This is a genomic window from Sphingomonas sp., from assembly GCF_036731925.1.
Taxonomy (GTDB): domain Bacteria; phylum Pseudomonadota; class Alphaproteobacteria; order Sphingomonadales; family Sphingomonadaceae; genus Sphingomonas.
In genome coordinates this window covers 708635-818327 of record NZ_DAINDJ010000002.1, presented here as the reverse complement: position 1 = coordinate 818327, position 109693 = coordinate 708635, and the positions used below count along the sequence as shown (strand labels likewise).

Here is a 109693-nt window from a genome sequence, read left to right as displayed (position 1 = left end):
CGGCGATCCCCAGCATGAAGGCGCGCAAATGGGGCCGGATCATCGCCACCGCCAGCGCGCACAGCCTGGTCGCGAGCCCCAACAAGGCCGCCTATGTCGCCGCCAAGCACGGCCTGGCCGGCCTCACCAAGACGGCGGCGCTGGAAGTGGCGACGCACGGCATCACGGTGAACTGCATCTCGCCGGGCTATGTCTGGACGCCGCTGGTCGAAAACCAGATTCCGGACACGATGAAGACGCGGGGGATGACCCGCGACCAGGTGATCAACGACGTGCTGCTCGATGCGCAGCCGACCAAGGAATTCGTGCTCCCGGAACAGGTGGCGGCGCTCGCGCTGTTCCTGTGCCGCGACGAGGCCGCGCAGATCACCGGATCGAACTATTCGATCGACGGCGGCTGGACCGCCGAATGATGCGGCACACGCTCGTCCTTCTCGGCCTCGGCGCCGCGCTGGCGGGGTGCAGCGTTTATCGCGAGGCGACCACCCCGGGGATGGACACCAGCCTCAGCTGGCGGCGGATCGCCACCGATGTCGATCGCACCAAGCTGCGCAACTGGCGCAAGGCGTGGAGCGAGGCGTTGCCGCTCGCCCGCGCCGCCGACGCGAAGCTGATCGACGGCGATCCGGAACTGTTCGATCCTGATCGCGGCCAGGCCGAGGCGATGCCGCCGGCCGGTGCCTATCGCTGCCGCATCTTCAAGCTGGGCGGTGGCGGCACCGCCGTCAGCGCGATCGTCACCTATGACTGGCGGCCCTGTGCGATCAGCGAGGACGGGCAGGTACGGCATTTCCGCATCGACGGCGGGGTGCAGCGACCGGAGGGGAATTTCTTCCCGGACGTGGCCGCGCGCGTCATCTTCCTCGGCACGCTGGCGGTGGGGGATGACAGTGCGCCGCTTCGCTACGGCCTCGACGACCAGCGCGACATGATCGGCTATGGCGAGCGGATCAGCGACAAGCGCTGGCGGCTGGTGCTGCCCTATCCGTCGTTCGAGTCGAAGCTGGACGTGATCGAGATCGCGCCCGCAGGCTGACACCCCGCGTTTGACAGAGGCGCGCACAGGCGTGACACTTGGGCCGATGATGCGAAAGGGGCCCCGATGTTCACGTCTTTCCTGCTGGCCGGGGCGATGAGCCTCGGCACGCCCGCCGCTGCCGCCGATCCGGTGCGCGACGCCACGGTGAAAGCGATGCCGCAGCTGATGGCGCTCTACCGCGATCTCCACGCCAATCCCGAGCTGAGCCTGCACGAGGTGCGGACGGCAGCCAAGCTCGCCGCCGCTGCGCGCGAGGCAGGCTATGAGGTTACGGAGAAGGTGGGGGGTACCGGTGTCGTCGCGGTTTTGCGCAACGGTACGGGGCCCGTGCTGCTGATCCGCGCCGACATGGACGGGCTGCCGGTGGTGGAGAACACCGGGCTGCCCTTCGCCTCCAAGGTGCGCGCGACGACCGACGAGGGTATCGAGAGCGGCGTGATGCATGCCTGCGGGCACGACACGCACATGGCGAGCTGGGTCGGCACGCTGCGCAACCTCGCGGCGATGAAGGATCGCTGGCACGGCACGGTCGTGATGATCGCGCAGCCGGCCGAGGAGCGCGGCCGCGGCGCGAAGGACATGCTCGACGACGGGCTGTTCACGCGCTTTCCCAAGCCCGGCTATGCGATCGCCTTCCACGACAGTGCCAGCCTGCCGGCCGGGCAGATCGGCATCACGCCGGGCTATGCGCTGGCCAATGTCGACTCGGTTGATCTGGTGGTGAAGGGGGTCGGCGGCCATGGTGCCTATCCGCACACCACCAAGGATCCGATCGTGCTCGCCGCGCGGATCGTGACCACGCTGCAGACGCTGGTCAGTCGCGAAATGGATCCGCAGCAACCGGCGGTGGTGACGGTGGGTGCGATCCATGGCGGGTCCAAGCACAACATCATCGGCAACGACGTGACGATGCTGCTCACGGTGCGCAGCTTCACGCCGGAATCACGGCAGCAGCTGCTCGACGGCATCGCTCGTATCGCCCGGGGCGAGGCGATCGCGGCGGGCGTGCCGGAGGATCGCATGCCGGTGATGAAGGTGAAGGACGAATATACCCCGGCGACCTTCAACACCCAGCCGCTTGCCGGCCGCTTGCAGGGCCTGTTCGCCGCGCGGTTCGGCAAGGATCGCGTAGTGGAGACCAAGGCGGTGATGGGCGGCGAGGATTTCAGCCGCTACTGGCTGGCCGACAAGAGCATCCAAAGCACGATCTTCTGGGTGGGCGGCGTGCCACAGGCCAAGTGGGACGCGGCGCAGGGCGGCAAGGTGATGCTGCCGTCGCTTCACAGCGCCGAATGGGCGCCCGATGCCGAGTCGGTGGTGGGCACCGCGACCGAGGCGCTGACCGCGGCGGCGCTGGACATCCTGAAGCGATAGACGGCGGCTCCCGGCGGGCGCGCCGGGAACATGCTCAGAGCTTGCCGAACACCGCCTCATAGCCGGCGGTGTCCCCGGCGGCGAGGAACCGCGCCTGCTCGATCCAGCGGTCGCGCGTCATCCGGCCCTGGAAGCTGCCGAGCTGCGCATCGAGTGCCTTGGCGGCCGCGTCGTCCAGAGCAGCCAGCTGGGCGAAGCGGGTGACGCCCAGTTCATTGAGGCGCGCGGCAAGCTTGGGACCGACGCCCTTGAGGCGCGTGAGGTCGTCGCCATGCGCCGCCGGCGCTGCCGGTGCCGGGACGGCATTGGTGTCGGCGGCGAGGGCAGCCGAGGGCGCGGCAACCGGCGCAGCAGCCGCAATCGGTTCGTCGGCGAGCGGCGTGGGTTCGGGAGCGGGCGGCGCTACTTCGGCAACGCTGGGCGCCGGCGACAGCGTGCCCAGCGGCTCCGGCGCATCGGCGACTTCGAGTTCGCCCCGCTCCTCCAGCTCGGCCCGTGCCTGACGACGGCGGATCGCGAGCCGGCTACCCCAGACCAGGATGAAGACTGCCAGTGCAGCGCCGAGCGCGATGAGGACGAAGGAGGTGGTCAGCCAGCCGGTCTCGCTGGTCGCCGCCACTGCGCCATAGCTCTGGGAAACCTGATCATTCATGCGCGCCGCTCCAAAGGTTCGGTTGCCTTGCCCCTCCCCTTAGCGCGCGCTGCGGCGACGTCCAGCGTTGAGCGGGGGGACGGCTGCCGCACCATGGCCGGTTGCCGCCACACGCTCCCATCGAACGGGCCGGAGCCGCGGCCCGAAGCTGCGTCGAACGGAAGGGTTCGCGTGCGGCTTCAGCCTTCGAGATATGCGGCGAGCTCCTCGGGCGCGGCGTTGGGAAAGGCGCGGCGCAACAGCTCGAGAAACGCGGCAACCCGGGCGCTGAGCAGCCGCCGCGACGGGTAGAGCGCCCACAATGCGATATCCGATTGCACCACGTCGCCCCAGTGCGCCAGTCGGCCGCTGGTGATGCACGGAAGCGCAAGCGAAAGCGGCAGTCGCGCGATCCCCGCGCCGGCAAGGACCGCGTCGCGGATCATGACGAGCGAGGAAAGGCGCAGCACCGGCTCGATCGCAATCTCCAGCGGCCCGTCCGGCGCGGCGATGCGCCAGCTGCGCGCGGGATCGTCACCCCGCACGGCAGCGGGCACGAGTCCGCCTGCCGATCGCGGCAGTTCCGGGTGCGCCACCACCACCAGACGATCCCGCAGGAAGGGGCGGCCGACCAGGGCGTCGTCCGGCTTGGGGTCCACGCGGATCACGAGGTCATAGCCTTCTTCGATCATGTCCACGGCGCGGTCGTCGGTCGTCACCTCGAGACGAACCTCGGGATGGAGCCGAACGAACTCCGCCGCCAGGCGCCCCATTGCCGTCTGCGAGAACAGCAACGGGGCGCTGATCCGCAATCGGCCCCGCACTTGGCCGCCGCCAGACGCAATGGCGGCGGTCGTCTCCTCCAGCTCGGTCAGCAGCGCACCGACGCGCTCGAAAAGGGCGCGGCCTTCCTCGGTCAGCTTGAGGTCGCGCCGGCCGCGTTCGAACAGGCGCAGATCGAGCGCCGCTTCCAGTTCGCTCACGCGACGGGAGAGCGTGGCTTTCGGTCGCAGCGTGGCACGGGCCGCTTTGCCGAAACCGCCGTGGCGGGCGACGAGGGTGAAGTCAGCTAGCGCGAGCAGATCCATGATGTTCCATCAGTGAGACGGTGTGTCCAGATTGCCCGTCTATTTGCAGGGATATGGATCACGCATCTTTGGCTCCTCAGCAAGACCTGATGAAGGGACCAACCTCATGACCATCTTAGTGATCGGAGCCACCGGCCGTGTAGGCCGCCACGTTGTCGACCAACTCCTTCGTCGCGAGGCGGATGTGCGCGTGCTCACGCGAGACCCCGCCAAGGCGAACTTCCCCGGAAGTGTCGAGGTCCTGCAGGGCGACCTGCTCGACATCGATGCGCTGCGCGCCGCCTTCGCGGGTACCAGCACGCTGTTCCTCCTGAATGCGGTGACCGGCGACGAGTTCACGCAGGCGCTCATCACGCTGAACATCGCGCGGGAGGCGGGTGTCGACCGCGTCGTTTATCTGTCGGTGTTCGGGGCCGACCAGGCGGTCAACGTTCCCCACTTCGCGGTGAAGCGTGGCGCCGAACGGATGCTGGAGGCGATGGACTTCGGCGCCACGATCCTGCGCCCGACCTATTTCATCGACAATGAGGTGATGGTGAAGGACGTGATCCTGCAGCACGGAGTGTACCCGATGCCCATCGGCGACAAGGGGCTGGCCATGGTCGATGCCCGCGACATCGCCGAGCTTGCGGCGATCGAGTTGATCCGCCGCCACGACGCGCCGGGCAAGCTGCCGATCGAGACGATCAATCTGGTCGGCCCCGATACCCTGACCGGTACCGATGTGGCGGCCATCTGGTCCGATGTGCTGGGCCGCCCGGTCGTCTATGGCGGCAACGATCCGGCCGGGTTCGAGGCGAACATGGCGACGTTCCTGCCGCGTTGGACCGCCTATGAAATGCGGCTGATGGCGGAGCGTTATGTGAGCGACGGCATGATCCCCGAGGATGGCGACCGCGCGCGACTGACCGCGCTGCTTGGCCGCCCGTTGCACGGCTATCGCGAGACGGCCGAAAGGATCGCGGCCCAAGCCTGAGGGGAAGCGGGTCCCGGGGGCGCTTGTCCGGTCGCAGGGGCGATCCCGGCGGGCGCCCCTGTGTTTGGGGCCCGGCAGCCGCGCACCGGCCGCACGTTCGCTGCAGGAACCGGTGCCGATCAAAGCATTTCGCGGCTTTTCCGCGAGCGTACGGAGCCCCGCCCGCCTGCGAGTTGCGGGCCTGCCGAGCTTCCCCGGCAGACCCGTCCCCCGCGCTTGCGCGCTGCGGGAGGCACGAGAGGGGGTTAACCCGCGCCGCCCGTTTCAAACCGCTCCCTTTGCCGTCGGCCCTTTCGCGCGCGCCGGTCTTTCGATCGGGCGGGTCGGGCGATGGCAGTGATGGCAGAAGGCGAAATCGAACAAATGGCTGAGCACCCACGCCTGCTCGGCGATGCTCCATTCCGCCCGTGCTTCGCGCGTTACCCCCAGACGGCCGCAATGCTCGCAGGCGACTTCCAGCGGCGTATCGACGGGGGTGATCCGCGCGTTCATCACGCCGCGCCTTGTAGCGCAAGCCGCCCGGCACGCGCCGGTGACCTGCTCCGAAGCGGAGCAACAAGAGGTCAGGCGGCAGCGGCCTCGGCGGCAGTTCGGGCCTGCACGGCCATGGCGCGGCACATGCGGTGGAGGGCCTCGCTCATCTGGCGGGCGGTCTCGGGTTCTATGCCCGGATCGGCGGCGATCGCCCGGTCCATGGCGTGCGCCCATTGCGCGGCGGTCTGGGCGGTGACCTTCAACTGGCGGTGAAAGCCCATGATGCACATGCCCGGCCGTTCCTCGAACCAGTCGCGCGGGCCGCCGAGCCAGGCGACCAGGAAGCGAGTGAGCGAGTGGCGGAGGGCTGTCAGGTCCGGCTGGTGCATGGCGTGGAGCGCCGCATAGGCAGGGTCCTGCTCGACCAGGTCGTAGAAGCGGTCGACGATCGCGCGGACGGATTCTTCGCCGCCGACGCGGTCAAAGGGCAGGGAAGACTCGGACATGGAGGCGCCATAGCCGAAAAATGGCGCGCGCGGGTTGACGGGAATCAACGGCGTGCCGCCCTCCCGTTCCCGGAAGGGCGGCGCTCGGCGCTTAGAAGTGCGCGATCACACCCGCCATCGGGCGGAAGCTCTTCGCGTCGCTGAACGTGTTCATCTCGAGGCGCAGGCGCAGGCCGCTACGGCCGGTGATGCCGCCCAGGCCGATGTCCTTCGGGCCGACTTCGACGCCGATGCCGTAGGTCATCGCGTGATAGTCGCGATTGGCGTTGGCGACCTTGTCGAAATTGACCCACTGGTAGCCGACCTTGCCGTAGATCAGGCCGCTGTCGCCAGCGCGCAGGCCGAAGCGGCCCGCAGCGCCATATTCCCAATCGATGTCGCCGCTCACGCCCTTGGCGACGTTACCTTCGGCTCCGACGAACACCGGGCCGAGCGGCACGTTCACGCCGACGACGCCCTGCACCATCGCACCGTCAAGGCGATACTTGTTCGGCTGGATCGGAATGCCGGCGTTTTCCTGACGGTCGAAACGCTCCCACCCGCCGAGCACGCCGACATAGGGCTCGATCCCGAAGGCCTTGGAGCCGTCCGGCGCGCGCGGGGTGTCGTCCTGCGCCGAAGTCGTGGTCATGGTGCCGCTGGCGTCGGCGGTGGTCGTCTCCATCGTGCCGGCGCCGGTGGTGGCGTCCTGGGCGAAGGCGGGGACGGCGAAGGGGAGCGCGGCAGCAGCTGCCGCGACGGCGATGATCTTACGCATGGGGGGGGAAAACCTCTACGCTGGTGAAACACATATCTCCCGGCGCTTGCCCGCTGCAACAGGCGGGGCGGCCGGAGATGGGCGCACAATGCCCCAGCGATCGGCAAGGTTGCATCGCGGCGAAGCTTTGATCGACAAGTGTTGCACTGCGGCAACGGTTTCTGTCGCCGCGATGAACGACTTTCAGGCGTCAGCCCTTGGGCTGGACCTCCGCCGGAACGGGCGTGAGTTCATAGACGTCCACGCTTCCGGGCAGCGCGCCCGGCACCGCCAGCCGCCAGCGAAAGGTGCCGAACCGCTCGACCATGCCGACCACGTCGCGCGCGCCGGGATTGCCGTAGCCGATATCGTTGGCACCCGCCTTCGCCTGCCGCGCGCCGAGGAACACATAGCGCTTGCCGTCGGGGAAGACATAGCCGGCAACGATGTCCGTACCGGTCTGCTTGGCGAGGCCGAGCGGCGCCTGGTCGTCCGTCTCGTTCGCAGCGGAAATGTAGCAGAAGCCGGCGGGGCTCGGCTGGACCAGGGCACGGCCGGCCGGACCCGGTTTCAGGTGCAGTGTGCGGCAGCGATAGGAGCCGGGCGGCAGCGCCGGGTGCGGCTGGCCGGCATCGGGATCGAGCACGGCGCCCTGCAGCTTGCGTACCGGCGCCCGCACGCCTTCGTACAGCTGGCGCCAGCTGTTCGGCAGGCTCTCGAGTCGCGGCACGTCCGCTTCCGCGATTCGCGTCCGCCACAAGGGCGGTGGCGGCGGCATCTCGACGACGGCGATCGGCCGTAGGTCCGTCCCCGTGCTGCCAGGCTGACAGCCAGCGAGCAAGGGCAAGGCAAGCATCGCGCAGGCGAGCCGGTGCATGATAAAATCCCCTGTGAACCTACGGGACGCGCTTTGCCGCGACGGTCCCGCGAAGGAAAGTCGTAAACGAAGGTTAACGAAAGGTAAAAGCTGCGGTGGGCGTGCCGCAGGATGCGGCGAGCCGAAGCAATACGCCGTGCAAGGCCGGCAGATGAACCGAACCCACCGAATCAACCTCTTGGAACGACGGCCGGCAGGGCCCATTACGCTGGTTCAGGGATTTGGTCGGGAGACTGGGTATGAAGGCTTGGGGAATCGGCGCAAGCGTGGCGGTGGTCGGCGCGCTGCTGGGCGGTTGCGCGACAACGGCGCAGAACGAACGCTACATGGCCGGGCACTTCCGCGCACAGGCCGAGCTGCACGATGCGGCCGGCAAGGTTGTCGGCACTGCGGTGGCGGAGCAGGTGGAAGGATCGATCCGCGTGCTGGTCGATGTGAACGGCATCTCGCCGGGGCCGCACGGCGTGCATGTCCACACCACGGGAGCCTGCACCGCGCCCGATTTCGCCAGCGCCGGCGGCCACTGGAACCCCGGTGCCACCAAGCACGGCAAGGAAAACCCGATGGGCCCGCACGCGGGCGACCTGCCGAACATGAAGGTCGACGAGAAGGGGCACGGTCATATCAGCTTTACGCTGGCCGGCGGCACCTTCGACCAGCTGATGGATCAGGACGGCGCGGCGCTGGTCGTCCATGCCGGCGAGGACGACTACAAGAGCGATCCGGCGGGCAACAGCGGCGGCCGGATCGCCTGCGGCGTATTCCAGACCGCCTGATCTACACCGCTTCGCCGGCGGCGCGCGCGCGGGCGAGCTTGCTCGCCTCCGCCGCCGGCAGCAATCGATAGGCGCCGCCGATCGCGCCGAGCGCGATCGGCACGCTGGCGAGCAGCGCCAGTACCCCGGTCGCCAGATCGCCGGTCAGCGTCGCGATTCGCCCCGCGCAATAGGGCCCGAGCGCGAGGCCGATCAGCGTGGTGCCGATGAAGAAGGCGGCAGTGGCGGTGCCCCGCATGCGCGGCAGCACCAGGTCCTGCGTGGTTGCCGCCGCTGCGCCCAGCCCGCCGCAGATCAGGAACTGCGCGACCGGCAGCATGACATAGGCCATGGTCAGGCTCTTCGCGGTGAAGAGCAGGAAGATCGGCACGATCGGCGCCAGGCAGGCGAACAGCAGGACGTGGATGCGCCCGACCGGGCTGCGCGCACGCAAGGCATCGGCGATTCGCCCCGCCAGCGTCACCCCCAGAAACCCCGCCAGTGCGACCGGCGCGCCGATCCAGAAGCCGAGCGATCCCAGCTGCTCGGGCGGAATATCGAAACTGCGGCGGATGAAGCTGGGGGCGAATGCGGCCATCGCATAGGCGAGAAAGGTGTTGAGGCCATAGGCCAGCACCACACACAGAAAGGCGGGCGAGCCGACGATCAGCGCATAGGTGGGCGGATCCCGGCGCCGGAGCGCGGTCGCCCAGCTGTAAACGGCGTAGATGCCGATTCCCACGGCGATCCATTGGGCGGCCGGCTCGCCAAGCGCGACGAGCAGCGTGACCAGGCCGGCGACCAGCACCAGCACGGCCAGGTTGCGTGCCAGCGTCGCCCGGCCAAGCCGCGCCGCGCCGATCAGCGTGAAAGGCGGGATGATGGTCAGCAGCTCCTCGAAAAAGGCGCGGAAGGGGGCGGGGTGGCGCGGCGTCGCCATGCCTTCGGAAAGGCCGCGCGGCGGTTCGCGCAGGGTGACGACCCACGCGGCGACGAGCAGACCGGGGATGCCGACTGCAAGGAACGCCGCCTGCCAGCCGACCAGCCCGAGCGGTCCGCCGCCGGGATAGGCCTGGTTCCAGCGCTGGACGATCAGCGCGCCGAGGAACAGCGAAAGGCCGCCGCCCAGGTAAACGCCGGAGGAATAGAGCGCCAGCGCGGTTGCGCGCAGCCGCTTGGGAAACCAGTCCGAGATCAGCGAGTAGGCGGCGGGCCCCGCCGTTGCCTCGCCTACCCCCACGCCCATCCGCGCCAGCCCCAGCACCAGCCCGGTTCGCGCGAAGCCGGAAAGCGCGGTCATGCTCGACCAGAGCACGAGACCCGCGGTCATCAGCCGCACCCGGTGCCAATTATCCGCCAACCGGCCGAGCGGGATGCCGAACAGGGCGTAGAACACGCCGAAGGCGGTACCGTAGAGGAAGCCGATATCCTGATCGCGCAGCCCCAGGTCGCGCTTGATGTCGTCGGCGAGAATGGCGACGATCTGGCGATCGATGAAGTTCAGGATATAGACGAGCAGCAGCAGCGACAGCACGTACCAGGCATAGGGGGTCGCCTTCGCCCCATCGGGCGCCAAGGGCATGCTGGCCATATCCTCTCCTTCGGCGTTGTGCGAGCCGTTGCCAGCCAGGCTAGCAGAGCGTACCCGTTTTACGAAAGGATGATTTTCACGATGGCCGGACCGGCATTCCTGTTCGTCTGCCTGGGGAATATATGTCGCTCGCCGCTGGCCGAGGCGGCGTTCCGCGCAGCTGCGGAGAACGCGGGCATTGCCGTGATCGCCGACTCGGCGGGGACCGGCGGCTGGCATGCGGGGGAGGCGCCCGACCGCCGCTCGATCGCGGTCGCCGCGAAGCACGGCATCGATATCACCGGGCTGCGCGCCCGGCAGGTGACGCGCGCGGACTTCGAGCGGTTCGACCACATCCTGGCGCTCGACCCGCAGAATCTGGCCGATCTGCGCCGGATCGCGCCCGCCGGCGGTCGCGCTCGGCTACGGCTGTTGCTCGATGCGGTGCCCGGCTGGGAGGGCCGTGCGGTCGACGACCCCTATTATGGCGGGCCCGAAGGCTTCGACCGCACCTGGGACGAGGTGCGCGCGGCGGCCGACCGGCTGGTGGAAGAACTCGTACAGACCCGTTGAACCACAAGAAGGAGAGCGACCATGGCATTCACCGGACGCGAACTGCGCTCGACGCTCGGCGAAGACGGCACGCTGCGGCTGTCGCTGGATCAGGTGACCTATGACGAACCCGCGGCTGACGAAGTGATCGTCCGCATCGAGGCCGCGCCGATCAATCCCAGCGATCTCGGCCTGTTGCTGGGGCCCGCGCAGGTGGACAGCCTGCGCGAGGACGGGGATGCGCTCGTCTTCGAAGTGCCCAAGGGTCGGCTGGGCAGCATGAAGGCGCGGCTGGGCCAGTCGATGCCGGTGGGCAATGAAGGCGCGGGCACGGTTGTCGCAGCAGGGGCCGACGCCGCGCAGCTGATGGGCAAGCGCGTCTCCGCGATCGGCGGCGCGATGTTCGCCGATTACCGGCTGCTCAAGGCACGCGACGTTGTCGAACTGCCCGAGGGCACCGCGGCGGCGGACGGCGCGGCAATCTTCGTCAATCCGCTCACCGCGCTCGGTTTCGTCGAGACGATGCGACGCGACGGCCATAGCGCGATCGTGCACACCGCTGCGGCTTCCAACCTGGGGCAGATGCTGCAGAAGATCTGCCTGGCGGACGGCGTGCCGCTGGTGAACATCGTCCGCTCCGAGGAGCAGGCGACGATCCTGCGCGAGATCGGCGCGACCCACATCGTCAACAGCCGTGACGAGGATTTCCGCGCCAGGCTGACCGATGCGGTGGCCGAGACCGGCGCCACCATCGCCTTCGATGCGATCGGCGGCGGCGCGGTGGGCAGCGACATCCTGCAGGCCATGGAAGCTGCGGCGGTGCGCAAGATGACGGAATATAGCCGCTACGGATCCGACCAGTTCAAACAGCTGTACATCTATGGTGCCCTCGACTTGGCGCCGACCACGCTCAACCGGCTGGCTTTCGGCTTTCAGTGGAGCGTGTCGGGCTGGCTGCTGATGCCGTTCCTGCGGCGCGCCGGCATGGAAACCCTCGGCGCGATGCGGCAGCGGATCCTGGCGGAGCTGACCACCACCTTCGCCAGCCGCTACACCCGCACCATCGGCCTGGCCGAGGCGCTGCAGCCGGACGTGCTGCGCGCCTATGAGCGCAAGGCCACCGGCGAGAAGTTCCTGATCGACCCGGCCCGAGGTTGAGAGGGTGGCGGGCGCTGGTTGCAGCACCCGCCAATTACAACAAATTATTTCCGGTCCATGTCCGATCGGACCTTTTTAACGACTCGCTTCCTACAATGCGCTTGGGTGGGCTGAACGCGGGGCCGGCAGGCAATGCCGGGACCTGATCGTGAGGGACGAAATGCTGCATTGGTTGGAAGTTAAGGCTCCCATTCGGGAGAAGCTGAAGGTCGCCTTCGGGTCGATGATCGGGATCATGACGGTCTTGGCAGTTCTCAACCTGGTGCTGCCGCACTGGGTGATGCTGGGGCTCAACGTGGTGGTGATCGCGGCCGGCTTCGTGCTCACCCGCATGTTCAGCCGCGTCATCGCCGACCCCTATGTCGCGACCGTAGTGCGCATGGAAGGCCTTGCCGCCGGTAACCTGGCAGCGCCGATCGCCCATACCGACTATGAGGACTGCGTCGGCCGCATCTCGCGCGCGATGCTGGTATTCCGCGATGCCGCAGTTGCCCAGCGCGAAGCCGCCGAGCAGCAGGCTGCCGTGGTGCAGGTGCTGGGCCAGTCGCTCGAGCGACTCGCTAGGGGCGACCTCACTGCCGACGTCACTGCCGATTTCCCCGGTGCCAATGCCGTGCTGAAGAGCAACTTCAACGAAGCGCTGGCCGCGCTCCGCGAACTGGTTCGCTCCGTCACGCTGTCGGCGGAGACGATCAGCACGGGGTCGGCGGAAATCGCCGTTGCGTCCGAGGACCTGTCGCGCCGTACCGAAAGCGCCGCGGCCAGCCTGCAACAGACCGTCCACTCGATCAGCGAAATGGACCAGCGCTTGCGCAGCACTGCGGGCCACGCCAACGAGACGGTGGCACGCGCGGACGGGGCAATCGCCTCGGTCCAGGCGGGCCGCGACGTCGCCGACGAAGCAGTGTCGGCAATGAGCCGCGTGTCGGAAAGCGCGAAGGGCATCGACGACGTGATCGAGGGATTGGACAAGATCGCCTTCCAGACGCGCGTTCTTGCAATGAACGCTGCGGTGGAAGCCGGCCGCGCCGGCGAGGCGGGTCGCGGCTTCGCCGTGGTTGCCGATCTGGTGTCGGCGCTCGCGATGCGCGCCGAGGAAGAGGCCGGCCGGGCCCGCGACCAGCTGACGACCACCCAGGCCGACGTGACCGCGGCGGTGGGCATGGTCCAGCGCGTCGACGACGCCTTTGCGGCAATCGCCACCGACGTGCGCGAAGTGCACGACCTGCTCGGCAGCATGGCCAGCGCCAACCAGGCCCAGGCCTCGTCGATCGGGGAGATCAGCACCGCCATCACCGTGATGGATCAGGCCACGCAGCAGAATGCCGCCATGGTCGAGGAAACCTCGGCCGCCGCGCGCAACCTGAGCGGCGAAGTCGAAACGCTGAAGCGTTCGGCGCAGGCGTTCACCGTCGGCGACGGCCACAATGCCCGGATGAGCCTGCCGCTTCGCCGTCCCGCGATCGCGGGCAAGCGTCCGGCAGGGCAGGGCCGCGCTGCAGTACCCGCACCTGCCATGGCGAACGGCGACTGGGCGTCGTTCTGACGGCGCCCGCCCGCTTCAGCGCTCCACCCCGGCATGGGCGTGGAGGCGCTGGCGGGTCGACAGCAGCGTGCCCACTGGCTCCACCATCGGCGCGAACATGCCGAGGCCGAGGCGCTGACCCGGCAGGTTGACGTACACTGCCTCGATGCCGCGGGCGCTATAGGCCTCGTGCCAGAAGCCGGCGCCCTGCGGGTCCTTCAGGAAATCCCGCCACCAGACGCTGTGTGGCGCGCTGCGTGTGAAAGCCTCCAGGCTCGGCAGATCGCGCCAATATTGGCGGAAGCCGACATGGTTCCAGCCGAACAGCATGCCGTCCTCGGCGAGCAGCCCGTCGGGCGGGTTCTTCTTGATCTCGGCGAGCCCGCGGCCGATCCGCATCATCGCGGGGAGCGCACGCCAGCGGCGCAGCTTGAACCCCAGGATCACGACGATCATTTCCGGATAGGCAGCGAGATCCACCGTCTCGCGGAACGTGCCGGCTTGCATGGCGAGTCTCCTTGTTTACAGTGTACACGATACGGCAGGTTTACGGTGTAAACAAGATGGAAGTTGCAGATGGACTGCGCGCGCGGCTGATCGATGCGGCGATCGCGCTGTTGCACGCTCAGGGCGAAGCGGGTGTGACGCTGCGCGCGCTGGCCAAGGCGACCGGCGTGTCGGCGATGGCGCCCTACCGCCACTTTGCCGACAAGTCGGCGCTGCTTGGCGCGGTGGCCGAGGCGGGGTTTGCCGAACTCGCAGCGGTGCTCGCGACGGCGGATCTGGCCGAGCCGCCCAAGGCCGCGCTGATCGCCCAAGGCCTGGCCTATTTCCGCTTCGCGCAGGCGCACCCGGCGATGTTCCGGCTGATGTTCGGCGGCAATCCGGGCTGTGCGGTGGCACCCAAGGATTATGGCGAAGCCTTCGCGATCCTGTCGCGGCGCGTGGCGAGCCTGGCAGGGGGCGAGGCTGGGCCGGCGACGCTCGCCGCCTGGGGCGTGGTGCACGGCCTGTCGACGCTGGCGCTCGACGGCAAGGTGCCGGCGGAGGACGGCGTGGTCGGCGCGGCGATGGCGCTGGTGGCGGACGGCGTCGCGGGCGCTCAGCCGCGCAGCGGGTAACGCTCGATCGCGTCGTAGCTGGCACCTTCGCGGCCGAGATGGCTCTCGTAGAGCAGGAAGCTGTCGACAGCGAACGGCGCGCTGGCGAGCCCGGCATGCGTCTCGAGAAAGCGATCGTTGGCGCCTGCGCCCACGTTCATCCGGGCAAGGGTGATGTGCGGCAGATAGGCGCGGCGTTCGGGCGCCAGACCCAGCCGGACCAGCGCCTGGTCGATCTTCTGGTGCAACTGCGTGACCGTCTCGTGCGGCCGCAACCCCGCCCAGAGCGCGTTTGGCCGGCCGCGCGAGCCGAATTCGCCGACGCCGGCGATCGCCAGTTCGAACGGCGCGAAGCGGATAGCGCCGAGCGCGATCGCGACGTCTTCCGCCATCGGCCGTTCGACTTCGCCGATATAGCGCAACGTACAATGGAGCTGCGTGTCGCTCTGCCACCGCGCGCCCGGCACGCCGCCGGCAAGCGCCAGTAACTGGGCGCGAATCGCAGGCGGTGGACGGAAGCCGACGAACAGACGATGCATGCCGCCTGCTCTAGCGGACCGGCTAGCCTGTTCAAAGCGAAGGAGAACTGGCACGGCCCAGTGTATCGAAACGTTGCTGGACCCGGTTTTGCTTGAAAACCCTCGTGGCGAGGCCGATATTCCAGCCATCCGGCACTGCGCCGGGCAAAGGAGTTTTTCGAATGGCTAACTGGTCCGATCCCCGCACGAGCGAGTCGCCTTTCGCGACCGCGAGTGCACGCGCCGCGGCGCATGACGCGGGGCTCCGGTCGTACATGCTGTCGGTCTACAACTACATGCTGTCCGGCGTGCTGCTGACCGGCATCGTCGCACTGGCGTTCGGCAAGGTCGCATCGCTGCAGGCGCTGTTGTTCCAGGTGGTGGAAACCAGCCGCGGCCTGTCGCTGCAGCCCACGCTGCTCGGCTGGGTGGCGATGCTCTCGCCGCTGGCGATCGTGTTCGCGATGAGCTTCGGCCAGAGCCGCATGTCGGAGGGCACGCTGAAGGCGCTGTTCTTCGCCTATGCCGGCCTGCTGGGCGCGTCGCTCTCGACGATCTTCACCACCTATACCGACATGTCGATCGCGCAGGTGTTCTTCGGCACCGCCGCCGGCTTCGGCGCGCTGAGCCTCTATGGCTACACCACCAAGAAGGATCTGTCGGGCTTCGGCACCTTCCTGATCATCGGCCTGGTGGGGCTGCTCGTCGCGTCGATCGTCAACATCTTCCTGCAGTCGGGCATGATGAGCCTGGTGATCAGCGCCGTCGGCGTGCTGATCTTCGCCGGCCTCACCGCCTATGACACGCAGAAGATCAAGAGCATCTACAGCTATGTCGCCGGCACGCCGGAGCAGGGCAAGGTCGCGATCATGGGGGCGCTGAACCTCTATCTCGACTTCATCAACATGTTCCTGTTCCTGCTGCGCTTGTTCGGCAGCTCGCGCGACTGATCCCGCGCCAAAGCTGATGCAGCAAGGGCCCGGCGGAGCGATCCGCCGGGCCTTTTGTTTTGCCCGTTTCCGGCGTGACGGAACGCGAATCCACGCCGAGCCGTTTTCTCCCGGTAACGCTCAGGAGAGTGCAGCATGACCAACAACCCCCTCGACCCCGCGATGGACCGGATGTCGGTCGCCCCGGACCCCCGTGCCGACGACGAAGCCAAGGGCGCCGTCCATTCGGCCGATGCCGGCACCGATGCTTCGATCGAGGAGCGGCTTGCCCGCGATCCGGCCAGCAAGGACGCACGGCTCGACCGCGCGCTGGACGAGTCGATGGACGCATCGGACCCGCCCGCCTCGACCCAGCCGGTGCACAACAACCAGATCCCGGAAAGCTCGGGCTATGACGCCAAGGCCGAAGCCGAGCGCAGCGCGGGCCAGCAGAATGCTCCCAAGGAAGACCGGGGCCTGATCGACAAGGCCCTGCACAAGCTCGGCATCGACTGAGGCGGGAACGCATGGCCGCTCCCCCTGCGTCGGGCTGGCGCGCCAATATCGTTCTCTACGCGGCGCTCGCCGCCAATATCGGGATCGCCGTCGCGAAGTTCGTCGCGGCGGCGATCACCGCGTCGTCCTCGATGCTCACCGAGGGCGTCCACAGCCTGGTCGACAGCCTCAACCAGATCCTGCTGCTCTACGGCCAGCGCCGCGCCAAGCGGCCGCCTGATGCCGAGCATCCCTTCGGCTATGGCCGAGAGCTCTATTTCTGGGCCTTCGTGGTCGCCATCCTGATCTTCGGGCTGGGCGCCGGCGTATCGGTGTACGAAGGCTATCTCCACATCATCGATCCGGAGCCGCTGCGCGATCCGCTGGTCAATTACATCGTGCTCGGCATCGCCACTGTGATGGAGGGCACCAGCTGGGCGATCGCCATCCGCGAGTTCCGCGAGAGCAAGGGGGATTGCGGCTGGTGGAAGGCAATCCGCGAATCGAAGGATCCCGCCGGCTTCATCGTGCTGTTCGAGGATTCGGCGGCACTCGCCGGGCTGATCGTCGCCGCCATCGGCGTATGGGCGAGCCATGCCTGGGACGATCCACGGATCGACGGCATGGCGTCGATCGCGATCGGGCTGATCCTCGCGGCCGTCGCGACGCTGCTGGCGCGTGAGGCCAAGGGGCTGTTGATCGGCGAACGCGCCAATCCGGACCTGATCGCGCAGGTGCGGGCGATGCTGGAGGCCGAGCCGCGCGTCACCGCCGTCAACCATGTCCGCACCATTCATACCGCGCCCGAACGCGTGTTCGTGGCGATCAGCGCCGACTTCGACGACAGCCTGGCGATGGGCGAGGCGGAGACGCTGATCGAACGGATCGAGGCCAAGCTGAAGGCGGCGCTGCCCCAGCTCAGCTCGATCTATATCCGCCCGGAGAAGCGGGAGGACGCCGAGGTGGTGACCGGCTGAGGCACGGGCGGCGTGGTGCCGCCCGTGCTCCCGTCAACGCCGCTTGGCGACGGCAGCGCCGGTGATCGACGTATTCGGCGCTACGCTGTTGGCCGGCAGGTTCAGATAGAAGGGTGCGGCGACTTCGCTGGCATCCGGGCCGAAAAAGCTCGCGGAGATCGTGCCGAGGGTGGTCTGGTCGCGGATGAAGCTGGCTTCGCCCGTGGCGCCATAGGACGAGAGCTTGCCGGCGAAATCGAAGCTGCCGAAGTTCAAATTGCTCCCGCTCGTCATCGACTTGCCCGCGAGGACGAGGGTCGCGTTGAGCTTGGCAGCGCTGAAATCGACGACGAACTTCGAGGATCCCGTTACGGCATATTTTTCGCCGGTGGTGTAGGTCGAGCCGGTGCCATAGGCGATGCCGGTATATTCCGCCGTGCCGGTGCGCGCTGCGAACATCGCCGTCGGCGTGTAGAATCCATAGACGAAATACTGGTCCACGCGCGGCTTGTTGCTGCCCCCGATGACTTCGGTGGTGATCCAGTGGCCGAAGCTGGCATAGGTCAGCGCCAGTTCGGTGTTAGCGCTGCCGGGCTTGTAGAGCTCCAGCGTCACCGGCTGCAAATACTGGCTGTCGTAATAGGTCGTGAACGACTTCTTGTAGGTCGTGAAGTTCGGATCGGCGCTGGCGATCTTGTCCGCCAGGGTGAACTGGCCGCCCGAATAGCCGGACGAGTAGCTGGAGGCGGTGAACGTCTCCGAATTCTACCAGGTCAGCGAGCCGCCGACATTGGTGCCGAACCGCGTGTAGAATTGCTGTTCGTGGGTGAGGTTGGTCAGCGTGAAATTGTCGGCCTGCAGGGTGGAATCGCGCGCGCCGGTGAAGGAGCCCGCCACCGAAAGGCCGGCGGCGTTGTTCGCGAAGAACGTGGCGCCCAGCTCTTCGCCGTTCGGACCATAGAAGCGGCCTGCCAGCGATCCGCCGCCCTGTCCCAGCGATCCGCCATAGCCCAGCGTCCCCGCGAAGCTGCCGTCCGCGGCGATCTTGCCGCCTGCGTTGAACTCGATGCCGCCGCCCACGGTGCCGCCGCTATGGACGAGCTGCGTCTCCTGAAGCGAGCTGTACGCCGAGAAGAGGCCCTGCTCCAGATCGACGCTGAAGGTACCGCTGCCCCCGATCGAGCGCGGTTCTCCGCCCGGCGCCGAGACCATCCCGAACGTATCGATCTTGTACGCGGCGGTGCCGGTGCGCGGCAGCGCGCCCGCGGGCGTCGGCAAGCCATAGGTGAAGCTGACATAGTCGGTGTTCTGCCGGCCGTTCGCTGACAGGTTGCGCTGCCAATAGCCGAGCCGGACATAGCGGGTTGCCGCCAGGCCGGAATAGCCTGCCTTCGCGATGGTCAGATATTCGTTCGCGCCGTTCGCGGACTTCTTGTAGATCGTCTGAGTCGCATCGTCGGTAGTGACGTCGCCGGAGCCGAAGCTCTGCGAGCGATCGGCCATGCTCACCGTGTAGCTTTTGGCGCTCGCGTCATAGCGAATGGTGAGGCTGCTGCCGCTGGCGCTGCCTTGAATGCCGGTGCTCGTCTTCAGATCGAACATCGCCGTATTGACAGCCGCATCGTTGGTGAAGCTTTGGCTGGTCCGCAGGTCAGTCAGCGTCGTGTTGGTTGGCGCCGCCGGCAGGCCGCCGCTCCCGCCGCTGCCGATCCCGCCCCCGCCGGCACCTCCACTGCCGCCGCTGCACGCGCTCAACATCAGGCAGGCGGCTGCGCCTGCCACGAATGGCTTCTTCTGCAAGATTTCCCCCCAACAAGTCTTCGCAGTGACCTAGCGCATCTATCCAGAAAGCAAATCGGAATTTGAATGATCAGGCGTCGATTGCGTGCCCCTGGCCGCCTGTCTCCAGCAGGCTGAGCAGTTCATGGCCCCGCAGCGGCTTTTCCAGCAGTGCCGCATAGCCGCTGGCGGCCGCTTCATGTGCAAGGCCTGGGCTCGGATAGCCCGTCATCAGAACCGCGCGCCCAGTCCAGCCCTTTGCCTGCAGGTCGCGCAGCAACTGGACACCGTTGCCATCCGGAAGGCGATAATCGGCGACCAGATAGGCGGCCTCGAATGCCAGCGGGTCCGCCAGCGACGCGGCGGCTGCGCTGTGCGCACGCACCCGGTATCCGCGGCCGTGGAGCAGAAGCTGCGTCGCGCGGCGCACGCCGTCATCGTCTTCGACAAGGAGTACGCTGGGGCGCTCGGCGGGGTGCGGCATGGTCATGGATCGGGCCTGATTGCCCTGCCCGCCACGGCACACCCGCCCGGTCTCTACGCAAAACTCCTAGGTGGGGTGGCGGCCGCAGATACTGGTCCGCTGGCCCAAGGGGCGGTTGCGACCCGGCCAGGGATACGGCACCCTGCGCAGCGATGTTCTTCGACGAGAATCGCACCTGGCCGCGGCCCGAGCCGCGCCAGCCGGCCCCGGTGCCGCCGGGCAAGCGCGAGCGATTCCTCACGCGAATGTTCCTGGTCTACGCGCTCATCCTGCTCCTGCTGCCCGTCAGCGCGAGCGGCATCGCCGACCTGATCCGCTATGTGGTCGCGCTGTTCTGAGCGATCAGCCCAGTTCGTCGTCCTTGTACTTGATCTGCAGGAAGTTGCCCCGCGTCGCCAGCGCGTCGAGATCGCCCTGCGCCAGCTGCGCGGTCATCTCGGCGATCTCCTCGTCGATCACCTGCAGGCCCTGCGCCAGCTGCTGGTCCGGTGTCATGCCGTTGCGCGGCACGGTGCGCAGCGGCTCGGGCACGCGGCCATAGCCCTTTACCAGCTCGGGCAGCTGCTCACCGATCAGCTTGCGGACCTCGTTCGCCGCAGGCGAGGCCTCGTCCAGCCGGGCGAGCTGCGGCGCCAGCGTCTCCAGCTTCACCCCGATCGAGTCGACCAGCGTGCGCGCGGGCGCCGGCAGCGCCAGCCGCTGCGTCTCCAGCCAGCGTTCGGTGGTGGACGGCAGCGCCTTCAGGGGAACCTGCACCAGCTGCTCGACGCGCGGCGCGCTGGTGACGGGCAGCGAGGCGAAGACGAGCGTCGCCAGGATCAGCAATGCCATCACGGCCAGCGCGCCGAACATGCCCAGCGGTACGAACATGCCGATCACGATCGCTGCGATGATGATCACCGCATCCGCCGCCGCGATCCGGCCGAGCCGGGCGAGGATCTCCGCCTCGCGCCGCTTGCGGGTGCGGGTGGCGAGGGCGCCCTCGGTGCGGGCGCGCGAACGCTCGATCAGTTCCTCGCCGCGGGCGAGCAGGCGGTCCACGTCATTCGGCATCGCGGCTTACATCGCCTCCAGCTTGAAGCCGTCCGTGGGGCCGCCGAGCCGGTTCTGCTCGGCACCCTCGGCACGGGCGATATAGCCCTTCGACTTCTCGACTTCGTTCGACAGCGTGTTGACCGTCACCTTCATGCTGTCGAGCGCCTTCAGCTTGAACGTGTCGATCGCATCCATCGTGTCGTAGATGTTCTGGAAGGCGCGCTGCAGCGTCTCGACGGGGATGGTCGCGCTCGCCGCCTGTTCGTGGATCGCGGCGGTCTGGCTCTTGAGCAGCTGCCCGGTCGATTCGATCAGATTGGCGGTGGTGGTGTTGAGCGCCGTGATCTGGTCGAGCACCAGCTTCTGGTTGTTGAGCGCCTGCGCGACGGTCACCGCGGTGCGCAGCGCCGAGACGGTGGTGGTCGAGGCGCGATCGACGCCCTTGATCAGCTCGACATTGTTCTTCTTGACCAGATCGAGCGCCAGATAGCCCTGCACCGTCACCGCCATCTGGGTGAGCAGGTCCTGGGTGCGCTGGCGGACATAGAAGAGTGCGGTCTCGCGGATCGCCTTGGCCTTGGCGGGATCGGTGTGATCCAGCTCGTTCGCCTTGTCCTCGAGCTTCTCGTCCATCGCCTTGGAAAGATAGATCATCTGCTCCAGCCGACCCATCGCGTTCCACAGATTGGCGCGCTCGGTGGCGATCGCGGCATTGTCCTGCAGCAGCTCGTCCTTGCCGTTGGCCAGGTTCTTGAGGATGCCGTTGATGTGGGTCTGCGACGACTGGTACTTGCGGAAATAATTGGTCAGCGCGCCGCCGCCAAAGATCTTCGACAGGAAGCCGTCCTTGCCGCCAATCAGCTTGCCGTTGCGCGAGGGATCGAGGTCTTCCACCGTCTTGCGCAGTGCAAGCAGGTCGGCGCCGACGCCGCCTTCGCTGCCCATCGCGCGCACCGGGCGATCGAGGAAGCGGTTCGACTGGCCGGCGGCCTCGCGAATTTCCTTCTGACCCATCGCCGCGATCGCATCGACGCGCTTGCCGAATTCGGGCGAGTTCACGTCCTGCGCGATCAGGTCGTCGATGAAGCCGGTGACTCGCTTGTCCAGTTCCGACTTCTTGGTGTCTTCGACCGGCACCAGCCCGGCGGCCTTTTCCGGCGCCACGGCGGGGACGGGATCCGGGGGCGTGAGCACCAGACCCTGTTCTGCGGTATCCGTCACAGTCGCCATCGTCACTCTCTCTCCAACTCCGTGGGGATAACCATGCAGGCGAAGCACGTATCCCGCAAGTGTGTCATGTAGATAGCACAGTTTGGAATGCAACTTGACCCGCCGCGGCCGCCCGCATTGTATCGCCGTGAGGCAAGAGGGAGGGGTGGATGCAGCGGCGCGACGTGCTGGGCTCGATGGGACTGGCTGGGCTGGCGGCAGGCATCGCTCCCGATGCCAAGGCTGCGCCGGGAGCGAGCCTGGCGCTGGAGTTCGCCTATGATGCCGTCGTCACGCTTGGCGCGGGTACGCCCGTGGGGAAGACGCCGTACGGCGTTCGCAACCGTATCCCGATCACCGGCGGCAGCTTCGAGGGGCCGCGCATCCGCGGGACGGTGCTGGCGGGCGGCATGGACTGGCAGCTGGAGCGGCCGGACGGCATGCTAGATGTCCACGCCGATTACATGATGCAGGCGGAGGACGGCACGCTGATCCATGTGATCAACAAGGGCCTGATCAGCCGCGACCCCCAGCGGCCCTATGTGCGCACGACGCCCTGGTTCGAGGTATCGGAGGGACCGCACGCCTGGCTCAACCAGTCGGTCTTCACCGGCACGATCGGGGCGCCGCCCGCGGGCCGGGGGGCGGCGGTGCGGATCACGGTGCACCGTATCCTATAGCGGGAAATACGAGGGCCTTCCCGCGACGCACCATTTCCGCTATGGGGCCGCCCGTACGCGCGCTTCCGCGCCAATCAGGAAATCGCATGAACCTCCGTAACGTGGCGATTATCGCACACGTCGACCATGGCAAGACCACCCTCGTCGACCAGCTCTTCCGCCAGTCCGGCACCTTCCGTGACAACCAGCGCGTCGAAGAGCGTGCGATGGATTCCAACGACCTCGAGAAGGAGCGCGGGATCACCATTCTCGCCAAGCCCACCTCGGTCGACTGGACGCCGCCGGGTGCCGACGAGGCGATTCGCATCAACATCGTCGACACGCCCGGCCACGCCGATTTCGGCGGCGAAGTGGAGCGAATCCTGAGCATGGTCGACGGCGTCGTCCTGCTGGTCGATTCGTCCGAAGGCGCGATGCCGCAGACCAAGTTCGTGACCGGCAAGGCGCTGGCGCTGGGCCTGAAGCCGATCGTCGTCGTCAACAAGGTCGACCGCAGCGACGCGCGCATCCAGGAAGTGCTGGACGAAGTGTTCGATCTGTTCGTGTCGCTGGACGCGAATGACGAGCAGCTCGACTTCCCGGTGCTCTACGCCTCGGGCCGCAACGGCTATGCCTCGACCGACATGGACGCGCGCGAAGGCACGCTGATCCCGATGTTCGAGACGATCGTCAGCCACGTGCCGGCGCCGAAAGTCGAAGTCGAGGACGTGCCCTTCACCTTCCTGGTGACGCTGCTCGACCGCGACAACTTCCTGGGCCGCATCCTCACCGGCCGCGTCAACTCGGGCACGGTGAAGCTCAACCAGCCGATCCACGCGCTCGACGCGGAAGGCAACGTCATCGAGACCGGCCGCGCCTCGAAGATCCTGTCGTTCCGCGGGCTCGATCGCGTGCCGGTGGAAGAGGCCAAGGCGGGTGACATCATCAGCCTCGCCGGCCTGGCCGTCGCCACCGTGTCGAACACGATCTGCGACCCGTCGGTCACCGAGCCGCTGCAGGCGCAGCCGATCGATCCGCCGACGCTGTCGATGCGCTTCGCCGTGAACGACTCGCCGATGGCGGGCCGCGAGGGCACCAAGGTGACGAGCCGCATGATCCGCGACCGCCTGTTCCGCGAAGCCGAATCGAACGTCGCCGTGAAGGTGACCGAGGCCGCAGACCGCGACAGCTACGAAGTCGCCGGCCGCGGCGAGCTTCAGCTTGGCGTGCTGATCGAGACGATGCGCCGCGAAGGCTTCGAGCTGGGCATCAGCCGCCCGCGCGTGCTGTTCGGCCAGGACGAGAACGGCAACAAGACCGAGCCGTACGAAACCGTCATCATCGACGTGGACGAGGAATATTCGGGCACGGTCGTCGAGAAGATGAACCTGCGCAAGGCCGAGATGACCGACATGCGTCCCTCGGGCGGCGGCAAGACCCGCATCACCTTCTCCGCCCCGTCGCGGGGCATGATCGGCTATCACGGCGAGTTCCTGTCGGACACCCGCGGTACCGGCATCATGAACCGGCTGTTCGAGAAGTACGGCCCCCACAAGGGCAAGATCGAAGGCCGCAAGAACGGCGTGCTGATCTCCAACGGTGCCGGCGAAGCCCAGGGCTATGCGCTGGGCCCGCTCGAAGAGCGCGGTATCCTGTTCGTCGGCCATGGCGAGGCCCTGTATGAGGGCATGATCATCGGCGAGAACGCCAAGACGGAAGACCTCGAGGTCAACCCGATGAAGGCGAAGCAGCTGACGAACTTCCGCGCTTCGGGCGGCAAGGACGACGCGATCCGCCTGACCCCGCCGAAGAAGATGACGCTGGAGCAGGCCATCGCGTACATCGACGACGACGAGATGGTGGAAGTGACGCCGAAGACCATCCGTCTGCGCAAGCGCTACCTCGACCCGAACGAGCGCAAGCGCGCCAGCCGGGCGAAGTCGGCCGACTGAGCCACGCCGATACGGTAAAGAAAGGGCCCCTGCCGGCGACGGCGGGGGCTTTTTCGTTGGGGGATACCCCCTACATCGTCGTTCTGGCTTTCGCCGAGAGGACGATCGACCGCGGTGCGCCGCCTATGCCACCAGGCGGTTCCACGGCGCCCGCTGCAGCGCCATGCCCAGACCGCACCAGCCGCTGACCCCGGCGAACGCCAGCATGAATCCGAAGAAGCCGGCGGCGTAGAAGCCCGGTGCGAACCCCGCCAGCCCGATCAGCGTGCAGCCGAGCACGAGAAGCCCGACGATCATCTGCACCTGCCGGAAGATCGAGACGCGCGGCACGCCCGGCCCGGCGAGCGGCAGGCCTGCCGCCGACCAGGCTTCGATCCCGCCGCTGAGATTGCGCACACGGTCACCCAGCATGTCCTTCGCGATCGCACAGGCCTGGCTGCCACGGCCGCCCTTCTGGCACTGGAAGATCAGCAGCCGGTCGGGCGGCAGATCGGCATCCGCGAGCAACACCGGCAGCGCCCCCAGCGGCATCGAGGCCGCATAGGGAATGTGGCTGGTGGCGAACTCGCCGGGCTCGCGCACGTCGATCAGCAGTGCGTCGCCCCGGCCAAGCAGGCGGTGCGCCTCGGGGGCCGTGATCGTGGCGGTCATGCGTCGTCCTTTCCGCAGAAATGCGCGTGGAGCACCGCCATCAGGTCGCGGGCGGCGGGGTGGGTGATCGAATAGAAGAGCGTGCGATGCTCGCGCCGCGCGGCGACGATGCCTTCCTCCTTCAGCTTGTTCAGATGCTGCGACATCGAGGTCGGTGCGATGCCCGTCGCCGCGATCAATGCACCGACGCTCTGCTCGCCTTCGACCAAGGCGCAAAGGATCATCAGCCGGTGCGGGTTGGCGAGGCCGGAGAGCAGCGCGGCGGCACCGGCGGCCTTGGGGGCCATTGCTTCCATCAGGGGATTCACGACGTCACTTGCGTTCATTCCATATTTATATCAATTCATGGATGGACGAATCAATGGGAAATCCCATGGCCAAGGATTATCGCACGCTAATCCACGACATTTCCGACTATTCGGCGCAGCTGCGGAAGCTGGCGCCGGAGACGATGGCGGGCTTCCACGCCATGGCGAAAGCGGCCGGGGCAGAAGGCACGGTGGACGCCAGGACCAAGGAGCTGGTCGCGCTTGCGATCGGGGTGACACAGCGGTGCGACGGCTGCATCGGCTTCCACGCCAAGGCGCTGGTCGGCATGGGCGCCACCCGCGCCGAGGTTGCGGAGGTGCTGGGCGTGTGCGTGTACATGGGCGGCGGCCCGGCGCTGATGTACGCGGTGGATGCGCTGCGAGCGTACGACCAGTTCGCGGAAGCGGGCGCCTGATCCGCGTGCGCCGGCGTCAGGTGCGGATCGGGCGACGCACGATGCGCCGGAACTCTGGATCGTCGCGGAAGTCCGCCAGGTCATCGTCCGAGCCGTTGGGATTCGAAATCGCCCAGAGCCGCTCCGCAAAGCTGCGATCGATCTTCACCGCCCGCCTGCAGGCATCCAGGGCACTGGTCCGCACGGGGGAAAGTATCTCCGGGCTCTGTCCGTGCAGGGCACGATGCTTCTGGCCGAACGCGGCAGCCAGATAGAACCAATATTCCGCGGTTCGCGACAGCGGCGATGTGGAGAGCTGCGTCGCAAGGTCGATCACCCGGTCATAGCCGTCCTCTTCGTACAGCCGTGCCAGCATCACGTCCAAGCCATCGCCGACCGATACCTTTCTGGTGCTGGCGACCGCCTGCACCGTGGGATCGCCGGTCGTCGTCGCCAGCGCCTTGGCCTCCTGCACCAGCACCTGTCGCGCTGCTCCTTCCACGGGCGTTCTCGCGATTTCGCCGTTGGTGAGGTCGCGCTCGGCCCGATTGAGGGTGCCCGACAGGATGATCCGGGTGTAGAGATACAGCGCCAGAAAGCCGGCGACGATCCCGAAGATCAGGATCATCGGTGCGACGGCGGGCAAGGTACCGGCCGAGAAGCCGCCGTGCGCATCGGGAAATACCCTCGCGTTCTGCGCGATGAACAGCCGGAACCCGTTGAGCGCCGCGTTGATCGAGCCCACCTGGCTCAAGCCGACGCCGACCAGCATCGTCGTCAGCCAGTCGGAAATGCGCTCGAGATTGGTGTTCGAGCGCAGCAGGCGGGTAGATGCAGCGCTTCCCCCGGCGGGGCCCTGCGCGCCGGCTGCTGTCTGCGCCTCGCTGCCTTCGGAAAGGAGGCGCGGAACGGCGAATAGAAAGCCGAAGGCGCCGCCGACAGCGCCCGATGCCAGGAAGATGAAGCAGCTTATCCCCACCGCTGCGCGCCATCCTGTAAGCGGGGAGGCGAGCATTGCGAAGAGAAGCGCCGCAAAGAGGCCGATGCTGATCCTGCCGAGATAGGGAAAACGCCCCGGAAGCTTCGTTGTCGCGGTCTGCGTCATGCATTTCCCCCCTTGGCAACATTATGCCTGTGAAAGGGAAGCGTGCAACATCTCTTCGATTACATTGCGTGTGCCACGTCTCGCGGAGCGGTCCCGTACCGCAAAGATTGTGAGGATCGGAGCCGAAGTCGATAGATTTACTGCGGGAGATCTGTGCGGCTTTCCCTTTGGCCCCCGCCATGGTCTAAGAGGCGGAACTTGCCGGGAGTGCGTCCATGTTGCTGGCCATGTTGTTGACCGGAATGCCGCTGCAGGACCAGGCGGCGCCGCCTGCGACCGCCGCGACCGTAGCTGCGCCCGAGCAGGCGGCAAACGGCGCGCAGCGCTGGTCCGTGTTGGCGGACCCCTGCGCCTCCAGCCAGACGGGCGGTGATCAGGTCGTCGTGTGCGGCAAGGGAACGCCGCCGCCCCGGTTGCCCCTGCCGGGCGAGCGCGGTCCGCCCGATCGCCCGATGCCGAGCAATCCGGATCGCACCGGCATCGGTGCGCTGAATGCGGTGGATACCCCCTGCGCGGCGCGCGTGGGCGGGTGTCAGGTTGGCGTCGACGTTTTCGGCGGTGCGACGGCGCTGGTGCGCGGCGTGGGCAAGCTGATCGACCCGAACAGCTGCTGCGAGGAGCCGGGCGAGTCGCGCAACTTCTTCAAGCTCGTCGGCGATGCGGGCAAGGGCGTCGGGCGCGCCTTCAGGAAGAAGCCCGACAAGTCCAACCGCGTGCCGATCGACCTCAACGATCCGGTGCCGTTCCGCTCATCTCCAGCAGCACCGCCCACTCCTCCGGCCGCACCGGCGTTACCGACAGGCGCGACTGACGCACCATCTCGAGCTCCTTGAGCCGCGGCTCGGCCTTGATTTCGGGCAGGGGAACGGGATTGGCGAGCGGGCGCAGCGCCTTCACTTCCACGCTGGCCCATTTGCCGTCGTCCCCGTCGGGCTGCCAGGCCCGGACGATCTCCATGATGCCGACCGCGGCCTTCTGGATGTTCGAATGGTAGAAGATCGCCTGGTCGCCGGGGACCATGTCCTTCAGGAAGTTGCGCGCGGTGTAGTTGCGCACGCCGTTCCATTCGGTGGTGCCGTCGCGCACCAGGTCGTCCCAGCCATAGACATCGGGTTCGGAGCGAAGGATCCAGTAGGCCATGCCGCCCGTTACCCAGCTAAACCGCGGCTGAACAGCCGGTTCCGCACCGATTAAGCCGCGCTTGCCTAACGGAAGCCATCGGCGCCGAGCGACTCGCGGGCGCCCTGAGGTGAGGAGCGAACAGCATGAACCATCTGGCGAAGAAGCTGGTGCTGGGCATCGCCACGGGCGCGAGCCTGCTGGCCGCCGTGGCGCCGGCGCAGGCACAGGACTGGCGCTGGCGGCGGCATCATTACCGTGATCGCGGCGGCGACGCGGCCGGCGCGGCGCTGGTCGCCGGTATTGCCGGACTGGCGATCGGCGCGGCGATTTCGAACGACCGGCGCTATGACTATGACCGGCGCTTCTATCGCGAGCGCGGCTATTACCCCACCGACGGCTATTGGTACCGGGATAACTACCCACGCTATCGCTATTATGAATATTGCGACGTGCGACGGGTCTGGGATCCGTATCTCGGCCGCCCGGTGCTGATCCGCTATTGCGACTAAGGGTGCGCGCGCGACCATCTCAAGAGATGGGTCGCGCGCCGCGCTCTGCGCGTTAGGGTGTCCTCATGGCACCTACCGAATTGCTCGATCCGGCAGATCCTTACCTGCGATCCGCCCAGACCTTCCCGGTCCTGACCGCCGAGATGATGGCGCGCGTCGCCGCCTTTGGCGCGGAAGAATCGCTTGCGGCGGGTGCGATGCTGTTCAGGCGCGGCGACCGCAGCGTGGATTTCTTCCTGTGTGTTGCCGGCGGCATTGCGGTGATCGACACCGATGCCGAGGGGCGGGAGCATCCCGTCCATACCCATGGCCCTGGCCAGTTCAGCGGCGAGCTCGACCTGTTCAACGACCGCAAGATCCTGGTGAGCGCGCGCGCGCTGCCGGATACGCGGGTGGTGCGGATCGATCGCGCCTCGTTCCGCCGGATGATGGCAGCCGAGCCCGATATCGGCGAGATCGTGATGCGCGCCTTCATTCTGCGCCGGGTGGGGCTCATCCGGCACAGCGATGCCGGCGTGGCGCTGGCGGGGCCGGGGCACGGCGCCGACATGGGGCGGATCGAGACCTTCCTCACCCGCAACGCCCTCCCCCATCGCCGGATCGACACCGACACCGATCCGGATGCCGCGGGCTTCCTCGAATGCTTTGCGCTGACGGACGCCGACCTGCCGGTGGTGGTGCTGGAGGGGCGGGTGCTGCGCAATCCCGGCAATGCCGCACTGGCGGATGCCCTGGGCCTCGCAACGGCACTTGATCCGGACAAGGTCCACGACGTGGCCGTGGTGGGCGCCGGGCCGGCGGGTCTTGCCGCCGCGGTCTATGCTGCGTCCGAGGGGCTGGAGACGATCGTGATCGAGGCGGTGGCGCCGGGCGGACAGGCGGGCACCAGTTCCAAGATCGAGAATTACCTGGGCTTCCCCACCGGCATTTCCGGCCAGGCGCTGGCCGGCCGCGCGCAGGTGCAGGCGCAGAAATTCGGCGCGCGGCTGCTCGTGTCCCGCTCCGTGGTGCGGATCGAGTGCGAGGAACGGCCGCTGCGCCTCCACCTCGACGACGGCGCGAGCCTGCTGGCCCGCGCGGTGGTGGTGGCAACCGGCGCGCGCTACCGCAAGCTCGATCTGCCGCGCTATGCCGAGCTGGAAGGCAACGGCATCTACTATGCCGCCACCGCAATGGAGGCGGGGCTGTGCGCCGGATCCGAGGTGGTGGTGGTCGGCGGCGGCAACTCGGCGGGGCAGGCGGCGGTGTTCCTCGCCCGCCATGCCGCACACGTCCATGTGCTGGTGCGCGGGCCCGGGCTGGCGGCGACCATGTCGCGCTACCTGATCGATAGGATCGAGGCGTCGGACCGCATCACGCTCCACCCCTTCACCGAAGTGACCGCGCTGGAAGGCGAGCGGGGGCTGGAGGGCCTCGAATGGACCGACCGGACGACGGGTGCGGCGGAGCGGCGCGCGGTGGGCGCGCTGTTCGTGATGATCGGCGCGGTGCCGAATACCCATTGGCTGGAGGGCTGCGTCGATCTCGACGGCGGCGGCTTCGTGCGGACGGGCAGCGGAGAAACCTTCTTCTGCTCCTCCGCGCCGGGCGTGTTCGCGGTGGGCGACGTGCGGGCCGGATCGGTCAAGCGCGTCGCTTCGGGCGTGGGGGAGGGATCGGTGGTGGTCTCCGCCATCCACCGCTATCTTGAACCCGCGCCCGAATGACGGCATGAGCCGCCCATGAGCGATACTCCTCCCGATCGTCTGTCGGTCAATCCGAGCAGCCCCTATTTCACCCGCGAACTGCTGGAGCGCGGCGTCGGCATCAAGTTCAAGGGCGTCGAACGCCGCGATGTCGAGGAATATTGCATTTCCGAAGGCTGGGTGCGGGTCGCGCTCGGCAAGAAGACCGATCGCAAGGGCAACCCGCTGACGATCAAGCTCGTCGGTCCGGTGGAAGCGTGGTTCCAGAGCGGCGCTGATGCGGCCGCCGCCGATACGGCCGCAGACGAGGACAGCACCGAAGCCTAAGGCGGTGCGGGCAGGCGCCCGCACCCTCGCCTGTCGCCGCCCGCCGCGATGGGCGAGCGCCACCGGTCCGGTCAGGCACTGGCCTGCCCGCGGCCCCGCGCACCGGGCATGCCGAGCTTGTGATAATGGCGACCGAGCTTGTCCAGCGCGGGCGTGACCAGGATGCCGTGCATCAGGATCGATACGGCCACGATCAGCCCCAGCGTCCCCCAAAGCCCCGACACCCTGCCGAAATCGGCATGATTGAGACCGTAGCTGAGATAATAGACCGAGCCGAGGCCGCGGATGCCGAAAAAGGCGATGATCGCGCGCTCCAGCTTCGGGCGCTTGACGCCGAGCAGGCTGATCCACCCCGCCACCGGGCGGATCACGAGCAGCATGATCGCCGCGAACAGCATCTCCCGCCATCCGATCTCGGCCAGCAGCCCTGCCGCGAGCATGCCGCCGAACAGCAGGAGCAGCAGCATCATCAAAAGCCGTTCGGACTCGTCCGCGAAATCATGCAGGCGCTTGTTGAAATCATGCCCCTTGGCGGCACGACGGATCATCAGACCCGCGACGAAGACGGCCAGGAAGCCATAGCCATGGGTGAACTCCGCCAGGGTATAGACGACCAGCGTCGCCCCAAGCGCGATGAAGCCGTCACCGGTTTTTGATAGACGCGCACCATCGGGGAGACGGTAGAGCGTCCATCCGATCAGCCAGCCGAGGACGGCGCCCACCGCCAGGCCTGCACCCAGTTTCCAGAGCACGTCCTGCAGCGCCCAGGTGGCGAGGACCTTGGCGCTCAGGCCTCCGCTCAGGGCGATGGCAACCGCCAGATGGACGAAGGGAAAGGCAAACGCATCGTTCAGGCCCGCCTCGCTCGTCAGGGCAAACTTCGCCTCCGCTTCCTCTTCATTCTCGTCATGATCGATCTGCACGTCGCCGGCCAGCACCGGATCGGTCGGTGAAAGGACGCCGCCGAACAGCAGCGCGGCCGCAAAGCCGAGGCCGAGCAGCTGGTGTCCCAGCAGCATCACCAGGAGGATGGTGATCGGCATGGCGATGCCTAGCAGGCGCCAGGTCACGTTCCAGCGCCGCCACCCGAGCGCGCGTTCGATCTTGAGACCGGCGCCCATCAGCGAGACGATGACGATGAGTTCGGTCGCGCGCTCGACAAGCACCGGCGTCTTTTCGGGGTGCGGTGCCCAGCGTGCGAAGGGCTCGATCGAGAACAGGATGGTGCCCACCGCCACGCAGATCATCGGCAGCGAGAGCGGCAGGCGTTTCAGCAGCATCGGCAGCCAGGCAATTGCCAGGATCATGCCGCCAAGGCCGAAGAGGATGGCGAAGTAATGCGCCTCGATGATCGGCGCCTGTGCCGCCAGAACGGCTGCTTCCGAAAGGAATGGAATCAAGAACAGCTCCCGGGGGCGGCGAAGCGAGATGGCCCGCCCCTAGGGACGCGCCATGCGTGCGGCCGTTCCCGATTTTTCTGCTCCGGTGGCGTTGCCGGCCTCGCTTCACGCCGATTGCCGCGGATCGGCCCAGGCCACAGAATGGAAATGACGCTTCAGTTCGCGGGTACGCGCTTTCCGATCGACGTTGGCAGGGCGCCGCAGAGCCCTTCCTTTGTCAGACTGTCCTCACCGGCAGGAGCAAGCGCCCGGCCCGGGGAGATGCTCAAATCGCACTTTTCACCATCCCGTAATGGTGCCAGGCGAAGATCGCCGCGGCGCCTCGATGCGGTCGCCAGGCTTCGGACCAGTCGCGGGTCAGCTTCTCGCTCGGGCGTTCGGGGTGGCCCAGAATGCGGCCGATCTCGATCTGCACCGCCAGGTCTCCGGCGGGCCAAATGTCCGGCCGGCCCTCGGCGAACAGCAGGTAGATCTCTGCCGACCAGCGGCCGATGCCCTTGATACGGGTAAGCGCCGCGATCGCTTCCTCGTCGTCGTCGGGCAGGGCGGCCAAGTCCAGCGTGCCGCTGGTCACCTCCTCGGCGAGGCTGCGGGCATAGCCGATCTTCTGGCGCGAAAGACCGGCGCCGCGCAGCAGCTCGTCGCTGGCCGCGGCCAGCAGCGCGGGATCCTCCGCATCGCCGAGGGCCGCGTCGAGTTTGTTCCACACTGCGGTGGCCGCGGCGACGCTCACCTGCTGCCCCACGATCGTGCGCAGCAGCGTGGCATAGCCGCGCGACCGGATGCGCGGCTCGGGATAGCCGGCGCGCTCCAATGCGGTGGCGAAGGCAGGTTCGATCGCAGCCAATGCGTCGATCGACCCCTTCAGCTGGTCGGCGGTCAAGCCCATGGATTGCTTCCTTGAAACGGGTGCGGTTCACCGGCATGGACGCGGCGAACCAAGGAGATGCAGATGCCCCAGCTTACGGTCGTGACGCGTGACGGAACCGAACGCACGGTAACCGGCGAGGCCGGTCTCAGCGTGATGGAAGTGATTCGCGACAATGGCTTTGACGAGCTGCTGGCGCTGTGTGGCGGCTGCTGCAGCTGCGCCACCTGCCATGTGCATGTCGACCCGGACTTTGCGGACAAACTGCCGAAGATGAGCATGGACGAGGATGATCTGCTCGACAGCACCAGCGATCGCGACGCCACTTCGCGGCTTTCGTGCCAAATCCCGTTCACCGATGCGCTGGACGGCATGCGCGTACGGATCGCTGCCGAGGATTGAGCTGGTCGAGGGGCGGGCAGGCTACCGCCCCTTCGCCTGGTCCGCGGTTTGCCAGACGCGGACATAGTCGATCTCCATCCGCGACGGGAAGGCTGCGGGGTCGATTCCCTGCATGCCGCCCCAGCCGCCGACGGCGACGTTGAGCAGCAGATATTGCGGCTTGTCGAACGGCCAGGTGGCGGGATCGCCGCGATGGTCGTTGTCGAAGCGCATATTGGCTTGGCCGTCCACGCCGATCAGGATGCGGTCCTTGCTCCAATCGAGCTGGTAGCTGTGGAAGGCCGTGCAGGCGTCGGCCACCTGCGTGGTGGCGCCCTTCTGGGTGTGCTGTGCGTGGTTGTAGGCGCCGGTATGGATGGTGCCGTGAATCGTTTGCGGATCCCAGCCGACCATCTCCATCACGTCGATTTCGCCCAGGTGCGGCCAGCCGGCCTTGTTGTCGGTGCCGAGCAGCCAGATTGCCGGCCATAGCCCCTTGCCGCAAGCTAGCTTGGCGCGGACCTCGACAAAGCCATAGGTCCAGCTCGCCAGGCCGCGGGTGAGGAGGCGGGCGGCGCTATAGTCCTGCCCGCCATAGTCAGGCTGGCTGGAGAGGCGCTCGCGGCGTGCCTCGATCACCAGGCGGCCATTTTCGATCCGCGCATTCTCTGCGCGGTTGGCAGCGTAATATTGCAGTTCCTGGTTGTACCAGCCCTCGCGGTTGCGGGACGTGTCGTAGGACCAGCGTTTCGGATCGGGCAGACGGCCGGATTCGAATTCATCCGCCCACACGAGTCGCGCGCCTTTCGGCACGGCGATCGATTCGCTGGTGGCGGCGGGAACGGGAGGCAACGCGGCGGTCTGCGCGACCGCCGCTGCCGGCAGGAACCAGGCGGCGGCGGCCGCAATTGCAAGCCGCCGCGAACACATCACTTGGGCGAGAGCACCATCAGCATCTGACGGCCTTCCATGCGCGGATAGCTCTCCACCTTGGCCACTTCCGCCGCATCCTGCTGGACGCGCTGGAGAAGTTGCATGCCGAGCTGGCCATGCGAAAGCTCACGACCGCGGAAGCGCAGGGTGATCTTCACCTTGTCGCCTTCGCCAATGAACTTCAGCACGTTGCGCATCTTCACATCGTAATCGTGATCGTCGATGTTCGGACGCATCTTGATCTCTTTGATCTCCTGCGTCTTCTGGGTCTTGCGTGCGAGGTTCGCCTTCTTCTGCGCCTCGTACTTGAACTTGCCCACATCGAGGAACTTGGCGACGGGCGGATCGGCGTTGGGCGACACTTCGACGAGGTCGAGACCGACCTCGGCTGCCTGCGCCATCGCCTCGCGCGTGTACATCACGCCAAGGTTTTCGCCGTCCTGGTCGATCACGCGAACCTTGGGCGACTGGATGAATTCGTTAAACCGCGGCCCGTTCAGCGGCATCGCGGGCGCCATCGGGCGCCGGGGCATGGGAGAACGTATAAGACTGGCTCCTGTAGTTAGTCAGCGCCCTATATAGACAATTCCATGCCCGGAGAGAAGGTCCCCCGCGCGCCATTTCGCAGCGATGTTGCGCGGCAAGTGCAGCATTCGCGCGTAAAAACCCTGCAAGCTCCGCCATCTACCTGATCCGGCGGCTATAATGGCGGGAATGCCGGCGGACATTTCCGGGTGCCGGCGATGCGGGGAATGACATGCAGCACCTGTTTCGTGTGGCGGCGAGTTTTGCTGCCTTTGTTCTTGCCGGTCATGCGCTGGCGCAGGCGGATGCCGGCCATCAGGGTACGGTGAGCGTCGGCGTGACCGCCGGCTCGCTCGGCGTGGGGCCGGAAATCGGCTATCGGCTGGACCAGCATGTCGGCGTTCGCGCCAATGGCGGCTTTCTCGGCGTGGACCACAGCTTCAGCTCCGGCGGCCTTGACTATGACGGCCATGCCAAGCTTTCGTCGGTGGGCGCGATCGTCGATCTCTATCCATTCGGCGGCGGCTTCCGCATCTCGGCGGGCGCGCGCTATAACGGTACCGACGGCAATGTGCGTGCGACGCCGAACGGCCCCACCAGGATCGGCAGCCTGGTCTTCACGCCCGAACAGATCGGCACGATCACCGGCCGCGCCGATCTGCGCGAATTCGCACCGCAGCTGACGCTCGGCTATGGCGGCAAGCTGCGCAAGGGGCTGGTGTTCACCGCCGAGGCCGGCGCCCTGTTCCAAGGCGCAGTGCGGATCCGCGACTTCACCTCGAACGGCACGCTGGCGACCGACCCGACGATCGCGGGCACGACCTACCGCAACGAACTCGCCAAGCAGCGCCAGAAGCTGCAGGATTCGGCGAACGACTATCAGGTCTACCCGATCCTGCAGGTCGGGCTGAAGTACCGCTTCTGAAGGGAGCGGGCGGCACCCATCGGTGCCGCCCGCAGCCCTTCTTCCAGATCAACCGGCTGCGGCGAGATCCGGCGCCAACGCCTCGGCCTTAAGGCGCGCGATCGCCTCGTCCAGCGTCAGCATGGTCTGGCCCTGGCTGCCGAGGACGCGGAGCGCCACGGTGCTCTCCTCCGCCTCGCGCTTGCCGACCACCAGCAGGTTCGGCACCTTGGCCATCGAGTGTTCGCGCACCTTGTAGTTGATCTTCTCGTTGCGCAGGTCGCTTTCGACGCGGATGCCCGCCGCCTGGAGCTTCGCCACCACCTCGCGGGCATAGTCGTCCGCATCGGACACGATCGTCGCGACCACCGCCTGCACCGGCGCGAGCCAGGTCGGCAGCTTGCCGGCGAAATGCTCGATCAGGATGCCGATGAATCGCTCGTACGAGCCAAAGATCGCGCGGTGGAGCATCACCGGCCGGTGGCGCTCGCCATCCTCGCCGACATAGGACGCATCGAGCCGCTCGGGCAGCACCCGGTCCGACTGGATGGTGCCGACCTGCCAGGTGCGGCCGATCGCGTCGGTAAGGTGCCATTCCAGCTTCGGCGCGTAGAAGGCGCCTTCGCCGGGCAGCTCCTCCCAGCCATATTCGGGCGTGGCAAGGCCGGCGGCGACCACGGCGTCGCGCAGCTCGTTCTCGGCCTGGTCCCACATCTCCTCGGTGCCGAAGCGCTTTTCCGGGCGCAGCGCCAGCTTGATCGCATAGGTAAAGCCGAAATGCTTGTAGACCTGGTCGGCGAGCGCGCAGAACGCCTTCACCTCGTCGACGATCTGGTCCTCGCGGCAGAAGATATGGCCGTCGTCCTGGGTGAACTGGCGGACGCGCATCAGCCCGTGCAGCGCGCCGTGCGGCTCGTTGCGGTGGCAGCAGCCATTCTCGACCAGCCGCATCGGCAGGTCGCGATACGACTTGATGCCCTGCTTGAAGATCAGCACGTGCGCCGGGCAGTTCATCGGCTTGAGCGCCATCCACTGGACGTCGTCCGACACCATCGGGCCCTCGTCCTCGATGTTCGGGGTCTCGTCGGGGATGACGAACATGTTCTGGCGATACTTGCCCCAGTGGCCGGACTGCTCCCACTGGCGCGCATCCATCACCTGCGGGGTCTTCACTTCCTTGCTGCCTGCGCCGTTGACCGCGCGGCGCATATAGTCCTCGAGCACGCGGTAGATGACATAGCCGTTGGGGTGCCAGAACACCGAGCCATGCGCCTCCTGCTGGAGGTGGAACAGGTCCATCTCCGCGCCGAGCTTGCGGTGGTCGCGCTTGGCGGCCTCTTCCAGGCGCGTCAGATGCTCCTGCAGCTGCTTCTTGTTCAGCCAGCCGGTACCGTAGATGCGGCTGAGCATCGCGTTCTTCTGGTCGCCGCGCCAATAGGCGCCCGACACGCGGGTCAGCTTGAACGCATCCGCCGCGACCTTGCCGGTGGAGGCGAGGTGCGGGCCGCGGCACATGTCAAGCCAGGCGTCCTCGCCCTTGCCGGCGCGGTACACGGTCAGCTCCTCGCCCTCGGGCAGTTCCTTGGCCCATTCGGCCTTGAAGGTCTCGCCTTGCGCGGTCCAGCGCGCGATCAGGTCGGCGCGCGACCAGACTTCGCGGATCAGCGGCTCGTCGCGCGCGATGATGCGGCGCATCTCCTCCTCGATCGCCGGCAGGTCCTCCTCGGTGAAGGGGCGGTCCTTGGGGGCGAAGTCATAGTAGAAGCCGTCGTCGGTCGACGGGCCGAAGGTGATCTGCGTGCCGGGGAACAGGTGCTGCACCGCTTCGGCGAGGATATGCGCATAGTCGTGACGCGCGAGCTCGAGCGCGTCGGCCTCGTCCTTGGCGGTGACGAGCGCGAGTTGCGCGTCGCCCTCGAACGGACGGCCGATGTCGCGCAGCTCGCCGTCGACGCGGGCGGCGAGCGCCGCCTTGGCGAGGCCGGGGCCGATCGCCGCGGCGATGTCCGCCGGGGTAGTCCCCGGGGCTACCTCGCGGACGGAACCGTCGGGCAGCGTAATGCGGAACATCTCGGACACGGGAAGAACCCCTTTCATGGGTGTGGAACGGAGCGCGGCTTATGCCCGCGCGGGGCCGATATAGGCAAGGCTTTGGCAAATGGGCAGGGGCGGGAGGATTTCGGGGTGGTGTGGAGGGCGCCGCGGGCATAGCCTGCGGGCATGGACGCCAGCCACGACATCGTCGCCATCCTGCCCTGCCGCGACCTCGACGCGAGCACCGCCTTCTACCGCCGCCTGGGGCTGGAGGTGGCCAGTGATTACGGCCACTACCGCATCCTGGAAGACGACCGCGGCTGGCACCTGCACCTGCGGCACGAGGCGAACACGCCCCAGGCGCCGGACAACCCCTTCGGGCTGTACCTCTATGTCGAGGATGTCGACGCGGTGGCGGCCCGGGTGCGCGAAGCGATCATCCAGCCCGGCACGCCGCATGCGATGCCCTGGGGCACGTACGAGTTCGCGGTGTCGGACCCCGATGGCGCGCTGGTGCGGGTGGGGCGGGTGCTCCAGGATTGAGCGCCGCGCTTTAATGACAGCGATCCAGCTATCCGAACAGCGCGGTCACATTGGCGAGCGCCGCAGCCAAGAGCGCGAGTACGCTCGGATAGAAGGTCAGCGCGAAGCCAAAGGCGCGCCCGCTGGCGCCACGTTTGTAGCCCCTCCAAAACAGCAGCCGTCCGAGGGCGAACAGACAGGCCAGCGCGGCGATCAGCGGCGTTGATCCTTCAAAGGTCGCGGCGACGATCAGGTGCGTGACCATCGCCAGCACGGCCTGCTCGAAGCTGTTTTCGAGGACGGCGTTGGCGATCCGGACCTGCTCGGAGGCTTGGTGTCCGCCGCTGCCGCCGATGTCCTGTTCGGAGAAGAAGCGCAACCGGGCGACATTCGCGATCCCTACGGCGACCCACAAGATGACGAGCAGGTCGATCCGTAGAGCGTCCTGGAGGCGCTGCGGAAATGGCGGCGCACTCCGGTGGTGCGTTACGAACGCCACCAGCCCGAGCACGAGGATCGTGAGCAGCAATGCGCTCGCCATGCCGATCGCCACGCCGCGCTGCTCTGCCTTGAATGCTCGCTCGTCGGCCATGCCTGCGCATCCTCCTGCGGGGTCAGATCTCCGCAGTCGTCAACGCACCAAACACCTCCCGATACGCAAACAGCCCCGGCACGCCGCCGGTCATGACGTACAGCACCGCCTCGCCCGGCCGGAATGTGCCGCCGCGGATCGCCGCGAGCAGCCCGGCGAACGCCTTGCCGCTATAGACGGGGTCGAGCAGCAGGCCCTCGGTGCGGGCGAGCAGTTCCACCGCTTCGCGCATCGCCAGCGTGGGGATGCCATAGCCTTCGCCCAGCTGGCTGCCGTCGATCACCACCTCCGCCGCCGTCACGCTGCCCGGCAGGGCGTTGGCGGCGAGCGTCGCCTGGGCCAGCGCCAGCGTCTCGGCATGGCCGCGCTCGGGGGTGGCGAGGACGACGTAGGACTGGACGTGCCTCTCGATCCTCGCCGGTGCCCACTATGCCCGGCACAATGTCGCCGCACCCCGTGATAGCGGGCATTCCCGGCGAACGCCTCGCCTGCCGCCGTCGTCAAACATGCCTATACCGCGTATTACGAGGGTCTGGAGGGCGCGCGCGGGCTGATCGGTGGCAAGCTGGGCTATGGATCTCCGACTATATCGATCGCAGCATTGACGTGACCCGTTTCACGGGCGCTGCGCGCGGAGGACGTGCCGTCGGTCCGCTCGCTTTACCGCTGAAGGCGTAGCCAGTAGATCCGCGTCATGCGCCTTTCCCGACCCGCCCTCCTTCTGGCCCTGGCGCTCGCCGCCTGCGGCGGTGCCGCACCGGAGGCGCCTGCCGGCAGTGCAGCCCGCGGCGCTGTCGCCGCGCCGGTCGCCATGTCGCAAGGCACCGGCGTGGAGGATGGTTATGCCGCCTGTCGGGAGCGCGCTGCCGGCAGGGCTCCCGGGCTGATCGCCTGCGCCGATTCCGCGGTCGCTGCGGCCGGACAGAAGTTCGACAGCGCGGAAGCCGCCGCTGCCTTCCGCGCCGCGCTTGCGAAACTGGGCGACGAGGCGGCAGAGTCGGGCGGGACGGCGGCGCAGGTGACCTTCGCCCACGCCGCCGTGCAAGCGGCGCGGCAGCGTGCGTTGCTCCTCTCCGGCAGTGCCCATGGCACGGCCCCCGCCGTCCAGGCCGGGGAGCCCGGCGGCGCCTGGGCGACGAGCCGTGCGATCAGCTGCCGTGAACATCCGGTGCCGCAATGCGCCGCGCGCTACGACGCGCTGCTTTCGCTGCTGCGGACGCAAGCTGCGAGGGAACCGGCAACAACGCACCCCGCGCCCGCCAAGGACCTGCCGCTGCCCAGCTGCGACGAGATCAAGGCGGGCGGCGAAGTGGGCGAGGCGCTCGCCGATACCTTCTATGCCCGCTATCCGAAGTCGCTGGCCGGCGAGGCCAGTGTGGAGCAGGTCGCACTCGATCCAGCGGCGCTCGACAATGTTGTCCGCTATCTGGTCTGCGTGGCCGGCGCGACGCAATATGATCCCGTGGTGGCGGAAAACGGCCTCGCGCTGTTCGCCAGCAAGCTTCACGGCGTTGCGGCTCGGCGCAGGCTTTCGGCGCTTGCGCATAGCGGCGATCCCGCGGCGGGTGCGGCGCGCCGGCTCGACGCGCAGATCACCGGCCATCTGCAGGAGTCGCGCTGAAGGCTTCTGCCAGCTGTCCGCTCGATCGGGACATGCGGGCGGGTGGTGCTACCGTGCCGTGGCGCACGCGCAGCGCCAGGAATTCTGAGCTCATGCGACGCCGAACGGCACGACGTGGTTGGTCGATATGTGCCCGATCGCGCAGCGGCCGAGATAGGGGACACCCATCTCCCTGCACCAGCGGACGATCATCTCGTCCACCGTCTCGCCGAAGGGCGGGTCGTTCTCGGCGATTGCGGTCACCGCGCCGAGGCGGATACCGGCGATGCCCTTGAGCTGCTCGGCATGCGCGACATTGAACAGCATCCGGTCGATCCGGTAGAGCGGTTCGTCCACCTCCTCGATCATCAGCACATGGTCGGTAAGGTCGGGCAGATACTTGCTGCCGATCAGCGACGTCAGGATCGCCAGGTTGAACGCGGCGGCGGGGCGGCCGTCGGCCAAGGACGGGTCCAGCCCGCGGCGGTCGCGCTCGATCAGCCATCCCAGCGCCCAACCGGTATCCACCCCCGCATCATTCTTGCCGATGCTGCTCGCCATCGAGGCATGGACCGGATGGCCGATGCCGCGGGCGTAGAGCGCGCCGAGCAGGAAGCCCATGTCGGAGAAGCCCATATAGGTCTTGCGCCGCGCCGCCTCGCCCAGATGCGGCATCACCGCGTCGAGGATGCGGTTCGAGCCATAGCCGCCGCGCGCGAACCAGATCGCGTCGATCGTCGGATCGTTGGCGAACTCCAGGAATGCCGCCGCACGCTCGGCATCGGTGCCGGCGAAATGGCCCGCCGAGAGATAGCATTGCGGGTGGAACACCACCTCGTGCTCCGGGTAGGTGAGCGCCATGAACGCCGCCATGCGGGCAGACGATTCCCGGGTGACTGGCCGCGCCGGCGCGACGACTCCGATCCGCATATGCTTGTATGGTCTCCTCGCTTCGCCGATAGCGTGCCCATGCAGCATGGCAAAGCAACCTTCTTCGTAGGAATCGGCGGTTCGGGGATGATGCCGCTGGCGATGATCCTCGCCGGCCGCGGCGCCCGGGTCTCGGGTTCGGACCGCAGCCTCGACGGCGGGCGGCTGGCCTCCAAGTTCGACTGGCTACGCAGCCGCGGCGTCGACCTGTTCCCGCAGGACGGCAGCGGCGTGCAGTCGGCCGAGCAGGTGGTGGTCGCCTCCGCCGCGATCGAGCCGACCGTGCCGGATATGGTGCGCGCGGCCGAACTGGGTTGCGCGCGGATGTCCCGGGCCGAGCTGCTGGCGAGCCTGTTCAACGCTTCCCCGCTGCCGATCGGCGTGGCGGGGACGAGCGGCAAGTCCACCGTGACGGGGATGATCGGCTGGATCCTCCATGCCTGCGGGCGTGATCCCACGGTGATGAACGGCGCGGTGATGAAGAATTTCGCCACGCCGGACGCGCCCTTCGCCAGCGCGCTGGTGGGGGCGGGGGACGCGTTCGTCAGCGAGGTGGACGAGAGCGACGGCTCGATCGCCAACTATTGGCCGCGGATCGCCGTGCTCAACAATGTCAGCCTCGACCACAAGTCGCTGGAGGAATTGCGGCTGCTGTTCGGCGCCTTTGCGGGCAAGGCGGCGACCACGGTGGTGAATGTCGGCGACGCCGAAAGTGCCGCACTGGCGATGGGGCTGGATCGCGGGCGAACGATCACCTTCGCCGTCGACGGCGACGCAGACCTGATAGCGCGGAACCTGGCGCCGGAGGCCTTTGCGATCGGCTTCGACCTGGTGATGGGCGAGACCGTGCGGCGGGTGCGGCTGCAGGTGCCGGGGCGGCACAATGTCGCCAATGCGCTGGCGGCGATCGGCGCGGCAACGGCGGCGGGCGTGTCGCTGGAGGACGCATGCGCGGCGGTTGAGGGCTTTACCGGGCTGCGGCGGCGGTTCGAGCTGGTCGGCGAAGCGGGCGGCGTGTCGGTGATCGACGATTTCGGGCACAACCCGGACAAGATCGCGGCGACGCTGGATACGCTCCACGCCTTTCCGGGACGGTTGCTGCTGCTGTTCCAGCCGCATGGCTATGGCCCGCTCAAGGTGATGCGGCGCGAGCTGGTCGCGATGTTCGCGACGAAGCTTGGGGCGGAAGACCTGCTGGTGCTGCCGGACCCTGTCTATCAGGGGGGCACGGTAGCGCGCGAGGTGACCAGCGCAGACATCGTCACCGATGTCGCGGCGACCGGCGCGAGAGCCGTGCACGTCCCCAGCCGCGAGGCGGCGGCGGCGCATCTGGTGGCGCAGGCCCGGCCGGGCGACCGCATCGTGGTGATGGGCGCGCGCGACGACACGCTCAGCCAGCTTGCCGAGGACATGGTGGTACGGCTGCGGGGGTGATCGCCCCGTAAAGCAAGCTTGACATGTAAAGTGAGGTTGATGTAAAGCGTACTTGCCTTAGTAGCAAGGAAGCCTGACATGCAGCGTACTTCTCCCGCCGGCCGTCGCTATCTGAAGCGGTTCACGCCGACGATGCTTGCTTATGTGGGGGCGGTGATCGCATCGAGCGTGGCGGTAGATCGCCTGCACCCGACGGGCATCGCGCTGATTGCCTGGTCGATCCTGCCGGCGCTCCCGGTCCTCGCGATCCTGGTCGTCATCGGCTTGTACATCCACGAAGAAACGGACGAATATCTGCGCCTGCGGATCGTCTCGGCGATGCTGATCGGCATCGGCGTGGTGCTGGCCGTCTCGGTCGTGCTGGGCTTCCTGCAACTCTACCACGCGATCGGCCAGGTAGACGTGTTCTGGGCGTTCCCGATCTGGTGCGGCACCTGGGGCGCGGCACAGTGTCTGCTCGCGTGGCGAGACAAGATGTCCGGAGGCGAGGCGTGAACAACCGCCTCCGCGTGCTCCGCGCCGAACGCGCCTGGAGCCAGCAGGACCTTGCCGAACGGCTCGAGGTTTCGCGCCAGAGCGTCAATGCCATCGAGACCGGCCGCTACGATCCCTCGCTGCCGCTTGCCTTCAAGATCGCCGATTTGTTCGGCCTCGCGATCGAGGAAATCTTCGTCAATCCCGCAAAGGAGAAGGACCTATGAAGCGCCTGCTTGCCTGTGCCTGCCGTGATTCGCAGTTGCCCTGGGCCGCGATCCTGATCGCGCTGTTCGCGGCGAACGGCTCCTTCAACCACGCGCATGCGGCCCGAGCCGCTGCCGCCGCTCCCGTTGCCGACCCCGTTGTGCAGATGGAGCATATCTCGGTGCAGGTCGTCGGGCGCGGCAGCCCGGTATTCCTGATCCCCGGCCTGTCCAGCCCGCGCGCCACCTGGGGCGGCGTGGTGCCCGAGCTGGCCAAGAACCACCGCGTCTATCTGGTACAGGTCAACGGCTTTGGCGGCGACGAACCGGGCGGAAACCTGCAGCCGGGCATCCTCGACGGGATCGTCGGCGACCTCCACACGCTGATCACCAGCCGCAAGCTGGGGGCGGTGCCGGTGGTCGGTCATTCGATGGGTGGGCTGGTCTCGCTGATGCTGGCGCAGGCGCATCCGGGCGATGTGCAGAAGGCGCTGATCGTCGATGCACTGCCGTTCATCGGCACTCTCTTCGCGCCCGCCGCCACGACGGAATCGATCAAGCCCCAGGCCGAGATGATGCGCGCGCAGATGGTGAGCCTGTACGGCAAGCCTTTCCCCGACCAGGTTGGCCAAATGATCGCGCGGCAGAATGCGCTGAGGCCGGCGTCGCAGGCGCAGGTGGCCGGCTGGTCCGCCAAGGCCGACATGCGGGTCACCGGGCAGGCGCTCTACGAGGACATGACCACCGATCTGCGCCCGGCGCTGCCGAAGATCGCCGCGCCGATTACCGTGCTGGTCCCCTGGACCGACGCCCGCGGCGGCGAGCAGCAGGTGCTGGGCCTCTACCGCGCGCAATATGCCGGTGCGCCGAACGTGACGATCCGCGGCGTGGGCGACAGCGGGCACTTCATCATGCTCGATCAGCCGGCAGTGTTCGAGCGAGCGCTGATGACGTTCCTGGGATGAGCGATGCGAGGGGGCGGCATGCCCCCTCGTTCACCGCGGGTCGTTCTGGCAGCGCTCGGGATGCTTGCGGCATTCCTTTTCACGCCTGCGCATCTCGCGGCCGCGGTTGCGGTCCGCTTCGTCCTGGCTGGTGGTGGTCCAGTCGACCGCCTTGGCGCCGGCCTTGACCGGCAGCGTCACCACGTTGGCGGCGGTCCTTACCACGCATCCTTCCGCCAGCAGCGGCAGTACCAGCAGGGCGGGCAGGATACGCATGGGGCTTTCCTTACTTCGCGTCGGTTTCCAGGAAGCTATCCCGAGCCGGCACGCCGATGGAAGGAAAATCGGTGAAGAAACCGTCGATGCCGGCCTTCAGGAATGCGGTGATCTCCGCCTCCAGGCGACCGTGCACCGCCGGATCGGTGCCGGTGCGATAGCCCGGCATCAGGAAGAAGTTTTCGGCGCGGAAGGTCCAGGGGTGGAGCTTCAATCCTGCCGCATGCGCATCGGCGACCAGCGTGGAGGGCGTGCCGTCGGTGGCGAGGATCTGGGTCAGTTCCGGGCCGATGCCGGCGGCATAGGCGGCGATTGCCTTCAGCCCTTCGGGCGTCGCCATGTCCTTGTAGCTGGCAACCGCATGATCCGCAGGGCCCTGGCTGCCGGCCATCAGCTGGATTAGCGGCACCTTGGTCATGCTGTGGAGCTGCTTGAGGTTGTTCACCTCGAACGACTGGATGAACACCGGCGCATCGGCACGGTCCCAGCCCGCGGCTTTCAGCTTGGCGACGAGCCGCGCCTCGAGCGGCAGGCCGATCGAGGCGAAGTAGCTCGGGTGCTTGGTCTCGGGATAGATGCCGATCGTGCGGTGCAGCCGCGCCGATTCCTTCTTGGCCAGCGCGATGATCTCGTCGAGCGTCGGGATCGTCGCCTGGCCGTCATAGGCGGTGTTGCCCGGGCGGAGCTTGGGGAGGCGCTCCTTGGCGCGGAGCGTCTTGAGCTCCGCCAGGGTGAAATCCTCGGTGAACCAGCCGGTGAGTGCCTGGCCGTCGATCGTCTTGGTGGTCTTGCGGGCGGCGAACTCGGGATGCGCCGCGACATCCGTCGTATCCGTGATGTTGTTTTCGTGCCGCGCGACCAGCTCGCCGTCCTTGGTGGGGACGAGATCCGGCTCGATGAAATCGGCGCCGAGGTCGATCGCGCGCTGGTAGGAGAGCAGCGTGTGCTCCGGCCGTTCGCCGCTGGCGCCGCGATGGGCGATCACGACGATGCGGGGCATGGGCTTCTGCATGGGATGACCTTGTCCGAAAGCGAGGGCGGGCGCCAGCAGGGCCATCGCCAAAAGCATCCATCTCGTCACGAAACTCTCCTTCGGCTAGGCGGTTAGGCAGCGGATGTGACGGGAGCGAGACAAGTGGCCGATAACGACAGCGTACTGGCCGCCGCCGAGGCATGGCGCGGTGCGCGCATGGCGCTGGCGACGGTGGTGACCACCTGGGGATCGGCCCCGCGCCCGCGCGGCAGCCACCTGCTGGTGCACGAGGACGGGCGGTTCGAGGGCTCGGTCTCCGGCGGCTGCGTGGAGACCGACATCCTGCAGACCGCCGCGGAGGTGATCGCCGGCGCGCCGGCGGTGGTGAAGGACTATGGCGTCGCCGATGCGGCGGCCTGGGAAGTGGGGCTGCCCTGCGGCGGGCAGATCGCGGTGCTGGTCCAGCCGGTCGCCGCGCATGGCTTCCCGCCCGAACTGTTCGATGCGATCCGGGAAGCGCGGGCCGAGGGACGGCCGCTGGAGGTGGGAACCGACCTTGCCACGGGGCAGAGCGCCATCGGCACGGGCGGCTTCGTCCATCGCTACGATCCGCCGCGGCGCCTGCTGATCGTCGGGGCGGTGCAGATCGCGCAGGCGCTGGCCGGCCTCGCCCGCGAGCTGGGCATCGCGACCACGGTGATCGATCCGCGCGGGCGCTTCCTCACCCAGGAGCGGTTTCCGGGCGTTACGCTGGACGACCGCTGGCCGGACGAGGCGGTGACCGCGCATCGGCCCGATCCTGCGACCGCCGTGGTCACGCTGAGCCATGACCCGAAGATCGACGACGCGGCGCTGATCGCCGCACTGGCCCATCCTGCCGGCTATGTCGCCGCGCTGGGTTCGCGGCGCAGCCACTCGGCGCGGCTGGAACGTCTGGCGGCGGCGGGCGTCTCTTCGGAGGATCTCGCGCGGATCGAGGGGCCGGCCGGCCTGGCGATCGGCGCGATCGGTCCGTCGGAAATTGCCCTGTCCATCGCAGCCGCCATGGTGAAGACTTTCCATGCTGACACCTGAGAAGACCGCCCTCGTCCTGCTCGCTGCCGGCCGTTCCGAACGGTTCGGCGAAGGCGACAAGCTCGCCGAGGAATATCTTGGCCACCCGCTTGCCCTGCACGTGGTGACGGCACTGGAGAACATGCCGTTCCTGGCCCGCATCGCAGTGGTGTCGGACACGGTGATCGATTTCGCGGCGCGCGGATTTGCGGTCGTCGAGAACCGGGACGAGGACCAGGGCCAGGCGCGATCGGTGCGCCACGGCGTTGCGGCGGCGGAGGCGGCGGGCGCCGAAGCGGTGCTGATCGCGCTGGCCGACATGCCGCGAGTGACGGTGACGCACTGCTACCGGCTGTTCGATGCCTCGGACAACGGGGCGACGCTTGTCGCCTCCAGCGACGGCGTGCGGCCGATGCCGCCGGCGCTGATCGGCCGGGATCATTTCGCCGAGCTGTGCGCGCTGGAAGGCGATGCCGGGGCGCGGCAGCTGAGCCTGCGCGGCCACCACGTCATCACCCGTCCCGAGGAACTGGTCGACATCGACACGCGGCAGGACCTGGAAGACCTGCGCGAGCGCGAGGCGGCCGCGGCTATTCGTGCCGCAAGGCGTCGATCGGATTGAGCGCCGCCGCCCGGCGTGCCGGGAAGAAGCCGAACACGATCCCGATCAGCGCCGAAATCGCGAAGCTGAGCAAGTTGATCGACAGATCGAACTGGAAGGGCAGGTCGGCCAGCGTGGCCAAGCCCCAGGAGGCGAAGAAGGCGAGGCCGACGCCGATCAGGCCGCCCAGGCAGGAAAGTGCGACCGCCTCGACCAGGAACTGCAGCAGCACTTCCTTGCCCAGCGCGCCGATCGCGAGGCGGATACCGATCTCGCGGGTGCGCTCGGTTACCGATACCAGCATGATGTTCATGATGCCGATGCCGCCGACCAGCAGGCTCACCGCGGCGATCGCGGCGACGAACAGCGTCATCTGCTGCATCTGGTTCTGCACCGTCGAGGCGAATTCGGCGCTGTCGAAAATGTCGAAATTGTCCGGCTGGCCGGGGGTGAGGTGGCGGCGCTCGCGCAGCAGGCCGACCAGCGACTGCTTCACCGTTGCCGTGTCATAGCCCTGCGCCACGGCGATCTGGATCGCCAGCACGTTCTGGTTGCCGACGAAGCGGCGTTGCACGGTCTTGAGCGGCAGCACCACGGTGGAGTTGGGGTCGCTGAAGCCGGCATTGTCGCGCTTCTTCAGCACGCCGATCACTTCGCAGCTCACCGTGCCCAGGCGGAAGCGCTCGCCCACCGGATCCTCGTTGGCGAACAGGTTGGTGCGGATCGTGTCGCCGATCACGCAGACCGACTTGCCGGCGCTCTGCTCGGCTTCGGTGAAGCGGCGGCCGCCGGCGAATTCGAGATTCTGCGCGTCGAAATAGTCGTTGCTGGTGCCGGTGACCGAGGCGGTCCAGTTCTGCGCGTTGCGCACCGCCAGCGCCGAGGAGGACGCCTGCGGCGCCACTGCGCGAACACCGCTTACCTGCTGGCGGATGGCCAGGACATCGGCATTCTCGAAGCTCGGCGGGGCATTGCCGCCGCCGCGCCGGCCGCCGCTGGGGAAGACGGTGAGCGTGTTGCTGCCCAGCGAGCTGATCGAGGCCTGCACCGAAGCGGAGACGCCGTTGCCCAGCGTCACCATGGTGATGACCGCGGCGACGCCGATGATGATGCCCAGCGTCGTCAGGAACGAGCGCAGGATGTGGCGGCGGATCTCGCGCAGCGACAGGAGAAGGGTGGTGAACAGCATCGCTCAGGCCCCGCTGACGGCGCCGGCGGGGACCTCGGTCCGCTCCACCAGCCCGTCCTTGAAATGCACGATCGTCTTGGCGAAACTCGCCATTTCCGGTTCGTGGGTGACCATCAGCACGGTGATGCCCATGTCGGCATTCAGCCGCTGCAGCAGCTTCATGATCTCCACCGATCGTTCGCTGTCCAGGTTGCCGGTCGGCTCGTCGGCGAGCAGCACGTCGGGTTGCGTCACGATTGCGCGCGCGATGGCGACGCGCTGCTGCTGGCCGCCCGACAGTTCGGCGGGCGTATGGTCCGCCCAGCGATCGAGCCCGACCTGTTCCAGCGCGGCCATCGCCGCCTCGCGTCGCGCCTTGCGATGCTCGCCGCGATAGAGCAGCGGCAGCTCGACATTCTCCAGCGCCGTGGTGCGGGCGAGCAGGTTGAAGCCCTGGAACACGAAGCCGAGATAGCGGCGACGCAGATAGGCACGCTGGTCGCGGTCTAGCTGTTCGACATGCACGCCGCGGAACAGATAGCTGCCGCCGCTGGGCACATCGAGGCAGCCGAGGATGTTCATCGTCGTCGACTTGCCCGAACCCGAGGCTCCCATCACCGCCAGGAACGCGCCGGGTTCGATCGCGAGATCGACGCCCTTCAGCGCCTCGAACGCGGTCGGCCCCTCGCCGAACGTCTTGGTGATGCCCCGGAGCTGGATCAGCGGCTCGGCCATATCAGTTCTGGTCGTCCTTGGCGGGCTTGGCCGGCCCACTGGCTTGGACGCCGACGATCACCTTCATGCCCGGCGTCAGCTTGGCGCTGGTGACGGCGGTGCGGCTACCGTCGCTGGGGCCGGTGACGACCTCCACCTTTTCCGGCTTGCCGTCCTTGCCGACGACATAGACGGTCTGTTTGCTGCCGCGCCCGATCGCCTTCTCCTGATCCTTGCGGGGCGGGCCGAACTGGATGCCGCCGCCGGCCTTGGCGCCCCCCTGGTCGGGTGTGAAGCGCAGCGCGCCATTGGGGATCAGCAACGTGTTTTCGAGCTTCTCGACGCCGATCGTCGCGGTGGCGGTCATGCCCGGGCGCAGCGTCAGGTCTGGGTTGCTGACCGAGAGGACCGCCGCGTAGGAGACGACCTGGTTGGCGGTGGTGGTGCTGGTCGCGGCGCTGGTCGATGCGGTGGAGGCCGTCAGGTTCGAGCCGAGATCGACTCGCGTGATCTGCGCCGGGAAGGTGCGGCCAGGGAAGGCATCCACGGTGAAGCTGGCCGGCAGACCCACCTTGACCGCGCCGACATCGGCCTCGTCGATCGCGACCTCGAGCTTCATCTGGGTCAGGTCGCGCGCGATCACGAACATGGTTGGCGTGCTGAACGACGCGGCGACGGTCTGGCCCGCATCCACCTGACGGGCGAGCACCACGCCGTTCACGGGCGAGCGTATGATCGAGCGGGTTCGCTGGGTCTGGTTGGAGGAGAGCGACGCCTGGGCGGAGATGATGTTGGCCTGCGCCGAGCGTACGTTGGCGCGGGCGCGGGCCACGGCGGCACGGGCGGTGTCGAGTTCGGTCCTGGCCGGCACCTTGCCGCCCGAAAGCCGGCTGACCTCTTCCATGCGGCGCAGCTGCGCGGTGGATTCGTCCAGCGTCGCCTGCGCCTGCGCGACCGCCGCCTGGTTGGCAGCGAGCGTCGCGCGGCTCTGGGTGATCGCGTCGTCGAGGCGCGAGGGATCGATGATCGCGATCGGCTGGCCCTCGGTCACCCGGTCGTTGACGTCGACCAGCACCTTGAGGACGAGGCCGGAGATTTCCGAGCCCACCGTGACCTGCCGCGTCGGCGCAAGGCGGCCCGTGGCGGAGACGGTGACGGACAGTGCGCCCCTCTCGGCCGGCACGGTGATGTAGCTGGGCGGCGGCTTGGGGGCGAAGCAGCGCGAGACCAGCAGCCCCAGCGCCACCACGACCAGCGCGATGATGATCCAGCGCAGGTTCCGCCGCCACCAGGGGCGCCGCTTCGTGCCCAGAAAGGCGTTGAGGTCCTGAGGTTCACTGGCCATCGGTGGCGCTGCCTGTTCTTGGAGGGAGGGGCGGGATCGGCGCGGCTTCATCCCAGCCGCCGCCCAATGCGACATAGAGCTGGACCAGCGCCGTCGCCTGTTCGGATTCGGCCTGGGCAAGGCCGTTCTTCGCCGAAAGCAGCGTGCTTTCGGACTGGTTGAGCGTCGTGAAATCGGTCAGGCCCGAGCGATAGCGGAAGCGGGCGAGCAGCGCCTGGTTGCCGGCCGCTTCCAGTGCGGTGCGGAACTCCGCCTCACGGGTGCGCGCCGCCTGGAGTGCGACGATCGCGTTCTCGATCTCCTCCATCGCCTGCAGCACGCTGGCCTTGTAGGCATAGAAGGCGCCGTCCGCGCCGGCGCGGGCCGAACGGAGCTGGCTGCGCAGGCGGCCGGAATCGAAGATCGTCTGCGCGACATTGGCGAAGGCGCGGCCGGTGATCAGGTCGAGCAGCGAACCGAGCGAGCCACTGCCCGAACTGATGCTGCCGCCGAGGCTGAGGCGGGGATAGAGTTGCGCGCGCGAGACGCCGATCTGCGCGGTGGCGACGGCGAGGTTGCGTTCGGCGGCGCGCACGTCCGGCCGCTGACGCAGCGCGTCGGCAGGGATGCCGGCGGCGACGCTGGCGGGCCCGCGCGGAATCGGCTTCTGCGCCTCCAGCGCGCCGCGCAGGGCACCCGGGGCCTGGCCGGTGAGCACACCCAGCCGCGCGACATTGCCGGCATAGCTGCTTTCCAGCTGCGGGATGGTGGCGGCGGTTTGCGCACGCTGGGCGCGGGCCTGCTCGGCATCGAGCGAGGAGACGAGCCCCGCCTGCACGCGCCACTGCGCGATCTGGAGGTTCTCGTCCTGAATGGCGAGGCTCTCGCGCGCATTGGCCAGCTGCGCCTGGGCGAGCCGGGCCAGCACATAGTTGCGCGCAGTTTCCGATTCCACCGAGAGCAGCACCGCGGCCCGGTTGAACCCGGCCGCCGCGAAGTTCGCGCGGGCGCCGCGTACGCTGCTGCGCACGCCGCCGAACAGATCGGCCTGGTAGCTCGCGTCGAGCCCCAGCGAGAAGTTGCTGCTGCCGCCCTGCGAGAAGGAGCCGATCGTGCCGTCCGGCAGCTGGGTGGTGATGCTGCCGCCGCGGAGCGGCTCGTTGCGCGAATAGCCGGCGGATCCGCTGACGGAGGGAAGCAGCGCCGCGCGCGACTGGATCAGCGATTCCCGCGCCTGGCGGAGCCGGATTACCGCCTGGGCAATGTCGAGGTTCGCGGTCTGTGCCTGGCCGATCAGCTGGCCGAGTATCGGATCGTCGAACTTGTCCCACCAGCGCGACAGATCCTCGCGCGCCTGTTGCTGCGGATCGACCGAGAAACGATCCGGCAGGTCGATCGGCGCGGCGCTCTGTTGCGGGTGGGCGGAACCGGTGGAGCAGGCTGCCAGCGGCAGCGCCGCACAGAGCAACAAAGCAATCGCAGGTCGTGCCATGCCGTCTTATATGGCTGATACGCCTACGACGATCCACTAAAAAAACATCACGCTCCGAAACGATCTTGCGTGTGGGGGTGCCTTGCCTAGGCACCCCTTGCGCTCCTAGATGCTCGCCGACCAGGAGGGGTCTTGATGAGCGAGAATCTGTATCCGGTGCCGGAAAGCTGGGCGAGCACCGCCCGCGTCGATGCCGCAGCGTATGAACGTCTCCACGCCCAGTCTCTGTCCGATCCAGACGGGTTCTGGCTTGAGCAGGCCAAGCGGCTCGACTGGATCGTGCCGCCGCAGACCGCCGGCGACTGGTCGTTCGACGAGGCCGATTTCCGCATCCGCTGGTTCGCCGACGGCAAGCTCAACGTCGCCGCCAACTGCCTCGACCGCCATCTGGCGAGCCGCGGGGCCGAGACCGCGATCCTGTGGGAACCGGACGATCCCAAGGAAGACGCGCGCCGGATTACCTATCTGGAGCTCTATGAAGAGGTCTGCCGCTTCGCCAATGTGCTGAAGGCGGAAGGGGTGAAGAAGGGAGACCGCGTCACCGTCTACATGCCGATGATCCCCGAGGCCGCGGTGGCGTTGCTCGCCTGCGCGCGGATCGGCGCGGTGCATTCGGTGGTGTTCGGCGGCTTTTCCCCGGAAGCACTGGCCGGCCGCATCGTCGATTGCGACAGCCGCATCGTCATCACCGCCGACGAAGGCCGCCGCGGCGGCAAGCGCGTGCCGCTCAAGGCCAATGTCGACGCCGCGCAACGCCACGCGCCCGTTCTGGAAAAGGTGATCGTCGTCAAGGCGACCGGCGGCGACGTGCCGATGCAGCCCGGGCGCGACCTCTGGTATCACGAGGCGGCGGCGAAGGTTTCGGCCGACTGTCCGGCCGAGCCGATGGAGGCCGAGGATCCGCTGTTCATCCTCTACACCTCGGGATCGACCGGCAAGCCCAAGGGCGTGCTCCATTCCAGCGGCGGCTATCTGCTCTGGGCCGCCTACAGTCATGAAGTGGTGTTCGATTACCGGCCGGGCCAGATCTATTGGTGCGCGGCGGATATCGGCTGGGTCACGGGCCACAGCTATATCGTCTATGGGCCGCTGGCGAACGGCGGCACCACGCTGATGTTCGAAGGCGTGCCGACCTGGCCGGACGCCGGCCGGATGTGGCAGATCGTGGACCGGCACCAGGTGGAGATCCTCTACACCGCCCCCACGGCGTTGCGCGCGCTGATGAAGGAGGGCGATGGCTATGTCACGTCCACCAGCCGGAAGTCGCTGAAGCTGCTCGGGTCGGTCGGCGAGCCGATCAATCCGGAGGCATGGCGCTGGTATCATGACGTGGTGGGCGAGGGGCGCTGCCCGATCGTCGACACCTGGTGGCAGACCGAGACCGGCGGGCACATGATCACCCCGCTGCCAGGCGCTACCGCGCTCAAGCCGGGGTCGGCCTCGATGCCGTTCTTCGGGATCGAGCCGCAGCTGGTCGACGGCGACGGCAAGTTGCTGGAGGGGGCGACCGAGGGCAATCTCGTCATCGCGCGCAGCTGGCCGGGGCAGATGCGCACCGTGTGGGGCGATCACGAACGCTTCTTCCAGACCTATTTCACCACCTATCGCGGCAAGTATTTCACCGGCGACGGCTGCCGCCGTGATGCCGACGGCTATTACTGGATCACCGGCCGGGTGGACGACGTGATCAATGTCTCGGGCCACCGGATGGGCACCGCCGAGGTGGAGAGCGCACTGGTGCTGCACGACAAGGTGGCCGAGGCCGCGGTCGTCGGCATGCCGCACGACATCAAGGGGCAGGGCATCTATGCCTATGTGACGCTCAACGCCGGCGAGGAAGCAACCGACGGCTTGCGCAAGGAACTGCGTGATTGGGTGCGCACCGAGATCGGGCCGATCGCGACGCCCGACGCGATCCAGTTTGCCCCCGGCCTGCCCAAGACGCGCTCGGGCAAGATCATGCGCCGCATCCTGCGCAAGATCGCCGAGGGCGACGTGAGCAGCCTCGGCGATACCTCGACGCTGGCGGATCCTGCCGTGGTCGACGATCTGGTCGCCAATCGGGTGGGGTGATCCTTTCCCCTCCTCCCTCGCGTGCGGGAGGAGGGGTGCCCTTTCGATCCGTATCGCGTGTAACAAAATTCCATTGCAGCCCCCGAAGTGCGGCGTTACAGTTCGGTAACACACATCGAGGTGGGGGTTTCTAACATCATGAAATTGCGTCGTTCCTTGTTGTTGACCAGCGTCGCCGCGCTGCTCGTTTCCGCGCCCGCGCTGGCCCAGACCGGCAAGCCCAAATATGGCAGCTTCGGCGTTGATCTCACCGCCCAGCAGGCTGGCGTGAAGCCCGGCGACGACTTCTGGACCTTCGCGAACGGTGGCTGGGCGTCGCGCACCGAGATCGCGGCCGACCGCACCTCGGCAGGCCCGTTTGTCGACCTCGCGCTCGCGGCCGAGAACAATGTCCGCACGCTGCTCGACGACATGGCGAAGAACCCCGCTGCCTATGGCGCGAGCGGCAAGCAGATCGGCGATTTCTACGCCAGCTGGATGGACGAGGCCGGCATCGAAGCGCGGGGTACGGCGCCGCTGAAGCCGTATCTGGCGCGTATTGCCGGTGTGCAGGACAAGACGGCGCTGCAGGTGCTGTTCGCCAGCGTCGGCTATGCCACCCCGGTCGAGGTGGAAATCTCGCCCAGCCTGGCGGACCCGACCAAGTACACCGCAGCCGTCGGCCAGGGTGGCCTCGGCATGCCGCGCGACTATTTCCTGAACCAGGGCGCGAAGTTCGATGCGGCGCGGACTGCCTATCGGGCCTATATCCAGCAGATCCAGGAACTGGCCGGCATCCCCGACGCCGGCGCCAAGGCCGATGCGATCGTTGCGCTCGAGACCGCGATGGCCAAGGTCCAGTGGTCGCCCGAGCAGAGCCGCGATATCGCCAAGCTCAACGATCCGCAGACGATCGCGGGACTGAAGGCCAAGGCGCCTGAGTTCGACTGGGCGCTGATGCTGAAGACAGCGGGCCTGGAAAGCTCGCCGCAGATCCTGATGACGCAGAACACGGCGCTGATCGCGCTGGGCAAGCTGTTCGCCGAGACGCCGCTTGCCACCTGGAAGGACTATCTCGCCTATCGCTTCGTCAGCGATCACGCGACCTATCTGCCCAAGGCGTTCGACCAGGCGCGATTCGACTTCTACTCCAAGACCCTTTCCGGCGTGCAGGTGCAGCGCGAGCGCTGGAAGCGCGGCGTGCAGCTGGTGGGCGGTGCGCTCGGCGAGGCGGTCGGCAAGGCCTATGTTGCCAAATACTACCCGCCCGAATCCGAAAAGCAGATGGCGGAGCTGATCGAGAATCTGCGCGATTCCTATCGCGAGCGGATCGCGGCTTCGACCTGGATGGACGAGGCGACCCGCCAGGCCGCGCTTGCCAAGCTCGCCGCCTTCGAACCGCGCATCGGCCATCCCGAGAAGTATATCGACTATGCGTCGCTCAGCGTGGAGCGGGGCGACCTGCTCGGCAACGTGATGCGCTCGGGCGAATTCCAGCATCAGCTGGCGCTGTCGCGCTTCCCCAAGCCGGTCGATCGCAGCCTGTGGGCGATGACTCCGCAGACGGTGAACGCCTATTACAATCCGTTGTCGAACCAGATCACCTTCCCGGCGGCGATCCTGCAGCCGCCCTTCTTCGACCCCTATGCCGATCCGGCAGTCAATTACGGCGCGATCGGCGCGGTGATCGGCCACGAAATGGGCCATGGTTTCGACGACCAGGGCAGCATGTTCGGCCCGACCGGCAAGTTCGAGAATTGGTGGACGCCCAAGGCCAAGGCCGATTTCGCGGCGCGGACCACGGCGCTGGCCGGTCAGTACGACACGTACGAGCCGGTGCCCGGCACCAAGATCAACGGCAAGCTGACGCTGGGAGAGAATATCGGCGACCTCGGCGGCGTCGAGGCAGCCTATGGTGCCTATCAGAAGTATCAGGCCAAGCACGGCAAGGCGAAGACGGTCAGCGGGCTGACCGGCGACCAGCGCTTCTTCCTCGCCTATGCGCAGGCCTGGCGGGTGAAGGTGCGCGAGGATGCCCAGCGCCAGGCGCTGCTCACCGATCCGCATTCGCCGGCAACTGCGCGCGTGAACGGCATCGTCCGCAATGTCGATGCCTGGTACAAGGCGTTCGACATCAAGCCGGGCGACAAGCTGTACCTTGCGCCCGAGCAGCGCGTGCATATCTGGTAAGCACCACTCGTATTTATACGGAAAAGGCCCGGCGGCGACGCCGGGTCTTTTTGCTTTCTGGGAGGGAAAACGTTCGCACTTGCAGCGAGTGCAACTGTGGGGGAGGGGCTTTGCAGTTGCGGACTCAGGGCGCGACAACCAGATGCGGCGCCCGCGCTGCACTGCAGCAGCGCTGTACCCCGAGGTTTATCATGTTCTCGCTGATCGCGCTTTATTTCGCCCATCGTCGTCTGGCAGCCGAGGCCGCCCAGCCGGTCGCGGCGAATGGCGGCGACCGCGTGGCCGCCAACGAGCAGGATGCGCTGATCCTGCCGCTCGCGGCCTGACCGAGACTCGTTCGCCCACTCCCCCTCGGGCGAACGACAGGGGCGCCGCTGTCCCCCCATTTCCGCGGCGCCCCGTCCCTCTTTTCGACGGCGTTTACTTGACGCCGTGCATCCAGCGCTTGAGCGGCCAGCTGAGCAGCAGCAACAGCAGCCCGAGCCCGATCGCCCATTCCGAAATCAGCGTGAACACGCTGAGATAGGTGTCGAGGCTGACCTTCAGATTGGTTACCTGACCGCCCACCGTCTCGACGCTGGCGAACTGCGCGATCACACCCGCCACATATTGCGCGACCGAGATCGACAGGAACCACACGCCCATCATCATGCCGACGATCCGTGCGATCGACAGCTTGGTGATCATGCTGAGGCCCACCGGCGAGATGCACAGCTCGGCGAAGCTGTGGATGAAGTAGAGCCCGGCGATCCACCATACCGATACCTTAAAGCTGGTATCGGCCCATTGCGCGCCCCACACCAGGAACAGGAAGCCGCCGCCGACGGCGATCAGCGCGATGCCGAACTTCACCGGGATGCTCGGCTCCAGCCCGCGCTTGGCAAGCCCGGCCCACAGCATCGACATCAGTGGCGCGAGCAGCACGATGAACAGCGCGTTGAAGCTCTGCGTCTGGCCAGCGCTCATCGTGAACCAGCCGAAGATCGAGAGATCGGTGTTGCGATCGGCGAACAGGGTGAGCGACGAGCCCGCCTGCTCGAACAGCGTCCAGAAGACGACGTTGAAGACGATCAGCACCATCGCCGCCATCATCATCTGGAACTCGCGGCGATCGCCGGCGACGAACGACCAGATCAGGATCGCCGGTACGCCGATCAGGAAGGTGCCGAACAGCAGCTTGCCCATCAGCGACAGCGAAGCGACATAGCCGAGCAGGCCGGAGCCTGCGGGCGCGGGCTCCGCCGCCATCAGGTTGATGTAGAGCAGGTAGAAGAGCGGGATGACGCAGAGCGCACCGACATAGATCATCAGCTGCTGGCTGCGGCTGGCGGCCTTGGCCGGCGGTTCGCCGATACCGTTCAGCTTGCCGCCGTCGAGCTGGATCAACGCCCAGGAGCAGAGCATGCCGATCGCGGCCAGACCGAAGCCTGCCCACCAGCCGACCGCCACCGCCAGCCACGGGCATAGCGCCTGCGAGAGCATCGAGCCGAGATTGATGCCCATGTAGAAGATGGTGAAGCCGGCATCGCGGCGGCTGTCGCCCGGACGGTAGAGTTCGCCCACCATCGTCGAGATGTTCGGCTTGAAGAAGCCGTTGCCGACCGACACCATCGACAGCGCGATCAGCATCACCATCACGTAGAAGGGGCTGCGGTCGGCTTCCGATTGGAACCCGCCCTTGGCGATGGTGCGCACCGTCTGGCCGTTCTCGCTCAGCGTGATCGAGCCGTCGTCATTGCCCTTGATCAGTTGCTTGTGGCCCTGATCGAGCACATAGCGCTGCTCGCCCGCGGCAGTCTTCTCGATCGAGACTTCGTAGCGCTGGCCGTCGATCTTCGCATAGGGCGTGGCGGTCTGGCCGCCGAAGCACAGGACGAAATAGCCGATCGACATCAGGATGGCGCCGAACTTCACCGCCCGCTTCGAGCCGAGAAACTGGTCCGCCAGATAGCCGCCGATCAGCGGCGTTAGGTACACCAGCGCGGTGTAGCCGCCGTACAGGCCGGTCGCCTCGCGATCGCCGAACAGGAAGTGCTGGGTGAGATACAGCGTCAGCAGCGCCCGCATGCCGTAAAAGCCGAAGCGCTCCCACATTTCGGTGGAGAACAGGCGCGCCAGCTGGCGGGGGTGGCCGAACCAGGTCTTTTCGTCGGCGGGGTTTACGTGGGAGATATCCGGTTCTGCCGGGGAATCGGCAGTGGGTGTTTCGACCATGCAGGTGTCCTTGGAGTTGGGTGCCGGGCGCATGGGCCCGATGCATGGGGGCGCAGACTAGAGCCTGCATCGCCGGTGTAAAGCCGCGCGGCTTGGCGGCGGCGGGGTGGCGCCTTAGATGGCGGGCATGACCTTCAACGACCGCACCACCCCGCTCAGCCTTCTCCAGACCCGCCGTTCGGGCAAGCCGCGCGATCTGGCCGCGCCGGGGCCGCGCCCCGAGCAACTCGACCAGATGGTGGCGATCGCCGCGCGAACGCCGGACCACGGCAAGCTTGCGCCCTGGCGGTTCGTGATCGTGCCGGACGCGGCGCGCCCCGCGCTGGCGCTGAAGCTGGTCGAGATCCTGCGCGCCGAGAAGCCGGATGCGACCGCGCGCGACGAGGAGGCCGCGGCGCAGTTCGCCACCCAGGCGCCGGCGCTGGTGGTGGTGCTCTCCGCCCCCATCCAGCCGCACAAGGTGCCGTTGTGGGAGCAGGAGCTTTCGGCGGGGGCGGCCTGCATGAACCTGCTCCACGCTGCCCACGCGATGGGCTTTGCCGGCGGCTGGCTCACCGGCTGGCCCGCCTATTCAAGCGCCGTGCGCGATCTGTTCGGAAGCGAGGGACAGCGCATCGCCGGCTTCGTCTTCCTCGGCACCCCAGCGCGCCCGCTGGAAGAGCGGCCGCGCGGTGAACTGAGCCAGCTAGTCCATCGGTGGAATCCCTGAGTATGGACTCAAGGCCCCCATGCTGTATTATGCCAGCATGACAGCCCTGGAGCACGAAGACAGCCCGGTCTACCTCAAGCTGCGCGCGATCATCGCCGCAGCCATCCTGCGCGGCCAGTACCGCGCGGGGGACCAGCTTCCCTCGGTCCGCGCGCTCGCCGCCGAACATGGCGCGAACCCGCTGACGGTGGCCAAGGCCTATCAGAGCTTCCAGGACGACGGCTATGTCGAGGTCCGTCGCGGGGTCGGCATGTTTGTCGTGTCGGGCGCGGTCGAGCGGTTGCGGACCGCGGAGCGCGAACGCTTCCTCACCGGCTTCTGGCCGCGGGTACGCGATCATATCGCGCTCCTGGGGCTCGATGCGCGCGAGCTGCTCGACGGCAGCCACGAGATCGCCTGACGCCATGGCGGAGCAGAAGCCGGGCTGGTGGCGCACGCTGGGCGGCTGGGCCGCCACGATCGGCATCTTCTTCCTGTTCCAGAGCGCGGTGGCGCGGCCCTATTACATCCCGTCGGGATCGATGATGCCGGCCCTGCGCACCGGCGACCGGCTGGTCGCGTCCAAATTCCCCTATGGCTTCTCCCAGGCGTCGCTGATGATCCACGGCAAGGACATCGCGAAGACCCGCTTGTTCGGCCGCACGCCCGAGCGCGGCGATATCGTGATTGTCGTGCGCCGCGGCGACGGCGAAGACCTGATCAAGCGGGTGATCGGCCTGCCGGGCGACACCGTGGAAGTGCGCCACGGCCAGGTGGTGCTGAACGGCAAGGCCGTGCCGCGCGTGCCGGATGGCCACGCAATGATCCCGGTCGATGCAGCGGTGCCGTGCAACGAGGGCCCGCTGGCGGCGTTCCGCAGGCCGGGGCCGGACGGCAAGCCCTATTGTCAGCTGCCGCTCTTCCGCGAGACGCTGCCCAACGGCGCCAGCTACGATGTGGTCGATCTTGGCGATACGGTGCTGCCGAACGGCTATCTGAGCCCGGGCGACGAGTATGGACCCATCACGGTGCCGGCGGGCCAGCTGTTCCTGATGGGCGACAATCGCGACCAGTCGGCCGACAGCCGCTTCGGCTCGGACGAGCTGGGGCTCGGCGGTCCCGTGCCGATCGAGACGATCGCCGGGCGCGCGGAGTTCGTGACCCACAGCTTCAATGGCGAGGGGTCGTGGTTCAACCCGCTGAGCTATGTCACGGCGATCCGGGGCGAGCGCAGCTTCACTAGCCTGCGGCCGCAGCACCACTGATGCGGCTGGAAGGCGATTACGGTGACGATGGCTATGCGCTCGTGCGCGGCATCGTGCCGCCGGCGGTGTGTAATGCACTGCTCCGGCAGATCGACGGGGATGTCGTGTCGAAAGTGCCCGCCGGCGAGCTGATGCGGCAGCCCAACCTGCTCAAGCGCGAAGCGGTTGAGCTGTACGGTTTCCACTATCCGCCGCTTCTAGGCTTGCTGTGGGGCCTGACGCCCACGGTTTCTGGCCTGCTCGAGCTCGATCTGCTGCCCAGCTACAGCTATTTCCGCATCTACCGCGAAGGCGATGTGTGCCGCGTGCATTGCGACCGCTATGCCTGCGAGGTGAGTCTGTCGCTAACGCTCGACTATAGCGACGGTGTGCCCTGGCCGCTGGAGATGGCAACGGTGGCGGCGCCGCCGAGCGCGCTGGTCGAGGACGATTTCGGCACGCTTCCCTTTTCCGCCGTGGAGATGCAGCCGGGCGATGGCGTGCTCTACCAGGGCGTCGAGCGGCGGCACGGACGGATCACGCCCAATCCCAACGGCTGGTCGGCACATCTGTTCTGCCACTGGGTGCGTCGCGACGGCCCACACGCGGCACATGCCTTTGACGGGCGCACGGACGCGGCGCAGCCGGTCAATTTCAGGCTCGGCTGAGGCGATGCGCCAGCTTGTCACGACCGGCGTGGTGCTGCTGGTGCTCGGCTCCATCCCGTTTCTCGTCCGGTTCGGGCGCTGCCACGCCAGGGGCCGCATGGGCGCCGCGACGCTGCTGCTTGGGCTCGCCTTCGGCCATCTGTTCGATCCCGCGCGGGCGGAGGCGACCGAGTCGATTCAGAAACGGCGCGAGCAGGGCGAGGCTGCTGGCGAAGAAGCCGGGGCCGCGCCATCGGGAAACTCCCCTAAGCACCTCTCCGAATAGGGCTTTCGTACCGCCCGGCGCATCCCTCCTGCCGACAGGGTATCGGATGGAGGAAGCGATGTTCGAGCAAGCGATCCAGACCGTGCGGACGCAAGGGCACCAGCCCGCCCGCTATGGCAATTTCATCGGCGGCCGCTGGGTCGATCCCATCGAAGGCCGCTGGTTCACCGATCGCAGCCCGATCAACACCCGCCCGCTGGCCGAAATCGCCCAGTCCACGCCCGCCGATGTCGAGGCGGCGCTGGATGCCGCCCATGCCGCGCGCCGGCGCTGGGCCGCGGTCTCGCCGCAGGAGCGTGCGCTGATCCTCAACCGCGTCGCCGACCGGCTGGAGGCGAACCTGGAGCTGCTCGCGCTTGCCGAGACGATGGACAATGGCAAGCCGATCCGTGAGACGCGCGGCGCCGATGTGCCGCTGGCGATCGACCATTTCCGCTATTTCGCCGGCTGCGTCCGCGCCTCCGAAGGCACGATCTCGACGATCGACGAGAAGACCATCGCCTATCACTTCAAGGAGCCGATCGGCGTGGTCGGCCAGATCATCCCGTGGAACTTCCCGCTGCTGATGGCGGCGTGGAAGATCGCGCCTGCGCTGGCGGCGGGCAATTGCACGGTAATCAAGCCCGCCTCACAGACCCCGCTCAGCCTGTTGCTCTTCGCCGAGCTGACCGCCGACATCCTGCCGCCGGGCGTGGTCAACATCGTCACCGGGCCGGGTGCCACGGTGGGCCGGGCGATCGCGGCCAACCCGCGCATCGGCAAGGTGAGCTTCACCGGGGAGACGACCACCGGCCGCCAGATCATGCAGTACGCTGCCGAGCATCTGATCCCGCAGACGATGGAGCTGGGCGGCAAGTCGCCGAACATCTTCCTGGCAGACGTGATGCAGGAGGACGATGCGTTTCTCGACAAGGCGCTGGAGGGCTTCGCGCTGTTCGCCTTCAACAAGGGCGAGGTGTGCACCTGCCCCAGCCGCGCACTGGTGCAGGAATCCATCTTCGACAAGTTCATGGAGCGCGCGGCGCAGCGCGTCGCCGCGATCAAGGTCGGCGATCCGCTTGATCCCGCCACGCAGATGGGGCCGCAGGCCTCCGAGGACCAGCTCCACAAGATCCTCGGCTATATCGACATCGGCCGCAGCGAGCTGGCCGAGTGCGTGACCGGCGGCAGGCGCGCACTGCCCGGCGGCGAGCTCGACCAGGGCTATTTCGTCGAACCCACCGTGTTTGTCGGCCACAACAAGATGCGCATCTTCCAGGAGGAGATCTTCGGGCCGGTGCTTTCCGTCACCACCTTCAAGACGGTGGAGGAAGCGATCGAGATCGCCAACGACACGGCCTATGGCCTGGGGGGCGGCGTATGGAGCCGCAACGGCACCCATGCCTATCAGATCGGCCGCGCGCTCGAGGCGGGCCGCGTCTGGACCAATTGCTACCATGTCTATCCCGCGCACGCGGCGTTCGGCGGGTACAAGGAATCGGGCTTCGGGCGCGAGACGCACAAGATGATGCTCGACCATTATCAGCAGACCAAGAACCTGCTGGTCAGCTACGATACCGCCGCGCGCGGCCTGTTCTGAAGTCCAGGGAAGGATTCTCCATGCTCAAGACCATGAAAGCCGCCGTCGTCCGCGAATTCGGCAAGCCGCTGGTGATCGAGGAAGTGCCGGTCCCGCAGGTGGGGCCGGGGCAGATCCTGGTGAAGATCGCTGCCAGCGGCGTGTGCCACACCGACCTTCACGCCGCCGAGGGCGACTGGCCGGTCAAGCCCAAGCCGCCCTTCATTCCCGGGCATGAGGGCGTCGGCCATGTCGCAGCAGTGGGAGCGGGTGTCGCCCATGTGAAGGAGGGCGACCGCGTGGGCGTGCCCTGGCTCTACACCGCCTGTGGCCACTGCGTGCACTGCCTGGGCGGCTGGGAGACCCTGTGCGAAAGCCAGCAGAACACCGGCTATTCGGTGAACGGCGGCTTTGCCGATTATGTGCTGGCGGACCCCAATTATGTCGGCATGCTGCCCGACAATGTTGGCTTCGTGGACATCGCGCCGGTGCTGTGCGCGGGCGTGACGGTCTACAAGGGGCTGAAGGTCACCGATACCAAGCCGGGCGACTGGGTGGCGATTTCCGGCATCGGCGGTCTGGGGCACATGGCGGTGCAATATGCCAAGGCCATGGGGCTGAACGTCATCGCGGTCGATATCGACGACGCCAAGCTGGACCTGGCGCGGAAGCTGGGTGCGGAGCTGACGGTGAACGCGCTGCACGAAGATCCGGCCAGCTTCGTGAAGAAGAGCGTCGGCGGTGCGCGCGGCGTGCTCGTCACGGCGGTTTCCACCAAGGCGTTCCAGCAGGCGCTGGGCATGGTCGGGCGCGGCGGCACCGTCTCGCTCAACGGACTGCCGCCGGGGGACTTCCCGCTGTCGATCTTCGATACGGTGCTGAACGGCATCACCGTGCGCGGTTCGATCGTCGGCACGCGGCTCGACCTGCAGGAGTCGCTCGACTTTGCCGGGCAGGGCAAGGTCCACGCGACCGTGGCGACCGAGAAGCTCGAGAATATCAACGACGTGTTCGCCCGCATGCACCGGGGCGAGATCGAGGGCCGGGTCGTGCTCGACATGGCCTGAAGCACCATCGACAGGGGCGGCGGCTGTTCCTAAGCTGCCGCCCATGCAGGACAATATCCGGGCCGATCGGCCGAGCTTCGTCACCCATCTCGAATGCTCGATGACGGGCGAGCGCTACGCGGCGGACGAGCTGCACCAGCTCTCGCGCGTCGGACGACCGCTGCTGGTCCGCTACGATCTGGAACGCGTCGGGTCTGCGCTCACCCGGGATGCACTGGAAGCACGGCCGACCGACCTGTGGCGCTGGCGCGAGCTGCTGCCGGTGCGGCGGGCGGAGAACATCGTCTCGCTCGGCGAGATCGAGACGCCGCTGATCGCGATTCCCCGTTCCGGCGGCCCGGGCGCGATCGTGAAGGACGAAGGGCGGCTGCCGACGGGCTCGTTCAAGGCGCGCGGGCTGGTGATGGCGGTGAGCATGGCGCGCGAACTGGGCGTCACCCGCATTGCGATGCCGACCAACGGCAATGCCGGCGCGGCACTCGCCGCCTATGCGGCGCGCTGCGGCATCGACACGGTGATCCTCTGCCCGGAGGAGACGCCGGAAGTGAATGTCCGCGAGATCGCCGCGCAGGGCGCCCGCGTGTACCGGGTCAACGGCCAGATTGACGAATGCGGCGCGATCGTCGGTCGGGGGGCGGCCGAAGGGCGCTGGTTCGACTTCTCGACGCTCAAGGAGCCTTACCGGATCGAGGGCAAGAAGACGATGGGGCTGGAACTCGCCGCCCAGTGTGGCTGGGAGCTGCCCGACGCGATCTTCTACCCCACCGGCGGCGGCACCGGGCTGATCGGCATGTGGAAGGCGTTCGACGAGCTGGAGCGGCTCGGCTGGATCGGGCCCAAGCGGCCGCGCATGTACGCGGTGCAGGCCTCGGGCTGCGCGCCGATCGTCCGCGCCTTCGAGGCGGGCGAGGAACATGCGGAGCGGTGGGAGAATGCCGCAACGGTGGCCGCGGGCATCCGCGTGCCGCGGGCGGTGGGCGACTTCCTGATCCTGCGCGCGGTGCGCGAATCCGGCGGCCGCGCGTTCGCGGTGGGCGACCCGGCGATCCTGCAGGCGGTGGACGACTGCGCCCGCAAGGACGGGCTGCTGCTTTGCCCCGAGGGCGGAGCGACGCTGGCGGCCTATCGTCAGGCGATCCGCGACCGACTGGTCGATCCCGAAGAGCGGACAATGCTGTTCAACTGCGCGACCGGGCTGAAATACCCGTTGCCCGAGGCGGGGACGTTGCTGGACCGGAACGAGGATATCGATTTGGGGAGCTTGTGAGCGCAGAGCGGCCCCCGGCCTTAGGAACTGAAGAGAATCCCGACTAGGAGCAGGAAGGCCGCGCCTTCTAGAAGGCCGAGGAGCACGTTCCCCGCTGCGCGAACCGGCGTGATGCCGAGCACGCGCGCGAACCACAGCGTTTCCACGATCCAGTAATAGCCGATGCTGGCGATCACGATGCCGCGCCCGACAAGGGCTGCGGCGCTATGATGATCCAGTGCTAGGCTGGTGCCGGCGCCGAGCCCCAGCGCGAACACGGCGGCGGGATAGCATTGCTCGTAAAAGGGCTGCTGCAGCGTATCCCGGTCGAGCTTGCTGCCGCCGCGCCGGACCAGGCGCGCGGCAAGGAACAGCGGAAACGCCGCGAACACGATCATCCGCAGGATCAGCGCGCTGGCATTATCGTTGACCAGGCCGGCGAGCCCGTGATGGTTGAGGATGATGGTGTCGACCTGGCCCAGCGCCGTCGCGACCGCATGCGCCAGCAGCAGCGCCAGCGCCAGAAACAGCGGCGGGCTGAGCACCGCCTTGTACCGCTGGTCGTCGGGCAGCGCGGCTTCCTGCTGGATCTCCGCCATGATGCGCATGGGGCGAAAGATCGATTGGATCAGCGTCAGCGGGAAGAACAGCAGCCAGCTCATCACCTCGTAGAGAAGTTCATCGAGCGAGTTGAGCCACTTCATGAAGTCCATGGGCGGCAGCATGGGCGATCGACATCGGTCGCGCAATGGCGGCGGCATCTGTGGACAGTCTGCCCCTCTCTGCGTAGCACCTTCAGAGCCGTTGAACTTCGGTAAACAGGGAGGTGGTCATGGCAGCTGTACGTGCAAAGCTCGTTTTTGCGAGTTTGTTCTTCACGTCTTTCGCGTCGCTTGGCGCACAGGCTCAGACGACGGGACTGGAAGATCTGGTGGGCGCGCGGGGCGGCCAGGCGGAAGGGGAAGTGCAGCGGCGCGGCTATGGGTTCATCCGCGCCGAGAAGAGCGACGACCGTTCCTACACCTTTTGGTGGAGCGAGGGCCGGCGCCAGTGCGTGACCATCGCCACGATGGACGGACGCTATGCCTCGATCCAGCCGACCCTGCCGCCGGATTGCCGCAAGCCCGGCAGCCTGCGGCCCAACCCTGGATATGCGCAGCGCCCGGCGACGCGGCCGGGCGGCGGCTATCCGGTCGATCCCGGCCAGGGCCGGCCCGGCTATGACGACGGCCCTGTCGTCGACGGCCGCAATGTGGAGCTGGGGCTGGTATGCTTCGGCGACGGCTCCAAGGACGGCCTCACCAGCGGCTCGACCTGGACGTGGAACAAGGATCGCAAACGCTACGAATACGGCACCTACACCGCCTCCAGGACCCAGGTGTTCGACGCATCGCTGATGATCCAGACCTGGCCCGGCGGCGGGCGCATCCGGTTGCCGCGGTCGTTGGTCCCGCCGCTCCATTCGGGTGGCCAGGATGGCTGGTGGGATCTCTACGACCTGTTCGTCAGCCCGGACACGATCCGCGCCACCTATCGACTGAACGGCCTCAACAAGCCCAAGGTGACGATCGATCGGCGTTCCGGCCGCATCACGGTGCAGGGGTTTTCGGACTATGGATTCCGGGGTTCGTGCGACACGATCGGGCACCAGCAGCGCAAATTCTGAGGGTCTGTTCGGAAGCGCGCCGCAGCGCGACTTGCGGCGCCAGCCCGATCCTCCACCCGTCCACCCGGCGCCGGTATCCTGGGGGTGGCCGGGTGGGGGAGCGGGCTGGTGCAGCCTGGAAATTCGCTCTTCCGCGAATTTCCAAACAGGCTCTGGTCGCCGAACCCGCTCAGGCGGCGAAGGCTTCCGCGCCCACCGCGTAGAGCGCGGCCGCCTTCGCCATCGCCGCCGCGCGCAAACCGAGCGCCTCCGGCACGATCTGCTCGACATAGAAGCGCGCTGCTGCCTGCTTCATCTTGAGGAAGGCCGGCTCGCCTTCGCTGCGCGCCGCCACCCGGCCGCTCTTCTCCATCAGCCAGCCGCAGACCGCCACCGACAGCATCGTCAGGAACGGGTAGCTCGCCGCCAGCCGGTCGTCGGCGTCGGAACCCAGCAGGTTGCGGCCGACTTCCTCGCAGGCGTCGATCAGCTGGCGCAGGCCAGCATCTTCGGCCTCGGCGCGCATGTCGGCCAGCAGACCGAGCAGCGTCGCGCCATTGTCCATGCTCAGCTTGCGGCCGACCAGATCGGCGGCCTGGATGCCGTTGGTGCCTTCGTAGATGGGGGTGATGCGCGCGTCGCGGAAATGCTGGGCGGCGCCGGTCTCCTCGATATAGCCCATGCCGCCATGCACCTGCACCCCGAGGCTGGCGACCTCGTTGCCGATATCGGTCGCATGCGCCTTGGCGAGCGGGGTGAGCAGCTCGACGCGCTTGTCCGCCTCCGCATCGCCGGCCCGGCCGCGATCAAGCTGGCCGAAGGCGCAATAGACCAGCGCGCGCGCCGCCTGGGTCTGCGCCTTCATCCGCAGCAGCATGCGGCGCACGTCCGGGTGCTCGATGATCGCGGTCGGCGCGCCGCCGCGATAGCCCTGCACCCGCTCGCGGGCATAGGCGACCGCGCGCTGGGTGGCGCGCTCGGCGACCTGCACGCCCTGCAGGCCGACATTGAGCCGGGCATTGTTCATCATCGTGAACATCGCGCGAATCCCGCCCAGCTCGGGGCCGATCAGCTCGCCGATGCAGTCGTCGTTGTCGCCAAAGCTCAGCACGCAGGTGGGCGAAGCATGCAGGCCCATCTTGTGTTCGATCGACACGACCTTGATGTCGTTGAAATCGCCCGGCGTGCCGTCGTCCTTGAGCCGGTATTTCGGCACGAGGAACAGCGACAGGCCCTTGGTGCCCGCAGGCGCGCCCGGCGTCCGGGCCAGCACCAGATGAACGATATTGTCGGCCAGGTCATGATCGCCGAACGAAATGTAGATCTTGGTGCCCTTGATCTTCCACTTGCCGTCGCCCGCGGGCTCGGCCTTGGCCTTCACTGCGCCCACGTCCGAGCCGGCCTGCGGCTCGGTCAGGTTCATCGTGCCGGTCCACTCGCCGGTCGCGAGCCTGGGCAGATACTGCGCCTGCTGCTCGGGCGAGCCGTGATGGTGCAGCGCCTCCACCGCGCCGACCGTCAGCACCGGGCAGAGGCAGAAACCCATATTCGCGGTGCCCAGCGTCTCGAGCACGGCAACGGACAGGCTGACCGGGAGGCCCTGGCCACCATGCTCAGCGGGCGAACCGATGGTGCCCCAGCCGCCTTCGACATAGGCGCGGTACGCCGCTGGGAAGCCCGCGGGCATCGTCACGCCCGCGTCGGTCCAGCGCGCGCCTTCGGTGTCGCCCAGCCGTTCGAGCGGGGCCCATTCGCCGGCAGCGAACTGGCCGGCGCCTTCCAGCACGGCGTCAAGCAGGTCGGGCGTTGCCTCCTCGCTGATCTCGGACAGGCGAACGATATGGTCGAGCACGAAACGCTGCTCGGCGGTGGCGGGGGTGAACATCAGGCCTCTCTCTTGTGATCTTCTTGCCGGCAATATAGCGCCTTCGCGGTGACCCCAGCAAATCCGCGCATCTTACCCTACGGCGAGGCCGCGCTCGGCGAAGCGGCGGCGCTGATTCGCGCCGGCCAATGCGTCGCGGTGCCCACCGAAACCGTGTACGGGCTCGCCGCCGACGCGTGTGATTCGGCCGCCGTCGCGGGGATTTACGCGGCCAAGGGGCGGCCCTCGTTCAACCCGCTGATCGTGCATGTCGCCGACATGGCGATGGCCGAGACGATCGCGCGGTTCGATGAGGAAGCCCGCGCGCTGGCGGCGCGGTTCTGGCCCGGGCCGCTGACCATGGTGCTGCCGCTGGTCGAAGATTCGCCGGTCGCCAGCCTTGTCACCGCCGGTCTGCCGACGGTGGCGCTGCGCATGCCGGATCACCGCGCGATGCAGGGACTGATCCGCGCGAGCGGGCGGCCGCTCGCGGCTCCCTCGGCCAATGCCAGTGGCGGCATCAGCCCGACGCGCGCCGCGCATGTGGCAGCCAGTCTCGCCGGGCGGATTCCGCTGGTACTCGACGACGGCGCGACGACGGCGGGCATCGAATCCACCATCGTCGAGCCGGCGGCCCGTCGCATCTTGCGGCCCGGGCCGGTGACCGCCGAGCAACTGCCCGGCTATGGCAGCGGTGCCACGCCGGGGGCTGTCACGGCGCCGGGGCAGCTTGCCAGCCATTATGCGCCGTCCAAGCCGGTGCGGCTGCACGCTACTGCGTCGGCGGCCGACGAATGGCTGATCGGTTTTGGCGCGATCGGGGGCGACGACACGCTCTCCGCGACCGGCGATCTGAACGAGGCTGCGGCACGGCTGTTCGATGCCCTGCACCGGGCGGACGCCACCGATCGCCCCCGCATCGCCGTGGCTCCGCTGCCTGCGCACGGGCTGGGGGTGGCGATTCAGGACCGCCTGGCGCGCGCAGCATTTCCGCGCGGATAGTATAGCGCGAAACGAGCGCACAGCAGCGCAACAACGGCATTTGATACTGCAAATTCGTCGCAAGTGGTCACGTTCCCTTACGACAAAGGAGATGCGCGAAAGCACACGGAACGAGCTGGCCTGACAAATCGCGCAAAGGTTTGTCTTGCGCAGAGTTGGTCCGAAGCGGATGATTCTGTTGCATCCTCCCAATTCGGGTATCGCGTATACAATCTTGCCTTTACAGCTTCTGATCAGCTCGTAGGTTCCAAAAAGCCGTAAAGCTTGCGAAACAAAGATGAGCGCTGCGGCAACTGCTGGACGACTGTCATAGGCACTAGCTCGATTTCCGGAGCCCGCGCCATTCGGTCGTGCCATCAGGCGAGTGCGGAACCCGAACGGCGTCGGTGCTGCCCCCGCACCACTGCGCGCCTTCGTACCCGCGGCCAGCCTCGCAAGCCGGCCGCGGTCTCGAACACCCCCGTGGGGAGGGCGCGGCCTTAAGCGGCTGCGCCCTCTTTGGTCCGGTTGGCGAAGCTCTTGCGCAGCTTGCGGAGCTTGGGCGGGATCACCGCCAGGCAATAGGGGTTTCGCTGGCCGTCGCCCTGCCAATATTCCTGGTGATAGTCTTCGGCCGGCCACCACTGGCCCAATGGTTCGATCGTGGTGACGATCGGTTGCGGCCAATCGGGGCGGGCGCGCTCGATGGCGTCCAGCGCCTCGCGCTCCTGCTCCGCCGAATGCGGGAAAATCGCCGAGCGGTACTGGGTGCCGATGTCGTTGCCCTGGCGGTTGAGCTGGGTCGGGTCATGGGTGGCAAGGAAGATGTCGAGGATCTCGCCATAGCTCACCACATCGGTGTCGAAGCTGACTCGGATCGCCTCGGCATGGCCGGTGTCGCCGGTGCAGACTTCCTTGTAGGTGGGATTTTCCTTGGTGCCGCCGATATAGCCGCTTTCGACGCCTTGCACGCCAATCACGTCGTTGAACACGGCTTCCGTGCACCAGAAGCAACCGCCGGCGAGCGTCGCCGTTTCAATGGTCATGTCTCAGGAACTCCTTGCTTGTGACCCCAAGATAGGGTGGAGCCGGGGCGGAACAAAGAGGATGGCGTGATGCGTGACGGTGCGGTGTTGGTGACGGGTGGAGCAGGCTATATCGGCAGCCATGCGGTGCTGGCGCTGCTCGACGCTGGATGGCGCGTGGTAGTGGTCGACAATCTGGTGACCGGCTTCGACTGGGCTGTGGACCCGCGTGCCACGCTCGTCGTGGCCAATATCGACGATGCCGATGCGGTGCGCGGCGCGATCCGCGAACACGGCGTCGTCGCGGTGATGCACTTCGCCGGATCGGTGGTGGTGCCGGAATCCGTGACCGACCCGCTCAAATATTATCGCAACAACACGGTCGCCAGCCGCGCGCTGATCGAAAGCGTGGTGGCGGAAGGCGTGCGCCACTTCATCTTCTCCTCGACTGCGGCGACCTATGGCATTCCCGAGCAGGTGCCGATCCGTGAGGATGCGCCCAAGCAGCCGATCAACCCCTACGGCATGTCCAAGCTGATGACCGAGATCATGCTGAAGGACGTCGCGGCGGCACATCCGCTCAATTATTGCGCGCTGCGCTACTTCAACGTGGCCGGCGCCGATCCGCAGGGCCGCAGCGGCCAGTCCACCGCGGGCGCGACGCACCTGATCAAGGTGGCGGTGGAAGCGGCCACCGGCAGGCGCTCCCATGTCTCCGTATTCGGCACCGACTTTGCGACGGCGGACGGCACCGGCGTGCGCGATTACATCCACGTCAGCGACCTTGCGGCCGCGCATGTCGACGCGCTCGACCTGTTGATCGCGCGGCCGGAGGAGAGCCATACGATGAACTGCGGCTATGGCCGCGGCTTCTCGGTGCTGGAGGTGCTCGACGCGGTCGACCGGGTGACCAACATGACGATCGAGCGCAAGCTGGAAGGCCGCCGCGCCGGCGATCCCGACGCGCTGGTGGCAGACAACAGCGCGATCCTCGCCGCACTGCCGTGGCGGCCCAAACATGCCGACCTGAACGGCATCGTCCGCGATGCACTCGCTTGGGAGCGCAAGCTCGCCGAACGCGGCCGATAGGCATCTGCCTTCGCGGCTGCTATGCTAGCGCATCAGCCGCCCGTGGTAGGCGGAAAGCGTCGGGAGGTTGCCATGTGGATGGTCCTGTTGCTGCTGTCGGTCAGCGGGGAGGATGCACCCGCGTCTCCCGCCGCGAAAGGCGCCGTCGCGCCGCAGACTGGGCGCTGCGAGAATGCCCGAGTCCAGTCTGTCGATGCATCGTCGGCGCCCACGCCCGCGGTGCGTAGCTTGCGGGACGAGCCTCTAGCGAACCGCTATCGGACCGTGGTCCGCCACGCACATTGCGATCGACCGGTGATCGTCTCGACTCGCATCGGGGATGCGCAGCGATAAAATCAGTCGAGATTGCGCGCTGTCTATTTTGGCGACAACTTCGTAATATAGTTGCGGTGCAAGTCGTTGCGCTGCACCATTAGCATCACTGTAAATATTAGTGTCATTTCTCCTGTGGAATAGTGTCACGCATGCTCCATTTGGGTGACCCAAATCGAGAGTAGAGGCGCAGTCAGCCGGCGGAGACCGGTCGCGACACGGTCGCGAACACACCGCATCCCAGGAGGACCACTCATGAAGCGTTTCATCGTGATGGCCGCAATGCTTGGCACGATTGCCACCGTTCCGGCTGAAGCCCAGATCCGTCAGGACAAGACCATCCGCATCGCCTACCAGCCTTCCGACCTGCTTACCGCCGAAGGGCGCACACGCCTGCAGCGCCGCATCTCGGCGGCGAGCGCGCGCGTGTGCCGTTCCGACGTGGTCACCGGCACGCGGCTGCCTACGGTCGGAGAGCTGGAATGCCGCCGCATTGCGCTCGCGGGCGCACGCCAGGCCGCCGAGCGCGCGATCCTGGCGGCGAACCAGAACACGCTGGTTGCAAGCCGCACGCGCTGAGCAGCTGCCGTGCTTGCGCGCTTTCCCGCCCTGGCGAGAGCACGCGCAATGCTGAGCGGGCGGGTGCTCCCGCCTACGCAATCGGCCCGGGGGATCGCTCCCCCGGGCCGATGCTGTTTCCCGAAGCGTGGAAGGCTCAGACGTCCGCAGGCGCTTCCTTCTTGCCCTTCTTGGGCTTCTTCGGTGCGGCCGGCACGATCTCGAAGGCCAGCGCATTGTCCTTCAGCTTCACGCTCACCTCGCCGCCATGGACGAGCTTGCCGAACAGCAGTTCCTCGGCGAGCGGCTGCTTGATCTTCTCCTGCATCAGGCGGCCCATCGGACGCGCACCGTACAGCTTGTCATAGCCGCGCTTGGTGAGCCACGCCTTGGCTTCCTCGTCCAGATGGATGTGGACGCCGCGATCGGTGAGCTGCAACTCCAGCTGGAGAACGAACTTGTCGACCACGCGGGCCACCACTTCCGGCGGCAGATAGCCGAACGGCACGATCGCATCGAGGCGGTTGCGGAATTCCGGCGTGAAGAGGTTCTTCACCGCCTCTTCCTGCACGTCCTCGCGGCTAAGATCGCCGAAGCCCACGCTCTCCTTCGCCATGTCCGAAGCACCGGCATTGGTGGTCATGATGAGGATGGTGTTGCGGAAATCGACGGTCTTGCCGTGGTGGTCGGTAAGCTTGCCGTTGTCCATCACCTGCAACAGGATGTTGAACAGGTCCGGATGCGCCTTCTCGATTTCGTCGAGCAGCAGCACCGAATGCGGGTTCTGGTCGACCGCGTCGGTCAGCAGGCCGCCCTGATCATAGCCGACATAGCCCGGAGGCGCACCGATCAGCCGGCTGACCGAATGGCGTTCCATATATTCGGACATGTCGAAGCGCTGGAGCGGAATGCCGAGCAGCGTCGCAAGCTGCTTCGCCACTTCGGTCTTGCCGACGCCGGTGGGCCCCGAGAACAGATAGTTGCCGATCGGCTTGTCCGGATCGCGCAGGCCCGCACGGCTCAGCTTGATCGCCGAGCTGAGCACTTCGATGGCCTTGTCCTGCCCGAACACGACACGCTTCAGATCCTGCTCGATATTGGCAAGCACGCGGGTGTCGTCCGACGAGACGGTCTTGGCCGGGATGCGGGCCATGGTCGCGATGACCTGCTCGATCTCCTTGGGCGTGATGACCTTCTTGCGCTTGGACGGCGCCACCAGCATCTGCATCGCGCCGACTTCGTCGATCACGTCGATCGCCTTGTCCGGCAGCTTGCGGTCATTGATGTAGCGCGCCGACAGCTCCACCGCCGACTTGATCGCGTCCGGCGTGTACTTCACCGAATGGTGCTGCTCGAACGCCGAGCGCAGGCCCGCCAGGATCTTCACCGTATCCTCGACCGACGGCTCGTTGACGTCGATCTTCTGGAAGCGGCGCAGCAGCGCGCGGTCCTTCTCGAAGTGGTTGCGGAATTCCTTGTAGGTGGTCGAGCCGATGCAGCGGATCGAGCCGCCCGAGAGCGCCGGCTTGAGCAGGTTCGACGCGTCCATGGCGCCGCCGCTGGTGGCGCCCGCGCCGATCACGGTGTGGATCTCGTCGATGAACAGCACCGCGTGCGGCAGCTTCTCGAGTTCCGAGACGACCTGCTTCAGCCGCTCCTCGAAATCGCCGCGATAGCGGGTGCCGGCGAGCAGCGCGCCCATGTCGAGCGAATAGATCACCGCTTCCTTCAGCACGTCGGGCACTTCGCCTTCGACGATCTTGCGCGCCAGGCCCTCGGCGATCGCAGTCTTGCCCACGCCGGGATCGCCAACATAGAGCGGGTTGTTCTTGCTGCGCCGGCACAGGATCTGCACGGTGCGGTCGACTTCGGCGGAACGGCCGATCAGCGGATCGACCTTGCCGATCTTCGCCTTCTCGTTGAGGTCGACGGTGAATTGCTTGAGCGCGCTCTCACCCTTGCCCGTCTTCGCCTCCTGCTTGTTCGACTTGTCTTCCTCGGCAGCGCCCTTGGGGGTGCTGGTCTCGGTGGGCGTGGTGCCGCCCTTGCCGACGCCGTGGCTGATGAAGCTGACGGCATCCAGCCGGCTCATGTCCTGCTGCTGCAGGAAATAGACCGCGTAGCTCTCGCGTTCGCTGAACAGCGCGACCAGCACGTTGGCGCCGGTCACTTCGTCGCGGCCCGAGGACTGGACGTGCAGGATCGCGCGCTGGACGACGCGCTGGAACCCGCTGGTAGGGGAGGGATCGGTGGCATTGTCCACCTTCAGCGCTTCCAGCTCGGTATCGAGATAGTGCGCGACGGTGGTTTTCAATTCGCCCAGGTCCACCCCGCACGCGCCCATCACTTTCGACGCATGTTCATCGTCGATCAGCGCGAGCAGGAGATGCTCGAGCGTCGCATATTCGTGCCGGCGCGAGGACGCAGCCTCGAGCGCCTTGTGGAGAGTGGCTTCGAGAGCGGAGGCGAAACTAGGCATTCGGATACAACTCCAGTCGGGCCGAAAGGGTGCTGAGCCCGTCTTCCCCTATGTCGGGAGTGGCAGGCCCCGCATCAAGCGCTGCGGCCCCGCACCGGCAGATCGTGGCGTATCGCCCGAGTTCCGGTGCCTTGACGCTCATTTCTTAAATAGAGCGTCAGCGCTTGCACGATGGTGAACGGCGCGTTGAATCTTTTCTCGACATCGGAGGATCTCGGTTTCGAGCAGCTGGATTCGCGCTTCCAGTTCGGCCACCGAAAAGGGGTCGAGGTCCTGCTTTGCCAGCTGCGCCGCGAGATCGTCGGATCGACGCGGAAGATTTTCGTCGGCGTCCATGCGAGGAAACGTTGACCCTGAGGGGGGCGATGTCAATAAGGCCCCGAAGTTCCCCTTAGGCCAAAAAGCGACGAACCGAATGATCGCAGCCGAAATGATGCTGGCCATCGACCCCGATGCGCCGGGCGGCCCCGAAGTCCTTGTTCCCGTCGAGCGACCGGTTCCCCGGCCGGGTATGGGCGAGGTGCTGGTGCGAGTCGCGGCGGCCGGCATAAACCGACCGGAAGTGCTTCAGCGGCAAGGAAAATATCCGCCGCCGTCGGGCGCGCCCTCGATCCTCGGCATGGAGATCGCCGGCACCGTGGTCGCACTGGGGGCGGGCGTCGATGAGTCGCTGATGGGCCGCCAAGTGTGTGCCCTGATCGCGGGCGGGGCCTATGCTGAATATGCGGTGGCGCCGGCAGGCCAGTGCCTTGAAGTGCCGGAAGGCCTGAGCCTCGTCGAAGCGGCGGCACTGCCGGAAACGCTGTTCACCGTCTGGTCGAACCTGTTCGATCGGGGCTGGGCGCAGCCGGGCGAGACCGTGCTGGTCCATGGCGGCACCAGCGGCATCGGCACGATGGCGATCGCGCTCGCCAAGCTGTTCGGACTGACCATCCTGGTTACCGCCGGATCGGATGCAAAATGCGCCGCGGCACGCGCGCTCGGCGCCGACCTCGCGATCAACTACAAGACCCAGGACTTTGTCGAGGAAGTGAAGGCGTTCACTGGGGGCAAGGGCGTGGAAATCGTGATCGACATGGTCGGCGGCGACTATGTCGCGCGCAATCTCCAGTGCCTGGCCGAGGACGGGCGCCACGTCTCGATCGCGGTGCAGGGCGGGGCGACCGCGACGATCCCGGTGTGGGACGTGATGCGGCGCCGGCTGACGCTGACCGGATCGACGCTGCGGCCGCGCTCGGTCGAGTTCAAGTCGCTGCTGGCGGACGAGCTGCGCCGGAACGTCTGGCCGCTGGTCGCCGAGGGCAAGCTCAAGCCGATCATCGACCGCACCTTCCCGCTCGCCGAGGCGCCCGCGGCGCACCGGCGGATGGAAGCGGGCGAGCATGTCGGCAAGATCGTGCTGACGATCGGCGAGCAGCCGGCCTGATCAGGCGGCGAGGGGGCGCAGCACCAGCGTCTCCTCGGCCATCGGCAGCAGCAATTGCTCCTGGTGCGCGGCGCGGCGCTCGCAAAGGCGCAGCAGGCGGTGCGCGGCGGCGCGGTGGCCGTGCGGGTCGGCGTGGATCTTGCGCAGCGGCCAGGCGACGAAATGGTCGAGCATGCGCTGGCGCCATTCGAGATCCTGTTCCGTGGTGCGCCGTGCCATTGCCTGGTGTGCACAATCCTCGCTTTCGCGCAGCATTGCGAGCAGCTCGCGGTCCTTGGTCAGGCAATGGTGCCGCATGGCGTCCAGAAGGCGGATGCGCGCGCTTTCCAGCGCGGCGGCGGTCGGTCGGGTTTCCAGCTGGTACAGGGCCTTGGCGGCGTCGGTGAGGTCTTGGGTCGTGGTGAACAGCGCGGTGAATTGCATCAGGGTCCTTCCTGAGGCCATTCTAGCGCTGTTTCAGGCTGTTGATCGTTTTGGCGATGAAATGAATCGGGTGAGGGCGGGGTAGGCGATCTGCTCGGCGTAGAGCGTCCGCGCTTCTATCCAGCCCAGCGCCTCGCGCACGTCCGCGCGGTAGCCGGACGGGTCTTCCAGAATGTGCGCCAGCGTCCAGCGCTGATAATGCTCAAGCCCCTTCTGCCGCCCTTCCAGATCGCGTTCGACACAGCTCCGGGCGATTGCCAGCAGCCCGGCGTCGCCGCTCTGGCGAAGTGGTTCCAGCAGGGACTGCTCCTGCTCCGCGAAGAAGGCGGTATACGCCAGTGCGACATCCTTGCGCAGATCGGCCAGATGTTGCCGGTTGATCGGCGGCTCGGCGGCGCGCACGATCGCCTCCGTCATCCCCAGAATGTCGCAAGTGATCTCGCGAAGCTTTTGTACTGACATGCATTCGTCCTCCCCGGGGCATTGTAGAGGCGGACGCTCGAGCGAGGCGGCGATGGAATGAAATCGTTACGCCTTCGTATCGCGGGTGCGACTATGACAGTCTGGTGAAATCGTCGCGATCCGATTTGTAACAAAGTCGCGCCATAGGCGAGTCTCTGCACAGGGAAGTTGCACGGGAACTGGGGCATGGCCACGATCACCAAGCTTTCGTTCGATGTCGCGGGGCTCGCGGACTTTCACGCGGCGACCCCGACCATTCCGGAACGGCCGATCGGCAAACGCCGCAAGTATCGCGCGATCTGGATTTCCGACGTCCATCTCGGAACCCGCGGCTGCAACGCCGAAATGCTGATCGACTTTCTCGACCATGTCGATAGCGAAATCATGTATCTGGTGGGCGACATTATCGACGGCTGGGCGATGAAGAAGCGATTCTACTGGCCGGCGACGCATAATGACATTGTGTGGCGGGTGCTGAAGCGGGCCAAGCGCGGCACCGAGATCGTCTATATTCCGGGTAATCATGACGAGATGTTCCGCCAGTTCACCGGGCTCGACTTTGGCGGCGTGAAGATCAAGCGTCAGGCGATCCACACCACCGCCGATGGCCGCCGCCTGCTGGTGCTGCACGGCGACGAGTTCGACGCGATCACCCTGTCGCACCGCTGGCTCGCCCATCTGGGCGACGCGGCCTACGAAATGATGATGACCCTCAACCGCTGGCTGAACGCGGTGCGGCGCTGGATGGGCCTGCCCTATTGGTCGCTTTCCAAATACGCCAAGCAGAAGGTGAAGAACGCGGTGTCCTTCATCTCCAAGTTCGAGGAAATCGTCGCGCGCGAAGCTGCCGCCCGTGGTGTTGACGGCGTCATCGCCGGGCATATTCACAAGGCGGAGATCCGGCCGATCGACGGTGTCGCATATTATAACGACGGCGATTGGGTAGAGGGTTGCACGGCGCTGGTGGAGCATTACGACGGGTCCATGGAAATTCTCCACTGGGCCGACGAGATGGCAGCGCGCGAGTCGCAGCCGGAGTCCGAGGTCAGACTGGCGGCGGCGTGACGGCAGCGGCGGGGGACGAGGCCGTGCGTATCGCAATCGTGACCGATGCCTGGGAACCCCAGGTCAACGGGGTCGTCCGTACGCTCCAATCGGTGCGGCGGGTGCTGGAGCGCCAGGGCCACCAGGTGATGGTGGTATCCCCCGACAAATTCTACTCGCTGCCTTGCCCGACCTATCCGGAGATCCGTCTGGCGATCACCAGCGTGGCGGCCGTCGGCGCGATGCTCGATGAGTTCGCGCCCAATGCGATCCACCTCGCCACGGAAGGTCCGCTGTGCGTCGCCGCACGGCGCTGGTGCCTGCGCCAGAAGCGGCCGTTCACCACCGCCTACCATACCCAGTTTCCCGATTACGTCTCGGCGCGCTCGGGTGTGCCGGCGGAATGGATCTGGCGCTACATCCGCTGGTTCCACACGCCGAGCGCGACGATCCTTGCCTCCACTGCATCGATCCGCCAGTCGCTGGTCGATCACGGCCTGCCGCAGGTGCGTCACTGGGGGCGCGGCGTCGACCTTGCCAATTTCCACCCCGGCATTGCTCCGCATCCGCAGATGGCCGGGCTGCCGGGGCCGGTGATGCTCTATGTGGGCCGCGTGGCAGTGGAGAAGAATCTCGAGGCCTTCCTCCGCGCCGATCGCCCGGGAACCAAGGTGGTGGTGGGGGACGGCCCGGCACGCGCGATGCTGGAAGCCAAATATCCGGACGCGCGCTTCCTTGGCGCGCAGTTCGGTACCGATCTCGCTGCCGCCTATGCCGCGGCGGACGTGTTCGTCTTCCCCAGCCGGACCGATACCTTCGGGCTGGTGATGATCGAGGCGCTCGCCTGCGGCACCCCGGTCGCCGCCTATCCGGTCACCGGGCCGGTCGACGTGCTGACGCCGGAGACGGGCGTGATGGACGAGGATCTGGGCGTGGCGATCGACAAGGCGCTGACGCTCGATCGCGGCGCTTGCGCCAGCTATGGCCGCAGCTTCACCTGGGAGGCGAGCGCCCGGCAGTTCCTCACCGCGCTGGTGCCGATCGGGTGCGAGAAGGCGGCAGCCTGAATAGCGGAAACGCTTGCTCCCGCGGGCAAGCTCCCCTACATCAAGACCATGTGTGGCCGCCCGTGATGGGCGGCCCTTATTGTTTCAAGTTCCGGAGATCCACCGTGGCCCAGCCGCTGATGCCGCACGCGACCGCTTCCTGGCTGGTCGACAACACGTCGCTGTCGTTCGAGCAGATCGCCGAGTTCTGCGGTCTCCACATCCTCGAAGTGCAGGCGATCGCCGACGATACCGCCGCGACCAAGCTTACCGGCCGCGATCCGGTGCGCGCGCACGAACTGACGATGGACGAGATCGAGAAGGGGCAGGCGAACCCCAACTACGTGCTCAAGATGCAGAAGGGCCCCGAGCAGGTCCGCCGCACCAAGGGTCCGCGCTACACGCCCGTCTCGAAGCGCCAGGACAAGCCGGACGGCATCGCCTGGATCCTGCGCCACCATCCGGAAGTGTCGGACGGCGCGATCGGCAAGCTGATCGGCACCACCCGCACCACCATCGCGGCGATCCGCGACCGTACCCACTGGAACATCGGCAACATCGTGCCGAAGGATCCGGTGACGCTCGGCCTGTGCTCGCAGCGCGAGCTCGACGCGCTGGTGGCCAAGGCCGCCAAGGCCGCGGGCATCGAGGCCCCGACCGATACGCGCCTCGAAGGCGATCGCGAGGCGCTGATCGAGCAGCTCCGCGCCGAGCGCTATGCGGCGAGCCATGTGCCCGAGGCGCAGGAAGCTGCACCGGTCGAGCACACGGCGGAGAGCCTGTTCAAGCATTGAGATCGCCTTCCCGGGCGTAAACGAGCGGGCCTCGGCGCACCCAGCGCCGGGGCCCGTTCTGCGTCGTGGGGACGCTTTGCGGGCGCGATCCGCTGCGGTAGACCTGCTTCGGGGCGAGCGCCCCGAGGAGGAGGATTGCCATGTGTGACGAGCATACCGCTGCCGACAATGACCGCGTGGCAGGTGGCATTACCCGCCGCGGCTTCACCGCCGCCGCCGCTGCGACCGGCATGCTGGCGATCCTGCCTAGCCCGGCGAACGCCGCTGCGGTGAAGGGGCGCGACGTCACGATCAAGACCGGGGACGGCACCGCCGACGCCTATTTCGTAGCACCCACCAGCGGCCGGCACCCGGCGGTGCTGGTGTGGCCGGACATCATGGGACTTCGCCCGGCCTTCCGGCAGATGGCCGACCGGCTGGCGCAATCGGGCTATGCGGTGCTGACGGTGAACCAGTTTCACCGCTCGACAAAGGCGCCGTTTCTCAAGCCTGGCCAGTCTTTCGACCAGCCGGAGGTGCGGGCCATGATCATGCCGTGGCGCGAGCCGCTCACGCCCGCCGCGATCACGGCCGACGCCAAGACCTTCGCGGCCTTTCTCGACGCGCAGCCGGAGGTGGACGTGCGGCGCGGCATAGGCAGCACCGGCTATTGCATGGGCGGCCCCTTCGTCTTCCGCACCGCCGCCGCGCTGCCGGGCCGGGTACGCGCCGGCGGCAGCTTCCATGGCGCGGGGCTGGTGGCCGACGGTGCGGACAGCCCGCACAAGCTGGTGCCGCAGATGCAAGGCCGCTACCTCCTCGCCATCGCCGAGAATGACGATGCCCGCGCGCCAACGGACAAGGAAACGCTGCGCAGCGCCTTCGCTGCTGCCAAGGTGCCCGCGGAGATCGAGGTATATGCCGGCGCGATGCACGGCTGGTGCCCGCCGGACAGCCGCGTCTACAATGCCGCGCAGGCCGATCGTGCATGGGATCGATTGCTCAAGACCTTCGCCGCCCTTTGATCGATTGACCCGGTCCCGGATACGTGTTCCCTTATTGTTCCCGATCGATCGAGTCGGGAGCAATAGGGGTACGGGGCCATGACGGACCAATTGATTCTCTACACGAACCCGCAGTCGCGCGGCCGCATTGCGCGCTGGATGCTGGAGGAAGTGGGCGCCACTTACAGCGTGGAAGTGATGGACTATGCCTCGACGATGAAGGGCGAGGCGTACCGCGCGATCAACCCGATGGGGAAGGTTCCCGCCATCGTCCATGGCGGCAAGGTCGTCACCGAATGCGCGGCGATCTGCGCCTATCTGGCCGAAGTGTTCCCGGAAGCAGGCCTCGCGCCACTGCCGGAAGAGCGCGCCGACTATTATCGCTGGCTGTTCTACGCCGCCGGCCCGGTGGAGCAGGCAACGACGAACCACGCCGCCAACTTCGTGCCGGACGCGGACAAGAGCCGGATGTTCGGTTTCGGCAACTATGATCTGATGGTCGACGTGCTCGACCAGCTGCTCTCGTCGCGGCCTTATGCGACCGGCGATCGGTTCACGGCCGCCGACGTCTATCTGGGCTCGCAGATCGGCTGGACGACGATGTTCGGCATGCTGCCCAAGCGCGACTCGTTCATGGCCTATGTCGAGCGCGTCCAGAGCCGGGAAGCCTATCAGCGCGCCTGGGCGATGGACGACGCGCTGGTCGCGGAAGCGGAGAAGGCGGCCGAACCGGCCTGATGCCTCACGGGTCACGGGGCTGCTGCCACCTGCACGGCCCCGTGGTGCGCCTATCGCGGGAAGCTGTCGTGCCTGCAGGGCTGCTCGCGGCGCGTTCCGGGAGTGCGTTGCGGCAGGCGCGCGGGTGCGTTGCGACGGGGCCGTGCGCACCACGGCATCCTGTTCCTTCATGGCGCTGCCGGTGCTCGATAGGCATGGCGCGGGATGCTTGGCGTTCGGACCCATGCCAGGCCAGCCCGGTCGCCTTGTTGTGCCCTGCTGGCGAATTGCCGCCGTGCGCCGGGTGGGCATCCATACCAAGGCGCGCGCCGCAGCGGCGCGGCGATGGCATCCCTCGAACGGCGAAACGGGGAGGCGGCCGTGTCCTTCGCGCCTCGGGGTCAGAGCGTCGATGACTTCATATTGACGTTATATCATTACCTGCGTAGGTCGCCGCCCTCATCAATTTGGGGGTATGATGCGTTACCACGTCAGGATTGTACTATCGGGTCTTGCTGCGCTCGGATCGGGCGGCGCTGCGTTCGGCCAATCGGCTCCGCCCCGCAGCAACGAGGACAAGCGCGACATCGTCGTTACCGGACTGCGGGAGGGCATCCCGGTTGCGGCCACGCTCGCGACCGCGGCAAGCTCGGTTCTGGACGCCACCGCGTTGGAGGAGCAGCGCGCCGCCTCGCTTGGCGAAACGCTTGATCGCCTGCCCGGCGTTCAGAACAGCTATTACGGGCCGCTCGCGGGGCGCCCCGAGATACGCGGCCAGGGTGGAAATCGCGTGGCACTGCTCACCAATGGCATGCCGACCCACGATCTTTCGGGGATCACCGGCGACCATGCCGCGCCGCTGGAGCCTTTCCTCGCGGATCGGATCAGCGTGCTGAAGGGTAGTGCTGCGGTGCTCTACGGCGGCAACGCGATCGGCGGGGCGGTGAATGTCGAGGACGGGCGTATCCCGGCCGCGCTGCCGACACGGCCGCTGACCGGGCGGGCGCAGCTGAGCACCGGAGACAACAGCGGCATTACGGCAATGGGGCGGCTGGACGGCGGGCAGGGCGCCTTCGCCTGGCATGTCGACGGCCTGTACCGTCACGCCGCCGATCTCGCCATCGCAGGGGAGAGTAAGGCGCCGCAATGTCGCGACTGGAAGAGCCTTGTGGGCAATAGCGGCCTGCGCGCTACCTGCCAGGTCAGCCTTGGCAGCATCACCTGGGTCCGGGACCCCGCCACAGGCAAGTGGGTGGACGGCACCGTTCCGGCGAACCAGAAGATCACCGATCTCGCGCCGGGAAGAAACGGCACGCTGGAGAACAGCGGCTTCACGACGGCCGTGGCCAATGCCGGTCTCAGCTATATCGGGGCAAGCGGCTTCCTCGGCATCGGCGCGGGCTATTACAATGCTTCCTATGGTGTGCCGGGCTTTCGCTACGTCACGCAGCAGCACCGCACGCCTTCGCCGGTCGCGATCGGGGCCGAGCAATTCCGTATCGACGTCCGCGCCGGTCTCTATGATCCGCTGCCCGGCATCGCTGCGATTACGCTGCGGGCCGCGTCGTCGCACGATGTCGAGCGCGAGCGGATCGACGGCGTTGACATGAGCCGCTTCGACATTGACGCCGATACGGCGCGTCTGGAGATCGCGCACCATGCAATAGGCCCGATGCGCGGGGTGTTCGGCGGGGAAGTAACGGACCGGCACTTCCACACCACCAGCCCGACCGCCTATCTGCCCAGCATCGACACGCGGGAAGCCGCCGTTTTCCTGCTCGAACAGGTCGCAGTCGGACCGTTCACGCTCAATGCGGGCGGACGGCACGACTGGATCGATCATGATCTGGACGAGGCCAGCGTGCGCGCGGGACGCGGGCTCGGCGCCAGCTATGCCCGCGACCGCAGCTTCCGGCTGTGGAACGCGTCCGCGTCGTTGCGCGCAGACCTGACCGCGTGGCTGCACCTGGACGGCCGCTATGCGCATGGCGAGCGCGCCCCTGCCGTCAATGAACTCTATGCCAATGGCAACCACTTCGCGACGCTTACGGAAGAGCAGGGGGACGGGCGCCTGCGCAAGGAGCGTTCGGAGAATGTCGAGCTCGGCGGCGGTGTCGACGTCGGCTGGGCCACCCTGGGGGTGACCGGATACCGGGTACGGTACAAGGACTTCCTCTACCTCGGCAACACAGGTGTCTCGCGCACGCTGGCGGTGGGTGAGTGGCGCCAGGGCGATACCAATTTCGACGGGGTCGAAGGCGAGGCGATGCTGCGCCTGCCGGACTTCCGCTTCGGCACCGTGACGCTGCACGCGATGGCAGATCATGTGCTGGGGAAGCCGGTGTTCACGCTGCCGAACGGCTATAGTCCGTTCGCTCCCGGGGCGACGCGCCAATGGGACGCGGAATATTACCGCCAGACGCTGGACGGGCAGTATCTGCCCCGTACGCCGGTGTCGCGCTATGGCGGCGATGTTCAGTTCACCACCGGCGGCTGGCGGTTCGCGGCAGGGGCGCTCTACTATGCCGGGCAGGATCGCGTTGCCAAGAACGAAGCCGTGTCGCCTGGCTATTGGATGGCCGATGCGCATGTCGCCTACGCCTTCCGAAGCGTTGGGGCGAAGTGGGAGGCCTTTGTCGACGCGACCAATCTGACGGACAGCGATGCGCGGCCGCACAACAGCTTTCTGCGATATCGTGCGCCCGTGATCGGCCGCGCCGTTGCAGCCGGCATCCGCACCTGGTTCTAACGCAAAATGCCCGGCTGCGCAGGACGCAGCCGGGCATATCGGTGCATGTGGCGGCGCGGGATGGCGCCGGCGGATCAGGCTTCGATAGTGTAGTTCAGGAAGTCCGGGATCGGGCCGTTCCAACCTTCGTCCGGACCGTCATCCTGGTCGCGGCGGCGACGGCGATCGTCGCGGATGGGGCGCTCGTCGCGTACCGGCCGCTCGTTGCGCATCGGCCGTTCGTCCTGGGCGGGACGTGCACGGCTTTCCTCGCGCGGCGCGGCGGCGCGGCGCGACCTGGGCTTGGCCGGCGCCTCGGCGGCGGCCGCGTCTTCTCGACGCGGCTCCGCCTTCTTGGCGTCGCGCTTCTTGCCGCGCTCGCGCTTGGGCGCCGGTGCCGCATCGGCATCGTCCGATGCCACAGGGCTCGGCACGCGCTCGATCTTGTGGCCGGTCAGCTTCTCGATCTCGGTGATGTTCTCGGCATCCTCCGGTGTCACCAGCGTGTAGGCGATGCCGGTGGCGCCCCCGCGGCCGGTGCGGCCGATGCGATGGACATAATCGTCCGGATGCCAGGGCGCATCGAAGTTGAAGACGTGGCTCACGCCCTTCACGTCGATGCCGCGCGCTGCGACGTCCGAGGCAACAAGGATGTTGACCTCGCCGTTCTTGAACCGGTCCAGCTCGGCAATGCGGGCCGACTGGTCCATGTCGCCGTGAATCTCGGCCGAACGGAAGCCGTGCTTCTTCAGGCTCTTGTTGAGGTCGCGAACCGTCGTCTTGCGATTGCAAAAGATGATCGCGTTCGACACTTCGTCCTGCTGCAGCAGGCGGCGCAGCACGTCGCGCTTCACATGCGCCGTGGCGGGCACCTGGACAATGCGCTGCGCGATGTTGATGTTCGCCGTGGCGGGCCGCGCCACTTCGATCGTCTTGGGGTCGGTGAGGAAGCGATCCGCCAGCTTCTTGATCGGCGGCGGCATCGTTGCCGAGAAGAGCAGCGTCTGGCGCACCTTGGGCAGCTTGGTGCAGATTTCCTCGATATCGGGAATGAACCCCATGTCGAGCATCCGGTCCGCCTCGTCGATCACCAGCAGGTTGCAGCCGGTAAGCAGGATCTTGCCGCGGCCATAGAGGTCCATCAACCGGCCCGGCGTGGCGATGAGGACGTCAACGCCCTTTTCCAGCGCCTTGACCTGATCGCCCATCTGCACGCCGCCGATCAGCAGCGCCATCGAGAGCTTGTGGTTGACGCCGTACTTCTCGAAATTCTCCGCGACCTGCGCCGCCAGTTCGCGCGTCGGCTCGAGGATCAGCGAGCGCGGCATCAGCGCGCGGGTGCGCCCTTCGCCGAGCACGTCGATCATCGGGAGCACGAAGGCGGCGGTCTTGCCGGTGCCCGTCTGGGCAATACCGATCAGGTCCTTGCCCATCAGCACCGACGGGATCGCCTGGCGCTGGATCGGAGTCGGCTCGGTATAGCCGGCGTCGGTCACCGCGCGGAGGAGTTCGTCAGAAAGGCCGAGATCGGCAAAGCTCATGCAATTGTCCGGATAATGGGCGCGTTGATTTGCACCTTAACAGAAGGCGTCGCGCTTGCGGATTTGACCACAAAAGTCAAGCTTCACCGTGCGCGGACGAGGTTCTTGAACGCTTGAACGGGGCAAGTTCGGCCCGAACGCGACCGAAGGGCATCGCGACCGGCGCAGAACTTGCTGTCCTTGGTGGGCTTCAGATAGGCGCCCGAATAGAAGCCGAGCGCCGGGCATTCGGCGCCCAGCTTGGCGCGGAGCAGCGATCCGTCCTCCAGGATCAGGTCGACGCTGTCGGCTGCATTGACGGTGAAACCCTGGATACGATCGACCGCGACGCAGCTCTTCGCGCGCCGTTCCACCATCGAGGGTGCCTCGCGCACGACGATGGTCGTCGTCGTCACGGTCATGCGCGGCACATGAATGGTCACATGTTGCTGGAAGGCCGATGCGCGTGCCATCTCCGCGGGCAGCGCCGGTCGCGCCGCGGGGGCGACGAACATCAGCGCCAGGCCGGCGGCGGCGATCGGCAGATTCGGCATCGTGGGATCGGATCGTAGGAACATCGGCTTGAACGGTGGATGAACTGCCGCACGCCATGCTAGTGCGCAAGCATCATGACTCCCGAGCAGCTTCGCATCACTGCCTTCGCCGCCGAGCGCTTCGGCCCCAAGGCAGTCACGACCGATCCGCAGGATATCGCGCCGTGGCTGATCGACTGGCGGCGGCGCTACCACGGCACGACGCCGGCAATCCTGTCGCCGGCGGCAACGGAGGAGGTGAGCGCGCTGGTCGCGCTGGCCAGTGACCTGGGGGTGGCGCTGGTGCCGCAGGGTGGGAATACCGGGATGGTCGGCGGCGCAATTCCGCCGGCCGACGGGTCGGCGTTGCTCCTTTCCACCCGGCGGATGCAGCGTATCCGGGCAATGGATGCCGAGGCCAATCTGGGGGTGGCGGAGGCTGGGGTGATCCTCGGCACCTTCCGCGATGCGGCCGAGGCGGCGGGGCGGCGCTTCCCGCTTGATCTGGGTGCGCGGGGCAGTGCGACGATCGGCGGGCTCGTTTCCACCAATGCCGGCGGCGTGCAGGTACTGCGCTTCGGCACGATGCGCGCGCTGGTCGCAGGCGTGGAGGCGGTGCTGCCGGATGGATCGGTGCATGACGGCCTCTCGGCGCTGAAGAAGGACAATCGCGGCTACGACCTCAACCAGCTGCTGATCGGCGCGGAGGGCACGCTGGGCGTCATCACGGCGGCCACGCTGCGGCTGGTGCCGGCAGCGGCGGCGCGGGCGGTGGCCTGGGTCGGCGTCGAGAGCCCGGCTCAGGCGCTGTCGCTGCTTCGCCGATTGCAGGCCGCGACCGACATGGTCGAGAGCTTCGAGATCATGCCCGACGCGACCGTGACGCGGGTGCTGGAGCATGTGGCCGGCACGCGCCTGCCGCTGTCCGGCAGCCATCGTTGGCACGTGCTGATCGAGGCGGTGACGAGCGACGCGGCGGCCGAGGCGCCGGCGACGGTACTGGAGCGGATGCTGGCCAGCGCCTTTGACGCCGGGCTCGCCGAGGACGCGGTGATCGCCGCCAGCGAGGCGCAGGCCGAGGCCTTTTGGCTCATCCGCCATTCTATTTCGGCCGCCGAGCGCTCGGCCGGGCCTGCGGTGCAGCACGACATTTCGGTGCCGGTGGAAGACATGCCGCGCTTCATGGTGGAAGGCGGCGCTGCGGCCGAGGCGCGCTTTCCGGGCACCCACGCGATCGCCTATGGTCATCTCGGCGACGGCAACGTCCATTTCCATGTCCGCGCGCCGAAGGGCGTGGATCGCGAACGCTGGTATGCCGAGGACGCGCCGCGCATCACCCGGATGGTGCACGACATGGTGGTGGCAGCGGGCGGATCGATCTCCGCCGAGCACGGCATCGGCCAGATGAAGCGCGACGAGCTGGCGCGGCTTTCCTCGCCGGCGCGGATGGCGGCGCTGCGCGCGATCAAGACGGCGCTCGATCCGAAGCTGATTCTCAATCCGGGAAAGCTGGTCGCGCTTGCGCCTGATACGTTGAGCAAATAGACCCCGGCGCGGTTGAAACGCCTTTCGACGAAAAAAGTTCTCAGGAGATCCTCATGGCCAGCGCGCCGCAGCAGTCGCTTCCCTTGTTCTACAATCAGCTCGAGCCGCTTTCGAGCCAGGTCCATGCCGATTTCCGTACGCGTTCGACCGACCGCGCGGCTTTCCTCGCCAACCAGCACGCGGTGCCGGTTACCGTCGAGGAATTCCCGCTGGTGCAGCGCTTCATGCCGATCGTCTTCTCGGTGGGCGAGGATCCCGTGCCGCTGGCGCTGATGGGGCTGAACGAGGGGGTGAACACCTTCTTCGACGCAGAGGGCAAGCTGGTCGACCCGAACTTCTACGTGCCGGCCTATATCCGCCGCTATCCGTTCCTGCTGGCGCGCCTGCGCCCGGAGAGCGACGAGCTGTCGCTTTGCTTCGATCCGACCTCGGACGTGATCGGCAAGTTCGAGGAGGGCGAGGCCCTGTTCGAAAATGGCGAGCCGAGCGAGATCACCAAGAACATCCTCCAGTTCAACGAGCAGTTTGAAACGGCCGGCGCCCGCACCAGCCAGTTCATGCGCGAGCTGAAGGAAATGAACCTGCTGATCGACGGCGAAGTCTCGATCCAGCCGGACGGCGCGGCGCAGCCCTTCGTCTATCGTGGCTTCATGATGGTCGACGAGAACAAGCTGAACGAGATGCGCGGCGACCAGCTGCGCAAGATCGTCCAGAACGGCATGCTGCCGCTGATCTACGCCCACCTCTTCTCGCTGGCGCAGATGCGCGAGCTGTTCGCCCGCCAGATGCGTTCGGGTTGGCAGCCGGAAGTCCAGCTGGTCGGCTGATCAAAGTTTGAACTCTATCGAAGCTCCTCCCCTTCAGGGGAGGGGTTTGGGGTGGGGCGTGTCTCACCGAGACCAGCCTCTGGCTTGGAATCCCTCCACCCCAACCCCTCCTCCAAGGAGGAGGGGCTTAGATGCTGCGGTAATCGCATCTCGGGCCGCCGCGCGGCCCCAAAAGCCATCCCGCCGTTCAATCGAACAACTTCTGCGATGAGTTGCCTTGAACTCGGTCGCCCGCTCTCTATATCTTGAAGGTACGGCTCGTGTCCCCCCTTTCGCGATGCCGTGCGACGCGCCTTCGGGCGTGTCTCCTCCCTGAACCTTGGCCACCTCGTGGGTAACCGCGAGGTGGTTTTTTATGTGCGGTTCATTCCGCGGCAAGCGCGTCGGGCAGGGCCTCGTCGGCGAGCGCGTCGATGGTGGCGCGCAGCAGCGCCGTCATGCCCGCCGCGCCGGCGCCGAGTTCGTCGAGCGCTGCATCCAGATAGAGCGATCGATCGAATTCCAGCTGCAGGGCATGCACGCCGCGGCGCGGATCGCCGTGCCGCTCCAGAATGTGCCCTCCCGCGTAAGGCGTGTTCGCGGCGATGGCGACGCCGTGGCGCCGGGCCACACCCTCGACGCGCGCGCCGAACCGCGCGGCGGCCGAGCGCCCGAAGCGATCGCCGATCACCAGCCGGGGCGCGCTTTCCGGGGAGCCCAGCGGCGGCATCGAATGCACGTCGAGCAGGACCGCGATGCCGAATCGTGCCCGGGCCGCCGCCAGTGCTTCGCCCAGCGCCAGATGATAGGGGCGGTGATCGGCATGGATGCGCGCGGCCACATCGTCCGCGGCGAAGCGCCCTCGCCAGAGCTGGCCAAGGGTCCCGACCCGCCGCGGCACCAGCCCCAGCCCGCTGCGCACCTTGGTGGAGAGCGGGCGGCCGAGCAGGTGCGCGCCTTCGTCGATCTGGGGATCGCGCTCGTGCTCGGCGCGATTGAGGTCGATCCAGGCGCGCGCGCGGGTTGCGACGAACAGCGTCTCGTCGCGCCGGGCGGCAAGCGCCAGCGAATCGGCATGGCGATCCTCGAGCGCGCGCAGGGCGACAGGGGGAACGCGCAGCGCGGCGAGCAGCGCATCCGGATAGTCGCGCCCGCCATGGGGCACGGAGAGCACCACGGGGCTTTCCGGCAGTACCGGCCCGTAGCGATCGAAGCTGGCGGCGCGAGTCACCCCCACAACCTAGGCCGCAGCGGCCAGCCGGGCAACGTATCGGGCGGCTTCGGCTGGAAAATCTTAAGGTCTTGGCGCATAAGGAGCCAGCGGTTGGTACCGATGGGGTGAAGATGATCCGGATTCTGCTGGCCGAGGACGACCGCGTGATGCGGGAATACCTCACCCGTGCGCTGGAGCGCTCGGGGTATGCGGTCAGCGCTGTCGATCGGGGGACGGCGGCGGTGCCGCTGCTCGAGGCCGAACGATTCGACCTGCTGCTCACCGACATCGTGATGCCCGAGATGGACGGGATCGAGCTCGCCCAGCGCGCCGCCGAGATCGCGCCCGAAATGCGGGTGATGTTCATCACCGGCTTCGCCGCCGTAACGCTGCGCGCCGGCAAGCAGGTGCCGCAGGCCCGCGTCCTTTCCAAGCCCTTTCACCTGCGCGACCTGGTGCTGGAGGTGGATCGAATGTTTGAATCGGAGAATGTGGGACTGAATTGAAATTAGCGCTTGCGCGGCGGGCCGACCCCCGCTAGAGGCGCGCTTCCCGAGTTTCGGGCGCGTAGCTCAGTGGTAGAGCACTGTGTTGACATCGCAGGGGTCGCAAGTTCAATCCTTGCCGCGCCCACCATCAAAGACCCCGCTAGGCCGCAGGCTTGGCGGGGTTTTTTGTTGCTTGTCGCCCATGGGCTGCGCCGCCGCCGCCATGGGAATCGCCCTTCGGGGTTGGTTGCAGGGCGCGCCGCGGAGAAGCGCAGGGGGTACGCATTTCGGGGTGTCGCGGCGGCGCGCGGTGCCCTCCTATTGTGTATCTCCATCGTTGATTTTTGTGCTAGCGCGCCCACCTTTCGGGCATGCGCGGTGCGCCAAGGTGGTCGCCTCGGAGGGATGCAGGCAGGTAGGCGGCACATGGGTCGCACGGGCTAGGGGAAGCGTGATTGTCGCCAAAGGATAGTAGCGGAGGCCTCCGCGTTCTGACGTTCCTGCACAGCTTCGCGCCGGGCGGAGTGGAGCGCGTGGCCTTGCGACTGGTGCGGCACTGGCGTGCGGGCGGCATGGATGCACCGCTGTTCCTCGGTCGCCAAGATGGCGCGATGCGGGCCGAATTCGCCGACATCGCCTATGACATGCCGCGCCAGCCCCGCATCAGCCAGGCTTCCTGGGAAACCCTGTGGATGATCCTGCGGCTGCCGGCAGCGATCCGGCGGCTGCGTCCCGACGTGCTGTTCGTCGCCGGATCCACCTACACCATTGTTGCCGTAGCGATGCGCGTACTGCTGGGCCGCGACTGCCCGCCGATCGTGGTCAAGGTCAGCAACGATCTCGCACGGCGCGATCTCAACCCGGTGGGCCGCTTCTTCTGGCGGACGTGGCTGCACATCCAGGCGCGGTGCGCGCACAGCTGGGTGGTGATGGACGAATCGATGATGCCGGAACTGGCACCGGTCATGGCCCGGCGCGGCCATGTGGTGCACGATCCGGCGATCTCCGCCGAGCAGCTGCTGCCCGCGCACGGGCCTCGGCCCGCGGGTCCGCGGCGCTTCGTCGCGATCGGGCGGCTGGTGGCGCAGAAGCATTTCGCGCTGATGCTGCGCGCCTTCGCTCGCGCCGTGCAGCCGGGTGAGACGCTGACGATCTTCGGCGACGGCGCGGAACGCGCCGCGCTGGAGGCACTCGCCGCCGCGCTGGGGATTGCCGACCGGGTGCGCTTTGCCGGCCATGTCGCCGACGCACCGGCGCGGCTGGGCGACTATGACGTGCTGTTGATGTCGTCGCGCTACGAGGGCGTGCCGGCGGTGGTGATCGAGGCGCTGGCCGCCGGCCTGGCGGTAGTGTCGACCGATTGCGGCGCCGGGCTGCGCAGCCTGCTGGGGCAGGGGCGCTTCGGCACGATCGTCCCGCAGGACGAAGCGCTGCTGGCCGAGGCGATCCGAACGGCGCCGGCAACGCCGCCGGACCGCGACGCGCTGCTCGAGTCGCTGCGGCGCTTCACCATCGAACGCTCCGCCCAGGCATATTGGGGGCTGTTCGAGGCGGCCGCGGCGGGGCGTGCCAGCGGTCCTCCGGTTCGGCTGGAGCAAGAGGCGTCGGCATGAAGGCTCCCCTTCGGGCGGTGCGCACTGCCTATGCGTCGCTCTCCGCCACCACGCGCGAACGGATTCTCGCGGTCGTCGGGCTTGCCTTCTCGGCGGCGATCCTGGTTGCGGTGTTCTGGCAGCTGGACGGGCTGGACTTCACCATCCTGACCCGCACTCCGCGCGATCCGATCTTCTGGCTGTGCTTCGTTGCCACCTATGTGCTGGGGCCGGTGATGGACTGGCTGATCCTGCGCCGAATCTGGGGCATCGGGATGGGCGCGCTTCCGGCGCTGCTCCGCAAGCAGGCGGCGAACGAAGTGGTGCTCGGCTATGCCGGCGATGCCCAACTCTATGTCTGGGCGCGGCGGAAGCTGGGTCCGGAAGGGCGGCCGTTCGAGACACTGCGCGACGTGGCGGTCACCTCCGCCCTGGCCGGCAATCTCGTGACGCTGGCGATGATGGTGCTGAACGCGCCGATCGTGCAGGGGCTCGCCAAGGGCACGCTGTTCACCACGCTGCTGATCTCGACCGGGACCATCGTGCTGTCGTCGCTCGCCATCTTCTTCTTCCGCCGCGTGGTGTTCGCGCTCCCGCCCCGCCTGATCGCGGAGACGCTGGGCATTCACACCGCCCGCATCCTGCTGAGCCTGGTGCTGACGGCGCTGCTGTGGAAGCTGCTGCTGCCGGCAGTGCCGGCGACGGCGCTGTTCCTGGTGGGAACGCTGCGGATGATGCTGTCCCGTCTGCCCTTCGTGCCCGCGCGCGAGGCGCTGCTGGCGCCGCTGATCGTTGCGCTGCTCGGTGACACGGCCGGCCTCGCGGGGGCGGTGCTGTTCGTCGCCACGCTGATGCTGGCGGCGCATGTCCTCGTCGGCGGGGTGGCGGCACTGGCCGACATGGTCACCCGCGCCAAACCGGGATTGCCTGAGCCGCGCTGAAGAAAAAGGGTCTGGCGCGGGCGCGGCGCAACCGCCATCAGCCGCGCCGAACGAGCGGAAAAGGACGGACGATGGCGAAGACGGCGCTGGTGATAGGCGCGTTGCTGGCGGGGGTGCTGCTGGGCTTTGCGGCACGCTGGCCGGCGGGCGCGTTCCTCGCGCCGTGGATCGATCTGCTGGCTCCCATCGGTGCCTTCTGGATCCGTGCGCTGACCATGACGCTGGTGCCCCTGGTGTTCGCGCTGGTGGTGAGCGGGGTGGTGAATGCCGTGCGTCATGGCCAGGGCGGTCGGCTGCTCGCGACGAGCTTCGCGGTGTTCCTGCCGATGTTGGTGCTGGCGGCGCTGCTCGCCTGGGGGGCGCTGGAGATCGTGCTGTGGCTCTTTCCGCTGGGGCCCGATCCGCTCGCCGGCCTGCTTGCTGCCGGCCCGCCGGCCGTCCCGCACGTACCCAGCGCGTCCGAGCAGATCCTTGCCATCCTCCCGGAGAACCCGATCGCCGCGGCCGCCAGCGGCCAGATGCTGCCGCTGGTGGTCTTCGCGGTGCTGCTGGGCGTGGCGCTGGCGCGGACTGGCGGTAGCGGGCTGACGGCGGTGATCGACGAACTGGCCAAGGCGATGACGCGAATCGTCGACTGGATCCTGCGCGCCGCGCCGATCGGCATCTTCGTGCTGGCGATGGGCGCCGGCAAGGCGGCAGGCGCGAGCGTCGCGGGCGTGCTGGCGCGCGATGTGGCGGCGGAGATCCTGTTCTGCCTGATGGCGATCGGCATGTGCTATCTGCTGGTCTTCGGCTTGCGGGCGATGCCGCTCGGCCGCTTCGCGCGCGGCATCGTGCCCGCGCAGGCGACGGCGGCGGGGACCTGCTCGTCGATGGCCACGGCCCCGGTGTCGATGGACGTAGCGTTGAACGGCCTGCAATTACCGCAGGAGGTGGCAGGGACGACGCTGCCGCTTGCCATCTCCACCTTCCGGCTGGCGACCACGGGCGTGACGGTGATCGAGGTGTTCCTCGCGGCGCACGCGGCGGGCGTACACGCCTCGCCGGTGCAATGGGTGCTGGCTGGCCTGTCGGCGGTGATCGCGGGCATCGCCACGCCTGGGCTGCCGGGCGCCGCGATCCTCTACGCCTGCGACGCGCCGGGCATGCAGATCCTGGGCGCGCCGCTGGCGATGATCCCGCTCTACATCGCGGTCTCGGCGATCCCGGACATGTTCATCACCACCGCCAGCGTCACCGGCCAGGTGACCGCAACGACGCTGGTCGCGCGGCTGGTCAGGCGAGGGCGCTGAGACCGGGCAGCGTGCCTTCGGCGATGGTCATGCTGCGGCCGCCGATCCAGGCCTGGCTGCCGAGGTCATAGTCCACGAAGATGCGGCCGCGACGTTCGAGGCGGGTACCCTGCGCAGCGACATAGCCGCTGCTGACGCGGCCGCTGGCGTGCAGCCACTGCGCGGCCGAGGCATTGAAGCTGCCGGTCACGGGATCCTCGATGATTCCGCCGAACGCGTCGGTGAACAGAGTCCGGATCTCCCAGGCAACCTCGGCGCCTGCCTTGTGCGGGCCGATCAGCCCGATCTCCAGTCGCCCATCCCAGTGCCGGACCGGTTCCACCGCCAGCACGGCCTCCGCGGACTCGAGCAGCACCGCGATCCAGCCGGGGCCGTTGTCGGCCCAGGCGGCATCGACGATCGCCGACGGGGCGATCTGCAGCGCCGCTGCCAGCATGCCCCGCGTCTCCGCATCCACCGGGCCGCTGCGGAGCAGGGGCGGGGCCGCGAAGGCCAGCCGGTCGGCGTCGCGACGGATCGGGATCAGCCCGGCGCCGCATTGCTGGACGACCGCGTCCGGCGCGGCGGGCGCGCCCCCGGCCGACAGCCAGGCGTGGCAGGCGCCCAGCGTAGGGTGCCCGGCAAAGGGCAGCTCGCGATCGAGCGTGAAGATGCGTGCGTGATAGTCCGCGCCCTCGACGCTCGGGGGCAGCAGGAACACCGTCTCGCTCAGGTTAAACCAGCGGGTGATCGCCTGCATCGTCGCAGTGTCGAGATCGCCGCCGCCATGAACCACCGCCAGCGGGTTTCCGGTGAACGGTCCGTCATGGAACACATCGACCAGCGAGAACGGCGTCGTCATTCGGAGCATCTCCCCTGCCGCGGCGGCGGCCTGGGCAGGGGATCGCGCATCCTGCCGAAGCTGGCAAGCCTTTCAGGTGGTTACCCGGGGGAGGCGGCGGCGCCCGCCAGCAGTCCGCCGTCCACCTGCAGCTCGGCCCCGGTGATGTACGTCGCCTCGTCCGACGCGAGCATCGCTGCGACGGCGGCCACTTCCTCGGGCAGCCCGAAGCGGCGGAGCGGCGTGTCGGCGACCAGCGCCTGCATCCGCGTCTCCCGATCGGGGCCGCTGCCCAGCATCGGCTCCCACATGGGGGTGAGGATCGCAGCGGGATGGATGCTGTTGCAGCGGATTTTCCAGCCCTGCTGCGCGCAGTAGAGCGCTACCGACTTGCTGTGATTGCGGATCGCCGCCTTGGAAGAGGCATAGGCGGCCGCGCCCGGTATCCCGACCATGCCCGAGCGGGAGGAGATGTTGACGATCGATCCCGTGCCTTTCGCCTTCATCGCGCCGATGGCATAGCGGCAGCCGAGGAACGTGCCGTCGAGATTGACGCGGTGCACCGCGCGCCACTCCTCCAGCGAGGCGTGTTCGGGATCGTGGGGCACCATGCCAGCCTCGAAGCCGGTGATGCCTGCATTGTTGACGACCACGTCCGCTATCGGGACGAGCGTAGCCAGTCGTGCCCAATCGGCCTCCTCGCGCACGTCCAGCGGCGCGAACCGGCAGCCCAGTTCATGTGCGGTCGCGGCGCCGGCCGCGCGGTCCAGATCGGTGAGGATGACGGTGCCGCCTTCTGCCAGGAAGCGCGCCGCGATGGCACGGCCGATGCCGCGCGCTGCGCCAGTGACGACGCAGGTCTTATTCTTCAGTCGTTGCATGATGGTCTCGAAACAGGGTCCAGGAGCGCGGCGTATGCCGCGGGCTGTCGATTGCCGCTTCAGCGGTGACGGTGGACCATGTCGAGAACTCCCGGAAACGCGCCCGTTTTAGGAGGGAGTGCGCGGAAGGGCAAGCGGCCGAACGGCATTGCGGCCGCCGCTCCCCGGGGGAAGCGACGGCCGCGCAGCAGGGTTCGATCGGATCAGAAGGTGATGCCGAAGCCGGCGCTGATCGTTTCGCCGCTGTCCTTGCCCGTGAACGAGCCGGCGCGGTTGTTGGTCTTCCAGTGGATCAGGTTCAGCTGCAGGCGCATGATGCTGTCCAGATACCAGTTGGTGCCGATCGTCGCGGCTTCGCCCTTGGTCGCGTTCGGGATGCCCGAATAGTCGATATCCTCGTAGCGGGCGAGGATCTCGATCGCGCCGGGGCCGCCGTCGAACACGGGCCGCAGCACGCGCGGCTGGGCGAAGGTGCCGAGACGCGGGTTGTACGGCGGCAGGTCGCCGGTGACGAAGAAGCCGGTGGAAAGGCTCCAGGCCTTGCTCTCGAAGTCCGGACGGCCGGCGTTGAGGTGCGCGACGCGCTTGCCCGCTTCGCCCATCACCCAGAGCGAGCCGACATAGCCGCCCAGTTCCGCGCCATAGCCGGTGGTGCCGGTGCCGCCGGTGAGGGCGCCCGTCTGCACGCGCAGGTTGCCGTTGAAACGGCCGCCGATCACGGTGTTGCGGGTCAGCGTGCCCGGACCGCGCGAGGAGAGCGCCTCGTCGAAGCCCCACAGGCCGACATGGACGATGGCGCGATCGGTCTTGAACGGGTTCCAGTGGACGCGGCCCAGCACGGTGCGGCTGTCATTGATCGCCTGGCTGGCGTCGACGGCGTCGCCGCTGATCGTCACCGAGGCGTGGCCCGTCTTCCAGAACAGGCGCGGCATGAGAGCGATGCCGTAGAAGCCACGCTGCGGAATGATCGACGTGGCGACTACGTTGCGCTCGAGGAACGGCGGCGCGTCCGAACCGCTCGAGCCCTCGAAGCTGCGGTCGTTGAACATGTTGCCGAAGCGGACGTCGTACGACACCTTGCCCACATCGTTGCGCCAGCCGACAAACATCGTGCCGACGTCCGACGTGTTGTCGGCGAAGTCGTTTTCGAACTGGTAGAAGAAGTGCGGGCCGACCGCGCCTTCGATACCGATACGCAGCGCGCGGGCGCCGGTCGTGGTGATGTTGCGGGCGTCGTAGTTCGAACCGAAGGTCGAGCTGACATGGTTGATGATACGGCCGCGCATCTTGAACAGGAACTTGCCGTCCGCCGAGCGGAAGACCGGCAGGCCGCCGCGCCATTCGGTGGTGACGTTGGAGACGTTCGCTGCGGCGCGTGCCTGGGCGACGCTCTGGTCGGCGAGGCCGACGGGGGCGAGCTGCGGCGCGAAGGAATCGGCAACCGTCTCGTCATTGGCGATGGCGGTGTGCTTCACCTGGGCGCTCTGCGGTACGCTCACCGGAGCTGCGGCGCGAGCCACGGGGGCTGCTGCCGGCGCGCTTTCGATCTTGTCGAGGCGAGCGCGCAGCGCGGCGATCTCTTCCGCCTGCGCCTTCAGCAGCTTCACCAGCTCCGCCTGATCGCTGGTCCCGCTCTGCGCGAAGGCCGGCGTGGCGAACAGCAATGCGGACATGGCCGCACCCGCCAGCAATTTCATTTTCATCTTGAAACCCCGTTTGTTGATCCTGTGTCGCCATGGGCAACCGAGTACCAGTATAGGACGGGGGCTGGGCGAAGTGCCGATAATGAAACTAAATGTTTCTGCTACGTAGTTTGCACGAATACATCAGGCGAAGCTCCGCCTGTGCATGGCGGAAGGCGACATGCTTGCACTCGGTTGTATTTTTTGTTTGATATTTGGCGCTTGAGGTTCGTTGCTCAAAGTGCGCGTTCGCATGTATGTTCAGAATGGTTACTGTACCGTTTCGGTGCACCTAGGGATTTGATCGCGAGGCGGCGAAATGTCCAAAGGACCTTTCAGAGGGGCTTCTCCATCCGCACCAGCGGAACGCATAAGCCCTGGATGGGTGCGGAGAGGATCGGCTCGACCTGAACATAGCCGCAGGCTTCGTACAGGGGAACGCCGGCCATGGTCGCCATCATCTCGGCGCGGCGGAATCCGGCAGTGCGGGCGGCTTCCTCGCACAGGCCCAGCACCCGGCTGCCGATGCCGCGGCGGGTGAAGTCCGGATTGGTGTACATCGCGCGGATCTTGGCAGCGTCGCGCGCCGGATCGAGTTTCTGAGGTTCGCGGGCGACGATGCTGGCGTCGCCGCCGTACAGGGTCGCACGGAAGGACCAGCCGCCGCAGCCCGCGATCGTGCCTGCGTTGTCCTCCACCAGGAAATAGGTCTGGTCGACGATCAGCTGCGTGTCGAGGCCCATCACCTGATGGCTCGCAGCGACCTGCTCGGGTGTGAGAAAGCCATGCTGCAGCTGCGCGATTGCCCGGCCCATCACTGCCCGCAACGCCTCAAGATCCTGATGCTTGGCGAGGCGATGGGAAAAGGCGGACATGAAAGCTCCTCGAGACCGGAGCGGCGGCGCTAGCCAGCCGCCGCTCCGATCGCAAGGTCAGTGGTTGTCGCGCGGAACGCCGTGCGCCTGGGCGATGCGCTGGAACTTCTCCGCGCCCTCCAGGATCGCGCCGGTGTTCATCTGGCCGACCACGGCGCGCTGGATCGCCTGCCACGGCGTCTGCGAGGCGGGATAGGCATAGCCGCCCGCTTCCGCCAGCACGCGGCGACGCTCGGCGAGCTCGTCGGCGGGGATCAGCACGTCGGCAGTGCCGAGCTTCAGGTCAATCCGCACCCGGTCGCCGGTCTTGAGCAATGCCAGGCCGCCCATCGCCGCCGCCTCGGGCGATGCGTTGAGGATCGAGGGCGAGGCCGAGGTGCCCGACTGGCGACCGTCGCCGATGCACGGCAGCGCGTGCACGCCTTCGCGGATCAGATAGGCGGGCGCCCGCATGTTGACCACTTCCGCCGCGCCCGGATAGCCGATCGGGCCGGCGCCGCGCATCACCAGCAGTGTGTCCGGCGTGATGCCGGTGGCCGGATCGTCGATGCGGTGGTGATAGTCCTCGGGGCCGTCGAAGACCACGACGGGGCCCTCGAACGCCTCGGGATCGTTCGGGTTGGAGAGGTAGCGGTCGCGGAACTCGGGGCCGATCACGCTGGTCTTCATGATCGCCGCATCGAACAGATTGCCGCGCAGCACGATGAACCCAGCCTCGTCGACCAGCGGCTCCTCGAAGCGGCGGATGACCTTCTCGTCCTCGATCGTCGCGCTGCGGCAATTCTCGCCGATCGTCTTGCCGTTGGCGGTGATCGCATTCTCGTGGATCAGGCCCTGCTGCATCAGCTGGGCGACCACGGCCGGCACACCGCCGGCGCGGTAATAATCCTCGCCCAGATACTCGCCGGCCGGCTGCAGGTTCACCAGCAGCGGCACCTTGTGGCCGTGCGTCTGCCAGTCGTCGAGCGCGAGCTCGGCGCCGACGTGGCGGGCGATCGCGGCAAGGTGGATCGGCGCGTTGGTCGATCCGCCGATCGCGGAATTGACCACGATCGCGTTGAGAAACGCCTCGCGGGTCAGGATGTCCGAGGGCTTGAGGTCCTCGGCAACCATTTCGACGATGCGCTTGCCGGTGCGATAGGCGGCTTCCTGCCGGTCGCGATAGGGCGCGGGGATCGCAGCCGAGCCCGGCAGCATCATGCCCAGCGCCTCGGCGAGGCTGTTCATCGTCGTCGCCGTGCCCATGGTGTTGCAATAGCCGGTGGACGGCGCCGACGAGCTGACCAGGCGGATGAAGCCGTCATCGTCGATCTCGCCGGCGGCGAGCAGCTCGCGCGCCTTCCACACGATCGTGCCGGAACCCGTGCGCTCGCCGCGATGCCAGCCGTTCAGCATCGGGCCGACCGAAAGGGCGATCGCCGGGATGTTCACCGTCGCCGCCGCCATCAGGCAGGCGGGGGTGGTCTTGTCGCAGCCGGTGGTCAGCACCACGCCGTCGATCGGGTAGCCGTAGAGCAGCTCGACCAGGCCGAGATAGGCGAGGTTGCGATCGAGGCCCGCGGTCGGGCGCTTGCCGGTTTCCTGAATCGGGTGGACCGGGAACTCGATCGCGATGCCGCCCGCCTCGCGGATGCCTTCGCGGATGCGCTCGGCCAGCACGAGGTGGTGGCGATTGCACGGGCTCAGGTCCGACCCCGTTTGCGCGATGCCGATGATCGGCTTGCCCGAGCGCAGTTCCTCCAGGCTCAGCCCGTAGTTGAGATACCGCTCCAGGTAGAGGGCGGTCATGTCGACATTGTCGGGATTGTCGAACCAGGCGCGGCTGCGCAGCTTGGGGGTGGTTTCGGTCATGGAGCTGCCTTGTGGGAGGATGGGATCAGTTGGTGGTCGAGAAACGATAGACGATCACGTTGCGGTAGGTCTGCCCCGGATTCAGACGTGCCGAACCAAATGCGGGCTGATTGGGCGTGTCCGGGAAAACCTGCGGCTCAAGCGCCAGGCCGTCGCCCTGGCGATAAGCGTGGTTCGACTTGCCGATCGCGGTGCCGTCGAGGAAGTTGCCGGTATAGAATTGCACGCCGGGCTGGTTGGACAGGATCTCCATCACGCGGCCGCTCGACGGATCCTCGACGCGGGCATGCAGCACCGGCTGGGCGGAGGGCGCCTTGGCGATCACGAAATTCTCGTCATAGCCCTGGCCGAACACGATCTGCGGATCGCGGCCGTCGCGAATGCGGGTGCCGATCACGGTCGGCTTGCGGAAGTCGAACGGCGTGCCTTCGACGGCGCGCAGCTGCCCGGTGGGGATCAGCGTCGCGTCGACCGGGGTCGTCGCCTCGGCCGGAATCGTCACCACATTGTCGTAGATCGAACGCTGCGAGGCTTCGCCGGCGAGATTGAAGAAGCTGTGGTTGGTGATGTTGACGATCGTCGGCTTGGTGGTGGTCGCACTGTATTCGACCGACAGCTCGTTCTTCTCGTTCAGCGCATAGGTGGCGGTGACGGTCAGCTGGCCCGGATAGCCTTCCTCGCCATCCGCCGCGACATAGCGCAGCGTCACGCTGGCGGTGTCCCCGCCGCTGACCTTCTCGACGGTCCACAGTCGCTTGTCGAAGCCCTTCAGGCCGCCGTGCAGCGCGTTCGGGCCGTTGTTCTTGGCGAGGGTGTAGGTCTTGCCGTCGATGGCGAAGGTGCCGTTCTTGATGCGGTTGGCATAGCGGCCAACGCTGGCGCCGAAATAGTTCGGGGCGACCAGATACCCCTTCATGTCGTTATACCCGAGCGTCACGTCCTCGGACTTGCCGTTGCGGTCCGGCGTCGACAGCGACTGGAGGATCGCGCCGTAGCTGAGGATGGTCGCGCGCATGCCGTGGCTGTTCGTGAGGGTGATCGCCTCCACCTTCTGCCCGTCGGCGGTGGTGCCGAACGCCGCGCGAGTCGCTTCGCCGGCATGGGCGGACAGCGGAATCATCACGGTGGCAAGCAGCGCACCCTTGATCAGATTATTCATGCAAAACCTCTCCCTATGGGCTATCGCTGCTGCAAGCGGCGACGCGGCCGTTGACGCTGGACGTTCGGTTGAATACTCCGACTAGAAAGCGAAGAGCAACCCCGCCGCGTCCCACCGTGGCAAAAATCGAGAGGATCATACCAGCATGGCGGTCGTGCCTACGTCAAAGGCTGCTCCGGCGGGGGCCGGGCAAGCCTCTCCCCCCACGCAATATGGACGCGCATTGGCCCTGCTGGCCACGCTGTTCTTCATGTGGGGCTTCATCACCGTGATCAACGGCACGCTGCTGCCGCATCTGCGCAGCGTGTTCGAGCTCAGCTATTTCCAGGCGGCGCTGATCGAGAGCGTCTGGTTCATCGCCTATTTCTTTGCATCGATCCCGTCGGCCAAGCTGATCGAGCGGATCGGCTACCAGAAGTCGCTGGTCGTGGGCCTGCTGATCATGGCGGCCGGCGCCCTGGGCATGACGCTGGCGGCGAGCCTGCCGTCCTACGGCGTCACCCTGTTCATGCTGTTCGTGATCGCCAGCGGCATCACGCTGCTGCAGGTGGCAGCCAACCCCTATGTCGCGGTGATCGGCCCTTCCGAGACCGCTTCGTCGCGGCTCAACCTTGTGCAGGCGATGAACTCGGCCGGCACGATGCTCGCGCCGCTGTTCGGCGCCTATCTAATCCTCGGCCGCTCGAAGGGCGGCACCGCGCAGGCGGGTTCGGCGGCGCTGACCCAGGCCGAGCGCCTGGCCGACGCGCATGCGGTGATCCTGCCGTACGTGCTTGTCGCCGTGGTGCTGCTGGTCCTCGCGATCGTGATCGCGCGCTTCCCGCTGCCGGCGATGGGTTCGGCCACCAGCCGCGTCGCAAAGGAGGAGCGCAAGCACCATAGCCTGTGGAACCACCGCAACCTGGTGTTCGGCATCGGCGCGATCTTCATCTACCTGATCGCCGAGATCGGCGTCGGCAACCTGTTCGTGAACTTCGTCAGCCGTCCCGAAATCGGCAACATGACGACAGAGCAGGCAGGGCGCTACCTTACCCTGTTGTGGGGCGGCATGATGGTCGGCCGGTTCGTCGGTTCGGCGATCATGCAGAAGGTGGATGCGGGCATCGTGCTCGCCGTCTTCTCGATCGGCGCCTTCGTCGTGATGATGGTCACCGTGTTCACGCAGGGCGAAGTGGCGATGTGGTCGCTGATCCTGGTGGGCCTGTTCCACTCGATCATGTTCCCGACGATCTTCACCCTGGGCATCAAGGGCCTCGGTCCGCTGACCGAGGAAGGCTCGGGCCTGCTGATCATGGCGATCGCCGGCGGCGCGCTGGTGGCGGTGCAGGGCTGGCTGGCCGACCAGTACGGCCTGCAGCATTCGTTCCTGCTGACCGCGATCTGCGAGCTCTACATCCTGTTCTACGCGCTGTGGGGCTCGAAGCCGACCAACGCGATCGAGGATTGATCGAAGCACGTCCTCTCGGCCTCGCCGGGGGGACGGGTTCCCCGGAACAAGAAAGGGCGTCGCGAGAGCGGCGCCCTTTTGCATTCGGGAGCGGCGCGGCGGCACACCGCCTTCCTCACATGGAGAGGCGGGTATCCTCCAGCGCGAGGTCGACGAGCGTGCGCATCGCCGCGGCCGCCGCGTCCGGATCGCCGGCTGCGATCGCGTCGAACACCTTGATGTGATCGGGCACAGGATCGCGCGGCAGGGCGCGGACTCGCTGCTTGTACTTGGTCGTCCAGCTCACCGCCGCGCCGATGCTGGCGCTCAGCGCGACCAGCGCGTTGTTGTGCGTCGCTTCCAGCAAGGCGTCGTGGAAGTCGCGGTCCGCCGCGCGCCCGGCATCTGTCGCCAGCGTGTGGCGCCGCATCTGGGTGAGCGCGTCGCGCATCGCCTTCACATCGTCGCGGTCGCGGCGCTCGGCGGCCAGGCGGGCGGCGGCGGGCTCCACCACGGCGCGCAGCTCGAACAGGTCGCGGACGAAGTCGGTATCCGGCTCGCCTGAAAAGGCCCAGGCGAGCACCTGCGGATCGAGCATGTTCCAGCGGCTGCGCGGCAGCACGCGCGTTCCCGCCTTGGGACGGCTTTCGACCAGCCCCTTGGCGGTGAGCACCTGCACTGCCTCGCGATAGGCGCTCCGCGACACGTCCAGCGCTTCGGCATTGGCGACTTCGCCGGTCAGCTTCTCGCCGGGCGCGATCGCGCCGGAGACGATCTGGGTACCGAGATAATGCGCAATTGCTCCGCGCAGACGACGGCCGGACCCCTTGGGCGTGCGGGTGATCGGCTGCACGCCTGCTTCGTCCGCATCTTCCGCCTGGTCGTCCCGTGCCATTCGCTCGCTCTCCTGCATTTTTGATGTGTAGCGCGAAGCGAGGGCATCCGGCAAACGATGTGCGATTGCCATTCGCGTCGGACCGGAATAAGTCCGACTAAATTGAGGATGAGGAGCAGTTCGATGGCGTTGCGGCTGATGCAGTTCAAGGGAAGCGATGGCGTGCGGCGGGTGATCGCGGCCGACGAATCGGGGGCGGGCTTCGTGCGCGGCGCCACCGATGTGCGCAGCCTGGCGCTGCAGGCAATCGAAGCGGGCCAGTCGCTCGCCGAGGCGGTGGCGGCGGCGGGCCGCGAAGGTTCGGTCGATCCGGCCGGGGCGCTGGCGGCCGGGCAGCTGCTCGCGCCGATCGATCATCCGGATGGCGCGCATCTGGTGCTGACCGGCACCGGGCTCACCCATCTCGGCTCGGCCGAGGGGCGCGACAAGATGCACCGCGACGCGGCGGCGGCCGAGCACAAGACCGATTCCATGCGGATGTTCCTCGAAGGCGTCGAGGGCGGCAAGCCCGGCGCCGGCGCGATCGGCCAGCAGCCCGAATGGTTCTACAAGGGCAATGGGCACCATCTGGTCGGCCCCGGCGACGCGCTGGAGATGCCGGGCTTCGCGCAGGACGGCGGCGAGGAACCGGAACTGGCCGGCATCTACCTGATCGGCCCGGACGGCACGCCGTGGCGGATCGGTCTGTGCCTCGCCAATGAGTTCAGCGACCATGTGACCGAACGGCACAATTACCTGTGGCTGGCGCACTCCAAGCTGCGCCAGGCGTCGCTCGGGCCGGAACTGCTGGTGGGCGAGGCGCCTGCAGACGTGCGCGGCACCAGCCGGATCCTGCGCGATGGCGCAACGCTGTGGGAAAAGCCGTTTCTTTCCGGTGAGACGAACATGTCGCACACGCTCGCCAATCTCGAACATCACCACTTCAAATACGGGCTGTTCCGCCAGCCGGGCGATGTGCACGTCCACTTCTTCGGCACGGCGACGCTGTCGTTCAGCGACGGGGTGAAGACCCAGGTCGGCGACACGTTCGAGATCGAGGCGGCGCCGTTCACCCTTGCGCTTCGCAACCCGCTGGCCCAGGTGGAAGATACCGGCCTGACGGCGGTGAAGACGCTCTGACGTAAGTTCCCCCTCCCGCTCGCGGGGGGGGGGTAGGGGAGGGGCTGTAGCGTTGCGGCGCTACAGCCCCGTCAGCCCCTCCCTGATCCCCTCCCGCAAGCGGGAGGGGTGCCCAGGCGCTGAGTTGTCAGCTCCCGATTTCCACCACCGCGACCGATTTGGCGGGCAGCTCCAGCGTCACGCCGCCCTTGGCCACGCTACCGCTGATCGGCTTCGGCACCACCGCGTTCGGCGCCTCGAAGCTGTTGACCGAATCCACCTTCGCGGCGGTCAGCACTTCACCCTTGGCGCTCTTCGCCGTCACCCCGGCGAACTTCACCTCGATCCGCGTCGGCTTGCCCGCGTCGAGGTTGGTCACTGCCAGCCACAGCTTGCCGTCCTTGCCGCGCGCCGCGATCGCATCGACGCGCGGCATCGTCACGTCGCCCTGCGTATAGGTTCCCGCGTCGAAGGACACCGGCACCGCCTGCGCATCCTGGAACGGCACGTACATGCGGAACACGTGGTAAGTGGGCGTAAGGACCATCTTCTCCTTGTCGGTGAGGATCATCGCCTGCAGCACGTTGATCATCTGGGCGATGTTGGTCATCTTCACCCGGTCAGCGTGGCGCGCGAAGATGTTGAAGTGCAGCGCCGCGATGATCGCGTCCCGCAGCGAGTTCTGCTGATAGAGGAAGCCCGGGGTCGAACCCGGCAGCTGCGCGAGCCAGACGCCCCATTCGTCGATCATCAGGGGCACCTTCTTGTCGGGATCGTACTTGTCCATGATCGCCGTATGCTTGGTGATCATCCCGTCCATCGCCAGTGCCGCCTTTACCAGCTTGGCATAGCCCGTCTCGTCGAAGCCGACGCTGGGAAGCGAGGGCGGCCAGCCGCCGGTGGTATAGGCGTGCATCGACAGGCCTTCGATGTTCCAGGCCCAGTCATGCCCCTTCCATGCCGCCATCACCGCCTCGGTGTAGGTGGTGTCCGCATCATTCGGACCTACCGCGATGCGCTGCATCGGCTCCGGGCCCTTCTCGCCCTGCTTCGGATCGAGGTTGTGCGTGAAGCGCGCAAAGCGCTTCATCAGGTCGACATAATGGTCCGGCCGCATCGATCCGCCGCAGCCCCAGCTTTCGTTGCCCAGGCCAAGCCACTTCACCTTGTAGGGTGCGGCATGGCCGTTGGCCGCGCGCTCCTTGCCGGCGGTGCTGGCGGGGTCCGCGGTCATATAGGCCAGCCAGTCGGCGGCTTCCTGGATCGTGCCCGAACCGACGTTCACCGAGACATAGGCTTCGGCGCCCACCTGGTCGGCAAAGTCCATGAATTCGTCCGTGCCGAAGCTGTTGGGCTCGCCCGATCCGCCCCAGTTGGTGTTCACGCTGCTGCGCCGCTTGTCCTGCGGGCCGATGCCGTCGCGCCAGTGATATTCGTCGGCGAAGCAACCGCCGGGCCAGCGCACCACCGGCACCTTGATCGCGCGAAGCGCCGCAACCACGTCCTTGCGGATGCCCCGCGTGTTCGGAATCGGCGAATCCTTGCCCACCCAGATGCCGCCATAGATGCCGGTGCCCAGATGCTCGGCGAACTGGCCGAAGATATGGCGATCGATGGTGGGGCCGCTCTTTGCGGTGTCGATCGTGACAGTCACGGGCGTGTTCTGCGCGAGTGCCGGCGCGGACATGCAGAGCAGCGCCGCTCCCGCGAGCAGTGTCTTTCGAAGCATGGAATCCTCCCTGAGATTTTCTCAGGCGATCAATGCCATGAATTCTACTCCGACAAAAGTGTTGAGTTCACAGCGGCGGCAGGGCCGGGGCAAGCGTCCACCGGGCGACGGTTACCACTGCCGCCACGATCGCAACGCCCAGCACGGCGACGAGCACCCGCTGGGGGGCGGCGCGCGTGCCCGTGGCGGCAAGGAGCGCAAGGCCAGCCGCCAGCATGGCCCAGCAATGATAGCGATAGTCCGATGCCACGCCGACGATGCCGAAGGCAGCTTCGGTGAGGATGGTCGACAGGGCGAGCGTCACTGCCACGGCCCCGACACCGTCGCGCACGGGCCAAGTGCAGAACAGCACGCCCAGCGCGATCGCCAGCCACAGGATCGGTGCGCCGGCGGGGCCGCTTGCCAGCGTATAGCCCAGCTTCTGGAAGCTGTTGATGCGCTTGTCCGGGGAGGGGAGGCCGAGCTGGTTGGGTTCGGACCGGGCGAGCGGGCCGGTGCCGGGCATCGTCGTCGGCATCCACAGCCGCATCTCGCTGTTCCAGTGGGCGATGCGATGCGCGGCATAGGCGATGGGGTGGGTGGCGATTGCCTCCAGCCACACGCCGCGCAACCGGTTGCCGGGGGCCGCGTGCTGCAGCGTGTCGACGATATAGCCGCAGGCATTGTCATCGCCGATCGGATCCCACAGAATCGGGGTCAGGCAGCCCCGCGCCTCGGCCTGGCGCCAGAGCCGCGCGGGCACCTGCGGTACCGCTTCCGGACCGGCCCGGTGCGCGATCCCGGCGAGATCGAACAGCGGCAGGGAACGCTCTACCCCGCTTGGCGTCGCGTGGAGCAGGCGCTGGTTGATGGGGGTGAGCACGCCGATCACCGCGGCGGTCGTCGCCACCACCAGTACCGCCTGGAACAGCGGGCGATCCCATCGCCAGCCGCCGAGCAGCCCGAAGGCCAACGGCACGGTGGCAAAGGCCGCGTTGAACCGCACCAGCGTGGCATAGCCCAGCAGCCCCAGCACCAGTGCGCCGGCCCAGAGCGGCAGCCGCCGGTCGTCCAGTCGCCACCAGCAGGCAAGGCCCACCGCGGCCATCAGGGCCCCGGCCATCTGCCCGTCCTTCAGCACGGCGACCTGCCAGCCCAGGATCGGCGGCCAGATGCCGAGCAGCAGCACGACCAGCGCCGCAATGGCCTGGCCGCGCCGCGCCAGCGCGCCCGCGAAGAGCGCGAGGCCACTCCAGTAGAGGAGGATCTGCAGCACGAACATCGGCGTCTGCCCGCGCCAGCCTAGGCCGTGGAACACCGCCCATAGCTGCGCCATTGCCGGCGGGTGCCAATCGTCGAAGCGGCCGCGCAGTACCTGCTGATACTGGACGACGCTGTCATAGCTCGCCACGCCCGGCCAGAAGAAGGCGAGGGTGATGCCCGCGAGCAGCGCCGCGACCAGCAGCGCGGAGACCGCCTTGCGCCGCGCGCCGATCGGCTTTCGCTGCAGGGCGCGACCGCGCCGGGAGCTGCCGAAGGACGAACGCGAGGAGGGGCTGGACATCGGGCGGGGGCGACCTGTGGGCTCCGGAGGGGCAGGAAGGCCGGTCTAGACGACCGGCGCCCCAACGGAAAGCGGCAGGCGAAACGATCCGCCTGCCGCCATGCGGCATCCGCCGCAGGATACCAGGCGGGGGAGCAGGTCCCCCGCCGATTTCCCTCAGATGTGCAGCGCCTTGCCATAGGCACCGAGCACGGCCTCGTGCATCGTCTCGCTGATCGTGGGGTGCGGGAACACCGTCTCCGTCAGCTCGGCCTCGGTCAGCTCGCCGGTCTTGCCGATGGTGTAGCCCTGGATCATCTCGGTCACTTCGGCGCCGATCATGTGCGCGCCGAGCAGTTCGCCGGTCTTGGCGTCGAACACCGTCTTCACGAAGCCTTCCGGCTCGCCCAGCGCGATCGCCTTGCCGTTGCCGATGAACGGGAAGTTGCCGACCTTGACCTCGTAGCCCGCTTCCTTGGCCTTGGCTTCGGTGAGGCCGACGCTGGCGATCTGCGGGTGGCAATAGGTGCAGCCCGGGATGTTGCGCACGTCCATCGCGTGCGGGTGGTCGCCGTTGATGGCCTCCACCGCGATCACGCCCTCATGGCTGGCCTTGTGCGCGAGCCAGGGCGGCGCGGTGACGTCGCCGATCGCCCACAGGCCATCGACATTGGTGCGGCAGGCCGCGTCGGTCACGATATGGCCGCGCTCGGTCTTCACGCCCAGCGTCTCGAGCCCGATATTCTCGGTGTTCGGCACGATGCCGATCGCCACGATGACGTGGCTGAACTCCTCGACGGTGACCTTGCCGTCCTTGCCCTTGATCGACGCCTTCACGCCGGTCGCCGTCACGTCGAGCTTGTCGACGCCCGTCTGGGTGAGGATGGTCATCCCCTGCTTCTTGAACGCCTTCTCCAGGTGCGCGGAGACATCCTTGTCTTCCACCGGGACGATCCGGTCGAGCATCTCGACGATCGTTACCTGCGAGCCCATGTCGTTGTAGAAGCTGGCGAACTCCACCCCGATCGCGCCCGAGCCGATGACCAGCAGCTTGGTCGGCATCTCGGTCGGCGTCATCGCGTGGCGATAGGTCCAGATGCGCTTGCCGTCGGCCTTGGCGAAGGGCAGGTCGCGGGCGCGGGCGCCGGTCGCGACGATGATGTTCTTCGCTTCCAGGTCCGTCTTCTTGCCGTCCGCGGCGGTGACGGTCAGCTTGCCCTTCGCGGTCAG

113 protein-coding genes and 1 tRNA gene (2 of these 114 cut by a window edge) are annotated in these 109693 nt (G+C 67.3%); 61 read left to right on the top strand and 53 right to left on the bottom strand.

Annotation, left to right across the window (positions count from 1 at the left end; translation table 11 throughout):
- The 3 genes from V7E00_RS13380 to V7E00_RS13370 form a co-directional block, all read left to right on the top strand.
- On the top strand, positions 1–413 hold the 3' portion of the coding sequence (locus V7E00_RS13380; RefSeq protein ID WP_333573136.1) for a 3-hydroxybutyrate dehydrogenase. 373 nt of this gene lie to the left of the window's left edge; the window shows 413 of its 786 coding nt (coding positions 374–786); the start codon falls outside the window, past its left edge; it ends in the stop codon at positions 411–413.
- Positions 410–1036: a DUF4893 domain-containing protein gene (locus tag V7E00_RS13375; protein WP_333573135.1), complete on the top strand. Its 627-nt coding sequence runs from the start codon at positions 410–412 to the stop codon at positions 1034–1036. Before V7E00_RS13380 ends, V7E00_RS13375 begins: the two co-directional genes overlap by 4 nt.
- A gap of 66 nt (positions 1037–1102) precedes the next feature.
- Complete coding sequence (locus V7E00_RS13370) at positions 1103–2413, top strand: amidohydrolase (RefSeq protein WP_333573134.1); 1311 nt, start codon at positions 1103–1105, stop codon at positions 2411–2413.
- A 34-nt stretch (positions 2414–2447) separates the two neighbouring features.
- Here the strand turns inward: V7E00_RS13370 and V7E00_RS13365 are convergent, their stop codons facing one another.
- Entirely contained in the window at positions 2448–3065 is a 618-nt protein-coding gene (locus V7E00_RS13365; RefSeq protein WP_333573133.1) for a hypothetical protein, read from the bottom strand.
- 179 nt (positions 3066–3244) lie between these two features.
- Complete coding sequence (locus V7E00_RS13360) at positions 3245–4132, bottom strand: LysR family transcriptional regulator (RefSeq protein WP_333573132.1); 888 nt, start codon at positions 4130–4132, stop codon at positions 3245–3247.
- A gap of 106 nt (positions 4133–4238) precedes the next feature.
- Between V7E00_RS13360 and V7E00_RS13355 the strand changes: the two genes are divergently transcribed.
- Positions 4239–5108, top strand: a complete 870-nt coding sequence (locus tag V7E00_RS13355; RefSeq protein ID WP_333573131.1) for an SDR family oxidoreductase — start codon at positions 4239–4241, stop codon at positions 5106–5108.
- A 264-nt stretch (positions 5109–5372) separates the two neighbouring features.
- On the opposite strand, the gene V7E00_RS13350 is transcribed toward V7E00_RS13355, so the two are convergent.
- The 4 genes from V7E00_RS13350 to V7E00_RS13335 all read right to left on the bottom strand — a co-directional run bounded on the left by V7E00_RS13350 (position 5373) and on the right by V7E00_RS13335 (position 7701).
- On the bottom strand, positions 5373–5600 hold the full coding sequence (locus V7E00_RS13350) for a hypothetical protein (RefSeq protein ID WP_333573130.1): 228 nt from the start codon (positions 5598–5600) through the stop codon (positions 5373–5375).
- Positions 5601–5671: 71 nt separating this feature from the next.
- Positions 5672–6088, bottom strand: a complete 417-nt coding sequence (locus V7E00_RS13345; protein ID WP_333573129.1) for a globin domain-containing protein — start codon at positions 6086–6088, stop codon at positions 5672–5674.
- Between the two features lie 91 nt (positions 6089–6179).
- Positions 6180–6845 (bottom strand): opacity protein, encoded by a 666-nt coding sequence (locus tag V7E00_RS13340; RefSeq protein ID WP_333573128.1) that lies wholly within the window; start codon positions 6843–6845, stop codon positions 6180–6182.
- 190 nt (positions 6846–7035) lie between these two features.
- Positions 7036–7701: a DUF4893 domain-containing protein gene (locus tag V7E00_RS13335; protein WP_333573127.1), complete on the bottom strand. Its 666-nt coding sequence runs from the start codon at positions 7699–7701 to the stop codon at positions 7036–7038.
- Positions 7702–7940: 239 nt separating this feature from the next.
- Here V7E00_RS13335 and V7E00_RS13330 point away from each other — a divergent pair, with 239 nt between their 5' ends.
- Complete coding sequence (locus tag V7E00_RS13330; RefSeq protein ID WP_333573126.1) at positions 7941–8477, top strand: superoxide dismutase family protein; 537 nt, start codon at positions 7941–7943, stop codon at positions 8475–8477.
- 1 nt (position 8478) lies between these two features.
- Here V7E00_RS13330 and V7E00_RS13325 read toward each other — a convergent pair whose 3' ends face one another.
- Positions 8479–10047, bottom strand: a complete 1569-nt coding sequence (locus V7E00_RS13325; RefSeq protein WP_333573125.1) for an MFS transporter — start codon at positions 10045–10047, stop codon at positions 8479–8481.
- Between the two features lie 81 nt (positions 10048–10128).
- Here V7E00_RS13325 and V7E00_RS13320 point away from each other — a divergent pair, with 81 nt between their 5' ends.
- The 3 genes from V7E00_RS13320 (at position 10129) to V7E00_RS13310 (ending at position 13282) form a co-directional block, all read left to right on the top strand.
- Positions 10129–10599, top strand: a complete 471-nt coding sequence (locus V7E00_RS13320) for a low molecular weight protein-tyrosine-phosphatase (RefSeq protein WP_333573124.1) — start codon at positions 10129–10131, stop codon at positions 10597–10599.
- 21 nt (positions 10600–10620) lie between these two features.
- Positions 10621–11736, top strand: a complete 1116-nt coding sequence (locus tag V7E00_RS13315) for a zinc-binding dehydrogenase (RefSeq protein WP_333573123.1) — start codon at positions 10621–10623, stop codon at positions 11734–11736.
- Between the two features lie 160 nt (positions 11737–11896).
- Positions 11897–13282 carry a methyl-accepting chemotaxis protein gene (locus tag V7E00_RS13310; RefSeq protein WP_333573122.1) on the top strand — a complete coding sequence of 462 codons (1386 nt, stop codon included), beginning with the start codon at positions 11897–11899 and terminating at the stop codon, positions 13280–13282.
- Between the two features lie 15 nt (positions 13283–13297).
- On the opposite strand, the gene V7E00_RS13305 is transcribed toward V7E00_RS13310, so the two are convergent.
- Positions 13298–13768 carry a monooxygenase family protein gene (locus V7E00_RS13305; RefSeq protein ID WP_333573121.1) on the bottom strand — a complete coding sequence of 157 codons (471 nt, stop codon included), beginning with the start codon at positions 13766–13768 and terminating at the stop codon, positions 13298–13300.
- 56 nt (positions 13769–13824) lie between these two features.
- On the opposite strand from V7E00_RS13305, the gene V7E00_RS13300 reads away from it, so the two are divergent.
- The gene (locus V7E00_RS13300; RefSeq protein ID WP_333573120.1) at positions 13825–14382 is read left to right on the top strand and encodes a TetR/AcrR family transcriptional regulator; all 558 of its coding nucleotides are present in this window, start codon (positions 13825–13827) and stop codon (positions 14380–14382) included.
- Here V7E00_RS13300 and thpR read toward each other — a convergent pair.
- On the bottom strand, positions 14364–14900 hold the full coding sequence (gene thpR, locus V7E00_RS13295; RefSeq protein ID WP_333573119.1) for an RNA 2',3'-cyclic phosphodiesterase: 537 nt from the start codon (positions 14898–14900) through the stop codon (positions 14364–14366). The genes V7E00_RS13300 and thpR overlap by 19 nt on opposite strands.
- Before the next feature lie 161 nt (positions 14901–15061).
- On the opposite strand from thpR, the gene V7E00_RS13290 reads away from it, so the two are divergent.
- From V7E00_RS13290 to V7E00_RS13280, 3 genes are all read left to right on the top strand, one after another.
- On the top strand, positions 15062–15829 hold the full coding sequence (locus V7E00_RS13290; protein WP_333573118.1) for a Bax inhibitor-1/YccA family protein: 768 nt from the start codon (positions 15062–15064) through the stop codon (positions 15827–15829).
- Positions 15830–15964: 135 nt separating this feature from the next.
- On the top strand, positions 15965–16324 hold the full coding sequence (locus V7E00_RS13285) for a hypothetical protein (RefSeq protein ID WP_333573117.1): 360 nt from the start codon (positions 15965–15967) through the stop codon (positions 16322–16324).
- An 11-nt stretch (positions 16325–16335) separates the two neighbouring features.
- Positions 16336–17280, top strand: a complete 945-nt coding sequence (locus V7E00_RS13280; RefSeq protein ID WP_333573116.1) for a cation diffusion facilitator family transporter — start codon at positions 16336–16338, stop codon at positions 17278–17280.
- Positions 17281–17313: 33 nt separating this feature from the next.
- Here the strand turns inward: V7E00_RS13280 and V7E00_RS13275 are convergent, their stop codons facing one another.
- The 3 genes from V7E00_RS13275 to V7E00_RS13265 form a co-directional block, all read right to left on the bottom strand.
- The gene (locus V7E00_RS13275) at positions 17314–17874 is read right to left on the bottom strand and encodes a transferrin-binding protein-like solute binding protein (protein ID WP_333573115.1); all 561 of its coding nucleotides are present in this window, start codon (positions 17872–17874) and stop codon (positions 17314–17316) included.
- A gap of 150 nt (positions 17875–18024) precedes the next feature.
- Complete coding sequence (locus V7E00_RS13270; protein WP_333573114.1) at positions 18025–19059, bottom strand: hypothetical protein; 1035 nt, start codon at positions 19057–19059, stop codon at positions 18025–18027.
- 70 nt (positions 19060–19129) lie between these two features.
- Positions 19130–19528: a response regulator gene (locus V7E00_RS13265; RefSeq protein ID WP_333573113.1), complete on the bottom strand. Its 399-nt coding sequence runs from the start codon at positions 19526–19528 to the stop codon at positions 19130–19132.
- A gap of 146 nt (positions 19529–19674) precedes the next feature.
- Here V7E00_RS13265 and V7E00_RS13260 point away from each other — a divergent pair, with 146 nt between their 5' ends.
- Entirely contained in the window at positions 19675–19860 is a 186-nt protein-coding gene (locus tag V7E00_RS13260; protein WP_333573112.1) for a hypothetical protein, read from the top strand.
- A 4-nt stretch (positions 19861–19864) separates the two neighbouring features.
- On the opposite strand, the gene V7E00_RS13255 is transcribed toward V7E00_RS13260, so the two are convergent.
- On the bottom strand, positions 19865–20575 hold the full coding sequence (locus tag V7E00_RS13255; protein WP_333573111.1) for a hypothetical protein: 711 nt from the start codon (positions 20573–20575) through the stop codon (positions 19865–19867).
- Positions 20576–20581: 6 nt separating this feature from the next.
- Positions 20582–21787 (bottom strand): toxic anion resistance protein, encoded by a 1206-nt coding sequence (locus V7E00_RS13250; RefSeq protein WP_333573110.1) that lies wholly within the window; start codon positions 21785–21787, stop codon positions 20582–20584.
- Positions 21788–21936: 149 nt separating this feature from the next.
- Between V7E00_RS13250 and V7E00_RS13245 the strand changes: the two genes are divergently transcribed.
- Both V7E00_RS13245 and typA read left to right on the top strand, forming a co-directional pair.
- A complete protein-coding gene (locus V7E00_RS13245) occupies positions 21937–22446 on the top strand; it encodes a DUF3237 domain-containing protein (RefSeq protein ID WP_333573109.1) in 510 nt (169 codons plus the stop codon).
- Positions 22447–22532: 86 nt separating this feature from the next.
- Positions 22533–24377, top strand: a complete 1845-nt coding sequence (gene typA, locus V7E00_RS13240; protein WP_333573108.1) for a translational GTPase TypA — start codon at positions 22533–22535, stop codon at positions 24375–24377.
- A 123-nt stretch (positions 24378–24500) separates the two neighbouring features.
- On the opposite strand, the gene V7E00_RS13235 is transcribed toward typA, so the two are convergent.
- On the bottom strand, positions 24501–25028 hold the full coding sequence (locus V7E00_RS13235) for a rhodanese-like domain-containing protein (protein ID WP_333573107.1): 528 nt from the start codon (positions 25026–25028) through the stop codon (positions 24501–24503).
- On the bottom strand, positions 25025–25354 hold the full coding sequence (locus V7E00_RS13230) for an ArsR/SmtB family transcription factor (protein ID WP_333573106.1): 330 nt from the start codon (positions 25352–25354) through the stop codon (positions 25025–25027). The genes V7E00_RS13235 and V7E00_RS13230 overlap by 4 nt, the downstream gene beginning before the upstream one ends.
- Before the next feature lie 23 nt (positions 25355–25377).
- Here V7E00_RS13230 and V7E00_RS13225 point away from each other — a divergent pair, with 23 nt between their 5' ends.
- Entirely contained in the window at positions 25378–25752 is a 375-nt protein-coding gene (locus V7E00_RS13225) for a carboxymuconolactone decarboxylase family protein (protein WP_333573105.1), read from the top strand.
- 16 nt (positions 25753–25768) lie between these two features.
- Here the strand turns inward: V7E00_RS13225 and V7E00_RS13220 are convergent, their stop codons facing one another.
- Complete coding sequence (locus V7E00_RS13220) at positions 25769–26836, bottom strand: hypothetical protein (RefSeq protein ID WP_333573104.1); 1068 nt, start codon at positions 26834–26836, stop codon at positions 25769–25771.
- 227 nt (positions 26837–27063) lie between these two features.
- Between V7E00_RS13220 and V7E00_RS13215 the strand changes: the two genes are divergently transcribed.
- Complete coding sequence (locus V7E00_RS13215; RefSeq protein ID WP_333573103.1) at positions 27064–27669, top strand: hypothetical protein; 606 nt, start codon at positions 27064–27066, stop codon at positions 27667–27669.
- Here the strand turns inward: V7E00_RS13215 and V7E00_RS13210 are convergent.
- Positions 27563–27976, bottom strand: a complete 414-nt coding sequence (locus V7E00_RS13210) for an EVE domain-containing protein (protein ID WP_333573102.1) — start codon at positions 27974–27976, stop codon at positions 27563–27565. The genes V7E00_RS13215 and V7E00_RS13210 overlap by 107 nt on opposite strands.
- Before the next feature lie 125 nt (positions 27977–28101).
- On the opposite strand from V7E00_RS13210, the gene V7E00_RS13205 reads away from it, so the two are divergent.
- From V7E00_RS13205 to V7E00_RS13195, 3 genes are all read left to right on the top strand, one after another.
- Positions 28102–28467, top strand: coding sequence for a hypothetical protein (locus V7E00_RS13205; RefSeq protein WP_333573101.1), 366 nt, complete (start codon positions 28102–28104; stop codon positions 28465–28467).
- A 65-nt stretch (positions 28468–28532) separates the two neighbouring features.
- Positions 28533–30173, top strand: a complete 1641-nt coding sequence (locus V7E00_RS13200) for an FAD-dependent oxidoreductase (protein ID WP_333573100.1) — start codon at positions 28533–28535, stop codon at positions 30171–30173.
- Between the two features lie 15 nt (positions 30174–30188).
- Positions 30189–30479 (top strand): DUF3297 family protein, encoded by a 291-nt coding sequence (locus tag V7E00_RS13195; RefSeq protein ID WP_333573099.1) that lies wholly within the window; start codon positions 30189–30191, stop codon positions 30477–30479.
- Positions 30480–30550: 71 nt separating this feature from the next.
- On the opposite strand, the gene V7E00_RS13190 is transcribed toward V7E00_RS13195, so the two are convergent.
- Together V7E00_RS13190 and V7E00_RS13185 are read right to left on the bottom strand one after the other, a co-directional pair.
- Positions 30551–31879, bottom strand: coding sequence for a cation:proton antiporter (locus V7E00_RS13190; RefSeq protein ID WP_333573098.1), 1329 nt, complete (start codon positions 31877–31879; stop codon positions 30551–30553).
- Positions 31880–32144: 265 nt separating this feature from the next.
- A complete protein-coding gene (locus V7E00_RS13185; RefSeq protein ID WP_333573097.1) occupies positions 32145–32768 on the bottom strand; it encodes a DNA-3-methyladenine glycosylase family protein in 624 nt (207 codons plus the stop codon).
- Positions 32769–32831: 63 nt separating this feature from the next.
- Between V7E00_RS13185 and V7E00_RS13180 the strand changes: the two genes are divergently transcribed.
- Positions 32832–33149 carry a 2Fe-2S iron-sulfur cluster-binding protein gene (locus V7E00_RS13180; RefSeq protein WP_333573096.1) on the top strand — a complete coding sequence of 106 codons (318 nt, stop codon included), beginning with the start codon at positions 32832–32834 and terminating at the stop codon, positions 33147–33149.
- Positions 33150–33170: 21 nt separating this feature from the next.
- Here V7E00_RS13180 and V7E00_RS13175 read toward each other — a convergent pair whose 3' ends face one another.
- Together V7E00_RS13175 and infC are read right to left on the bottom strand one after the other, a co-directional pair.
- Entirely contained in the window at positions 33171–34058 is an 888-nt protein-coding gene (locus tag V7E00_RS13175) for a glycoside hydrolase family 16 protein (RefSeq protein WP_333573095.1), read from the bottom strand.
- On the bottom strand, positions 34058–34594 hold the full coding sequence (gene infC, locus V7E00_RS13170) for a translation initiation factor IF-3 (protein ID WP_029623153.1): 537 nt from the start codon (positions 34592–34594) through the stop codon (positions 34058–34060). The genes V7E00_RS13175 and infC overlap by 1 nt, the downstream gene beginning before the upstream one ends.
- 224 nt (positions 34595–34818) lie before the next feature.
- Here infC and V7E00_RS13165 point away from each other — a divergent pair, with 224 nt between their 5' ends.
- Positions 34819–35511 carry a hypothetical protein gene (locus V7E00_RS13165; protein WP_333573094.1) on the top strand — a complete coding sequence of 231 codons (693 nt, stop codon included), beginning with the start codon at positions 34819–34821 and terminating at the stop codon, positions 35509–35511.
- 48 nt (positions 35512–35559) lie between these two features.
- On the opposite strand, the gene thrS is transcribed toward V7E00_RS13165, so the two are convergent.
- Positions 35560–37560 carry a threonine--tRNA ligase gene (gene thrS / locus V7E00_RS13160; protein ID WP_333573864.1) on the bottom strand — a complete coding sequence of 667 codons (2001 nt, stop codon included), beginning with the start codon at positions 37558–37560 and terminating at the stop codon, positions 35560–35562.
- A 150-nt stretch (positions 37561–37710) separates the two neighbouring features.
- On the opposite strand from thrS, the gene V7E00_RS13155 reads away from it, so the two are divergent.
- On the top strand, positions 37711–38067 hold the full coding sequence (locus V7E00_RS13155; RefSeq protein WP_333573093.1) for a VOC family protein: 357 nt from the start codon (positions 37711–37713) through the stop codon (positions 38065–38067).
- A 28-nt stretch (positions 38068–38095) separates the two neighbouring features.
- On the opposite strand, the gene V7E00_RS13150 is transcribed toward V7E00_RS13155, so the two are convergent.
- Both V7E00_RS13150 and V7E00_RS13145 read right to left on the bottom strand, forming a co-directional pair.
- Positions 38096–38638, bottom strand: a complete 543-nt coding sequence (locus tag V7E00_RS13150) for an MAPEG family protein (RefSeq protein WP_333573092.1) — start codon at positions 38636–38638, stop codon at positions 38096–38098.
- A gap of 22 nt (positions 38639–38660) precedes the next feature.
- Positions 38661–39050, bottom strand: a complete 390-nt coding sequence (locus V7E00_RS13145) for a pyridoxal-phosphate dependent enzyme (protein WP_333573863.1) — start codon at positions 39048–39050, stop codon at positions 38661–38663.
- Between the two features lie 282 nt (positions 39051–39332).
- Between V7E00_RS13145 and V7E00_RS13140 the strand changes: the two genes are divergently transcribed.
- Positions 39333–40259 (top strand): hypothetical protein, encoded by a 927-nt coding sequence (locus V7E00_RS13140; protein WP_333573091.1) that lies wholly within the window; start codon positions 39333–39335, stop codon positions 40257–40259.
- A gap of 90 nt (positions 40260–40349) precedes the next feature.
- On the opposite strand, the gene V7E00_RS13135 is transcribed toward V7E00_RS13140, so the two are convergent.
- Positions 40350–41168 carry an LD-carboxypeptidase gene (locus V7E00_RS13135; protein WP_333573090.1) on the bottom strand — a complete coding sequence of 273 codons (819 nt, stop codon included), beginning with the start codon at positions 41166–41168 and terminating at the stop codon, positions 40350–40352.
- Between the two features lie 39 nt (positions 41169–41207).
- On the opposite strand from V7E00_RS13135, the gene V7E00_RS13130 reads away from it, so the two are divergent.
- The 4 genes from V7E00_RS13130 (at position 41208) to V7E00_RS13115 (ending at position 44247) form a co-directional block, all read left to right on the top strand.
- Entirely contained in the window at positions 41208–42602 is a 1395-nt protein-coding gene (locus V7E00_RS13130) for a UDP-N-acetylmuramate--L-alanine ligase (protein WP_333573089.1), read from the top strand.
- A gap of 78 nt (positions 42603–42680) precedes the next feature.
- Positions 42681–43097 carry a hypothetical protein gene (locus V7E00_RS13125; RefSeq protein ID WP_333573088.1) on the top strand — a complete coding sequence of 139 codons (417 nt, stop codon included), beginning with the start codon at positions 42681–42683 and terminating at the stop codon, positions 43095–43097.
- Complete coding sequence (locus V7E00_RS13120; RefSeq protein ID WP_333573087.1) at positions 43094–43303, top strand: helix-turn-helix transcriptional regulator; 210 nt, start codon at positions 43094–43096, stop codon at positions 43301–43303. Before V7E00_RS13125 ends, V7E00_RS13120 begins: the two co-directional genes overlap by 4 nt.
- On the top strand, positions 43300–44247 hold the full coding sequence (locus V7E00_RS13115) for an alpha/beta fold hydrolase (protein WP_333573086.1): 948 nt from the start codon (positions 43300–43302) through the stop codon (positions 44245–44247). The genes V7E00_RS13120 and V7E00_RS13115 overlap by 4 nt, the downstream gene beginning before the upstream one ends.
- 30 nt (positions 44248–44277) lie before the next feature.
- Here V7E00_RS13115 and V7E00_RS13110 read toward each other — a convergent pair whose 3' ends face one another.
- Both V7E00_RS13110 and V7E00_RS13105 read right to left on the bottom strand, forming a co-directional pair.
- The gene (locus V7E00_RS13110; protein ID WP_333573085.1) at positions 44278–44502 is read right to left on the bottom strand and encodes a hypothetical protein; all 225 of its coding nucleotides are present in this window, start codon (positions 44500–44502) and stop codon (positions 44278–44280) included.
- Between the two features lie 10 nt (positions 44503–44512).
- On the bottom strand, positions 44513–45559 hold the full coding sequence (locus V7E00_RS13105) for a glycerophosphodiester phosphodiesterase (RefSeq protein WP_443019211.1): 1047 nt from the start codon (positions 45557–45559) through the stop codon (positions 44513–44515).
- Positions 45560–45637: 78 nt separating this feature from the next.
- Here V7E00_RS13105 and V7E00_RS13100 point away from each other — a divergent pair, with 78 nt between their 5' ends.
- Together V7E00_RS13100 and V7E00_RS13095 are read left to right on the top strand one after the other, a co-directional pair.
- A complete protein-coding gene (locus V7E00_RS13100) occupies positions 45638–46549 on the top strand; it encodes an XdhC family protein (protein ID WP_333573083.1) in 912 nt (303 codons plus the stop codon).
- Complete coding sequence (locus tag V7E00_RS13095; RefSeq protein ID WP_333573082.1) at positions 46536–47150, top strand: NTP transferase domain-containing protein; 615 nt, start codon at positions 46536–46538, stop codon at positions 47148–47150. The genes V7E00_RS13100 and V7E00_RS13095 overlap by 14 nt, the downstream gene beginning before the upstream one ends.
- On the opposite strand, the gene V7E00_RS13090 is transcribed toward V7E00_RS13095, so the two are convergent.
- From V7E00_RS13090 to V7E00_RS13075, 4 genes are read right to left on the bottom strand one after another with little or no spacing between them, the layout of a single operon-like run.
- A complete protein-coding gene (locus V7E00_RS13090) occupies positions 47119–48318 on the bottom strand; it encodes an ABC transporter permease (protein WP_333573081.1) in 1200 nt (399 codons plus the stop codon). The two genes, V7E00_RS13095 and V7E00_RS13090, sit on opposite strands and share 32 nt — an antisense overlap.
- 3 nt (positions 48319–48321) lie before the next feature.
- Positions 48322–49032, bottom strand: coding sequence for an ABC transporter ATP-binding protein (locus V7E00_RS13085; protein ID WP_333573080.1), 711 nt, complete (start codon positions 49030–49032; stop codon positions 48322–48324).
- A gap of 1 nt (position 49033) precedes the next feature.
- Positions 49034–50356 carry an efflux RND transporter periplasmic adaptor subunit gene (locus tag V7E00_RS13080; protein ID WP_333573079.1) on the bottom strand — a complete coding sequence of 441 codons (1323 nt, stop codon included), beginning with the start codon at positions 50354–50356 and terminating at the stop codon, positions 49034–49036.
- Positions 50346–51827, bottom strand: coding sequence for an efflux transporter outer membrane subunit (locus V7E00_RS13075; RefSeq protein ID WP_333573078.1), 1482 nt, complete (start codon positions 51825–51827; stop codon positions 50346–50348). The genes V7E00_RS13080 and V7E00_RS13075 overlap by 11 nt, the downstream gene beginning before the upstream one ends.
- Before the next feature lie 135 nt (positions 51828–51962).
- On the opposite strand from V7E00_RS13075, the gene acs reads away from it, so the two are divergent.
- The 3 genes from acs to V7E00_RS13060 all read left to right on the top strand — a co-directional run bounded on the left by acs (position 51963) and on the right by V7E00_RS13060 (position 56395).
- Positions 51963–53900: an acetate--CoA ligase gene (gene acs, locus V7E00_RS13070; RefSeq protein WP_333573077.1), complete on the top strand. Its 1938-nt coding sequence runs from the start codon at positions 51963–51965 to the stop codon at positions 53898–53900.
- A 138-nt stretch (positions 53901–54038) separates the two neighbouring features.
- Positions 54039–56069 (top strand): M13 family metallopeptidase, encoded by a 2031-nt coding sequence (locus tag V7E00_RS13065; protein WP_333573076.1) that lies wholly within the window; start codon positions 54039–54041, stop codon positions 56067–56069.
- Positions 56070–56260: 191 nt separating this feature from the next.
- Positions 56261–56395 (top strand): hypothetical protein, encoded by a 135-nt coding sequence (locus V7E00_RS13060; RefSeq protein ID WP_333573075.1) that lies wholly within the window; start codon positions 56261–56263, stop codon positions 56393–56395.
- Between the two features lie 94 nt (positions 56396–56489).
- On the opposite strand, the gene V7E00_RS13055 is transcribed toward V7E00_RS13060, so the two are convergent.
- On the bottom strand, positions 56490–58283 hold the full coding sequence (locus tag V7E00_RS13055; RefSeq protein ID WP_333573074.1) for a peptide MFS transporter: 1794 nt from the start codon (positions 58281–58283) through the stop codon (positions 56490–56492).
- 127 nt (positions 58284–58410) lie between these two features.
- On the opposite strand from V7E00_RS13055, the gene V7E00_RS13050 reads away from it, so the two are divergent.
- Genes V7E00_RS13050 through V7E00_RS13015 form a run of 8 tightly spaced genes read left to right on the top strand, consistent with a single transcriptional unit; the run spans position 58411 to position 65040 of the window.
- The gene (locus V7E00_RS13050) at positions 58411–58992 is read left to right on the top strand and encodes a nitroreductase family protein (protein ID WP_333573073.1); all 582 of its coding nucleotides are present in this window, start codon (positions 58411–58413) and stop codon (positions 58990–58992) included.
- Between the two features lie 37 nt (positions 58993–59029).
- Positions 59030–59392 (top strand): GntR family transcriptional regulator, encoded by a 363-nt coding sequence (locus tag V7E00_RS13045; protein ID WP_333573072.1) that lies wholly within the window; start codon positions 59030–59032, stop codon positions 59390–59392.
- Between the two features lie 4 nt (positions 59393–59396).
- Entirely contained in the window at positions 59397–60236 is an 840-nt protein-coding gene (gene lepB, locus V7E00_RS13040) for a signal peptidase I (RefSeq protein ID WP_333573071.1), read from the top strand.
- Positions 60236–60883 carry a hypothetical protein gene (locus V7E00_RS13035; protein WP_333573070.1) on the top strand — a complete coding sequence of 216 codons (648 nt, stop codon included), beginning with the start codon at positions 60236–60238 and terminating at the stop codon, positions 60881–60883. Before lepB ends, V7E00_RS13035 begins: the two co-directional genes overlap by 1 nt.
- A gap of 4 nt (positions 60884–60887) precedes the next feature.
- Complete coding sequence (locus V7E00_RS13030) at positions 60888–61148, top strand: hypothetical protein (protein ID WP_333573069.1); 261 nt, start codon at positions 60888–60890, stop codon at positions 61146–61148.
- Positions 61149–61206: 58 nt separating this feature from the next.
- A complete protein-coding gene (locus V7E00_RS13025; RefSeq protein WP_333573068.1) occupies positions 61207–62727 on the top strand; it encodes an aldehyde dehydrogenase family protein in 1521 nt (506 codons plus the stop codon).
- A gap of 20 nt (positions 62728–62747) precedes the next feature.
- Entirely contained in the window at positions 62748–63773 is a 1026-nt protein-coding gene (gene adhP / locus V7E00_RS13020) for an alcohol dehydrogenase AdhP (RefSeq protein ID WP_333573067.1), read from the top strand.
- Positions 63774–63816: 43 nt separating this feature from the next.
- The gene (locus tag V7E00_RS13015) at positions 63817–65040 is read left to right on the top strand and encodes a threonine synthase (protein ID WP_333573066.1); all 1224 of its coding nucleotides are present in this window, start codon (positions 63817–63819) and stop codon (positions 65038–65040) included.
- 20 nt (positions 65041–65060) lie between these two features.
- On the opposite strand, the gene V7E00_RS13010 is transcribed toward V7E00_RS13015, so the two are convergent.
- Positions 65061–65744 carry a hypothetical protein gene (locus V7E00_RS13010; protein ID WP_333573065.1) on the bottom strand — a complete coding sequence of 228 codons (684 nt, stop codon included), beginning with the start codon at positions 65742–65744 and terminating at the stop codon, positions 65061–65063.
- Between the two features lie 107 nt (positions 65745–65851).
- On the opposite strand from V7E00_RS13010, the gene V7E00_RS13005 reads away from it, so the two are divergent.
- Positions 65852–66685, top strand: coding sequence for a hypothetical protein (locus tag V7E00_RS13005; protein WP_333573064.1), 834 nt, complete (start codon positions 65852–65854; stop codon positions 66683–66685).
- A 169-nt stretch (positions 66686–66854) separates the two neighbouring features.
- Here the strand turns inward: V7E00_RS13005 and V7E00_RS13000 are convergent, their stop codons facing one another.
- Entirely contained in the window at positions 66855–68549 is a 1695-nt protein-coding gene (locus V7E00_RS13000) for an acyl-CoA dehydrogenase (protein ID WP_333573063.1), read from the bottom strand.
- Between the two features lie 48 nt (positions 68550–68597).
- Between V7E00_RS13000 and V7E00_RS12995 the strand changes: the two genes are divergently transcribed.
- Positions 68598–69530, top strand: a complete 933-nt coding sequence (locus V7E00_RS12995) for an L-threonylcarbamoyladenylate synthase (protein WP_333573062.1) — start codon at positions 68598–68600, stop codon at positions 69528–69530.
- 479 nt (positions 69531–70009) lie between these two features.
- On the opposite strand, the gene msrA is transcribed toward V7E00_RS12995, so the two are convergent.
- Positions 70010–70555, bottom strand: coding sequence for a peptide-methionine (S)-S-oxide reductase MsrA (msrA, locus tag V7E00_RS12990; RefSeq protein WP_333573061.1), 546 nt, complete (start codon positions 70553–70555; stop codon positions 70010–70012).
- Between the two features lie 69 nt (positions 70556–70624).
- Here msrA and galE point away from each other — a divergent pair, with 69 nt between their 5' ends.
- Together galE and V7E00_RS12980 are read left to right on the top strand one after the other, a co-directional pair.
- A complete protein-coding gene (gene galE / locus V7E00_RS12985) occupies positions 70625–71623 on the top strand; it encodes a UDP-glucose 4-epimerase GalE (RefSeq protein WP_333573060.1) in 999 nt (332 codons plus the stop codon).
- Positions 71624–72190: 567 nt separating this feature from the next.
- Positions 72191–72514 carry a UrcA family protein gene (locus V7E00_RS12980; protein ID WP_333573059.1) on the top strand — a complete coding sequence of 108 codons (324 nt, stop codon included), beginning with the start codon at positions 72191–72193 and terminating at the stop codon, positions 72512–72514.
- A gap of 136 nt (positions 72515–72650) precedes the next feature.
- Here the strand turns inward: V7E00_RS12980 and clpA are convergent, their stop codons facing one another.
- Both clpA and V7E00_RS12970 read right to left on the bottom strand, forming a co-directional pair.
- Positions 72651–74972, bottom strand: a complete 2322-nt coding sequence (gene clpA, locus V7E00_RS12975) for an ATP-dependent Clp protease ATP-binding subunit ClpA (RefSeq protein WP_333573058.1) — start codon at positions 74970–74972, stop codon at positions 72651–72653.
- A 138-nt stretch (positions 74973–75110) separates the two neighbouring features.
- Entirely contained in the window at positions 75111–75308 is a 198-nt protein-coding gene (locus V7E00_RS12970) for a DUF1192 domain-containing protein (RefSeq protein WP_333573057.1), read from the bottom strand.
- 79 nt (positions 75309–75387) lie between these two features.
- Here V7E00_RS12970 and V7E00_RS12965 point away from each other — a divergent pair, with 79 nt between their 5' ends.
- Positions 75388–76398, top strand: a complete 1011-nt coding sequence (locus V7E00_RS12965; RefSeq protein WP_333573056.1) for an NAD(P)H-quinone oxidoreductase — start codon at positions 75388–75390, stop codon at positions 76396–76398.
- Here V7E00_RS12965 and V7E00_RS12960 read toward each other — a convergent pair whose 3' ends face one another.
- Together V7E00_RS12960 and V7E00_RS12955 are read right to left on the bottom strand one after the other, a co-directional pair.
- Entirely contained in the window at positions 76399–76821 is a 423-nt protein-coding gene (locus tag V7E00_RS12960) for a hypothetical protein (RefSeq protein WP_333573055.1), read from the bottom strand.
- 33 nt (positions 76822–76854) lie between these two features.
- Complete coding sequence (locus V7E00_RS12955; RefSeq protein ID WP_333573054.1) at positions 76855–77238, bottom strand: hypothetical protein; 384 nt, start codon at positions 77236–77238, stop codon at positions 76855–76857.
- A gap of 231 nt (positions 77239–77469) precedes the next feature.
- Here V7E00_RS12955 and V7E00_RS12950 point away from each other — a divergent pair, with 231 nt between their 5' ends.
- The 6 genes from V7E00_RS12950 (at position 77470) to V7E00_RS12925 (ending at position 84616) form a co-directional block, all read left to right on the top strand.
- On the top strand, positions 77470–78348 hold the full coding sequence (locus tag V7E00_RS12950; RefSeq protein ID WP_333573053.1) for a UDP-2,3-diacylglucosamine diphosphatase: 879 nt from the start codon (positions 77470–77472) through the stop codon (positions 78346–78348).
- Positions 78349–78371: 23 nt separating this feature from the next.
- Positions 78372–79394 (top strand): glycosyltransferase family 4 protein, encoded by a 1023-nt coding sequence (locus tag V7E00_RS12945; RefSeq protein WP_333573052.1) that lies wholly within the window; start codon positions 78372–78374, stop codon positions 79392–79394.
- A gap of 119 nt (positions 79395–79513) precedes the next feature.
- On the top strand, positions 79514–80167 hold the full coding sequence (locus V7E00_RS12940) for a DUF1013 domain-containing protein (RefSeq protein ID WP_333573862.1): 654 nt from the start codon (positions 79514–79516) through the stop codon (positions 80165–80167).
- 140 nt (positions 80168–80307) lie between these two features.
- Positions 80308–81171 carry a dienelactone hydrolase family protein gene (locus V7E00_RS12935; protein ID WP_333573051.1) on the top strand — a complete coding sequence of 288 codons (864 nt, stop codon included), beginning with the start codon at positions 80308–80310 and terminating at the stop codon, positions 81169–81171.
- A 78-nt stretch (positions 81172–81249) separates the two neighbouring features.
- Positions 81250–81888 carry a glutathione S-transferase family protein gene (locus V7E00_RS12930; protein WP_333573050.1) on the top strand — a complete coding sequence of 213 codons (639 nt, stop codon included), beginning with the start codon at positions 81250–81252 and terminating at the stop codon, positions 81886–81888.
- A gap of 454 nt (positions 81889–82342) precedes the next feature.
- Positions 82343–84616: a TonB-dependent receptor gene (locus V7E00_RS12925; protein WP_333573049.1), complete on the top strand. Its 2274-nt coding sequence runs from the start codon at positions 82343–82345 to the stop codon at positions 84614–84616.
- Between the two features lie 74 nt (positions 84617–84690).
- Here the strand turns inward: V7E00_RS12925 and V7E00_RS12920 are convergent, their stop codons facing one another.
- Both V7E00_RS12920 and V7E00_RS12915 read right to left on the bottom strand, forming a co-directional pair.
- A complete protein-coding gene (locus V7E00_RS12920) occupies positions 84691–86136 on the bottom strand; it encodes a DEAD/DEAH box helicase (protein WP_333573048.1) in 1446 nt (481 codons plus the stop codon).
- An 83-nt stretch (positions 86137–86219) separates the two neighbouring features.
- Positions 86220–86669 carry a hypothetical protein gene (locus tag V7E00_RS12915; protein ID WP_333573047.1) on the bottom strand — a complete coding sequence of 150 codons (450 nt, stop codon included), beginning with the start codon at positions 86667–86669 and terminating at the stop codon, positions 86220–86222.
- A 75-nt stretch (positions 86670–86744) separates the two neighbouring features.
- On the opposite strand from V7E00_RS12915, the gene V7E00_RS12910 reads away from it, so the two are divergent.
- Both V7E00_RS12910 and V7E00_RS12905 read left to right on the top strand, forming a co-directional pair.
- Entirely contained in the window at positions 86745–88193 is a 1449-nt protein-coding gene (locus V7E00_RS12910; protein WP_333573046.1) for an FAD-binding oxidoreductase, read from the top strand.
- 53 nt (positions 88194–88246) lie between these two features.
- Entirely contained in the window at positions 88247–89020 is a 774-nt protein-coding gene (locus V7E00_RS12905) for a SapC family protein (RefSeq protein ID WP_333573045.1), read from the top strand.
- A gap of 364 nt (positions 89021–89384) precedes the next feature.
- Here the strand turns inward: V7E00_RS12905 and V7E00_RS12900 are convergent, their stop codons facing one another.
- Entirely contained in the window at positions 89385–90230 is an 846-nt protein-coding gene (locus V7E00_RS12900; RefSeq protein WP_333573044.1) for an N-formylglutamate amidohydrolase, read from the bottom strand.
- A gap of 113 nt (positions 90231–90343) precedes the next feature.
- Between V7E00_RS12900 and cpdR the strand changes: the two genes are divergently transcribed.
- The 5 genes from cpdR (at position 90344) to V7E00_RS12875 (ending at position 94525) form a co-directional block, all read left to right on the top strand.
- Positions 90344–90718 carry a cell cycle two-component system response regulator CpdR gene (gene cpdR / locus V7E00_RS12895; RefSeq protein WP_141988489.1) on the top strand — a complete coding sequence of 125 codons (375 nt, stop codon included), beginning with the start codon at positions 90344–90346 and terminating at the stop codon, positions 90716–90718.
- Between the two features lie 55 nt (positions 90719–90773).
- A tRNA-Val gene (locus tag V7E00_RS12890) sits at positions 90774–90848 on the top strand.
- Positions 90849–91224: 376 nt separating this feature from the next.
- Complete coding sequence (locus V7E00_RS12885) at positions 91225–92313, top strand: glycosyltransferase (RefSeq protein ID WP_333573861.1); 1089 nt, start codon at positions 91225–91227, stop codon at positions 92311–92313.
- Entirely contained in the window at positions 92310–93233 is a 924-nt protein-coding gene (locus tag V7E00_RS12880) for a hypothetical protein (RefSeq protein WP_333573043.1), read from the top strand. The genes V7E00_RS12885 and V7E00_RS12880 overlap by 4 nt, the downstream gene beginning before the upstream one ends.
- Before the next feature lie 71 nt (positions 93234–93304).
- Entirely contained in the window at positions 93305–94525 is a 1221-nt protein-coding gene (locus V7E00_RS12875) for a dicarboxylate/amino acid:cation symporter (protein WP_333573042.1), read from the top strand.
- On the opposite strand, the gene V7E00_RS12870 is transcribed toward V7E00_RS12875, so the two are convergent.
- The 6 genes from V7E00_RS12870 to V7E00_RS12845 form a co-directional block, all read right to left on the bottom strand.
- Positions 94509–95366, bottom strand: a complete 858-nt coding sequence (locus V7E00_RS12870) for a PhzF family phenazine biosynthesis protein (protein ID WP_333573041.1) — start codon at positions 95364–95366, stop codon at positions 94509–94511. The two genes, V7E00_RS12875 and V7E00_RS12870, sit on opposite strands and share 17 nt — an antisense overlap.
- 80 nt (positions 95367–95446) lie before the next feature.
- Positions 95447–96226, bottom strand: a complete 780-nt coding sequence (locus V7E00_RS12865; protein WP_333573040.1) for an SDR family oxidoreductase — start codon at positions 96224–96226, stop codon at positions 95447–95449.
- Positions 96227–96429: 203 nt separating this feature from the next.
- Positions 96430–97929, bottom strand: coding sequence for an OprO/OprP family phosphate-selective porin (locus V7E00_RS12860; RefSeq protein WP_333573039.1), 1500 nt, complete (start codon positions 97927–97929; stop codon positions 96430–96432).
- A gap of 314 nt (positions 97930–98243) precedes the next feature.
- Entirely contained in the window at positions 98244–98783 is a 540-nt protein-coding gene (locus tag V7E00_RS12855) for a GNAT family N-acetyltransferase (protein WP_333573038.1), read from the bottom strand.
- A 57-nt stretch (positions 98784–98840) separates the two neighbouring features.
- Positions 98841–100634, bottom strand: a complete 1794-nt coding sequence (locus V7E00_RS12850) for an IlvD/Edd family dehydratase (RefSeq protein WP_333573037.1) — start codon at positions 100632–100634, stop codon at positions 98841–98843.
- A 25-nt stretch (positions 100635–100659) separates the two neighbouring features.
- Positions 100660–101793, bottom strand: coding sequence for an aldose epimerase family protein (locus tag V7E00_RS12845; RefSeq protein WP_333573036.1), 1134 nt, complete (start codon positions 101791–101793; stop codon positions 100660–100662).
- 145 nt (positions 101794–101938) lie between these two features.
- On the opposite strand from V7E00_RS12845, the gene V7E00_RS12840 reads away from it, so the two are divergent.
- Complete coding sequence (locus V7E00_RS12840; protein ID WP_333573035.1) at positions 101939–103240, top strand: sugar MFS transporter; 1302 nt, start codon at positions 101939–101941, stop codon at positions 103238–103240.
- A 115-nt stretch (positions 103241–103355) separates the two neighbouring features.
- On the opposite strand, the gene V7E00_RS12835 is transcribed toward V7E00_RS12840, so the two are convergent.
- The gene (locus tag V7E00_RS12835) at positions 103356–104114 is read right to left on the bottom strand and encodes a FadR/GntR family transcriptional regulator (RefSeq protein ID WP_333573034.1); all 759 of its coding nucleotides are present in this window, start codon (positions 104112–104114) and stop codon (positions 103356–103358) included.
- 123 nt (positions 104115–104237) lie between these two features.
- Here V7E00_RS12835 and araD1 point away from each other — a divergent pair, with 123 nt between their 5' ends.
- On the top strand, positions 104238–105233 hold the full coding sequence (araD1, locus tag V7E00_RS12830) for an AraD1 family protein (RefSeq protein ID WP_333573033.1): 996 nt from the start codon (positions 104238–104240) through the stop codon (positions 105231–105233).
- A 127-nt stretch (positions 105234–105360) separates the two neighbouring features.
- Here the strand turns inward: araD1 and V7E00_RS12825 are convergent, their stop codons facing one another.
- The 3 genes from V7E00_RS12825 to lpdA all read right to left on the bottom strand — a co-directional run.
- Entirely contained in the window at positions 105361–106941 is a 1581-nt protein-coding gene (locus V7E00_RS12825) for an alpha-N-arabinofuranosidase (protein ID WP_333573032.1), read from the bottom strand.
- 67 nt (positions 106942–107008) lie between these two features.
- The gene (locus V7E00_RS12820; RefSeq protein ID WP_333573031.1) at positions 107009–108484 is read right to left on the bottom strand and encodes a hypothetical protein; all 1476 of its coding nucleotides are present in this window, start codon (positions 108482–108484) and stop codon (positions 107009–107011) included.
- A 156-nt stretch (positions 108485–108640) separates the two neighbouring features.
- Positions 108641–109693: the 3' portion of a dihydrolipoyl dehydrogenase gene (gene lpdA, locus V7E00_RS12815; protein WP_333573030.1), read on the bottom strand. The gene runs 345 nt beyond the window's last position; the window shows 1053 of its 1398 coding nt (coding positions 346–1398); its start codon lies beyond the right edge, outside the window — the gene reads right to left on this strand; its stop codon occupies positions 108641–108643.

Bases quoted from the DNA above. Each gene is read 5' to 3' on its own strand.
- V7E00_RS13375 (WP_333573135.1), top strand. From the start codon at position 410: ATGATGCGGCACACGCTCGTCCTTCTCGGCCTCGGCGCCGCGCTGGCG.
- V7E00_RS13370 (WP_333573134.1), top strand. From the start codon at position 1,103: ATGTTCACGTCTTTCCTGCTGGCCGGGGCGATGAGCCTCGGCACGCCC.
- V7E00_RS13365 (WP_333573133.1), bottom strand. From the start codon at position 3,065: ATGAATGATCAGGTTTCCCAGAGCTATGGCGCAGTGGCGGCGACCAGC.
- V7E00_RS13360 (WP_333573132.1), bottom strand. From the start codon at position 4,132: ATGGATCTGCTCGCGCTAGCTGACTTCACCCTCGTCGCCCGCCACGGC.
- V7E00_RS13355 (WP_333573131.1), top strand. From the start codon at position 4,239: ATGACCATCTTAGTGATCGGAGCCACCGGCCGTGTAGGCCGCCACGTT.
- V7E00_RS13350 (WP_333573130.1), bottom strand. From the start codon at position 5,600: ATGAACGCGCGGATCACCCCCGTCGATACGCCGCTGGAAGTCGCCTGC.
- V7E00_RS13345 (WP_333573129.1), bottom strand. From the start codon at position 6,088: ATGTCCGAGTCTTCCCTGCCCTTTGACCGCGTCGGCGGCGAAGAATCC.
- V7E00_RS13340 (WP_333573128.1), bottom strand. From the start codon at position 6,845: ATGCGTAAGATCATCGCCGTCGCGGCAGCTGCTGCCGCGCTCCCCTTC.
- V7E00_RS13335 (WP_333573127.1), bottom strand. From the start codon at position 7,701: ATGCACCGGCTCGCCTGCGCGATGCTTGCCTTGCCCTTGCTCGCTGGC.
- V7E00_RS13330 (WP_333573126.1), top strand. From the start codon at position 7,941: ATGAAGGCTTGGGGAATCGGCGCAAGCGTGGCGGTGGTCGGCGCGCTG.
- V7E00_RS13325 (WP_333573125.1), bottom strand. From the start codon at position 10,047: ATGGCCAGCATGCCCTTGGCGCCCGATGGGGCGAAGGCGACCCCCTAT.
- V7E00_RS13320 (WP_333573124.1), top strand. From the start codon at position 10,129: ATGGCCGGACCGGCATTCCTGTTCGTCTGCCTGGGGAATATATGTCGC.
- V7E00_RS13315 (WP_333573123.1), top strand. From the start codon at position 10,621: ATGGCATTCACCGGACGCGAACTGCGCTCGACGCTCGGCGAAGACGGC.
- V7E00_RS13310 (WP_333573122.1), top strand. From the start codon at position 11,897: ATGCTGCATTGGTTGGAAGTTAAGGCTCCCATTCGGGAGAAGCTGAAG.
- V7E00_RS13305 (WP_333573121.1), bottom strand. From the start codon at position 13,768: ATGCAAGCCGGCACGTTCCGCGAGACGGTGGATCTCGCTGCCTATCCG.
- V7E00_RS13300 (WP_333573120.1), top strand. From the start codon at position 13,825: ATGGAAGTTGCAGATGGACTGCGCGCGCGGCTGATCGATGCGGCGATC.
- thpR (WP_333573119.1), bottom strand. From the start codon at position 14,900: ATGCATCGTCTGTTCGTCGGCTTCCGTCCACCGCCTGCGATTCGCGCC.
- V7E00_RS13290 (WP_333573118.1), top strand. From the start codon at position 15,062: ATGGCTAACTGGTCCGATCCCCGCACGAGCGAGTCGCCTTTCGCGACC.
- V7E00_RS13285 (WP_333573117.1), top strand. From the start codon at position 15,965: ATGACCAACAACCCCCTCGACCCCGCGATGGACCGGATGTCGGTCGCC.
- V7E00_RS13280 (WP_333573116.1), top strand. From the start codon at position 16,336: ATGGCCGCTCCCCCTGCGTCGGGCTGGCGCGCCAATATCGTTCTCTAC.
- V7E00_RS13265 (WP_333573113.1), bottom strand. From the start codon at position 19,528: ATGACCATGCCGCACCCCGCCGAGCGCCCCAGCGTACTCCTTGTCGAA.
- V7E00_RS13260 (WP_333573112.1), top strand. From the start codon at position 19,675: ATGTTCTTCGACGAGAATCGCACCTGGCCGCGGCCCGAGCCGCGCCAG.
- V7E00_RS13255 (WP_333573111.1), bottom strand. From the start codon at position 20,575: ATGCCGAATGACGTGGACCGCCTGCTCGCCCGCGGCGAGGAACTGATC.
- V7E00_RS13250 (WP_333573110.1), bottom strand. From the start codon at position 21,787: ATGGCGACTGTGACGGATACCGCAGAACAGGGTCTGGTGCTCACGCCC.
- V7E00_RS13245 (WP_333573109.1), top strand. From the start codon at position 21,937: ATGCAGCGGCGCGACGTGCTGGGCTCGATGGGACTGGCTGGGCTGGCG.
- typA (WP_333573108.1), top strand. From the start codon at position 22,533: ATGAACCTCCGTAACGTGGCGATTATCGCACACGTCGACCATGGCAAG.
- V7E00_RS13235 (WP_333573107.1), bottom strand. From the start codon at position 25,028: ATGACCGCCACGATCACGGCCCCCGAGGCGCACCGCCTGCTTGGCCGG.
- V7E00_RS13230 (WP_333573106.1), bottom strand. From the start codon at position 25,354: ATGAACGCAAGTGACGTCGTGAATCCCCTGATGGAAGCAATGGCCCCC.
- V7E00_RS13225 (WP_333573105.1), top strand. From the start codon at position 25,378: ATGGACGAATCAATGGGAAATCCCATGGCCAAGGATTATCGCACGCTA.
- V7E00_RS13220 (WP_333573104.1), bottom strand. From the start codon at position 26,836: ATGACGCAGACCGCGACAACGAAGCTTCCGGGGCGTTTTCCCTATCTC.
- V7E00_RS13215 (WP_333573103.1), top strand. From the start codon at position 27,064: ATGTTGTTGACCGGAATGCCGCTGCAGGACCAGGCGGCGCCGCCTGCG.
- V7E00_RS13210 (WP_333573102.1), bottom strand. From the start codon at position 27,976: ATGGCCTACTGGATCCTTCGCTCCGAACCCGATGTCTATGGCTGGGAC.
- V7E00_RS13205 (WP_333573101.1), top strand. From the start codon at position 28,102: ATGAACCATCTGGCGAAGAAGCTGGTGCTGGGCATCGCCACGGGCGCG.
- V7E00_RS13200 (WP_333573100.1), top strand. From the start codon at position 28,533: ATGGCACCTACCGAATTGCTCGATCCGGCAGATCCTTACCTGCGATCC.
- V7E00_RS13195 (WP_333573099.1), top strand. From the start codon at position 30,189: ATGAGCGATACTCCTCCCGATCGTCTGTCGGTCAATCCGAGCAGCCCC.
- V7E00_RS13185 (WP_333573097.1), bottom strand. From the start codon at position 32,768: ATGGGCTTGACCGCCGACCAGCTGAAGGGGTCGATCGACGCATTGGCT.
- V7E00_RS13180 (WP_333573096.1), top strand. From the start codon at position 32,832: ATGCCCCAGCTTACGGTCGTGACGCGTGACGGAACCGAACGCACGGTA.
- V7E00_RS13175 (WP_333573095.1), bottom strand. From the start codon at position 34,058: ATGTGTTCGCGGCGGCTTGCAATTGCGGCCGCCGCCGCCTGGTTCCTG.
- infC (WP_029623153.1), bottom strand. From the start codon at position 34,594: ATGCCCCGGCGCCCGATGGCGCCCGCGATGCCGCTGAACGGGCCGCGG.
- V7E00_RS13165 (WP_333573094.1), top strand. From the start codon at position 34,819: ATGCAGCACCTGTTTCGTGTGGCGGCGAGTTTTGCTGCCTTTGTTCTT.
- thrS (WP_333573864.1), bottom strand. From the start codon at position 37,560: ATGTTCCGCATTACGCTGCCCGACGGTTCCGTCCGCGAGGTAGCCCCG.
- V7E00_RS13155 (WP_333573093.1), top strand. From the start codon at position 37,711: ATGGACGCCAGCCACGACATCGTCGCCATCCTGCCCTGCCGCGACCTC.
- V7E00_RS13150 (WP_333573092.1), bottom strand. From the start codon at position 38,638: ATGGCCGACGAGCGAGCATTCAAGGCAGAGCAGCGCGGCGTGGCGATC.
- V7E00_RS13140 (WP_333573091.1), top strand. From the start codon at position 39,333: ATGCGCCTTTCCCGACCCGCCCTCCTTCTGGCCCTGGCGCTCGCCGCC.
- V7E00_RS13135 (WP_333573090.1), bottom strand. From the start codon at position 41,168: ATGCGGATCGGAGTCGTCGCGCCGGCGCGGCCAGTCACCCGGGAATCG.
- V7E00_RS13130 (WP_333573089.1), top strand. From the start codon at position 41,208: ATGCAGCATGGCAAAGCAACCTTCTTCGTAGGAATCGGCGGTTCGGGG.
- V7E00_RS13125 (WP_333573088.1), top strand. From the start codon at position 42,681: ATGCAGCGTACTTCTCCCGCCGGCCGTCGCTATCTGAAGCGGTTCACG.
- V7E00_RS13115 (WP_333573086.1), top strand. From the start codon at position 43,300: ATGAAGCGCCTGCTTGCCTGTGCCTGCCGTGATTCGCAGTTGCCCTGG.
- V7E00_RS13110 (WP_333573085.1), bottom strand. From the start codon at position 44,502: ATGCGTATCCTGCCCGCCCTGCTGGTACTGCCGCTGCTGGCGGAAGGA.
- V7E00_RS13105 (WP_443019211.1), bottom strand. From the start codon at position 45,559: ATGGCCCTGCTGGCGCCCGCCCTCGCTTTCGGACAAGGTCATCCCATG.
- V7E00_RS13095 (WP_333573082.1), top strand. From the start codon at position 46,536: ATGCTGACACCTGAGAAGACCGCCCTCGTCCTGCTCGCTGCCGGCCGT.
- V7E00_RS13090 (WP_333573081.1), bottom strand. From the start codon at position 48,318: ATGCTGTTCACCACCCTTCTCCTGTCGCTGCGCGAGATCCGCCGCCAC.
- V7E00_RS13085 (WP_333573080.1), bottom strand. From the start codon at position 49,032: ATGGCCGAGCCGCTGATCCAGCTCCGGGGCATCACCAAGACGTTCGGC.
- V7E00_RS13080 (WP_333573079.1), bottom strand. From the start codon at position 50,356: ATGGCCAGTGAACCTCAGGACCTCAACGCCTTTCTGGGCACGAAGCGG.
- V7E00_RS13075 (WP_333573078.1), bottom strand. From the start codon at position 51,827: ATGGCACGACCTGCGATTGCTTTGTTGCTCTGTGCGGCGCTGCCGCTG.
- acs (WP_333573077.1), top strand. From the start codon at position 51,963: ATGAGCGAGAATCTGTATCCGGTGCCGGAAAGCTGGGCGAGCACCGCC.
- V7E00_RS13065 (WP_333573076.1), top strand. From the start codon at position 54,039: ATGAAATTGCGTCGTTCCTTGTTGTTGACCAGCGTCGCCGCGCTGCTC.
- V7E00_RS13060 (WP_333573075.1), top strand. From the start codon at position 56,261: ATGTTCTCGCTGATCGCGCTTTATTTCGCCCATCGTCGTCTGGCAGCC.
- V7E00_RS13055 (WP_333573074.1), bottom strand. From the start codon at position 58,283: ATGGTCGAAACACCCACTGCCGATTCCCCGGCAGAACCGGATATCTCC.
- V7E00_RS13050 (WP_333573073.1), top strand. From the start codon at position 58,411: ATGACCTTCAACGACCGCACCACCCCGCTCAGCCTTCTCCAGACCCGC.
- V7E00_RS13045 (WP_333573072.1), top strand. From the start codon at position 59,030: ATGACAGCCCTGGAGCACGAAGACAGCCCGGTCTACCTCAAGCTGCGC.
- lepB (WP_333573071.1), top strand. From the start codon at position 59,397: ATGGCGGAGCAGAAGCCGGGCTGGTGGCGCACGCTGGGCGGCTGGGCC.
- V7E00_RS13035 (WP_333573070.1), top strand. From the start codon at position 60,236: ATGCGGCTGGAAGGCGATTACGGTGACGATGGCTATGCGCTCGTGCGC.
- V7E00_RS13030 (WP_333573069.1), top strand. From the start codon at position 60,888: ATGCGCCAGCTTGTCACGACCGGCGTGGTGCTGCTGGTGCTCGGCTCC.
- V7E00_RS13025 (WP_333573068.1), top strand. From the start codon at position 61,207: ATGTTCGAGCAAGCGATCCAGACCGTGCGGACGCAAGGGCACCAGCCC.
- adhP (WP_333573067.1), top strand. From the start codon at position 62,748: ATGCTCAAGACCATGAAAGCCGCCGTCGTCCGCGAATTCGGCAAGCCG.
- V7E00_RS13015 (WP_333573066.1), top strand. From the start codon at position 63,817: ATGCAGGACAATATCCGGGCCGATCGGCCGAGCTTCGTCACCCATCTC.
- V7E00_RS13010 (WP_333573065.1), bottom strand. From the start codon at position 65,744: ATGCTGCCGCCCATGGACTTCATGAAGTGGCTCAACTCGCTCGATGAA.
- V7E00_RS13005 (WP_333573064.1), top strand. From the start codon at position 65,852: ATGGCAGCTGTACGTGCAAAGCTCGTTTTTGCGAGTTTGTTCTTCACG.
- V7E00_RS13000 (WP_333573063.1), bottom strand. From the start codon at position 68,549: ATGTTCACCCCCGCCACCGCCGAGCAGCGTTTCGTGCTCGACCATATC.
- msrA (WP_333573061.1), bottom strand. From the start codon at position 70,555: ATGACCATTGAAACGGCGACGCTCGCCGGCGGTTGCTTCTGGTGCACG.
- galE (WP_333573060.1), top strand. From the start codon at position 70,625: ATGCGTGACGGTGCGGTGTTGGTGACGGGTGGAGCAGGCTATATCGGC.
- V7E00_RS12980 (WP_333573059.1), top strand. From the start codon at position 72,191: ATGAAGCGTTTCATCGTGATGGCCGCAATGCTTGGCACGATTGCCACC.
- clpA (WP_333573058.1), bottom strand. From the start codon at position 74,972: ATGCCTAGTTTCGCCTCCGCTCTCGAAGCCACTCTCCACAAGGCGCTC.
- V7E00_RS12970 (WP_333573057.1), bottom strand. From the start codon at position 75,308: ATGGACGCCGACGAAAATCTTCCGCGTCGATCCGACGATCTCGCGGCG.
- V7E00_RS12965 (WP_333573056.1), top strand. From the start codon at position 75,388: ATGATCGCAGCCGAAATGATGCTGGCCATCGACCCCGATGCGCCGGGC.
- V7E00_RS12960 (WP_333573055.1), bottom strand. From the start codon at position 76,821: ATGCAATTCACCGCGCTGTTCACCACGACCCAAGACCTCACCGACGCC.
- V7E00_RS12955 (WP_333573054.1), bottom strand. From the start codon at position 77,238: ATGACGGAGGCGATCGTGCGCGCCGCCGAGCCGCCGATCAACCGGCAA.
- V7E00_RS12950 (WP_333573053.1), top strand. From the start codon at position 77,470: ATGGCCACGATCACCAAGCTTTCGTTCGATGTCGCGGGGCTCGCGGAC.
- V7E00_RS12940 (WP_333573862.1), top strand. From the start codon at position 79,514: ATGCCGCACGCGACCGCTTCCTGGCTGGTCGACAACACGTCGCTGTCG.
- V7E00_RS12935 (WP_333573051.1), top strand. From the start codon at position 80,308: ATGTGTGACGAGCATACCGCTGCCGACAATGACCGCGTGGCAGGTGGC.
- V7E00_RS12930 (WP_333573050.1), top strand. From the start codon at position 81,250: ATGACGGACCAATTGATTCTCTACACGAACCCGCAGTCGCGCGGCCGC.
- V7E00_RS12925 (WP_333573049.1), top strand. From the start codon at position 82,343: ATGATGCGTTACCACGTCAGGATTGTACTATCGGGTCTTGCTGCGCTC.
- V7E00_RS12920 (WP_333573048.1), bottom strand. From the start codon at position 86,136: ATGAGCTTTGCCGATCTCGGCCTTTCTGACGAACTCCTCCGCGCGGTG.
- V7E00_RS12915 (WP_333573047.1), bottom strand. From the start codon at position 86,669: ATGCCGAATCTGCCGATCGCCGCCGCCGGCCTGGCGCTGATGTTCGTC.
- V7E00_RS12910 (WP_333573046.1), top strand. From the start codon at position 86,745: ATGACTCCCGAGCAGCTTCGCATCACTGCCTTCGCCGCCGAGCGCTTC.
- V7E00_RS12905 (WP_333573045.1), top strand. From the start codon at position 88,247: ATGGCCAGCGCGCCGCAGCAGTCGCTTCCCTTGTTCTACAATCAGCTC.
- cpdR (WP_141988489.1), top strand. From the start codon at position 90,344: ATGATCCGGATTCTGCTGGCCGAGGACGACCGCGTGATGCGGGAATAC.
- V7E00_RS12880 (WP_333573043.1), top strand. From the start codon at position 92,310: ATGAAGGCTCCCCTTCGGGCGGTGCGCACTGCCTATGCGTCGCTCTCC.
- V7E00_RS12875 (WP_333573042.1), top strand. From the start codon at position 93,305: ATGGCGAAGACGGCGCTGGTGATAGGCGCGTTGCTGGCGGGGGTGCTG.
- V7E00_RS12870 (WP_333573041.1), bottom strand. From the start codon at position 95,366: ATGACGACGCCGTTCTCGCTGGTCGATGTGTTCCATGACGGACCGTTC.
- V7E00_RS12865 (WP_333573040.1), bottom strand. From the start codon at position 96,226: ATGCAACGACTGAAGAATAAGACCTGCGTCGTCACTGGCGCAGCGCGC.
- V7E00_RS12860 (WP_333573039.1), bottom strand. From the start codon at position 97,929: ATGAAAATGAAATTGCTGGCGGGTGCGGCCATGTCCGCATTGCTGTTC.
- V7E00_RS12855 (WP_333573038.1), bottom strand. From the start codon at position 98,783: ATGTCCGCCTTTTCCCATCGCCTCGCCAAGCATCAGGATCTTGAGGCG.
- V7E00_RS12850 (WP_333573037.1), bottom strand. From the start codon at position 100,634: ATGACCGAAACCACCCCCAAGCTGCGCAGCCGCGCCTGGTTCGACAAT.
- V7E00_RS12845 (WP_333573036.1), bottom strand. From the start codon at position 101,793: ATGAATAATCTGATCAAGGGTGCGCTGCTTGCCACCGTGATGATTCCG.
- V7E00_RS12840 (WP_333573035.1), top strand. From the start codon at position 101,939: ATGGCGGTCGTGCCTACGTCAAAGGCTGCTCCGGCGGGGGCCGGGCAA.
- V7E00_RS12835 (WP_333573034.1), bottom strand. From the start codon at position 104,114: ATGGCACGGGACGACCAGGCGGAAGATGCGGACGAAGCAGGCGTGCAG.
- araD1 (WP_333573033.1), top strand. From the start codon at position 104,238: ATGGCGTTGCGGCTGATGCAGTTCAAGGGAAGCGATGGCGTGCGGCGG.
- V7E00_RS12825 (WP_333573032.1), bottom strand. From the start codon at position 106,941: ATGCTTCGAAAGACACTGCTCGCGGGAGCGGCGCTGCTCTGCATGTCC.
- V7E00_RS12820 (WP_333573031.1), bottom strand. From the start codon at position 108,484: ATGTCCAGCCCCTCCTCGCGTTCGTCCTTCGGCAGCTCCCGGCGCGGT.